Below are 88,317 nucleotides of genomic sequence, written 5' to 3'. Positions count from 1 at the left end.
GCACTGTGATGCAGCCAGAATCACTTCAGACACTTTCGCACGAATGGTGTAGTCCTGATAGGCAGGCAGAGCCACCGCAGCCAGGATACCGATAATCGCCACGACGATCATCAATTCGATCAGGGTAAAACCCCGTTGGATGGAACGCTTCATAAAAACTCCTTGGTTAAAAAAACTAGCTCAGGTAAAAAGCAGTTTTTGTGCCACGTCAAAAGGGCGTCTTTTCCGTGATTTTTCGAGCTCAAAAAGCCGAGAGCTTACTTTTTTGACTACCCTCTGTGAATTTCACGACACTTTTGTCATTTGAGGCGGATGAACCGGACCCTCTTGAGCGTCCGAATGCCGCTACTGACTGTGCCGGGAATACGCCACACTATGCATGCCTGCATTGCTGAATCAGATCACATCAGTTCATGCAAACCAGTACAACCCTTGTAGCCGGTCTTGCTTGCGCTTGTCACGGCTGATCGTCGATGCAGGGGGTCAATTTATCGTCCTTCCCATGGCGCACCATCCATTGAAGTTTTCAGAAATCAACTGTCGGACTCCATCGGACAACTTTTGCCCAAATAAAAGCGGCGCGTCAAAGACGCGCCGCTTGTTAACCCATGAATTGCTGCGTTACGCAGCAATCAGGTTTTAGCCCCGGCAAGAACCTGGGAGGTATTTCGTAGGCATTGCGGTACCCGTCGATCCGGGGCCACACACCCACTTGAAGATGGTTGCGCCAACATCGGTGCTCGTCAACGTAGCGGTGGAATCCTTGAACGGAACCAGTTGAACTGTTTTATTAGCAGCGTCCTTCAGGTCAGGCGCATTGGTCGCATCCATCGTGAGAACAGTGATTTTACCGACAGCATCCGTTACGATGGACCAGACATATTTCGAAGGCGCGCTTGCAGCCGTACCGGCGCCGCTGGCGTTCTTTTCACAGCCCCAGTTATTGGCGATCGGCAGAACCGTACTGGCAGCAGATTGAACAGTTTCCGTGATGCTGGTACGGCACTGTGATGCAGCCAGAATCACTTCAGACACTTTCGCACGAATGGTGTAGTCCTGATAGGCAGGCAGAGCCACCGCAGCCAGGATACCGATAATCGCCACGACGATCATCAATTCGATCAGGGTAAAACCCCGTTGGATGGAACGCTTCATAAAAAACTCCTTGGTTAAAAACCGGCTGTAGTAATTTAAACAGTTATGGCAGTTTGATGCCAATTTAGATAGTTACAGCAATTTTTGAACCATATTAAAGAGTTTTCTTTTTTATGATTTTGAAGCTACAAAAAACCGAAAAATTACTTTTTTGACGTATGTCTTTAAATTTCACGACATTTCTGTCATTTGATGCAGACGGATCGGACCATCTTTAAATCTGTCATGCCCATGAGTACCTTTTCCATGCCGTCCATCTTGAGAGTCCGCATGCCGCTATTGACGGCGCTTGAAAACAGCTCCGCGACGCGGGCCCGCTCCTGGATCAATTTTTTGGCAGCATCATCGGCAATCATCAGTTCATGCAGGCCAATACGACCCTTGTAGCCGGTCTTGTTGCACTTGTCGCAGCCGACCGCACGATACAAGGTCAATTTATCGTCCTTCCCATAGCGCGCCATCCAGTCTTCATAGAGTTTTTGTGACTCGCCACCAGGATCGGCTTTCCAGGCTTCGGTATGGCGCAGCTCTTCAGCGTATTCCTTGATGAAATCTTTGACTTCCTGAGCACTGGGCTGATAAGCCTCTTTGCAGTCGCAGAGTTTTTTGGCCAGACGCTGAGCCAGGATACCCAACAATGCGTCCGCAAAATTAAAGGGGTCCATGCCCATGTCCAGCAGGCGGGTGATGGACTCGGGGGCCGAATTGGTGTGCAGCGTCGAGAAAACCATGTGCCCTGTCAATGAAGCCTCCACGCCCATCGCCACGGTTTCTTTGTCGCGGGACTCACCGACCATGATGATGTCCGGATCGGCTCGCAGGAAAGCACGCATGACCAGTGCGAAGTCAATGCCCGCCTTCCGGTTAATTTGCACCTGACGCAAACCCTTCTGGGTAATTTCCACGGGGTCTTCAGCGGTCCAAATTTTGGTGTCCGGGGTGTTGAGAAACTTAAGGATGGAATGCAGCGTCGTGGTCTTGCCGGAGCCTGTGGGGCCACATACATAAAAAAGACCATACGGCTTGGAGATCGTTTTTTCCAGTCGCTCCTTGTTGTGCGCCGTCAATCCGAGTTTTTCAAGCGGGATCGGCTCACCTGCGGCAAGAATCCGCATGACCACGTCTTCCACGCCACCGGCGGAGGGGATCGTGGCTACACGCAATTCGATGTCGAGTGGGCCGTATTTTTTGAACTTGATCTTCCCGTCTTGCGGTTTACGTTTTTCAGAGATATCCAGGTCGCACATGATCTTGAGCCGCGTGACCATGGCTTGGCGAAACTGTGCCGGCACTTCAATATAGGGCTGCAAGGTGCCGTCAATGCGAAACCGGATACCGGTTTTGGCTTTCCCGGGCATGGGCTCGATGTGAATGTCCGAAACCTTCTGGTTGTAGGCGTCAATGATGACCTTGTTGACAAACTTGACCAGCTCGTTGTCCGCTGCGGCAGACTCCAGCGAAGAGTCGTCATTTGACTCACTCTCCAGTGGTGAGTCCATGTCTGCAAGCAATTGGTCGATGGTGCTACTGTCTGCAGCCACGCCAAAGAGCTGCCCCAGGGTTTCTTCAAATTCGGTCTGGGTTGTAACGCGGTAAGAAAATTTGGAGACGCGGGGAAACACCTGTGGAACCACGCGTGCCCCTCGCACAGCCTCCGGATCCACACACATGATCACGAGGCCTTCGGTAGTTTCCTCCAGCGGAATCCAGCCTTGCTGTTCAATAAAGTCCCGTTTTAACGCACCATGCAACATCTCCGAGCGAATCCGTCCAGCATTGAATGCTTCGTAGGCCACACCGAAAAACTTGGCAAGCGAAGCACCAATCTGAGTGGGCCGGATGTGGAAGTTGGCCATGAGCATATGCTCGACGGACTGACCTTCTTCCCGGGCCTGGCGGATGCATTGCTGTAATTCTTCTTGGGACAGCACACCTTCCGTCACCAAGCCGTCGTACTTGGTAGCTTTGCGCCTTTGGCTGTCGCCCGCTTTTTGCATTCGCTGGCGTATGGCAATGCCCAAAGTCTTGCACAGCTGCAGCGCACCGTCTTCCTCAAGCTTCCCAAAAGGCTGATCGCTCCGGTTGTTGATAACCTGCAGCACGCCGTACAACGTCTCTCCGTCCATGACGGGAGCCACCAGCATCTGCTTGGTTCTGTACCCGGATCGCTTGTCAACTTCCTGGAGAAAGCTCAACGCAGGATGAATTTTCTTCAGCGCCTCCTCATCGTAGACGTCCGCAATATTCACCATCTGGCGAGCCATGGCAACGTAGCCCGCAATGCTCTGCGCGCTGACCGGGAGCTTCAGGTCGCGGCTGGTATTGAGCCCCGTTTTGACCTTGGAAACAATGGAACTGCGGTCTTCGTTGACTGCATAAAGTGTTAACCGGTCCGCATTAAAAAGCTTGCAGATGTCCTGGCTGGCTTCGAGCATGATCTGCTCGACATTTTCCGTTTCGTGAATCCGGTTGGTAACCAGCTGAAGCTGCCGGAAATACAGGGCTTCAAAAGTAACGCCCCGCTCCTGGGGAGGCAACATCTGCGAGTCAAAAAACTCGTCCTCGGGGTCACGTTGCAATACGGCGCTCATAGCTCAAACTCCTGGCCTGCCCTCAACCACCGGATGTCGTGCGATACATTCGGGCCAAACGGGCGGGTTTGGTCAAAACGCTGTATCTCGGCCATGATCAGGTCGGTCTCGGCCGGTTTGGTATGGGTAATGTAGATGGGATAACTGTTTCCTCGCTCGATGCAATCGAGTTCATTGGCAAGCGCATGAGGAGAAAGATGAAGGCTCCGCTTGGCAAGGTCGCGCTCGCGATTGCTAAATGCCGTTTCGATGACCAGCATGGCAACCCTTATCTGATTAATTCGGGCCCACAGAGCCGGATTCTGTTCCGTGTCGCCCGTGAACACCCAATACCCCTTGCCCGTGGCCACCGCGTAGCCTGCAGCCGGGACGGTATGCACGGCAGGTAGAACCTCTATTTGCTTACCAGCCAATAACAAGGTTTGTCCGATTTCCAGAGGGTGAAAACTGACAAACGGGGCCTCGGGGCTGGGAATGCGGGAAAAGTCGGGCCAAATGGTGTTGTTGAAAATATGCGCCTTCAGTGCGTCAATCGTGCCCTGCAGCGCATGAATCTGGATAGGTGTTGTTCGCCGGGCGGCAATGGCGTCCACCATCAACGGTAACGCGGCCACGTGATCGAGGTGCGAATGCGTCAGCAGAACATGGTCAACACCAGCCATCTCATCCAGCGTGAGATCTCCCACTCCCGTACCGGCATCAACCAACAAGTCATGGTCAAGCAAAAAAGACGTGGTCCGGCAGTCTTTGGCAATGGCTCCCGAGCAGCCGAGTACACGTACTTTCATGAGATTTTCCGGTTGGCCTTGACTTGGAGGGTTGTGCTATTTGGTTTCAAAATTGGTTGCGCCATCCCATTCCGGATCAAAAGGCAACAGCCTCATAGAGGCTACACGCTCCGCATAMAGCCGGTAAAGGAACTTTTTGCCATTTATCCGATGTAAATTGAGCAATTGCACATCGCATTGATCCCAATCCTGCGCGCGGTAAGCTTTTAACGCCATTCCCCAGGTTTTCAGCTCAGCCGCAATGTCCTTGTCGATCTGGTCTCCCGGCACCAACGGCCAAAAAATGGAAACCGCCTGATCTTTGCCTTTCACGCGAACCTTGTCGAGTTCCTGCCATGCAAAATCATTCGCCTGCTTTCGGGTTGACTCGCTGACCACGATATCCACCCCGTAGGTTTTTGACAGCCCCTCCAGACGCGAACCCAGATTCACGGAATCGCCAATCACGGTGTAACTGCGGCGGATATCCGAACCCATATCACCCACACACATCGTGCCCGTATTGACACCGATACCTATGCCAATCTCGGGTAAACCCTTGATCTTGTGTTCCTCGTTGATCTTCTTGACTGCATTCGACATCTCGAGTGCCGTTTTTACTGCAAGACCAGCATGATCAGGCGTGTCGACAGGGGCACCCCAAAAAGCCATCACGCAGTCACCCATGTATTTGTCAATGGTGCCTCGATTGCTGCGAATCAGGTCTGTCAGCCGGCTGAAAACACTGTTTAGCAAAGCCTGTAGTTGGGTAGGCTCCATCGACTCCGACATTTTGGTGAACCCGCGCATGTCGCAAAACATGACCGTCAGCTCCTTGGTCGTTGCCTTCATGCTGTAGCTGTCGGGATCTTTCACCATCTCGTCAACCAGTTCGGGGGGTACATAGGTGCCGAACAGATGGGCCAACTCCCGCTTGGATCGGCTTTCCACGAAATATCCATAACTCATATTCAACGCAAATGCGGTCAAAGCCATAACCAGCGCACTGGCCAACGGCAGCACAAGACCGTAACCAGAGTAAAGCCAGAAATTCAAGCCGGCTATGGCGGCAATCACCGCCAGGCTGACCAGCACCGCACGGGAAGCTGAAAGCAGGGGCAGTGCAAAAGCCAGCGTCAGCCCCGAAAAAAGCAGGATGACCACCTCGAATCCGATGGCGTAGTCGGGCTTGACGAATACCTTCCCGTCAAGAAAACCAGAGATGACATTGGCGTGCGTTTCCACCCCCGGATAGGTTTCCCCCACCGGAGTCACTCTCAAATCGAGCAGGCCGGGCGCGGTGGTGCCGACCAGGATGATCTTATCCTTGAGCGTGCCAGGCGCAAGGCGTTTGGCCAGGACATCCGCCGCGGAGATATACCGAAACGAGCCGCCGTTCGCACCACCATTACCCCTGAAGGGCACCAAAGTGGCTACGCGATCATCGACCGGAATCGCCAGGGTTTTGTTGCCTTGCTTGAGCAGAATGCTTTCCAGCCCTTGATAGTTCCGGGTCAGGAATTTTTCCTGCGGAAAACCAGGCTCGACCTTGGGCAAACCCGCAAGCATGCGAAACATGGCGAGCGCCAATGACTCGTAGTACTGCCCCTTGAACTCCGCCAGCAAGGGAATAGAGCGCACCACACCATCGCCCTCGGTAATGGAGTTGAAGAAACCTCCCAAAGGGGCAGCTTTGGCCAACAACTCAATGTTGGCCCCGTATCCATTCCAGCTGGTGAATTTGATAGGACGGCCACCAAGCGCATCGCTGCCCATAACTGGCGGCGGCAAAACTCCATTGACCCGGCCATCTCTGTCGCTGGTGAAGTAATAGCCCATCACGACGGGGCGTTTTTCGATCGCTTTCGCGAAAACCGCGTCGTAATCCAGGCTGGTCTGCAGCTGGCTGAGTTTTTCCGAGAAACCCGGTTGATCTTTCAGCTCCGCCTGTGCAAGCTGCTTGAGCCGCTTTAGACCCGAGCTTTCGTCGGCTTCGGCAAATACGACGTCAAACCCCAGCAGTGCCGTTTTTTGACGATCCTGCAGCTCTTCGACCAGCTCCGCCAACCTGTTACGGCCCCAAGGCCATCGCCCCACCTCCGCAAGGCTCTTCTCATCGATGTCAACGATAACAATGCGTTCGTCCAGCGTATGCGGCATGGTCGCGCGCAGGCGTGCATCGTAGATGATGTCGTCCAACCTCTGCAGAACACCAATGCGAGCGACCCCGCTGGCATGCATCAATGCAAATACCAGCGGAATCAACGTGACGGCGATACGAGGCCAGTGCCGGAAGAGGAGTCTCATGCGACCTCGTTTGAAGGGTGCTTGCGGTCCGCTTGGCGCGAGACCTCTTAACACCAATGTCAGTGTTGGACGAACTGCATTTGCGTTCCGGCCAGCTCAAGCATGTCCCCATTTTTCAGGACAACCGGCTCCGCACCGATGGGGGCTCCGTTAAGCGTCGGCTTGCCAGTGCCCTCGACATGGGCAACGACAAAACCCTGAGGCCTCTTGGTAATGGCGGCAACTGCGACCCCGGGCTTTCCGATGGTTGTGACTACCTTCACCAATGCCACTTCACGACCAGCCGCAGCGCCCGACATCACTTTGATAGCCGCCGTGAGGCCCGTACCGGCTTCCGTCGATGCCACTGGCGAACCTGTCGGCGCCGGGGGCACAAGACCGGCAGAGCCGGCTTTTATAATCATGGTCTTCTCAAAGCCTGCGGGTGCAGCTTCGTTGACGTACTTGATTTTGTACTTGCCAATTTCAACGGTATCGCTGTTCTGCAGCAGCAGCTTTTTAACGGCCTTCCCGTTGACATAGGTGCCATTGGTGCTGTTGAGATCCTCTAGATAGACCTCGTTGCCGGTCATTTGCAAAACGGCATGCTCCCCACTGACAGCTAGGTTGTCGATGACGATGTCGTTGTAGGGCCTGCGCCCCAAAGAAGTCCGGTCTTTCGTCAACTGGACTTCCTTGATCACAACGCCGTCAATAGAGACGATCATTTTCGGCATGGCCGACTCCTGTCTGTTTGTAATATTTCAGTCATCGCTATTTTCCCAGCATTCTGGACAAAAGGCCGCGCTTGGTCGAGTCTTCTTTCGCGTATGCCAACAGTACGGAAATATTATCGCGTCCACCAGCCTCATTCGCCGCAACAATCAGCTGTTTCGCTTTTTGCTCCAAGGTCCCTGCGCCTGTAAGGATAGCCGCAATGCCCGGATCCGCAACCATGTCCGAGAGCCCATCCGAACACATCAGATAAAGGTCCCCCGCGTCCACACGATGCTCATTGACCTCAACCAGCACCGTGTCTTCGACGCCCAAGGCGCGTGTGACCAAGTTCTTGTTCAGGGAAGTCAGCGCCTGCTCGGGAGTTATCAGCCCAGCGTCAATCTGTTCTTGCAACAGCGAGTGGTCTTTGGTGATTTGCTGCAGCTCCTGGCCGCGCAGGCGATAGCAACGGGAATCACCAATATGACCCAGCATCAGTCGCCCGTCCTGGAACACCCCTACCACCAGCGTGGTGCCCATACCCGCGTACTGGGGGTTGGAGTTCGCTGCGTTGAAGATCGAATGATTGGCATTTTCCACGCAGATTTCTAAAGCCCGGCGCACTTCCTTGGCATTGGCATGCCTGCCCGCCTGGGAAAGCCAACGGCCCATTTCCGACTTGATGAAAGCGGCAGCCATGCCGCTTGCAATTTCGCCTGCGTTATAGCCACCCATTCCGTCCGCCAGGATGCAAAGCCGCGTCGCAGCATCAAAAGCAACTGCATCCTCATTGTTGTCCCTCGTCAACCCCGGGTCGGTATGTGTACAAATCTCGTAGTTCATCTTGTTCGTGTGATCACTGGGTGTCGGTATCGGCAGCAGGTGCTTTGGAAACCACGGTTTTCTCAAACGTCTGCGTGCCGTCGACATTCACGGCCTGGGTCGCATCATAGGTCTTCGGGCCGGCAGCTGGTACAGCCGCTGATTGCACGACTGTGGCGTCAAATTGGGCTGCTGGCGCACCCTGTTGAGGCGCAAACGATGGGGCCGGTGCAGTACCTTCCATTGCGGCAATGACAGCGCGCAGATCTGTCGCCAATCGATCACCATCCTGATACCGCAACTCCGGCTTCTTGGCCAGAGACAGCGCAACAATCTCGGCCAGCCGCGCCGGCAGCTCTTTACGGATGATACGGATATCGGGGGCTTCTTCGTTCGCGATCTTGTACATCAGTTCGGCCATGGAATCGCCACGGAATGGCAACACTCCAGCCAGCATCTGAAACAGCATGACACCCAGCGAGTACAAGTCCGAGCGCCCGTCGACTTTTTTACCGGCAATCTGCTCCGGCGACATGAAGCTGGGCGTCCCCAGTACAAGGCCGGTCTTTGTTTTGCTTGAATCCGTAATGCGGGCGATGCCGAAGTCGGTCACCTTCACCGTATCGCTTTCGATTTCATACATGATGTTGGCCGGCTTGATGTCCCGGTGCACCACATTCTGCTTGTGCGCGTAAGCCAGGGCTTCAGCCACCCGTGCCACGATGGACAGGACCTTCGGGACCGGCAACAAATGACCGTCCTTGGTGACATCTGCCAGGTCCTTGCCCTTCAGAAACTCCATGGCAATGAATGCCAGGTCGTGTTCTTCACCTGCATCAAAAATCGTGACGATGTTCTGGTGCTGCAGCCGACCAGCGGTCTCGGCTTCCCTGAAGAAGCGCTCCCGCGCATCGTCAAGCTCCTCGCCCTCGAACTCCTGGCTCAAGGCCATGGTCTTGATGGCGACGACACGGCCAATCTTTGGGTCCTTGCCGAGGTACACCACGCCCATGGCGCCCTTGCCCAATTCCTTTTCAACTTGATAGCGACCCAACATGGGCTTTTCAACACCCCCACCGTCAAGGAGCATGGTCCCGCCCGGGTGCGCGCCGCCACCGCCCAAAATGACGGTTTCCGACAGGTTTTTGGCCCGATTGAGCTTGGACTGCAGGTCTTTGTGGTTCTTGTTGTAGGTGGCCATGTACTCGTACACGGCCTGAGCTTTGTTGAACTGGCGCTTGCGCTCGAAATCCAGCGCCAGGTTGTTCATGTTGTCCATCAGCGCATCGGTGAAAGGTACGCGGCGAAAACGATCAAACGCCATATCGAGCTGGCCTTGGCCTTGCAGCGCCAGACCCATCATGCGATTGGTCTCGGCCGATTCCTCGTCGGACTTGAGCTTGCCAGCCTCGGTCATGAGGAAGCGCTTGGTCGTCAACGCCAGGTGGCCGATCACCAGCAGGGCTGCGGGAAAGACAAACTTGAGCCAGGTCGCGGCCGCCGACAGCAAGCCGAACTCAACCACCAGCAACACCACGAATAACAGCAGTGTGATGATCGCGGCCTTGCCAGCCGACAGCCGTGGCAGGCCGGCAACCAGATAAGCCACAACCACCAGCAGCACACCCAGAGTGACCCAGACACCCCAACCAGGCTGCACGATGAAATGCTCACTCAGGATACTGGAGGTAATGTGCGCGATGGTTTCTGCTGGCGAAAGCCCCGGACCCGCCGGCGTCGGGAATTGGGTGCCTACCCCCGCCGCAGTGGCGCCAATGATCACGATCTTGTCGGCATACTTGGTAGCCGGAATCTTGCCGGAAATCACGTCATAGAATGAATCAACGGCAAAAGCTGGCCGACCGTCCTTGCCCTTGTAAAACTGTGGAAGCATCAAGGCTGATTCGTCGGTTTTGACCATCAGCTTGCCGATCTGCACAGACTCACCCACATTGAGTTTGATGTCGGCAGGCCCCAGGTTCAGGCTCCTGGCCGCGGCGAGCAGGCTCATGGAAGGCACGGCTTTCCCGTAATAATTGATAAGCAACGGTTCTTGCCGCACGGCACCATCCACGTCGGGCAGCTGGTTGAGGTGAGCAATACCCGCCGCCGCTGCACCTATCAACTCAATCGGTTGTTGACCGCGGATGGCCGGAAGGGAAAACCCGTTAAGCTCGTCTACAGCACTCTTCAGTGCGTAAGCCGGGAGCGGATTGTCCGGACGCCCTTGCGGCACTCCCAGCGAAAAAACCGAAGGTACCAAAACATTGCCGGCCTTGGTCATGCTGGCCGCGAGCTTGGCGTCAGTGTCCAGGGCTATTTCAGCCTCAGCGATGACTTTGCCCAATTGTTCAGGCAGACCACCGCTTGGAGCGGCCGCTGGATCGGATACTGGACCAAGAGCCTCCTTGATTTTGCGGATGAACACCAAGCCTCTATCGGTTTGCGGTTCAAAAAAGAAGGCTGTATGCGCAATGGTTTTGGCCTTGGCGGCCGAAAGCTGGTCAATCAGCTGCGCATGCACGTCGCGCGGCCAAGGCCAACGACCTATGTTGGCGATACTCTGGTCGTCGATCGCAATGATGGCTATGCGGTCTGAGGGCTGCCGCGAAGTGCTGGTGCTGGCATAGTCATAGTAACGGCGCTCAAGTGTGCCGAAAAAATCAGTCAGGCCATGCAAAAAAAGGACGGCCAGCACCACCAGAACGCCCACAAACCAGTCGGCCCGCCAGAACTGACTCAATTTCCTAGATGTTTTGGCCACTTCCCGTCCCTTGTCCTGATTCGCTATGCATAGCCCCAGCCATTTTTGTAATTGCTTTGTACTATCGGTCCCCCGGCAACAAATTTCGTGCGCCGGGTACCACCCGCCGACTGTTTCGGCAGGTTACAAGTCTCCTGACAATGGACATTAACAGACGGGGTGCGGCTGGACAAGCGACTTCTGCACCGCAAGCGTGCCGACTGTTGCAAATAAGTGGTTTTCTGGTATGCGCGGTGCGCATCCGGTCCGCAGCAGGTGGCGAACGCTAAGAAACGACCCTAACCGCCAAAGGGGGCTGCGGCGGCTGGGCCGTACGCCAGTTCAGGCTGAAGGCGCCTTTGTCTGCTGCCGTTTGGTCAGGTAGGTGCCCAGAGCCACCACAAGCACGGCACCCACAATCCCACCGGCAGTCACCGTATGGTCGCTAACGGCACCAAAATAGCTCACTACCGCAGGATCCGTCAGCAGCATCTCACCCGCCAGAAAGCCCAAAAGAGCTGCGCCGATGGTAATGATGATGGGGAAGCGCTCCATCACCTTTGTCAACAAGGTGGCGCCGAAAATAATCAGCGGGATGCTCACCAGAAGACCCAGTACCAGCAACGGGAGGTTGCCCTTGGCGGCTGCTGCGACTGCCAGAACGTTGTCCAGGCTCATCACCAGATCGGCAATCAGGATGGTGCGGATGGCTGCAGCCATGCCATTGATCTCGTGTCCCTCGCCGTCTTCATCTTCTTCGCCCTTGAGCAGGTCCACGCCAATGTAGACCAGCAGAACCGCACCTATCATCTTCAGGTACGGCAAGCTCAACAGCTGAATGGCCACGATGGTCAGCACGATACGCATCACGATCGCGGCGGCGCTGCCCCAGAAGATCGCCTTGCCGCGCTGCTCGGGTTTGAGTGTGCGCGCAGCCATGGCAATTACCACGGCGTTATCGCCAGACAGCACGATGTTGGCAAGAAGGATGGAGCCGAAAGCACTCCAGAAGAGGGGGGACGCGAGGTCCAGTCCGAAAAACATGGCAGCTCCTGTTATGAATTAAAAAAGCGCCGGGAAGCGCTTTTTTGTTTTGGAGAGTCTAAGCCGCAATAGGCCAATCCCGATTGGTATTACTGCTTACCTGCTTGACCGCGGTCAAGTTTTTAAATCACTTTTTCGTTGGTGGCTTACAGCAGCGCCTTGAGCAATTTGGCCATTTCCGACGGGTTGCGCGTCACGGTGAAGCCGCAAGCCTCCATGATGGCCAGCTTGGCATCCGCCGTGTCGGCGCCACCGGAGATCAGCGCACCCGCGTGACCCATACGCTTGCCGGCAGGGGCAGTCACACCAGCAATGAAGCCAACGATCGGTTTTTTCATATTGGCCTTGCACCACTGGGCGGCTTCGGCTTCATCGGGACCGCCGATTTCGCCGATCATGATGACGGCGTCAGTGTCCGGATCGTCATTGAAGGCTTTCATCACGTCAATGTGCTTGAGGCCATTGATCGGGTCGCCGCCGATACCGACTGCACTCGATTGGCCCAGGCCGATTTCGGTCAATTGCGCCACAGCTTCATAGGTCAGCGTGCCGGAGCGGCTGACTACGCCGATACGGCCCTTGCGGTGGATATGGCCGGGCATGATGCCGATCTTGATTTCTTCAGGTGTGATCAGGCCGGGGCAATTGGGGCCCAGCAGCAGGGTTTTCTTGCCGCCGGCAGCTTCCTTGGCTTTCATGCGGTTGCGCACTTCCAGCATGTCCTTGACCGGAATGCCTTCGGTGATGCAGATCGCCAAGTCCAGGTTGGCTTCAACAGCTTCCCAGATGGCGGCGGCAGCGCCCGCAGGGGGCACATAGATGACCGACACGGTTGCGCCGGTCGCCTTGGCGGCTTCGGTCACGTTGGCAAAAATCGGGATGCCTTCGAAGTCTTCGCCGGCTTTCTTGGGATTCACACCGGCCACAAAAGCTTCTTTGCCGTTCGCGTAGTCGCGGCACATGCGGGTGTGGAATTGACCGGTTTTGCCGGTGATGCCCTGGGTGATGACTTTGGTGTTTTTGTTGATGTAGATGGACATGTTCTTGGCTCCGGGCTTATTTGACAGCGGCGACGATTTTGGTCGCGGCTTCGGCCATGGTGTCTGCGGCGATGATGGGAAGGCCAGAATCGGCCAGCATCTTCTTGCCCAGGTCTTCGTTGGTGCCCTTCATGCGCACGACCAGTGGAACCGAAAGGTTCACGGCCTTGCAGGCGGTGATCACGCCGTCGGCGATGGTGTCGCACTTCATGATGCCGCCGAAGATGTTGACGAGGATGCCTTTGACATCAGGGTTCTTCAGCATGATCTTGAAGGCTTCGGTGACTTTTTCAGCCGTTGCGCCGCCGCCCACGTCCAGGAAGTTGGCCGGCTCACCACCGAACAGCTTGATGGTGTCCATGGTCGCCATGGCCAGGCCTGCGCCGTTGACCAGGCAGCCGATGTTGCCGTCCAGGCTGATGTAAGCCAGGTCGAACTTGCTGGCTTCGACTTCGGCCGGGTCTTCTTCGTCCAGATCGCGATAGGCCACGATTTCGGGGTGGCGGAACAGCGCGTTGGCATCGAAGTTGAACTTCGCGTCCAGGGCCATGACTTCACCCTTGCCGTTGCGGTTCAGGGGGTTGATTTCAACCAGCGACGCATCGGTGTCCATGTAGCACTTGTAGAGCTTTTGCAGGATATCGACGGTTTGCGCCACAGAGTCGGCAGGCATGCCGATGCCGGCGGCGACTTCCCTCGCCTGGGCGTCCGTCATACCGACCAGCGGATCGACAAACACCTTGATGATTTTTTCAGGGTTGGAGTGAGCCACCTCTTCGATGTCCATGCCGCCTTCGCTGGAGGCGATGAAGGCCACCTTTTGCGACTCACGGTCGGTCACGGCCGAAACGTAGTATTCCTTCTGGATGTCGGCGCCGTCTTCAATATAGAGGCGGCGGACTTTCTGGCCTTCTGGGCCGGTCTGGTGCGTTTTCAGCTGCATGCCGAGGATTTCGCCGGCAATGCGCTTGACGTCGTCGATGGTTTTGGCAACCTTCACGCCGCCGCCCTTGCCGCGGCCGCCCGCGTGGATCTGGGCCTTGACCACCCACACCGGGCCGCCTAGCTTCTGGGCGGCTTCCACCGCTTCCTGCACCGTGAAGGCCGGGATGCCGCGCGGCACTGGCACACCAAAATTGCGCAAGATTTCCTTGCCCTGGTACTCGTGAATTTTCATGAAAGACCTTCAGAATTCAGTAAAAGAGGGGGGTGCAACAGGGATTTGGGCAGAGGAATGGGGTGTCGGAAACAGGCCACACCGGCCCAAAAAACCACGTCGGCGGTCACTGCAGGCAGCAACGCAGAACTGTATCATGGTGCGACGCACAACTCTTGTGCCCGCCTTACACCCCGAAATGGGCCGAAATTGACCTCTGGGGCGGCCAGCCGCCCATTTTGTTTTGTACCTGGAAGTTCATGCCTAAAGTATTTATTGACGGCGAAGCCGGCACCACGGGCCTGCAAATCCGCGAGCGGCTGCAAGCCATGCCGCAGATCGAACTCGTCAGCATCGCGCCCGAGCTGCGCAAGGACGCGGCCGCCAAGCGCGCCCTGATGGCGCAGGTGGATATGGTGATCCTGTGCCTGCACGACGACGCGGCACGCGAGTCGGTTGCCATGATTGACAGCTTGACCGGCAAAAAGCCCAAAATCATTGACGCATCCACGGCTCACCGCACCGTGTCCGGCTGGGTTTACGGCTTTCCCGAACTGACCCAGACCCAGCGCACCGCCGTGGCCGCTGCCGACCGCGTGGGCAACCCCGGCTGCTACGCCACCGGTGCGATCGCGCTGATCCGCCCGCTGGTGGATGCTGGCGTAGTGCCTGCCGACTTCCCGCTGAGCCTTCCCGCCGTGAGTGGTTACTCCGGCGGCGGCCGGCAGATGATTGAAGACTACGAAGCCGGCACCGCTCCCCTGTTTGAACTTTACGGCCTGGGCCTGAAACACAAGCACCTGCCCGAAATCATGAAATACACAGGGCTCACACGCCGGCCGGTGTTCATTCCGTCGGTAGGCAACTTCAAGCAGGGCATGCTGGTGCAATTGCCGCTGCACCTTGACTTGCTGCCCGGCAAACCAACCGGGGCGCAGTTGCAGGACATACTGGCCAGACACTATGCCGGCAGCGAATGGGTCACCGCCGAAGCTGCGCCCGAGTCGGGAAAGCTGGATGCGCTGGCGCTCAACAACACCAACAAGATGGAGTTGCGCGTGTTTGCCAATGAAGAGTACCGCCATGCGGTGCTGGTAGCGCGGCTGGACAACCTGGGCAAGGGCGCATCCGGCGCTGCAGTACAAAACCTCAAGTTGATGCTGAAGCTGTAGGCGCCGCGCCAAGCCCGGCAACCGAGGGCCTCGGGCAGAGCTCAGGACAACGGTAGCGCGCGCGGCAATTCCCGGCCAACCTGGTTGACCACGTCCTGCCAGCTGCGATTCTCGCCTTGGCGAAAAAGCCGCGCACTGGGGTACCAGGGAGAGTCCTCCCTGTCGAGCAGCCAACGCCAGTCCGGACGAAAGGGCAGCATGACCCACAACGGCTTGCCCAGGGCTCCTACCAGATGGGCGACGCTGGTATCAATGCTGATCACCATATCAACGCAATCGGCGAGAGCCAGGGTATCGGCAAAGGTCCGCAATTCCTGCCCGGCGTGGAAGATACCCGATGCCTCCAGCGCGGCCAGATCCGGCTCGTTCACATCCTTCTGCAGGCTGATGAACTGATAGCCGGGTGGCATCGCTTCATGCAGCATGGCCATCGACATCGAGCGGTTCAGCGCAGTCTTGAGTGCCACATTGCCGGACCAGACCAAACCTACGCGCGGGCCGTCACGCGCGGGCAATCTGGCCTCCCACGCCTGCTTGAGAACCGGGTCGCTTCGCAAATAGGGCGCACCGGGAACATTGGTGACGCGCGTGCCAAAGGCCAGTGGCAGACTGAACATCGGGCATTGAAAGTCGAAAGATGCCGCAATATCTCTGCCGTCCCTGCTTTCCACCAGAGTACAGCCACTCTTCCAATCCGCACAAAGGGGCCGCAATGGCGCTGGCAGATGCAGGAAAATCCGTGCACCCATGGCCAGAATCACCGGGATATAGCGCAGCAGCTGGATAGAGTCGCCCAAGCCCTGTTCCGCATACAGAAAGATGGTCTTTCCCTTCAGGGGCTCCCCTGACCACATCGGCTGGGACAACACGGGCTTGAGCGTGCGCGGCCCCAGCGCATGGGCATACCAGCGCCACTCATACTCCTTCCACCCCTCTTCCCATTGGCCGAGCAGCAGTTGTGCAAATGCCTTGTTCCAGTGCAGGTTGGCATGCCGGGCATCCACAGCCAGCCCGATTTCGCAAATGGCCACCACTTCATCGCATTGCCTCAAGCTCAGCAGGGTGCAACCCAGGTTATAGAGAACATCAGGGTTCTTTGGCTGGAGGTGTTGCGCGCGACGGTGAAAATCCATCGCCTGCTCGAACCGCCTGAGCCGGTCGCAGGCCGCGCCAGCGTTGGACAGGGCATCCACATTTCCAGGCTGGAGGGCAATGATCTTTTCATAAATCTCCAGGGCTTCCTCATGCCGGATCATTGCTGCCAGGACCGCGGCTTTTCCACTCAGGGCAGGCACGTCGTCCGGATCTGCTGCCAAGGATCTGTCGATGATGGTCAAGGCCTCTTCGTGGCGCTCCAGGCCGTTCAGTGCGCAAGCTTTCTCCATGGGGAAAACCGGATGGGCCGCAGCAACGGATTGCTGGTCAGCAAAATCAATGGCCTCCTGCCAGCGCTCATGCGCAAGCAAAAGGCTGATGCGACGATAGCCCGCGTCGGTAAAACCCGGGTTGATGCGTAGCGCCTGGGCATACGCATCCAGTGCCGGCACCGGCTGGCCCAGGTCCTCGAAGGCGCGGCCCAGCTCGAACCAGGCGAAATCAAAGTCCGGCTTGAGCGCCAGCGCCGCCCTGAAGCTGTGGATGCCCTCCTCCGTCAAGTGCAACTGCATCTGCACCTGGCCCAGCAGAAAATGCGCATCAAGCAGTGTTGCGTCCAGTCGGATCGCATGGTGAAAACTATCAACAGCTTCCCGCAACTGGCCCAGTTCCATCAGGCCATAACCCAGGTTGACATGGGCCAAGCCATCGTTCGGTGTCATGGCAACCACCCGGCGATAGCAGTCGGTGGCCTCGGAAATCCTGCCTTGTGCCAACAATTCGTTGCCACGTGAGCGCAATGACTGGGCATCTTCGTCCGGGACAATCGGTCCGGCAGATACAGCGCTTTTATTGCGTGCCAGAAGGGTGCGGATACTCTGGAAAATGGCTGACTCCTGAAAGCTTTTCACATTCCCAGGCCAGACTTTGGGAGGAAGGGCCACTGCAGCCTGGATCTCAAGCTCCTTCGTTATCAGGATTTTTGAGCACCCACGATGCAACCTCCAGTGTAAAACCTCTTCCCGCCAGAAATCGGATTTGCCGGGCATGTTCTGCGGGGTTGGCCGGGGCTGTGCCAAACTTTCGCTGCCAGATGTCTCGCGCCCGTTCGCGCTCGGTGGCCTTAAGCTGCCCAACCGCTTCCCGTATGGCCGTCACGTCCAGTCCTTTGGCCTGCAGCTCCTGCTGGATACGCGAGGCGCCCAGCTTGCGGGAACGCCGGTTGATGACCGAATCGATGACACGCTCTTCGCTGATGAAATCCTTGAGCTCAAGGTCGTCGAGCACCGCCTTCAGCTGGCCCGGCGTTTCTTCATGCGGAGCCAGCTTGCGTTCAAGTTCGGCGCGTGAATGTTCGCGCGCGGCCAGGTAACGCAATGCACGGCCCTTGAGGGAAAGGCCAAAACCCGCGCGGCGGGCGGGTTTGGCGGGGGAGCTGTCTGCCGGGTTTTCCATGTCAAGGGACCCAGCCAGATTGAAATGCAAGCGCTACTCTTTTGATAGCTGCTTGCGCCCATTCTGATTGGTCTGTCGCCTTATTTGGCATTCAAAAGACAGGCTCAGGCGGCTACTTTGGCGGGTTTTTCGGCTTTCTCGGCCTTGGGCGCCTTTTCAGCCGGTGCTGGCTCGGTGCCGGCCGCGGCTTGCACCAGCGGAATACCCAGCGATTCGCGCACCTTGTTTTCGATCTCGATGGCGAGTTCGGGGTTTTCTTTCAGGAACTCACGCGAGTTGTCGCGCCCCTGGCCGATTTTTTCGCCGTTGAAGGCGTACCACGCACCGGCTTTTTCAACGATGTGGCCGGCGACGCCCAGATCCAGCACCTCGCCCAGGCGGCTGATGCCCTCGCCGTAGAGGATGTCGAACTCTGCCGTCTTGAACGGCGAGGCCACCTTGTTCTTGACCACCTTGACCCGGGTTTCGTTGCCGATCACCTCTTCGCCCTTCTTGATGGAGCCGATGCGGCGGATGTCCAGGCGCACCGAGGCGTAGAACTTCAGTGCATTGCCACCGGTGGTGGTTTCGGGCGAGCCGAACATCACGCCGATCTTCATGCGGATCTGGTTGATGAAGATGACCATGCAATTGGCCTTCTTGATGGTGGCGGTGAGCTTGCGCAGCGCCTGGCTCATCAGGCGGGCCTGCAGGCCGGGCAGCGAGTCGCCCATTTCGCCTTCAAGCTCGGCCTTGGGCGTGAGTGCCGCCACCGAGTCCACCACGATCAAATCGACCGCGCCGGAGCGGGTCAGCGAATCAACGATTTCAAGCGCCTGCTCGCCGGTGTCGGGCTGGCTGATCAGGAGGTCTTGCAGGTTCACGCCCAGCTTTTGCGCGTACTGGATGTCCAGCGCGTGCTCGGCATCCACAAAGGCGCAGGTGCCGCCCAGTTTTTGCATTTCGGCGATGACCTGCAGGGTCAGCGTGGTTTTGCCCGACGATTCAGGGCCGTAGATTTCAACCACACGGCCGCGCGGCAGGCCGCCGACGCCCAAGGCGATGTCCAGGCCCAGGGAGCCGGTGGAAACGACCTGGATGTCCTCGATCACCTCGCCGTCGCCCAGCTTCATGATGGTGCCTTTGCCGAACTGCTTTTCGATCTGGGCCAGCGCGGCCTGCAGGGCCTTGGCCTTCTCGGTGTTCAGGGCGGCGCTTTGCACAGGGTTTTGAGCGGGGTTCAGTTTGCTGGTCAGTTCCATGAAAAACTCCTTGAAAATCAATGATGTAAAACTTTTTGCTCTAATTTCCAGCCTCTGCTTTTAATCACAGCGCTGGATGCATGATCAGTACTTTATGGGCGTCATCGAAATAAGTAAACCCTATTTTTAGTCAGTTTGCCTGATCAATTGAGATACCATGATTTCATGCCCGAAGCAGTCAATCCACCTCACATTTCCAGCCCCTTTGGCGCCACCGAAGCCGGCTGGCGGCAGACCCACCTGGGCCGGCTGATGGGCCACGCGCTGCGCCGCTTTGACGAGCGCGTGCTGTCACTGATGGCCAGCAGCATTGAGGTACCGCTGGCGCTGTCCAACCTCGCGGCGCGCGACCAGGTCGGCGCTGCGCATATCCACATCACACGCCACCTGGCCGTGGGCGGCTCGCGCCTGACGGACCTCGCGCAAAGCGCCGGCATGAGCAAGCAGGCCATGGGCGACCTCGTCGACCAATGCGAAGCCTGGGGTTTGGTGACGCGCCAGCCCGACCCGCACGACAAACGCGCCCGCCAGGTGCTGTTCACCGAATCGGGCCTGCTCTGGCTGGAAGCCTTTCACAGAGCGGTTCGGCAAGCCGAGGATGAGTTTCGCCAGGCTGTGGGGCATGATGTAGCCACAGTGGTGGCGCTGGGACTGGAAGCATATGCAGGCTGAATGTGGCACCCACGGTCGCTCACCGCGCGTAACTCCCTGCACCTGGGACAGACGCAAGCGCCTAAAATTCAGGCAAACACACTAACTTGCGGCGCAGCAGGCGCTGCCGCCCCACCCGGAGACAACCATGCGTATCCTGATTGCCGAAGATGACCAGGTCCTGGCCGACGGCCTGCTGCGCACTTTGCGTGCCTCCGGTGCGGCAGCCGACCACGTGGCCAGCGGCACCGAAGCCGACGCCGCGCTGCTCACCAACACCGAATTCGATCTGCTGATCCTGGATCTGGGCTTGCCGCGCATGCACGGGCTGGAAGTGCTCAAGCGACTGCGCGCCCGCGGCTCGGCCATGCCGGTGCTGATCCTGACCGCCGCCGACAGCGTGGAAGAACGCGTCAAGGGCCTGGACTACGGCGCCGACGACTACATGGCCAAACCGTTTTCGCTGCAGGAGCTGGAAGCCCGCGTGCGTGCGCTGATCCGCCGAGGCATGGGCGGCGCCAGCAGCACCATCAAGCACGGCCCGCTGGTGTACGACCAGGCCGGACGCGTGGCCACCATTGATGGCCAGATGCTGGAGCTGTCGGCGCGCGAACTCGGCTTGCTCGAAGTGCTGCTGCAACGCGCCGGCCGCCTCGTCAGCAAGGACCAGCTGGTGGAACGCCTCTGCGAATGGGGCGAAGAGGTCAGCAACAACGCGATCGAGGTGTACATCCACCGGCTGCGCAAGAAGATTGAAAAAGGCCCGGTGCGGATTGCAACAGTTCGAGGCCTGGGTTACTGCCTCGAAAAAATACCAGGTTGAACAATGCCCCCACGGTCGCTCACTCCGTGTAGCTTCCTGCCCCCCGAGGGGGCCGCCCGCCTGCGGCCTGGCAAAGCCAGTTCCGCGGCTCATGCTGGCTTGAAGATAACGCCACCGCGCTCTAGGCTGTGGCATTAAGGCTCTTCCAGCGTGAGCGCCGAAGCCTTTTCGGCGAAATCCTCGACTGGATGCTCACGCCACTGTTGTTGCTCTGGCCGATCAGCCTGGCGCTGACCTGGCTGGTGGCGCAGAACATTGCCGGCAAGCCGTTTGACCGTGCGCTTGAATACAACGTGCAGGCACTGGCCAAGCTGGTGGCGGTCAAAAACAACCAGGTCCAGTTCAACCTGACGGCGCCTGCGCGCGAGATCCTGCGTGCCGATGACACCGACCTGGTCTATTACCAGGTCGTGGGCACGCAAGGCGAACTGCTCAGCGGCGAGCACGACCTGCCCCTGCCGCCCGATGAAGACAAGCCTACCAACGGCGAGGTGCGGCTGCGCGAAGACCTGATCCAGGGCGAAGATGTCCGCGTGGCCTATACCTGGCTCAAGGTCGAGGTCAAAGCCCCGGCGCCGACAGGCAAGGCGGCTGCACCGCGCAGCGACAAGGGCGCTGGCGCACCCGAAGCCGTGTCCGCCCAGATGGTGCTGGTGCAAGTGGCCGAGACACTGGAAAAGCGCAAGACCCTGGCCACTGAAATCGTCAAGGGCACCATGGTGCCGCAGTTCGTAACGCTACCGCTGGCCGTACTGCTGGTGTGGCTGGCACTGGTGCGCGGCATCAAGCCGCTGGCCCAGCTTGAAAAGCGCATCCGCGCACGCAAGTCCGACGACATGAGCCCGCTCGATGAAACCGCGGTGCCGGAAGAGGTAGCACCGCTGGTGTCCTCCATCAACGATTTGCTGAGCCGGCTCAAGGTGTCGCTGACCACGCAGAAACGCTTTCTCGCCGATGCCGCGCATCAGTTGAAGACACCGCTGGCGGGCCTGCGCATGCAGGCCGACCTGGCGCAGCGCGAAACCGATGCCGATGAACTCAAAAAATCGCTCAAGCACATCGGCCGTGCCAGCATACGCGCCACCCACACCGTCAACCAGCTGCTGGCGCTGGCGCGCGCCGAGACCACGGGCCGCAGCCTCGCCAAGCTGCACATCGACCTGGTGCATATCGTGTCGGAAGTGATGGCCGACTCGGTGCCTCGCGCCCTTGAAAAACAGATCGACCTCGGCTACGACGGGCCCGCCGCCGGCGAGCAGGCGACTCAGCTGGAAGGCAACCCGACCCTGCTCAAGGAGCTGGTGCGCAACCTGCTGGACAACGCCATCAACTACACGCCCGAAAAAGGACAGGTCACGCTGCGGCTCATGACCGACCGCTTCAGCGGCGTGCTGGTGCTGCTGGTAGAAGACTCCGGGCCGGGCATCCTTGAGTCCGAGCGCGAGCTGGTGTTCCAGCCGTTCTACCGCACGCTGGGCACCAACGTCGACGGCTCCGGCCTGGGCCTGGCTATCGTCCTGGAAATCGCCAAGCAACACGGCGCCACCATCACGATTGAAGATGCGGCCCTGCCGGGCCACCCGCAAACGCCGGGCACGCGCGTCACCGTGCGTTTTGTCGGCATGGATTTACCTGACGGCCAGTAGCGGCCGCACCTGCATCCACGCCCTTTGGGTCCGGAAATTTTTAAGAAAACGCCTGAAGGCCATACAGTACTTGCGCGAGCAGCTCCTGAAATGATAGCGAATCAGGATTTGGCAAGCGGCCACTTATCGTAAAGCTTCACGCCGATGCGCTCGCCCCACAGCTCGATTTGCGCGGGCGTTCCGGCATGCGGCTGATTGGCGCTGCCGCCGCGCACATAACCCAGGGCCACGCAGGCGCCGGCCAGCGGGCTCCAGCCGACCGATGAGATTTCGCCCACCGTTTGCCCGCCCATCACAATCGCTTCCCCGCCCCAGGCAAAGGCGTCCGGCGTGTCAAACACCAGCGTGACCAGCTTTTTGCGCAGGGCCAGTCCCTGTGAATTGAGCAACGCGGCCTTGCCGATGAAGTCAGCGGGCTTGTCGAGCCTCACACTGAAGGCCAGCCCGGCCTCCCACGGCGTTTCGTCCGGGCCAAGCTCTGCGCCCCAGGCGCGCCGGCCCTGTTCGATGCGAAGCGCATCCAGCGCGTAGTAGCCCGCATCGCGAATGCCCAGTGCCTTACCGGCCTCCATCAGTGCCAGGTACACATGGCGCGCCATTTCGATCGGCGTGTAGAGCTCAAAGCCCGGCCCGCCCACATAACTCATGCGGGCGGCGCGCACGCGGGCAAAGCCGACATCGATGTCCTTCGTCCATGAGAACTTCAGCGCCTCGGGCGACAGGTCGTCCGGGCTAACGAGCGCCAGCAGCTCACGCGCCTTCGGCCCCATCACCGACAGCACCGAGTACATCGCAGACACATCGGTGAGCACCGCATGCTCCGCCTCGCCGATATGCCGAGCGATCCAGTCGAAGTCCCTTACCGTTTGCGCGGAGCCGGTGATGATGAGGAATTGGTTCGCGGCTTGCCTCATCACGGTCAAGTCACTTTCAAAACCGCCGCGCTCATTGAGCATGGCGGTGTAGACCATCTTGCCGACATGCACGCCCATCTCGTTGGCGCACAGGCGCTGCAACACGGCCAGTGCATCGCGGCCCTGCAACAGGTATTTGGAGAACGAGGTCTGGTCGTAAAGGGCAACGGTTTCGCGCGTGGCCTTTTGCTCTTCAATCATCCAGGGTAGCCAGACCGGTTTATCGAGGGAGTATTCCGGGCGCGCCTGCCCCTCCGGCCTGAAATAGCTTGCACGCTCCCAGCCATTCTTGCTGCCGAACTCCGCGCCTCTGGCGGCCAGGATGTCGTACAGCGGTGAGGTACGCAACGGCCGCGCCGTTTCCAGTTCCTGCCTCGGCCAGCGCATCGCATAGTGCAGGCCCAGTGTCTCACCGGTGCGCTCGGCCAGGGCCCTGCGGTTGCCGGTGAAGCTGCCGAAACGGCGTATGTCCACGTCCCACAAATCGGTGCTGGGCTCGCCACCCACAATCCATTCGGCCATGAGCCGGCCCGCGCCGCCGCTGTTGGCAATGCCGGCGGAGTTGAAACCCGCGCAGACAAAGTAGTTGCGCAGTTCAGGCGCCTCACCCAGGATGAAGTTGCCGTCGGGCGTAAAACTCTCCGGCCCGTTGAGCAGCATCTTGATTTCGGCCGTCTCCAGGCACGGCGTGCGGTGCAGCGCGGCGGTCATCAGCGGTTCGAACTGGTCCCAGTCTTCGTCCAGCAATTCGAACTGGAAGGTAGCCGGAATCGGGTCCATCTTCCAGGGTTTGGCCTGGGGTTCAAAGCCGCCCATCACCAGGCCGCCGACTTCTTCCTTGTAGTAGATGTAGCCGTCCGGGTCGCGCATGACCGGCAGCATGGGGTGCACACCCGGAATCTTGCCGGTGACGATGTAGAAATGCTCGGCCGAATACAGCGGCACATTCACGCCCGCGAGCTTGCCGAACTGCCGCGCCCATTGGCCGGCGCAATTGACGACGACTTCGCAGCGCACGTCACCCTGCGCGGTCTTCACGCCCACAGCCCTGCCGTTTTCAATGATGACACCGGTCACCTCGATGCCTTCAACCATCTTCACGCCGCGGTTGCGCGCGCCCTTGGCCAGCGACATGCAAAGGTCCGCCGGATTGGCCTTGCCGTCGCCCGGCAGCCAGATCGCGCCCTGCAGGTCGTCGGTGCGCATGATGGGATATTTGTCGCCGGCTTCCTGCGGCGAGATCTCATGGCATTCCACGCCAAAGCTGTTGGCCATGGCGACCTGCTTTTTGAGCACCTTCATGCGCTCCGGCGTGCGCGCCACGTTGACGCTGCCGCATTGTTTCCACCCGGTGGCCAGGCCCGTTTCAGCCTCAAGCGAGGCATACAACTCGATGCCGTACTTGCTCATCTGCGTCATGTTGCGGTTGGGCCGCATCTGGCCGACCAGGCCGGCCGCATGCCAGGTGGTTCCGCTGGTGAGCTTGCCCTGCTCGAGCAGCAGTACGTCTGTCTTGCCCATTTTGGCCAGGTGATAGGCCACGGAGCACCCGGCGATGCCGCCACCCACAATGACGATCTGCGCTTGAGTCGGGATATTCATGCGTGCAGTCCTCTACGGTATGAAATCAGCGGCTGCCGCGGAACCGGCTTTGCCGGGCCGCAGGCCGCGCCCCCTTGAGGGGGAGGCGCCGAAGGCGCTTCGGGGGGGAACTCATATCTAGGCCAACCGTATCGCCATCACGCCGCCCACAATCGCGCAGGTGCCCACAAAACGGCGCACGGTAAATGTTTCTTTCAACATCCAGGTGCCCAGCAAAACGGCGAACAGCACCGAGGTTTCGCGCAGCGCCGCCACCGTAGCCACCGGCGCGCGTGTCATGGCCCACAGCGCGATTCCGTAGGAGCCCAGCGACGCCAGCGCGCCGCCGGTAGCCACAGGCCAGCGATGGCGGGCGTAGTCGGCCATGGCACGCCCGCGCCGCGCCATCATCAAGAGGCCGAAGGGCCAGCCGTCGAGCAGGAACAGCGTGGCGACGTATTGCAGGGCATTGCCGGAGGCGCGAACGCCCAGTCCATCCACCACCGTATATATGGCAATGATGAGCGCGTTGGCCAGCGCAAAGCCAACCGCCTTGGGGGCATGCAGGGCATGGCGGCTCAAGCCCAGCACCAGCACGCCGCCGGAGATGCCCAGGATGCCGGCCCACGCCAGCGGGCTCAAAGTTTCGCCCAACGTGAAGGTTGCCGACAGCGCCACCAGCAGCGGCGCCACACCGCGCATCAGTGGATAGGTCAACCCCAGGTCGCCGTGCTTGTAGGCCTGTGTGGTCGCGATGAAATAGCCGATGTGGATCAGCACCGAAGCGCCGATAAACGGCCAGGCCTCGATACGCGGCAGGCCCACCACCAGCACCAGCGGCAACGCCAGCACAGAGCCGATCAGGTGAATGACCGCCATGTCCAGCGCCTTGTCGGCACTGGACTTCACCAGGGCATTCCAGCCTGCGTGCAGCAGCGCGCCAAACAGCACAGCGCCCAGCACCGGCCACGTCAGTGCCAGAATTTCAGGCGGCAAGCGAGGGCTCTGCGGCGGGAAGGGTGCAGCGCCTGGCCCGTGCCAGGTAGTGCGCCAGTGGCGGCGTGGCCTTGTGCGCATCTTTCGCAAGATCGTCCCAGAGGCGCAGCTTCACCGCATCCCCGGCACCGGGCTGCGCGATGAAGCGCGCCGCTTCTTCAGCGGAAAAAATGCCGCCTTGCAACTGCAAGCTGCGTTTGGAATCCGCTGAAAGGCTGGAATGGTAACCACGCCGCGCCGCGCACAGATAGCGCTTGGCGTCCACATGCAGCTTGATGGCGTCCAACACCTCGTCGGGGAAAAGACCCCGCAAAAAAGGCAGTGCTCGGTACTGATGCACATCATCCACACCACGCAGCGACGGTGTTTCGCCCAGGTCGTGCAGAAGATGCCCAAGGTCATGCAACAGCGCCGCGGTCACCAGGGCATCGCTCGCGCCTTCGGCTTCGCCGAGTGCCGCAGTCTGCAGCGCGTGCTGCAGCTGCGTTACGGGCTCGCCGCTGTATTGTTCGCCGCCGCGCTCTTTGAAAAGGTGTTCGATGTCGTCAAAGTTCAGCACGTGAATTCCTAGAAAAGTGAACTCGAAAAGAAGAACGCTTTCGCCAGTGGCCGCCGCGGAACCGGCTTTGCCGGGCCGCTGGTGGCCGCCCCTGGGGCTGAGAGCCGCGGCTCCAAGCCTGCCTTCGCAGGCTTGGACGGCCTCGAAGAGCTTCGGCCTCTGGCCGTTGCACGGGGCGCCGAAGGCGCTTCGGGGAGAACTTTAGCCATTCCAGGGGAGCGAATAAGTTTTCAGGTTGGTAAAGCTTTTAATCGCTTCCTGCACACCCTCTTTATAGCCCAGGCCCGAATCCTTGATACCACCGAAAGGCGTGAGCTCCAGGCGATAGCCCGGCACCTCCCGCACATTGACGGTACCGACATGCAGCTCGCTGACAAACCGGTTGATATAGTCCAGGCGGTTGGTGCAGACGGCGCTTGAAAGGCCGTAGGCCGTGCCGTTCGAAATCTGGATAGCTTCGTCGATGTTTTTGAAACGTATGACCGGAGAGACGGGCCCGAAGGTTTCCTCGCGCGCCACCGTCATCTGCGGTAACACATGGTCCAGCAGCGTAGGCGAATAAAGCGCGCCGCGCCTATGGTTGCCCGCCAGCAATTTCGCGCCCTGCGCCACCGCCTCATTCACACGCGACTCAAACAGCATGGCTGCCGGCTCATCAATCACCGTGCCCATGTCATTGGCCTTGTCGGCCGGGTCGCCGTATTTCCAGGCCAGGGTCTTGGCCAGCACCTGCTCCACAAATTCGCCCGCCACCGCCTCATGCACCATGAGCCGCTTGATGGCCGTGCAACGCTGGCCCGAATTCTTATAGGAACCCTGCACGGCCAGCGTGGAGGCCTCGTTGAGATCGGCATCCTCCATCACGATGATGGGGTCGTTGCCGCCCAGCTCCAGCACCACGCGCCGGTAGCCGGCCTTGCCGGCAATGTACTTTCCGATGGCCACGCCACCCGTAAATGTCACCAGGTCCACCAATGGGTTGGTGATCAATTCGTCCGCAATCTCGCGCGGGTCGCCCGTTATCACGCTGAGCATTTCGGGCGGCAAACCCGCCTCATAAAGGATGTCGGCGAACAGGAGGGCAGAGAAAGGCACTTTCTCGGACGGCTTGAGCACCATGCGGTTATTGGTTGCAATGCTGGGCACCACCTTGTGCGCCACCTGGTTCATCGGGTGGTTGAAAGGCGTGATGGCGGTGATCACGCCCAGGAGCGGGGAGCGGTGCGTGTAGACGCGACGCTTCTTGCCGTGCGGCGTGAGGTCGCAGCTGAAGATCTGGCCGTCGTCCTTGAGCACTTCGGTTGCGCCGAAGAGCAGCACGTCACTGACACGGCCTGCTTCGTAGATGGAATCCTTCAGGCACAGCCCTGCCTCCGCCGTGATGAGATTCGCGACCTCCATCAACCGCGACTGGACGATGGCCGCCGCGCGGTTGAGGATGGCTGCGCGTTCATAACGGCTCAGCTGGGGCTTGCAGGCGTGCGCCTTGGCGAAAGTCTCACGGACTTCCTCAAGCGTAGCCTTGGGCACGCTGCCCAGCAGCTTCGCCGTGTACGGATCGAACACCTCGATCGCGCGGTCACCGGTCCGGCCGGCACCAACCTTGCGGCCGGCCAGTCGCATGGCGTTGAGCTGGTGGTCGCGGATGTACTGGTCAATCACTCTGCGGCTTTCAGGACAGGTTATGTGCGGACATGTTTCTGGCGTTTGTTGCCGGATATCTATTGGGCGTAATTGAGCGCCAGGTCGAAGGCATCGAAGTTACGAAAACGCCGGTTACGGTTCAGGCCCGGCAAGTCCCGGTTCACGATCAGCGGGACACGCTGCTCGCTCATGCCGCCGTGCGAGCGCAGCGGAACTTCGAGCGCAGAGAGATCGTGGCGCGAGGCTGAGGTGCCGATCACGGTGAAGCGTTCAGACACCGCCACAATGTCGCCGATCCTGTCGGCAGGGAGTTCAAAGCGCTCGGCGGCCTGCTCACGTGAAAGCACCAGCTCCATGCCCTTGAGCGCCGCCAGCCGTTTGCGGGCGGCCTCGATGTTCGTGCCCTCGGGCAGGTAGATCGTGGCGAAGGATCCCAGCGCGCCGTGATGCACCACATAGGGGTCGGTGATCGGAAGAATCACACGCGCAACGCCCGCGCCCAGCCAGCTGTCAAACCAGTCCTGCAGGTAGATCACGTCGGGCGTGCCGTCCATGGCGACCTTGGCGTTCATGCCATGGTCGGCCGTGAGCACGATCACGCAGCCCAGATCGTCGAGCTGCTGCATATAGCCGTCCATCATGCGGTAGAAGGAATTGGCGCCGTCGGTGCCGGGCGCGTGCTTGTGCTGCACGTAGTCGGTGGTCGACAAGTACATCACATCGGGTTTGTATTTCTGCATGATCTTCACGCCGGCCGCAAACACGAACTCCGACAAGTCTGCGCTGTAGACACTGGGTAGCGGCTGACCCACCAGGCCCAGCACATCTTCAATGCCGTTTTCTTCCAGCGTGACCTGGTCGGCCTTCTCGGACGAAAAGCAGATTCCTCTCATCTTGTGGCCCAGCAACTTGCGCAACTTGTCTTTGGCTGTGACCACCGCCAGGGACTTGCCCGCGTCCGCAAGGGCCGCCAGCAGGGTGGGCGCGCGCAGCCACTTGGGGTCATTCATCATGACCTCGGTGTCGGTGGCGGTATCGAACAGGTAGTTGCCGCAGATGCCGTGCACGCTGGGCGGTGCGCCCGTCACGATGGACAGGTTGTTGGGGTTGGTAAAGCTGGGCACCACGCAATCACCCGTCAGGCCAGAACCCAGCGCCAGGGTGCGCTTGAGCCACGGCATGTGGCCGGCGGCCACGGCTTGCGCCAGGTAATCGGGCTCGCAGCCGTCAACGCACACCACCACGACGGGCTGGGTCGGCAGCCTGTATGCCCGGCCATTGACTTTCACTTCGGTCTTTTTATCAGCGACTGCCACGTTGGAGCCTTCCCTTGTCCATGTTTTTCTCTGGGCCTTTTGCGATGTCGTCATCGACCAGGTGCGACGCCCTGGCCTGTGCCGCACGGGCAGCCGGGCTGGCCTGCAGGCGCGCCTGACGCCGCAGGTCGTTTTCAATCGTGCGTTCCTTGCTTTCGATCACGTGGTCGTACATGGCCCGGCCTGCGACGTCCGCGTCACCGGAGGCGATGGCCTTGACGATCTGCCTGTGCTCATTGGCCGAAATCGGCATGAGCCAGCCGTCGGCCAGGTTCAGACGCCGGAACAGCGACAGCTCCTTGATGAGCTTGCGATAGATGGCCGTGAGCTTGCTGTTGCCTGCCATTTCCACCAGCCGGTCGTGGAATTTCAGGTTAAGCAGGTGGTAGTTGTAGGCGTCTTCTGCCTTGACGGCCTTTTCCATCGAGTCGACGAGGCCCCGGATTTCCTTGAGTTGGGCCGGCGTGATGTTCCTGGCGAGCTGGCGGCCGACGAGTTCGTCCATCGCGGCGCGCAGGTCGAAAATCTCGACGGCTTCCTCGATGGGAATGTCACGCACGAAGACGCCGCGATTTTTTTCGTTGCGCACCAGGCCAGCTTCCTCCAGCATTCGGAAGGCTTCACGCACCGGCCCACGGGAGACGCCCATTTTTTCGGCCAGCGCCGCTTCAATGAGCTTGCTGCCCGGTTCGTATTCGCCAACAAGAATGGCGCGCTCGATTTCCTGCTGCACCACCGTGGTGAGGGAACTGGTCTGCAACAGCGCGATAGTGGGATGGAACACGGCATTCATGCCCTGCATTGAAGCACAAAACACAGGATTGTCAACAATCTGCAAAAAACAATTGACAAGATAAAAGGGGCAGCGTTAAATAAATATTGAGCTGGGTTGATATGACCTGAACACAGGTTGGTCATCGCAGTGTCACTGCCCCGACACGAACAGGTCACAACATTGCAGGTTTTTCACAAAGGACTTTTTATGCAGCTGGCTACCCATCTCAAATCCCTGCCAAAGGCGATCGCTCTTATCGGCTTTTTTGGCCTGCTCACCGCCTCCACCGGCGCATTCGCCCAGAAGACCCAGTTGCTGGTCTACACCGCGCTGGAAACAGACCAGATCAAGGCCTATCAAGAGGGCTTCAACAAGGTCTACCCCGATATCGAAATCAAGTGGGTCCGCGACTCGACCGGTGTGATCACCGCCAAGCTGCTCGCCGAAAAATCCAATCCCCAGGCCGACACCATCATGGGTGTGGCTGCCTCCAGCCTGGCCCTGCTCGACAAGCAGGGCATGCTCGAACCCTACGCGCCGATCAACCTTGACGGCATCATGAGCCAGTACCGTGACAAGAAGAAAGTTCCCGCCTGGTTCGGCATGGACGTGTGGGGTGCCACCGTGTGCTTCAACACCGTCGAAGCCAAGAAGAAAAACATCCCTACACCCGAGACCTGGCAGGACCTGACCAAACCTATCTACAAGGGTCAGATCGTCATGCCCAACCCCGCCTCCAGCGGCACCGGCTACTTCGACGTGACCGCCTGGCTCACGCTCTTTGGCGACAAGGACGGCAAGGGCGGCGGCTGGAAGTACATGGACGCGCTGCACGAAAACATCGCGCAGTACACCCATTCGGGTTCCAAGCCCTGCAACATGGCCGCCTCCGGAGAATTTCTGGCGGGCATTTCGTTTGAATACCGCGGCAACACCAACAAGGCCAAGGGTGCACCGATCGATCTGGTGTTCCCCAAGGAGGGGCTGGGCTGGGACCTGGAAGCCTTTGCCATTCACAAAGGCACCAAGAAACTGGACGCCGCCAAGAAACTGGCTGACTGGGCTTCGAGCAAGGACGCCATGATGCTGTACGGCAAGAACTTCGCGATCACCGCGCAGCCCGGACTGGCGCCGCCGCTGGCCAATGTGCCAAAAGACTATGAGGCCCGCCTCGTCAAGATGGATTTCAGCTGGGCAGCAGACAACCGCGAGCGCATTTTGAATGAGTGGACGAAGCGCTATAACTCCAAAACAGAGAAGAAGTAGCCCCCTGTCGGCGGCCTTTGGCCGCCGTCTCCCCCTCAGGGGGACGGCCGCTGTGGCCCGGCGGAGCCGGTTCCACGCCGCCGCTTGCCCTTTGCGCTGGCGCGACCGTTCAGGTAATACACGTATGACCCACGAATGAACAACGACACCTTTCTGAACCTGCGCCATATCCGCAAGGAATTCGGCGCCTTCACCGCGCTGCAAGACATCAACCTGGACATCCGCAAGGGCGAGTTCGTTTGCTTTCTGGGGCCTTCGGGTTGCGGCAAGACGACGTTGTTGCGCATCATTGCCGGGCTGGAAGTGCAGACCTCGGGTGAAGTGCATCAGGGCGGGCGCGACATCTCGCGGCTGCCGCCGGCGCTGCGCGACTACGGCATCGTTTTCCAGAGTTATGCGCTGTTTCCCAACCTCAGTGTGGCCGACAACGTGGCGTATGGGCTGGTCAACCGCAAGACACCCAAGGCTGAAGCGGCCCAACGCGTGAGCGAGCTGGTCAAGCTGGTGGGCCTGCCGGGCAGCGAGGCGAAATATCCCAGCCAGCTCTCGGGCGGTCAGCAGCAGCGCATTGCGCTGGCACGCGCGCTGGCCACCTCGCCAGGCTTGCTGCTGCTGGACGAACCCCTGTCGGCGCTCGATGCGCTGGAGCGCGTGCGCCTGCGCCAGGAAATCCGCGCGTTGCAGCAAAAACTGGGCGTGACCACCATCATGGTGACGCACGACCAGGAAGAAGCTTTAAGCGTCGCCGACCGCATTGTGGTGATGAACCACGGCCTGATCGAACAGGTGGGAACACCGATGGAAATTTACCGCGAGCCGGCTTCGCCGTTCGTGGCGGATTTTGTCGGCAAGGTCAATGTCATGCCAGCGAATGTCAGCGGCAGCCAGATGAGGTTCGGCACCATGTGCCTGCCTTGCGACGGAGCCGACCGCGAGGTCAAGGTTTACCTGCGCCCTGAAGATGTGCTGGCCCGGCCCATTGCAGCGGATGACGCCCATGTGTTCGACGCCACCATCGAAAAAATCGAATTCCTCGGCTCCTTCTGCCACGTTCACGTGGCCTCTCCTGCACTGGGCACCCACAAGCTCACGGTTTACCTCTCGCTCAATTTCCTGTCGGAGCAATCCTTGCAGGTCGGCTCGACCCTCCCCCTCAAATTGCTGCCAGAGCGCATCAAGGTGTTCTGATGCCCGTCTATACACCTCCTGCTTTGCCCCTGGTGCGGCAGCGTGTGCACTGGATTGACCACCTGGCCTATGCTGCCCTTGCGCTGGCAGCTATTATTTTGATAGCGTTTCTGGCAGCCCCGTTGCTGGCCATCCTGCAGCAGGCCGTGCAGGACAAGGCCGGGGATTTCATCTGGCTTGACAATTTCATCGAGTACGCCAAAACGCCGGCACTGCTCGAAAGCCTGTGGAACAGCCTCTGGATTTCAGGCGCCGTCACCCTGATTGCGGTACCCCTGGCGTTTGGTTTTGCCTATGCGCTGACCCGTTCGTGCATGCAATACAAGGCGCTGTTTCGCGGCATCACGCTGGTTCCCCTGCTGGCCCCCTCCCTCCTGTCGGCCATTTCGCTGATTTACTGGTTTGGCAACCAGGGGGTGCTCAAAGGCTGGATGCAGGGTATCGGCATCGACCAGATTTATGGTGCGCCCGGCATTGTGGTGGCCGAATGTTTTGCGGTGTTTCCGCATGCGCTGATGATTCTGGTCACCGCGCTCAGCCTGTCCGACGCTCGGCTGTACGAGGCGGCTAATGCCATGGGCACCAGCGCCAGGCGCAAGTTCTTCACCATCACGCTGCCCGGTGCCAAGTACGGCCTTATTTCCGCGGCGCTCGTCACCTTCACGCTGGTCATGACGGACTTCGGCATTCCCAAGGTGATAGGCGGCAACTTCAATGTGCTGGCCACCGACGTCTTCAAGCTGGTGATCGGCCAGCAGGATTTCGCCAAGGGCGCAGTGGTCGCTATCTTGCTGCTGGCGCCCGCCGTCCTGACATTCGCGGTAGACAGCTACGTCAGCAAGCGCCAGACCGCGATGCTGACGGCGCGTGCCGTGCCCTACCGGCCCACGCCTTCGCGCGGCTACGACCGGGTCATGACGCTGTATTGCTGCGCCATCGCCTTCCTGGTGCTGGCCATGCTGGGCATGGCGGTGTTCGCATCCTTCGCCAGCTTCTGGCCCTACAACCTCACGCCCAGCCTGCGCCACTACACCATGGGCCTGATCGACGCGGAAGTCGGCGTCGGTTTTCTCAACAGCCTGAAGATGGCGGCGGGCACGGCCTTCTTCGGCACCGCTCTGGTGTTTTGCAGCGCCTACCTGCTCGAAAAAACCAAAGGCATGGACGGCCTGCGCGGCTTTGTGCGCATGCTGGCCATGTTGCCCATGGCCGTGCCCGGCCTGGTGCTGGGACTGGGCTACATCTTCTTTTTCAATGCGCCCGGCAATCCGCTGAACGGCCTGTACCACACGCTGACCCTGCTTACGCTGTGCACCATCGTGCACTTCTACACCACCGGCCACCTGACGGCCGTAACCGCACTCAAGAGCCTTGATGGCGAATTTGAAGCCGTGAGCGCCTCGCTCAAGGTACCCTTCTTCAAGACCTTCTGGCGCGTCACCCTGCCCATCTGCACGCCGGCGCTGGTCGACATCGCGCGCTACTTCTTCATCAACGCCATGACCACCATCTCTGCCGTGGTGTTTCTCTATTCGCCCGAAACCAAAGTTGCGTCGATCGCCATCCTGAACCTGGATGAAGCCGGCGAAATGGGCGCCGCCGCAGCCATGGCCGTCCTGATCGGTATGGCATCAACGATTGCAACCCTGCTTTTCATGGCGCTGGCCTGGTGGGTAAACCGCCGTACGCAGGCATGGCGAACCAGCTCGCGCTAGGAGCTTCATGACAGCCCAGCGCAACATCCGCATGCTCACACGTTACAACGCGTGGGCCAACGACCGCCTGTTCGGCGCATTAAAGCAACTTCCTGCAGCTGAACTCCTGGCACCGCGCGCGACAGGCTTTGGCAACATGCTTCGTACGCTGAACCACGCCTATGTGGTGGATCTCATCTGGCAGGCGCACCTGCAGGGGCGGCCGCATGGCTTCAGCTCCCGCAACACAGAGGCTACTCCCACACTGGAAGCGCTGTGGGCAGCTCAGGGGCAAATCGACACCTGGTACATCGAATACGCGGACACCCTGAGCGTCGAGGCACTCGACGAAATCGTGCATTTCACGTTCATCGATGGCGACGCGAGTGCCATGACACGGGGAGACATGCTGCTGCATGTCGTCAACCACAAAACCTACCACCGGGGCTACGTGGCCGACATGATTTACCAGGTTCCGGCGCGCCCCCCAGGCATGGATTTGCCCATATTCCTGCAGGGATACCCGGCCCGACTGAATTGAATCGCCCGCAACGAAGACCACAGGCATAACAAATGGACAGAGACAAAATCCTCCTCACCCCCGGGCCGCTGACCACCACCCTGCGCACCAAGCTCGCGATGCTGAAAGACTGGGGCTCCTGGGACAGCGATTTCAACGCCGTCACGGCGAGTGTGCGCAAAAGCCTGCTGGCCGTCATCCACGGGCAGGATTCGCATGTCGTCGTTCCGCTTCAGGGAAGCGGTACTTTCAGCGTGGAAGCGGCAGTGGCCACCGTGGTGCCGCGGGACGGTCACGTGCTGGTGATGGACAACGGCGCCTACTGCAAACGCGCGGCAAGGCTCACCACGCTGATGGGACGGCGCTGCACCATCATGCCCTTCGACGAAGCGGCACAGGTCTCTCCCGCCGCACTGGACGCCATGCTGGAAGCCGACACCAGCATCACCCACGTCATGCTGATCCACTGCGAGACAGGCGCGGGCGTGCTCAACCCGCTGAAGGAAGTGGCCGACGTCTGCAAAACCCATGGCAAGGGCCTGTTGGTGGACGCCATGAGCTCCTTCGCCGCGATAGAAATCGATGCGCGCAAGGTGCATTTCGACGCACTGGTGGCGGCCAGCGGAAAATGCCTTGAAGGTGTGCCCGGCATGGGTTTTGTCTTCATCCGCAAGGCCGTACTGGACGGCTGTGCCGGTCGCAGCCAGTCGCTGGCCATGGACCTGCACGACCAGTACGCCTACATGGAAAAAACCACGCAGTGGCGCTTCACGCCGCCCACCCATGTGGTGGTGGCGCTGGCCGAGGCGATTGCGCAATTCGAGGAAGAAGGCGGCCAGCCCGCGCGCCTGGCGCGCTACGAAAGCAACTACCGCACGCTGATTGCGGGCATGGCGAAACTCGGTTTCAAGCCCTTCCTGGACCCGGCCATCCAGGCACCCATCATCGTGACCTTCCACGCGCCAGCCGACACCCGCTACGAGTTCAAGAAGTTCTATGCCGCTGCACGAGATCGCGGTTTTGTCCTATATCCCGGCAAGCTCACGCAGGTGGAAACTTTCCGGGTGGGCTGCATCGGTGCGATCGGCCCGAATGAGATCGAACAGGCCGTGCTGGCTGTGGCGGGCGCCTTGCAGGACATGGGCATCACATCCGCCGCACCGGCAACCCACGCGCACGGAGCGTAGGCCCTGAGAACGTCTCTTTACAAGCATGAGCCGTGGAACCGGCTTTGCCGGGCCACAGGCGGGCGGCCCCCTCGGGGGGCAGGGAGCTACACGAAGTGAGCGACCGTGGGGGCCTAGTGACTTCGGCGAAACGCCTCAGAAGGAAGTTCGCCAAACATTTGCTGGTAGTCGTGCGCGAAATGACCAAAATGCCAAAACCCCAGGTGCGTTGCAGCCGCCGTCACGGACGTAGCGGTCTTCAATGCCTGCCTGGCCGCGTTCAAGCGCACGGCGCGCAGATAAGCCAATGGGCTGATGCCCAGCGCTGTCTGGAAGCCGTTTTGCAAGGTCCGCCGGCTCACGCCGAGCTGCTCGCACAGCGCCAGCACCGTGGGCGGCTGATCGAGCTGCGCGTGCACCAGTTCGCGGGCACGTCGCGTCAGCGTCCAATGCCCATGAGTGCCGACAGCGTCCGCGCTACCCGCGGGCGCAAGAACGCGGCCGAGCTGCTCCACCACGCTGTCGAGCATCGCAGCCTGCACGGCGGGCGACTGCAGCAGCGCAGGGGCCGCCTCCACCGTATCCAGCACACCGGTGAGGCACTGCCTGAGCCCCGCCTGCGCCGCGCCATCCAGCCGGCGCAACCCTGCCTGCGCACCGAGCCGGGCCTGCAGCGCCGGGTCATGCTCGCCGCAGCGGCGCCAGGCCGCTTCGTCAAGCTCCAGCCCCAGCATCACATGACGCCGGGAAGAGCGGAACTCAAAACCCGACGCCCCCGAAAACACATGCAATGCACCTGCGTCGCTGGGCGCGCCGCAAAAAACGCTGGGGCCTTCGACCTGGAGCGGCAGCCCCAAGGCCAGGGCACCATCGCGTATCCGTCCGGTCTGGTACACCGACTCCCGCAGGCTTTCCACAAAGAGGCGAAGGCCCGCGAATTCCAGCTGGCGCACCTCGCCGCCAAAGGCGCCGCGAGACAGCTGGAGGTAGCTCTGGTTCCAGCCCGTAAGTGCCGCCGCCTGCTCGTCTGCGTCGGCGAACGACGCGCGGGACAGCAGGGCTGGCTGGAGAGTGTCAGGCGTGTGGACCATGGCCGCATTCTTGCAGGATTCGTGCCGTGTGCAAGCAACGCTTTGAAACACTTCGACTTACTCGCCATCTCCTTAAGCTCAATCTCGCTGCGTTACTTGCCGAAATGGGATTTCAGCGCACCTACGCTCGCCCTACGATGCAAGACAGCCCCACCGGGCCCTCAACCTTGCAACCTATAGGGAGCCACCATGTCAGAACGTTCCAGCGTGCAATACGCGAAAGTCGACGGCAGCTATTTTGAAAAGAGGGGGCTGCGCCGCTATGCCGGCGTCTGGTCGCTCTGGGCACTCGGCGTTGGCGCCGTGATCTCCGGCCACTTCGCCGGCTGGAACCTGGGTCTGGCCAACGGCTGGGGCAGCATGTTGCTGGCCACCATCATCATCTCCGTGATGTATCTTGGCCTGACCTTTTCGCTGGCCGAGATGTCACCCGCATTGCCCCACACTGGTGGCGCGTACTCTTTTGCACGCACCGCCATGGGGCCCTGGGGCGGCTTCCTGACGGGGCTGGCCGAAAACGTGGAATACGTGCTGACGCCGGCCGTCATCGTGTTCTTCATCGGCAGTTACATGGGCAGCATTTTCGGCACACCACCGGCCTGGCAGCCTTTGTGGTGGATAGGTTTTTACATCGTCTTCATCGGGCTGAACATCATCGGCGTCGAGCTGTCGTTCAAGATCACACTGGCCGTCACGCTGCTGGCGCTTGCCTGCCTGGTGGCGTTCTGGATCAGCGCCTTTCCCAAGATCGACTTCGCACGCTGGGCCATGAATGTCGGCGCCGGCGGCGCCGTGCTGCCCGAGGGCCGCGGCCCCTTCCTGCCGCTGGGCTTCGCCGGCGTGCTGGCGTCGCTGCCATTTGCGGTGTGGCTGTTCCTGGCAATCGAGCAGCTACCGCTGGCGGCTGAAGAGTCGGTGGACCCGCGCCGTGACATGCCACGCGGCATCATTGCCGGCATCTTCACGCTCATCCTCTCGGCCTTCATGATCCTCTGGCTCAACCCCTCGGTCGCAGGCATAGGCTCGCACGCGCTGAGCACCTCGGGTGAGCCGCTGCTCGACGGCTTCAAGGCAATTTACGGCAACGGCATCGCCAAGATACTGGCGCTGGTGGCCGTGCTGGGCCTGGTGGCGAGTTTTCACACCATCATCTTTGCCAAGGGCCGGCAGATCTATTCGCTAAGCCGCGCCGGGTACTTTCCTTCGGCACTGTCCGTCACGCACGGCAGCCGCAAGACTCCGCACATCGCCATGATCGTCGGCTCGGTGGTGGCGCTGGTGGTCATGTTTGTGCTGTGGTTTTCGCTGGGCGTTGACAAAGGCTCGGCCGTCATCGGCGGCACCTTGCTCAACATGGCGGTGTTCGGCGCCATGTTCTCCTATGTGATGCAGGCGCTGTCGTTCATTCGGCTGCGCAGCAAGCTGCCGAATATGGAGCGCCCCTACCGCAGCCCGCTGGGCGTTGCGGGTGCGGTGCTGACTTTGGTCATCGCGCTGGTCACGATTTACTTCCAGCTCAGCGACCCGATCTACCGCGTGGGCGTGCTGTGGGTGGCGCTGTGGTTTGCCATCGGCATCAGCTACTTCGCAGTAATGGGCCGGCACCGGCTCATCCTCTCGCCGGAAGAAGAATTTGCGATTGGCCTGGCCGAAAAAGGCCGGGCAAGCGCCCACCCCTAAAACCACAAGGTGCCCACGACCATGCCCAAAAAAGCCACCAAATCCTCCGCACCCCATCCAGCCCTGGAGATGCTGCGCAAGTCGGGCGCCAACAAGATGAAGGTTGCCGTCAGCGACATCGACGGCGTGCTGCGCGGCAAGTACCTGCACAAAGACAAATTCTTCGGTGCGGCCGAACCCTACCCCGCCGGGGGCTTTGGGTTTTGCGACGTGGTGCTGGGCTGGGACATGATGGACAACTGCTACGACAATACCTCGGTGACAGGGTGGCAGCACGGCTTTCCGGATGCGCTGGCACGGCTGGACCTGGCCACCACACGCCATGTTCCCTGGGACAACAACGTGCCCTTTGTGCTGGGTGAATTCGTGAATGCCGACGGCACGCCACACGCCGTCTGCCCACGCCAGACGCTCAAGCGCGTGCTCAAGCGCGCCGAAAAAATGGGCTTCATGCCCATGACGGGCATGGAGTTCGAATGGTTCAACTTCCTGGAAACGCCGCACAGCTGGGCCGCGAAAAACGGCGTGGGGGCCGAAAAACTCACGCCCGGCATGTTCGGCTATTCGCTGCTGCGCATGAACGAGAACCAGGATTTCTTCAACGCCATCATGGACGAGATGCTGGCCTTCGGCATCCCGATCGAAGGCCTGCACACCGAAACCGGGCCGGGCGTGTATGAAGTAGCCATTGGCTTCAGCGAGGCACTGGAGCAGGCCGACCGCGCCATCCTGTTCAAGACCGGCGCCAAAGAGATCGGCTCGCGTTTTGGCATCATGCCCAGCTTCATGGCCAAGCCCCACCAGCAGCTGCCGGGCTGCAGCGGCCACATCCACCAGAGTTTGTCGGACGGCAAGACCAATCTGTTCTTCGACGCAAAGCACCCGCGCAAGATGAGCAAGCTGTTCGAGAGCTACGTCGCCGGCCAGGTCGCCTGCATGATGGAGTTCGGCCCCATGATCTGGCCCACCATCAACAGCTACAAGCGCCTGGTCGACGGCTTCTGGGCGCCTGTGAAGCCGACCTGGGGCATGGACAACCGCACTGCAAGTTTCCGCGTGATCGCGGGCAGCGCCAAAGCCACCCGGCTGGAAACCCGTTGCCCTGGCGCCGACGTGAACCCTTACCTGGCGATGGCTGCCGTCATCGCTGCGGGACTGGACGGCGTCGAAAAAGGCCTCAAGCTGGGCGCGCCGATCACCGGCACCAACCAGGGAGCCGAACACATTGCCCGCGCACCGCGCACCCTGATCGAAACCACACGTATTTTCCAGAAATCGGACATCGCGCGCGACTGGCTGGGCGATACTTTCGTGGATCACTTCGCGGCAACGCGCGAGTGGGAATGGCGCCAATGGCTGGACGCCGTCACCGACTGGGAAATGAAACGCTATTTTGAAATCATCTGACCTCCTGATCCGCAGGCTGACCGTGCCCGACGCCGCCGCTTACCGCGAATTCCGCCTGCGCGGCCTGCGCGAGCACGCGGACGCGTTCACCTCCAGCTTTGAGGAAGAAAACCTGCGCGTGCTGGCCGACACCGAAAAGCGCCTTTCACCCGCCGGCGACACCGTCATGTGGGCCGCCTTTTTGGACGGCGCGATGGCCGGCGTGGCAGGGCTGAACCGGGAGACGCGGCTGAAGAACCGTCACAAGGCCACGCTGGTTGCGATGTACGTCGCGCCCGAATACCAGGGGCATGGCATAGGCCGGGCGCTGGTCGGCAAGGTGCTGGAGGAGGCACGCGCCGGCGGCGTGGAGCTCGTGGTGCTGACGGTCACCGCCGGCAACCGCGAGGCGACGGCACTCTACGAGAAATGCGGGTTTAAATCCTTCGGCATAGAGCCCGACGCGATTCGGGTCAACAATGTCTCTTACGGCAAACAACACATGTACTTCCAGGTCGCACCACTATGAGCATCACCGGTTTTTCCTTCCCCACCACCATCAAGTTCGGCGCAGGCGCGCGCAAGCTCGTCGCCGACACCCTGAAAGAAGCGGGCTGTAAACGCCCGCTCATCGTGACCGACAAAGCGCTGGGCGCCTTGCCCGTTCTGGCCGAATTCAGGACCCACATGGCCGGCCTGGACGTGGCGGTGTTCTCGGGCGTGTTTGGCAACCCGACCTGCAGCCAGGTCATGGACGGTGCCGCAGCCTACAAGGCGCACAAGGCCGACTGCGTGATTGGATTTGGCGGCGGCGCAGCACTTGACGTCGCCAAGGTGGTCGGTATCGCCGCCACCCATGAAGGCGACATCCTTGAATATGTCTGGGACCATCCGCAGGTACGGCCCATCGTCAATGAGTTGCCTTACTTCGTGGCCCTGCCCACCACCTCGGGCACCGGCTCCGAAGTCGGCCGTTCCAGTGTGGTCAGCGAAAACGACACGCACCTGAAGCGCGTGGTGTTCAGCCCAAAAATTCTGGCGAAAGTGGTGTTTGCCGATCCCGAACTCACGTTGGGCCTGCCGCCCGCCGTCACGGCCGCCACCGGCATGGACGCCCTCACCCATAACATCGAAAGTTACCTCTCGCCGGCCTATCACCCGCTGTGCGACGGCATTGCACTCGAAGGCACGCGCATCGCGGCGCATGCGCTGCTCAAGGCCGTGAAGGAACCTTCCAACCTGCAGGCTCGCAGCGACATGATGATGGCCTCCATGATGGGCGCCATCGCCTTCCAGAAAGACCTGGGCGCCGTGCATTCATGTGCCCACGCGCTGGGCGCTGTCTGCGACTTGCACCACGGCCTGGCCAATGCGCTGATGATCGACACGGTGCTGGCATGGAACTACGAATCGGCGCCCGCCAAATTTGACGAGCTGGCCCACGTATGTGGCGTGGCCGGCGGTGGCAAAGCTTTTGTAGCCTGGCTCAAGCAGCTCAAGGAGAGCGTCGGCATCACCGGCCCGCTGTCGGCCCACGGTGTCAAGCGTGAACACCTGCCGCGCCTGGTCGAGATCGCCACCGCCGACATCTGCCACCAGACGAATCCACGGCCCTGCAAGGCTGAGGACTTCCAGCGATTGTTCGAGGCCGCCTTATGAATGTGGCCCCCACGCTTTTCACTGCGTCTTCGACTTCGTGTAATGCGCGAGGCCTTGCAGGCCGCGGCTCGCGGGACGCTTCGCCTCTGTCGCCCGTCCAAGCCTGCGCAGGCAGGCTCGGAGCCGCGGACTCCAGCCCCTCGGGGGCCGCTGCGCCTGCGGCCCGGCAAAGCCGGTTCCGCGGCCCCGGCTTGGGCAGAACAGAACGATCACTTTTGAGAAGGGTACTCGCATGATCGCCGCTAGTCGTCTCAAGATTGGGTTGTCAGCGTGTTTCTCGCATGCCGACCCAACCCGCTCTTTCTTCACCGGCAAGACGCTGCAGTATGTCGAACAGTCGATTGCCCACTGGGTGATGTCTTCCGGCGCCATGGTCGTCATGGTGCCTTGCCCGACGGGCAGCACGCAGCGCGGCGACGTGACCTATGAACATTACGCGCAGTGGCTGGACGGCCTGGTGCTGCACGGCGGCGCCGATGTCTGGCCGGGCAGTTACGGCGAGGAGCCGCTGGAAGAAAAATGGTCGGGCGACCGTGTGCGTGACGAATACGACAAGGCACTGGTAGCCGCGTTTGAAAGAGCCGGCAAACCGGTGTTTGGCGTTTGCCGCGGCCTGCAATTGCTTAATGTTGCATTCGGCGGCACGCTCTACCAGGACATCAATACGCAGGTGCCTGACTCCTTCGTTCACCGCGACGCCGTCACTTACGACCAGAACTTTCACAGCGTGAACATCGTGCAGGGCTCCAGGCTTTCCGCCATGTACCCCGGCGTGGAGCGCGTGCGCGTCAACAGCATCCACCACCAGGGCATCAAGGACTTGTCGCCCGAGTTTGAAGCCGAGGCTTTCAGCGTGGACGACGGCATCGTGGAGGCGATACGCCGCAAAGACAAAACCAAGAGCTACATCGCCGCCACCCAGTGGCATCCCGAATTCCATAAACCCGGCTCCGACACGATTGACGACGCCGCCGTACTCGATGATTTCCTCACCGCCGTAGCGACGGCCAAAAGCAAAGCCAATAAACATGACCAAACTCGCCATTCATAACCCCGCCACAGGTGAGATGATCACCGAACTGCCTGCGGACGACGCGGCTTCCGTTGCTGCCAAGGCAAAGCAGGCGCGCACCGCGCAGGCTACGTGGGCCACCGTGCCTGTGGCCGAGCGCAAGGCCTGCATCACGCGCTTTCGTGCCGGCATCGTTGCAGAGCTCGACACCCTGGCGGCCGTCATGACGCGAGAAACCGGCAAGCCGATCAAGATGTCACGCAATGAACTCAACGGCCTGCTTGGCCGTATTGATTTTTTCCTGGCAGAGCTTGATGCCTCCACGGCCACGCAGACCGTGTTTTCCGATGGCGGCATGACCGAGCAGATCGAGCACACACCGCTGGGCGTGGTCGCCAATATTTCGGCCTGGAACTACCCCTGGTTTGTCGGCGGCAATGTGTTCATTCCCGCGCTCCTGACAGGCAATGCCGTGCTTTACAAGCCTTCCGAATATGCGGCCATGACGGGCCAGGCCATCGCGCGCCTGCTGCATGCGGCCGGTGTTCCGCAAGACGTGTTTGTGCTGCTGATCGGTGGCGGCGCAGTCGGTGCGGCGTTGATGGAGCAGCCGGTGGACGGCCTCTTTTTCACCGGCTCCTACGCCACCGGTGCAAAGATCGCAAAAGCCATCGGCCCGCGCATGGTCAAGCTGCAGCTGGAGCTGGGCGGCAAGGACCCTACTTACGTGACCGAAGACGCCAACGTGAAGAACGCCGCCGAATCACTGGCCGATGGCGCGATGTACAACACCGGCCAGAGCTGCTGCTCGGTTGAGCGCATCTACGTGCATGAAAAAATTTACGACGCGTTCGTTACCGCCTTTGTGGACACCGTGAAGACTTTCAAGACCGGCGACCCGATGAGCGAAGACACCTACATCGGCGCCATCACCCGCGCGCCGCAGCTGGAGGTTCTGGATGCCCAGGTCGCCGATGCCAAAGCCAAAGGGGCGACCCTGCTGGCAGGTGGCAAGCGCGGCGCTGGACCTGGCACCTGGTATGAACCCACGGTGTTCAGCAACGTCAACCACAGCATGGAGCTGATGCGCGAGGAAAGCTTTGGGCCGGTTATCGGCATCCAGAAGGTATCGGGCGACGCAGAGGCCGTCAAACTCATGAACGACACACGCTACGGCCTGACCGCCGGCGTCTTCACGCCCGACGAAAAGCGCGCCAGGACGCTGCTGTCCCAGGTCAACGCCGGCAGTGTTTACTGGAACTGCTGCGACCGCGTCAGCCCGCGCCTCCCCTGGAGCGGCTACGGTGATTCCGGTGTCGGCCTGACCTTGTCCACCTACGGCATCCAGACATTCACCCGGCCAAAGGCTTGGCATCTCCGTCAATCCTGAGCATGAAGCTCACCCTCTTCGACCTGGACCACACCGTGCTCAACGGTGACAGCGATGTGCTGTGGTGCGATTTCCTGATCGAGAAGGGTTACCTGGGCAGGACGGAATTCACCGCACGCAACGCCGACATGGCAGCGCGCTACAAGGCGGGCACCGTGGGCCTGAAGGAGTTTGCCGATTTTTATGTGGGCACCCTGGCAGGTCGCACCGCCCAGGAGTGGGAGCCCATGCGGCAGGAGTTTTTGGCCAAATGGGTCGTGCCGCGCATCACGCCAGCCGCGATCGCGCTGGTCGACAAGCACCTGGAAGCCGGCGACCTGGTGGTCATGACGACGGCCACCAACCGCTTCATCACCGAGCTCACGGCCATCTACTTCGACATCGAGCACCTGATTGCCACCGAGCCCGAGATGCAGGGCAGCCGTTTCACCGGCAGCACCACCGGCGTGCTGAACATGCGCGAAGGCAAGGTCGAGCGCCTGCATGCCTGGCTCACCGCACGCGGCCTGCGCTTCAAGGATTGCAAAACCACCGCCTACAGCGATTCCATCAACGACCTGCCGCTGCTGGAAGCCGTGAAACACCCGGTGACTGTGAATGCCGATGCGACGCTGGCAGCGATTGGGACTGAGCGCGGCTGGCCCGCGCTGCAGTTGCACTGAGCAACCCGACCTGCGCAGCTGAAACAGCCCCGGAGAGGGCTGCATCCGCCTCATTTGAGTATAAAAATGGCCTGCAAGGCAATCAGGACGAGCGCTGGCAGCTATTAAAACAATAGCGGTTACGCCCGCACCTGCCTGCTTATTCCGCGCTCAGGTGCTTGCCGACAATCCCGGCCAGCTCAAACATCGTCACCTGCGGCTTGCCGAACACGGGCAGCAGCTTCGCGTCGGCGTTGATGGCGCGCTTGTTGGCCGCGTCCTGCAGGCCTTCGGCCTTGATGTAGTCCCAGAGCTTTTTGATGACCTGGGTGCGTGCCACCGGTTCGGCGCCAATCACCGCAGCCAGTGCGTCGCTGGGCTTGAGGCCTGCACCCGGCTTGGCGACGCGGGGCGTCTTGGGCTTGGCGGTTTTGGCGGCGGGCGTTTTCTTGGCGGCGACTTTTTTGGCCGCCGGTGCTTTTGCCGTTTTCGCGGCGACGGTTTTTCCGAAAGGCGTCTTCACCGTCCCGGTCTTGGCGGCCGCCGGTTTGCGCGGCGGAAACTTGGACGGGGCAAACTCGAAGTTCACCTTGTCGGCCTCCTTGTCCCAGGCCAGCATGGCCTTGAAGGGGCGGCGCGTGCGCATCGAAACGAACTTGTCGAGCAGATCGGTCTTGCCGGTTTCCAGCAGCTTGTGCATCTGCTCGCGCTCAATCGGCTGCTGCAGGATCACCTGGCCGGTCTTGAAGGTGCAGCTGGGCGTGGGCTGGGCCAGCGTGGGCACCGACTTTTCGCAAACGTAGTTTTTACCGAGTTCGAACACCCGCGCGGCGCAGCGCGGGCAGGGGCCCAGCGACTGCTGGTCGCCAAAGTCGACGATCTCGCCGGTCTCGGCATTCTTGTCGTCGCCGAAATCAAACTCCAGCTTGTAGTTCTTGGTTTCCTCGTCGAACTTGATCACCATCTCGGCGGTGAAAGGCCATCCGGCCTTGGAACGGAAGCCGTCCAGCGGGCCGATCTTCTTGTCGCGCAGGAACTGTTCAACCTCTGCCACTTCAAAGGTGCGGCCCGCCGGCGTTTTGCCGAAGCTGAAACCACAGCCGTCGTCGCCGTTCTTGCCGGTGCAGGTGTAGCGCCGGTAGTTTTCCTTCATGACACCGCCGCAGTTGGGGCAGGGCGCCGAGAGCGTGGCGTAGTCGCCGGGAATCGTGTCCTTGTCGTAGCCCTTGGCCTTGGCCACCATGCGCTCGGTCATGGTGGCGATCTCGGCCATGAAGGTTTCGCGGCTCAACTTGCCGTGCTCCATCTGCGCCAGCTTGAACTCCCACTCGCCGGTGAGCTCGGCCTTTGAAAGCTCCTGCACGTCCAGTCCGCGCAGCAGCGTCATGAGCTGGAAGGCCTTGGCCGTGGGGATCAGCTCGCGGCCTTCGCGCAGCATGTATTTTTCGGCAATCAGCCCTTCAATCGTGGCGGCGCGCGTCGCCGGCGTGCCCAGGCCTTTTTCCTGCATGGCTTCGCGCAACTCGTCGTCGTCAATCGTCTTGCCGGCGCCTTCCATCGCGCCCAGCAGGGTGGCTTCTGAATAGCGGGCGGGCGGGCGGGTCTTCAGGCCCTTGGCTTCGACCACTTCGGCGCGCACCATTTCACCCGGCTTGACCGGCACCAGGCTCTGGCCCTTGTCGCCGTCCTTGGCGTCGGCCACTTCATCGGCGGCTTCCTTGCCGTAAATCGCCAGCCAGCCCGGCTTGACCAGTACCTTGCCCTCGGTCTTGAAGCTGTGGCCGACCGACTGGGAAATACGCGTGGTGACCAGGTATTCGGCGCTCGGGAAAAACACCGCCATGAAGCGGCGCACCACCAGGTCATACAGCTTTTGCTCGGCTTCGCTCAGGCCACTGGGCGCCTGCAGTGTTGGGATAATGGCGAAGTGGTCGCTCACCTTGGCATTGTCGAAAATGCGCTTGCTGGGCTTGATGTAATTGCCCTTGATGGCCGTGGCCGCATGCGGCGCCAAGTGCTTCATGCCGCTGCTTTCCAGCATTTCAAAGGTCTTTTTGACCACCGGCAAATAGTCTTCCGGCAGCGCGCGCGAGTCGGTACGCGGATAGGTCAGGGCCTTGTGGCGTTCATAAAGGCTTTGCGCAATCGACAGCGTCGTCTTGGCTGAAAAGCCGAACTTGCCGTTGGCCTCGCGCTGCAAGGAGGTCAAATCAAACAGCAGGCCGGCGGCCTGCGTGGTGGGCTTGCTTTCTTCCGTCACCGTGGCGGACTTGCCGCGCACGGCTTCTGCAATCGCCATGGCTTCGCGCTCGGACCAGACCCGGTCAGCTTTCAGTTCGGCGTCGGGCTCCGTGTTGTCGGCATTGGCCGCGGCTTTTTTCCACTTCGGGTCAAACCACTTGGCGGGGTATTCGCCGGCCTCGGCCAGAAAAGTCGCGTGGATTTCCCAGTAGTCGCGGCTCACGAACTTGCGGATTTTTTCCTCGCGCTCCACCACCACCGACAGCGTCGGCGTCTGCACGCGGCCCACGGTGGTCAAAAAGAAACCTCCGTCACGCGAGTTGAAGGCCGTCATGGCGCGCGTGCCGTTGATGCCGACCATCCAGTCGGCTTCCGAACGTGAGCGCGCCGCATCGGCCAGGCCCTGCATCTGCTTTTCAGTGCGCAGGCTCTCAAAGCCGTCGCGGATGGCTGCCGGTGTCATGGACTGCAGCCACAGCCGCTTCACCGGGTGCTTGCTGTTGGCGTATTGCTGGATCAGCCGGAAGATCAGCTCGCCTTCGCGGCCCGCGTCACAGGCATTGACGAGGGCGTTCACATCCTTGCGTTTGGTCAGCTTGACGATCGCGTTGAGCCGCGTCTTCGTCTTGTCCATGGGCTTGAGGTCAAAGTAGGGCGGAATGACGGGCAGGTTGGCAAAGCTCCACTTGCCGCGCTTGACGTCAAACTCTTCCGGCGCCTGGATCTCGACCAGGTGGCCCACGGCCGAGGTGACCAGCCACTCGTCGCTTTCAAAGTACTCGTCGTGCTTTTCGAACTTGCCGGCCGTAGGCGTGATCGCCCGCACAATGTCTTGTGCGACCGAGGGTTTTTCTGCAATCACCAGAGTTTTCATAAGTACTTCTTCAAACCTTCTACATCTTCGGGGAACATTTCCCCGCTTTCGGCAAATACGACTTTGCCTTCACGTCCGTTCGCCGCCACCTTGAGCACCACCACCACGGGCAGGCCCACCGGCTTGGGCAGGAATTTGGCAACCTCGGGGGTCAGCATCCCGGCGGGAAAGCTGTAGCCCTTGGTCTTCATATAGGCAGCTGCGGCCACCGGCTGCTTGTCAATCGACAGGGCCAGCACCTCCAGCCCGCTGGCCTTCTGGGCCCGCCACAAAGCTTCTATATGGGGCGACTGCACCGCACAAAAAGGGCACCAGCTGGCCCACCAGTACACCACAAGCGTCTTTCCACCCACCTCGGCAGGCTTCCAGGCGCTGCCGTCCAGCAGCGTGACGGCCGGCAAAGGCAGGGTGCTGCCGGCCTTCGGCAAGGGGCTTTCCCCGCCTTTGGCCCACGCCGGCAGGCCCAGCCCCGCCGCGGTCGGCAAGGCAAGGGCCGCGGCGGTCTGCATCAGGTTTCTGCGGTTGAACACGGGGACTCCTTGGGCGCATCACTACAATAGCGGCTCTCGCGCATGTACGCGCGCGGGTGCGCACGCATGCGCACGCACGCGCACATGCATGAATTAACCATACCAAAAAAATACGTCGTGTCAAAAACCCAGGCTTCCGCGGTCCCCGCATCTCCTTCCAAACCCGCGGCTCCGGCTGCCGACGGACGCCGCATCCAGACGCGGCGTTCCGGCGTCCACGGCAAGGGTGTGTTCGCCGTGCAGGACCTGGCCGAAGGTGAAACGCTGATCGAATACGTCGGCGAAATCATCAACTGGAAAGAGGCGCTGCGCCGTCACCCGCACGACCCGAAGGACCCCAACCACACGTTCTACTTCCACATCGACGAAGAGCATGTGATCGACGCCAAGCACGGCGGCAATTCCTCACGCTGGATCAACCACAGCTGCAAGCCCAACTGCGAAGCCGACGAAGAAGGCGGCCGCGTCTTCATCAAGGCGCTGCGCAACATCAAGGCCGGCGAAGAGCTGTTCTATGACTACGGCCTGATCATCGACGCGCCTTACACCAAGAAGCTGCTGGCCGAATACCCCTGCTGGTGCGGCGCCAAAAACTGCCGAGGCACCCTGCTGGCGCCCAAGGACGACGAAGGCAAGAAAAAGAACAAGAACAAGGACAAAAAGAAGTCCGACAAAAAAGCCGACAAAAAGGCTGAAGCCAAGGCTGACAAAAAGGCAGCCGATAAAAAGGCCGGCAAGAAACCCAAAAAGAAAAAGAAGGACTGAGCAGGCGCTCAACCCGCTTCACAGGCCATGCCGCCGGCGCAATCGGCTGCAACCTTCTCATGAGCACTCCCCTTACATCCCCCATCCGCTGGCCCGCCGAAGCTCTCTGGGAGGCCCTGGCGCCGTCCTTGCCGGGGTTCACGGTGGAAGTCCTGCCCGAGATTGATTCGAGCAACACCGAGCTGATGCGGCGTTTTCGCGGCAGCCCCTCCGGTAACGGCGGCAGCCCCGGCATCGCCCCCCGGCCCGAGCCCCTGCTGCTGGTGGCCGAACAGCAAACCGCCGGGCGCGGCCGGCTGGGCCGCCAGTGGCAAAGCCGCCGCGGCGACAGCCTCACGTTTTCGCTGGGCCTGCCGCTTGCGCCCGTCGACTGGTCCGGCCTCTCCCTGGTGGCCGGCATCAGCGTGGCCGAAAGTCTCGAGCCGCTCGCCGGCAGCGCCTCCGGCCAAGCCGCCAAACCCCGCATCGGCCTGAAATGGCCCAACGACCTCTGGCTGTCCACCCCCGAAGGCGACCGCAAGCTGGCCGGCATCCTGGTGGAAACCGCCAGCTGGGAAGGCATCCGTTACGTGGTGGTCGGCATCGGCATCAACATCCGCGCGGTGGAAGTCCCCGTTGCGGCTAACGCACCCGCCATGCCCGGCATTCCGCCGGGCGGCTTGCAGACGCTGCTGCCGGCGCTGGACGCACCCGCCACCTTGCTGCGCATCGTGCCGCCGCTGGTGCAGGCGATGCAGGCATTTGAGCGCTTTGGCTTTGCGCCTTTCCAGGCGCGTTTTGCGGCACGCGACGTTCTGGCAGGCCGGGCCGTGCAGCTGTCCGACGGCCAGAACGGCCTGGAAGGCACAGCCCACGGCGTGGGCGAAAACGGCGCGCTGCTGGTGCATACTGCGGCTGGCATGAAACAAATCACCAGCTCCGAAGTCAGCGTACGGCCTGTGGCGGCGCAACCTCCCAAGGATGCGCGCCCATGCTGAGGCTGCTGGTGCTGGCGCTGGTCCTGGCCAACGCAGGCTACTTCGCCTGGACGCAAGGCCTGCTGGCCGACTACGGTTTTGCGCCCGTCGTGCAGGCCGAACCCCAGCGCCTGGCGCAGCAGATCCGGCCCAAGGCGATGCGCCTTTTGAGCGCCACCGATGCCGGCCAGCTGGAAAGCACCAGCACCACCGCTGCAGCGCCGCCGCCCGCCCCTGAATGCCTGCAAGCCGGCCTTTTCACCCCCGAGCAGACCATCGCCCTGCGCTTCGGACTGGAGGCCGGCCTGCCCATCGGCAGCTGGTCACTCGAGAACAGCTCGGAGCCGGGCCGCTGGATCGTCTACATGGGCAAATACACCAACGAGGACGCGCTGGCCAAAAAGCGCAGCGAGCTGCGCGGCATGGGCGTGTCGTTTGAGCCCTTGCTCAACTCCTCGCTGGGACCAGGCCTCTCGCTGGGCCACTTCAGCTCCCAGGCCGATGCCGAGCGTGAACTGGCCAAGGTCGCCACGCGCGGCGTACGCACCGCCAAGGTGGTGCAGGAGCAGCCTGAAATACGCGGCCAGCTGCTCAGACTCCCGGCCGTCGATGCGCCGCTCATGGCCAAACTGGAGTTGCTCAAGCCGCAGTTGGCGGGCAAGCCCTTACGGGCTTGCTAGATAAGACCCCCACGGTCGCTCACTTCGTGTAGCTCCCGAGGCCTTACAGGCCGCGGCTCGCGAGACGCTTCGCCTCTGTCGCCCGTCCAAGCCTGCGCAGGCAGGCTTGGAGCCGCGGGCTCCAGCCCCTCGGGGGCCGCCCGCCTGCGGCCCGGCAAAGCCGGTTCCGCGGCTCATGCTGGCTTAAGAGCTCGCCGCGGTTACACGCTTCATATCCGATCATCCCGAGCCTGTCGAAGGTTCCGTATCCGGTGCGCACCCAGTTGCTATTGATTTAGGAGCTGCTTGCGCCCGTCCCGCTTGGCTCTCGGCACTATTTTCTTGAGAAATACCTGAGCCGCCACACCCAAGCCAGCAGGGGCCGCGGAACCGGCTTTGCCGGGCCGCAGGCGCCGCCCCCTTGAGGGGGGAACAGGCTACACGCAGTGAGCCTGGACGGGGGTGGGCTTATTCAGACGGCTTTCCAGTGCCGCAGCGGCACACAGGTCTGCAGGCGCGTCACGGCCTGGTCCATCAGCGCGGGGTGCAGTTCGTGGCCCAGCCTGGCGGCCACGTCCAGGGTGGCGTCGGCGCCCAGTTCCATCAGGTGGTCGAAGTCGCCACGCGTGCGTGCCAGCGGCACCACATCGTCGTTTTGCCCGTGCAGCAGGTGCAGGGTGGTCAGCGCGGGTGCTTTCGCCGGCCAGATCTGGTAGCCGCCGCCGAAGGCCAGCAGGCGGCCGGCCAGGCCGTCGTGCGCATCGCTCAGCGCTAGCGCCAGGCTCGCACCGGCGCCAAAGCCGGCCAGCGCGGTGTCCGATTGCAGGATCTCAAAGCGCTGTTGCTGCGCACGCACAAAAGCCGCCAGAACCTCCACGCGCGCGGCCAGCGCAGCGGCGTCGTCCTTGCCGGCGGCGGTAGCGCCCGCCGCATCGGCATGCGGGCCCGAAAGGCCTTCCGGAATCAGCACGGCCGCCTCGGGAAACGCGCCGCCCAGCAGGTTGCCCAGCTCCAGCATGTCGGCGGCCGTGCCGCCCGCGTCGTGCAGCAGCACAAACAGCTGCCGCGGTACAGCGGTGGCCGGAAGCAGTTCAATGGTTTCGGTGTCGATGGGGTTCATGGCAGGGCGTCGTGATAAAAAACAGGCAAAAGCAGGCGGGAAGGCGGGAAGGCGGGGGGGAAAACGCATCTGGGGCCTCCCCGGCAGCTTTCAACATCAGCCGTCCTGCCCCGCGACAACAGCCTCCCGTTCCGGCCGTCCGGACAATTTTGGCCCGGGTCGGCGAGAATCAGCGTTTTTCACGCACCAGAGATCTGGAAAAACACCATGAAAATCGGAAAAAACACCGCCGTTACCCTTAGCTACAAGGTGGCAGACGCCCAGGGCAAGCTGGTCGAGCAAAGCAGCGCCCCCATGGTTTACCTGCACGGCGGCTACGGCAACACCCTGCCCAAGATCGAAGAAGCGCTGGACGGCCAGGAAAAGGGCTTCCAGACCGTGCTGGCGCTGGAGCCGGCGGACGCCTTCGGCCTGCGCGACGAAAGCCTGGTGCGCACCATCCCCCGCACGCAGTTTCCGCCCGGGGTCAAGGTGGGCGGCCAGCTCGAAGGCCGGGGCGACGACGGCCGCGAGCATGTCTTCAACGTCACCAAGATCAAGGGCGACACCGTCCTGCTGGACGGCAACCACCCGCTGGCCGGCAAGGCCCTGCGTTTCACCCTGAAAGTGACCGACGTGCGCGCCGCTTCGGAGGAAGAAATTGCCCACCGCCATGTGCACGGCGAGCACGGCCACCACCATTAATCTGCGCAACGTGACCGTTCGGCGATTAAGCCGTTAGCGTTACGTACCGTTACCGCTCTGGGGGGCCCGCTGAACTACAGTGGGATTGAGCCTACATCCCCCGGTGATGCACGACCACAGCCCCGGCGCAGGATGATCGCTAACTTCATGGATTAACTTCAGAGGTACCCATGGTCATCAACGCGTTTCTTGTCGAAGACAAGCCGGACATACGCAAAACACTGGTTGAGGCCATGGAAGAAATCGCACCCCTGCGTTTCGTCGGCCACGCCGATTCCGAGTCCAGCGCCCGCCAGTGGCTGGGTTCCCACCACGATGACTGGGACCTTGCAATCGTCGACCTCTTTCTCGCCGAAGGCTCCGGCTTTGGCGTGCTGAAAGACTGCCAGCACCGCAGCTCCCGCCAGAAGGTCGTGGTGCTGACCAGCCACAACCAGGAAAACATCCTGCACTACTGCCGCGAGCTCGGCGCCGACGAGGTGTTCAACAAGTCGGAAGACGTGGAAAAGCTGGTGCTCTATTGCCAGGCCCATGCAGCCAGCCTGGGCGGCACGGCCCCGCTGCTGCCCCAGTAATCCCCACGTTCAAGCGGCAGGCGTTCTGCTCAGGCGCCCGCTAAAACAAGCCCACACACAAAAGCGAAAAGCGGCGCCATGCCGCGACTCTCGCTGCCGGCAAGCCCTGATGTGAACGCCTTCATGCGGTGCTTATAAGCGGCCGCCTGGGCACGCGGCATCGCCGCGCCCGCACTCCACGCCGGCTTCCGCGCCAAAACCAGAAAAGTGCTGCCTACCGCGGCTCCGTTTGATCTGGATCAACAGCGCCCAGGGACCGATGGCTAACCATAGGTGTATCTCGAATGCATCTTATGAAGACCATTCGCGATTCCTTTGAAAGAGTCCCCATGACACACACCGCTTCCCACACCAGGGTCGATCTCCGCGAGCTCGCGCCCAGCGAGCGCCATCCGCTGGTCTTCTCGACATTCGGCCAACTCGGCACCGGCCAGGCCATGGAGTTGATCAACGACCACAACCCGAAGCCCCTGCATGCCCGGTTCATGATGGACCTGCCCGGCAGATTCTCCTGGAACTACCTGGAGCAAGGGCCCGACACCTGGCGCGTTGCCATCACCCGGCTTGCACCTGCACAGGGCGGCCGGCAGTGCTGCGGCGCCTGTGGCGGCGGCTGATTTCCATTCATGACTTCCCAAGGAAACCCGATGAAAAACAACAACATGCTGTGGCGCTGGCTCGGCTTCGTATTCGTCCTGTCCTTCGGGGCGCTCGGCTACCTCGGCTGGCAGATTTACCTGACCGCACCACCCATTCCCACAGCTGTCGTCAGCACCACAGGCGACGTGCTTTTCACGGGCGAGCAGGTGCAAAGAGGGCAGCGCGCCTGGCTGGCCAGCGGCGGCCAGCAGCAAGGCAGTGTCTGGGGCCACGGCGCTTATGTGGCGCCGGATTGGTCTGCCGACTGGCTGCATCGGGAAGCGCTGGCCCTGCAGGCCCTGCGCACGCAGGAACTCCGCAAGGCGCCCGCCGCGCTCACGGCCTCAGACCGCGGCGCAATCGCAGCGGCGCTCAAGGAAGAAATGCGCCGCAACACCTACGACGCGGCCAGCGGCGCCGTCACCGTCACACCCGCGCGGGCGCAAGCCATCCGCGAGGTGGCGCGCCACTACGAAGGCCTGTTCGGCCACGACGCCAGCCTGGATGCCTTGCGCGAGCAATACGCCATGAGCGAAGGCGCGCTGCCCGACGCGGCCGACCGCCAGGCGCTCGCGGCATTCTTCTTCTGGACGTCCTGGGCCGCCGTCACCGACCGCCCGGGAGAAGAAAACCTTTCGTACACCAGCAACTGGCCGCATGAACCGCTGGTGGGCAACACCATGACCAACTCGGCCGCCATCTGGTCGATGGTCAGCATCGTCCTGCTGCTGGCCTGCATCGCCGCCATGCTGTGGCTGCACGGAAGCCAGCGGCACGGGCCCGAAGCGCAGCCACCCAAGGCCGACCCTTTGCTGGGCGCCGTTGCCACACCTTCGATGAAGGCCACGCGCAAGTACTTCTTTGCCGTGATCGGCCTGATGCTGCTGCAGATCGGCATGGGCGTGGTCACCGCGCATTACGCGGTTGAAGGGTCGTCCTTCTTCGGTCTGCCGCTTGCGCAGGTGCTGCCCTATGTGGTCAGCCGCACGGTGCACACGCAGGTGGGCATCTTCTGGATCGCCACCGCCTGGCTGGCCACGGGCCTTTACATCGCGCCGCTGCTGTCGGGCCGCGAGCCCAAACTGCAAAAGCTCGGTGTCGACGTGCTGTTCTGGGCGTTGATCGCCATCGTGGTCGGCTCTACCGCCACCGGCTGGCTGGGCACGCTGCAGCATCGCGGCGTCGACTTCAGCTTCTGGATCGGCAACCAGGGCCTGGAGTTCACCAGCATGGGCCGTGTCTGGCAGCTGCTGCTGTTCGTGGGCCTGCTGTTCTGGGTGTTCCTGCTGGGCCGCGCGCTGTGGCCGGCGCTGGTCAAACCTTCGGAAACGCGCGGCATGATCGCCATGGTGTTCCTGTCGGCCATGTGCATAGGCGGCTTCTATGCCTCGTCACTCACCTGGGGCCAGCACACCCACTATTCGATGATCGAGTACTGGCGCTGGTGGTTGGTCCACCTGTGGGTGGAAGGCTTCTTTGAAGTGTTCGCCACCGCCGTCGTCGCGCTGATCTTCACCAAGCTGGGCCTGGTGCGCGCGGAAAGCGCCAACCGCGCCATCATCGCCGAGACCATCATCTTCCTGTTCGGCGGCATCCTGGGCACCTTGCACCACCTGTATTTCACCGGCACGCCGATCTCGGTCATCGCCGTCGGCGCGGTGTTCTCCGCGCTCGAAGTGGTGCCGCTGACCCTGATCGGCCTGGAAGCCCTGCAGACTTACCGGCGCTCCAGGGCCATGCCATGGCTCGCCACCTACCAATGGCCCGTGATGTGTTTTGTGGCCGTCGGTTTCTGGAACACCGTGGGCGCCGGCCTGCTGGGCTTTGCCATCAATCCGCCGGCTTCGCTGTACTACGTGCAGGGGCTGAACATGACGGCGGCCCACGGCCATGCCGCGCTGTTCGGTGTCTACGGCATGCTGGGCATCGGCCTCATGCTGTTTTGCCTGCGCGGCCTGTATGCGCGCCACCTGCATGCCGACAACCTGCTCAAGCCCGCCTTCTGGAGCCTGAACATCGGCCTGGCGATGATGGTCTTCCTGTCGCTGCTGCCTGCCGGCATCTACCAGGCCTGGGCCAGCGTCACCAAGGGCCTGTGGTACGCCCGCTCGCCCGAGATCATCCACTCGGGCGTGATGGAAACCCTGGTCTGGATGCGCGTACCCGGCGACATCCTGTTCGCCATCGGTGCGTGCTTCCTGGCCTGGTATGCCGCGCGCCTGCTGCGCCGCCCGGCCGTACAGCCGGCCGGCATGACCGCGGCGCCCGCAACGGCGGGGCCCTGACCCGGCAAGCCACCATGAAACTCACGGCTTTCACCGACTACAGCCTGCGTGTGTTGATCTACCTGGCGGCGCAGCCAGAGCGGCGCGCCACCATCGCCGGGATTGCAAACGCGTTTGACGTGTCCGAACACCACCTGACCAAGGTTGTGCACTTCCTCGGCAAGAACGGCTGGCTGGCCAACGTGCGCGGCAAGGGCGGCGGGCTGGCACTGGCGAAATCGCCGGAGCTGATCGTTGTGGGCGAGGTAGTGCGCGCAACCGAAGGAACGGACGTGCCCGCCGAATGCTTTGAAGCGGCGGGCGGCCATTGCGCCATCACCCGCATCTGCCGCCTGCGCGGCGTGCTTGGCGAGGCGGTCGACGCGTTTTACGGCGTGCTCGATCGCTACACGCTGGCAGACCTCGTTCGCAACCGTCAGTCGCTCGCCAGCTTCTTCACCAGCCAGACGGCATCGGCTTCGCCAGCCGGGCGCGCCTCATGAGCGCAGTCCCTGTTGTCGCGAAGCGCGTCAGCAACAGCGCGCCGCCCACCACGCTACCCACGGATATTCCCGCATGACACAGCCCATCCAGTTTAAAAACCCACCCAAAAGCGCTCCTGTTCCATCGGCGCAAACGCAAGGCATCGCGCTCTGGCAAACCGGCTTTCGGCCTTTCTACCTGCTGGCAAGCGTGTTCGCCGCGCTGTCGATTGGCCTGTGGGCGCTGCAGTTCGCCGGCTGGCTGGGCCAGCCCTACCTGCAGGGGCCGATGTGGCATGCGCACGAAATGCTGTTCGGCTTCACGCTGGCCGTGGTGGTGGGCTTCCTGTTCACGGCCGGGCGCAACTGGTCCAACCGCCCCACGCCCACCGGCCTGCCCCTGGCCGCGCTGGCGGCGCTCTGGGTTGCCGGGCGGGTGCTTGTGCTCACGCCCTTCGGATGGGCTGCGGCGGCGGTCAACGTCGCGTTTCCGCTGGTCGCGGCCGTCGCGCTGGCAATTCCCTTCATCGCCGCGCGCAATCGCCGCAACTACTTTTTCATCGGCTTGCTGCTGCTGATGGCGGTGGCCGTGCTGGCGGTGCACCTTGCACAGCTCGGGCTCATGCAGCTGCCCGGCTGGGTCGGCATTCAGGCCGCGCTTGACGTCATGCTCTTCATCATGGCTGTGATGGGTGGCCGCGTGATCCCCATGTTCACCAACAACGGTGTGCCGGGCGCCAACGCCACCCGCCGTCCCTGGCTCGAGAAAGCAGCGCTGGGCTCGGTGCTGGCGCTGCTGCTGGCCGATGCGCTGCTGCTGCAGGGCGCGCAGCTGGCGGCACTGGCCGGTGTTTGCGCGGCCGCACACCTTGCGCGCTGGGTACTGTGGCAACCGTGGAAGACCACGCACACACCGCTGGTCTGGGTGCTGCATGCCGCTTACTTCTGGATTCCGGTGCACCTGGCGCTGCGTGTCCTGGCTGCGGCCAGTTGGGTCACACCTTCGGCGGCAACCCACGCGTTGACGGTGGGCGCCATCGGCGGGCTCATCATCGGCATGATGACGCGCACCGCGCTCGGCCATACCGGCCGGCCGCTCCAGGCGGGCCGCACCGAAGTCACCTGCTATGTGCTTGTCCTCGCTTCAGCGCTGGTGCGCGTGTTCGTGCCGATCATCGCGCCGGCCGAGACGCTGCACGCCGTGCTGGTTTCGGCCGCACTGTGGTCCGCCGGCTTCGCGCTGTATGCCGTGAGCTACTGGCCGGCCCTGACGCGTGCGCGTGCGGACGGGCATCCCGGCTAGGTGACTGGCCGGGTCAGCCCGCCCCGCCACACCAAAGCTGAAAAACAAACACCCATAAAAAAGCGGCGCTAATGCGCCGCTGTTCATGCTGCCCGGCAAGCCGGGCATGCTGGCTCAAAAGCCTCAGAAGCGGTTGTTGCCCTTGGTCACGTCCTTGACGACTTCCTTGGCATCACCATAATTTTTCTGCACAGAGCCTTCCACCTGTTTGACCAAGCCCTTGGCTTGCTGGTCCTTGCTTCCCACGAGCTTGCCGGCAGCTTCCTGTGCCTTGCCAACTGCGTCTTTGGCTGCGCCTTTGACTTGATCCTTGTTCATGATGACTCCTGATGAATTCGACGGGAAGGTCCAGGAAACCCTGGCGAGACCCTTGCGAGGCCATCGCGAGGGGTATCCCGGGCCAACGTTCGTCGTGTCACGTCAGCCAGTTACCAAGATACCGGGCTGCCGGGAACGCAGCGTAGGCCAAGCACCCAAACGCATGTCGGCGCCTGTTTGCCTGTACGCCTTCATCACTCAATCAGCCACCGTCACCACATTGCCGGAGAACATGATCCGGTCCGGCGCGTCCGCCTGCAGCTTGATGGGCGGCACATTGGCGGGCGTGATCGGGTTGGGCGTGGTGCCGTTCAGGCCGCGCGGCATGGTGCGCACTACCTGGCTGCCCGGCAGCGGTGCGCCGGTTTTGAGGTGGGCATACATCATGTCCATGGCCTGGATGAAATAGCGGTGCAGCGGCACCAGCCGCTGGCCGTAACCCGGGAACCCCAGGAAGGCATCAAAGTGCTGGGCGTTGGTGACTTCGATGTACGAGAGCTTGCTGCGCGAACCCTCCACCATCTTGTTCAGGCCAAAGTAGGGGCGCGAGGTAAACGCCACCGGCACCAGCGTGTCAGAGCGGCCATGCACGATCAGCGCAGGCTTGCCCTGCAGGTTGGCCGTGCGCAGCACTTGCTGGATGCCCTCGCGCACGCGCAGTGCGTCGGGGGTGTTTCCCGTGGCCAGGTTGCGCAGGCACAGGGCACCGGCGCTGTTGTAGTCCTGCACGTTGCCGGCAGAGATGGAAGCCGCGTCCAGCATCGGGCCACCCAGGCTGGCGTTGTTGACGATGTTCACGCCCACCGTGGGCGGTATGCCATTGCCGGTGCCGAATGACGTGGCCAGCGGGCCCGCCGGTGCAGGCACCGGCAGGTTGGGTGTGGGCGAAGCGGCAGGGGCCGTGGCGGCAAAGCTGTAGCCGCAGAGGTTGTCCTGCACGCCTGCACGCCCGTAGGCATTGGCATACGTCAGAGCCACCGGCAGGGTGGCAAACGAATAGTGCGACGCCTGCAGGTCGTTGCCCTCGGGCTGCCAGCCTGCCTGCACCAGCGTGGCCATGGCGCTGCCCGCCTGCTCGGCGGTGGTGTTGCCGGCGACCATGCCGTTGGCCTTGAGCGCACTGCAGCGGCTCGCGGCGATGACCGGGTTGATGGTGTTGAAGACGTTGGTGCCTGGCGAAGCCAGCGCAGCACAAGGCTGCAGCAGGTTGGCCAGCGTGGTGTAGTCATACAGCGGCTTGCCGGTGCCGGCCAGCGTGCTGCTGCCGCGCCGCACGCTCAGCCGCGCATCGGGCACCAGCTGCACCTGCGGCTCGCCCACGGCCACGCCGCTGATGAGTCCCTGCGTGTCCTGCTCGGCCGCGGCAAGTGCCGCACCGGCGCCGTTGGACACGCTGGACGCGATCACGATGGTGTTCGACGGGTTCAGCGTCTTCAGGCGGCCGCCGCCGTTCGGCGAAGGCTTGCCATAGCGCTCGTTCAATACGAAGTAGGCAAACTCCACCGCCTGCAGCGTGTAGCGGCCCCAGTCTTTTTCAGAGTTCTGCTGCGAATGCGCATGCTTGACGGCAAAGCGGTTGGGCGTGGCCGCGTTGAAGGCTGTGCGTTCAGCCTGCGTCAGGTTGGCGGTGAAGTTGGAGGCCATGCCGGCCGCCACTGCATCGGCGCGCAGGCCGTTTTGCAGGTGCACCGTGTTGTTCTGCAAGTCGTGCATGCCGCTACCGGTGCCCTTGTCGGTATAGGCCACGGCGCAGCCGTTTTTCAGGCCCCATTCACCCGACGACCCAATGGCGCCGTAGATACCACGCGAACCGCTCGAGGTGCCGGTGACGATGCATGGGCTTGCCGGGTTGAAGCTGGCCGGCACCTGCACCATCATCGTGACGTTCTGCCGGCCGCTGCCGTCGTCTGAATAGGCGATGTATTCCGTGCCGGCGATCTTGCCTTCACTGGCCGTGATGTTGCCCTTGGCATCCACATTGGGGCCGTACAGCGTGCCGTAGCCGCCGCCGGGGGAAATGTCGAGGATGGCGCGGTAGTTGTTGTAAATCGCAATGCGGCGCAGTTCGGCCGCGCTCGGGTTCAGGGGGTCGACGGGCAGCGGCGCCGGTGCGGCCAGGCCGCTCTTGCCCAGGCCGGCAGTCAGCAAGTCGTCGTTGCCGCCGTCATACACGCCGGTGGTGATGCCGCCCAGCCAGACCGGTTTGATATTGGGCTGCACGCCCACACCGCTTGCGCAGCCGCCCAGTGCGGCCATTGCCGCCAGGGCCATGGTTGTTTTGATCAGGGTGAATTTCATGTCGTCCTCCTCGGGTTATTCGTACAACATCATCAGCGCAATGCCGTCTGTATGGGCGTTTTGGATTGTCGGATTTGTAAGGTTTTTCTTGTAAGGGTTTTGCCTCAACCTCGCGTTGGCCCCGGACCGCCTCAAAGGCCTGGTCGCCCCCGCTGCCACAGCGGATAGACGCAGCGAAAAGCGTGCGGCCAAAAAAAAGCGGCGCCATGCGCCGCGATTCAGCCACAAGCCATACCGGTTGCAGCATTGGGATTCAACGTGTGCTTCAGCCCTTGGGAATCACCAGCTTCTGGCCGACGTGAATCAGGTTCGGGTTGGGCAGGTTGTTGCGCGACTCAATTTCGCCAAAGCGCATGTTGCTTCCCAACGTGGCGGCGGCGATTTTCGAGAGTGTGTCGCCCGCTTTCACCACATAGACCGTTTCGGTCTTGTCGGCGTTCTTGACCTTGGCCAGATTGGTGCTCGTGAAGTATTTCTTCACCAGTTCGCCGTACTCGGGCAGCACTTTGGCCTTGCGAATGGCGATGTTGATGTTTTCAAGCAGCTGGCTGTCTGCCTTGCGCACACCTATCTTGTACTTGATGTTGGAACCCGGGAGCTTGGACACCGCGAACTGCAGGTCTGTCCCGCGGATTTCGGCCACTCCGAAGGGGTAGTCGTAAATCACCGCATCTACCCGGCCCTTTTTGATGAAGTTGTTGATCCAGTTGCGCTCGCCATTGACAGATTCGTCGCTCAGCTCGATCAGACGCGCCTTCGGGAACTGGCGCGACACATACGCCTTGACGTCCGGGTCACCCTTGAGGATGCCGACGGTCAGGCCGTTGAGGTCTTCAACGCTTCGGATAGAGGACACCTTCGGTGTAATGAGGGCGTAGCCGAAGTCCTCGACATACGGAATGGAATACACCACGCCCGGCAGGTCTTCGTCGGTAAAGGTGAGGCCGTCGATGGCAATGTCCACCGTTGAATTGCCCCGGTTGTCGTTCTTGAGCAGCGCAGCCGGCACATCGGGGTAGGTGTCCACGATATGGTCGGTGTCGATGTTGATTTGCCCGCCCTTGGGCGTGAACTCGCTTTGGGCGAAAAGCACCTTCAGGAATTCGTAGTTAAACCCCTGCGGCTTGCCGTTTTCAACGTAATAAAAGGGCTTGGCCGGCGACTGCACGCTGACGCGCACAGTGCCCTTGTCCACGATGCTCTGGAAGGTTGCCCCGCCGCCCGCGGCCGGAGCGACAGCCGCCGCCTTGGGCGCGGGCGCGTCGGCGGGCGGGGCCGGATTGGCCCCTGCGCCGGGGTTGCCGCTCATGCTGGCAGGAGCGCGCGAATCGAGGTACTTCATGCCGCCATACACGGCGCCGCCGACGACGGCAACAATCAGGATCAATCGGGGAATAGGTTTGAGGGCCATGGCTTTAGTCCGCTTTGCGTTTTCTGGTTTCGGAAGTCTTGTTGAAGCTTATTTTTTGTCTGCTGCGTTTTTCTGGAACCAGTCCACCCCGTCGGCGCGCGCTTCCACGGGTACGCCCTGCGGGCTGCTGACGATGTTCACCGGCAGGCCGGGCGACGGGTTGTTCTCGATCAGGAGGCGCTTGGAATCGCCCAGCACCAGCGACTCGGCATTCTTTTCCCACTCGGCCAGCATCTGCATCGCATCGCCTTCGTACACACCATTTTGCAGGTCGACGGAGCGCATGAAACTATCGGACATGCGGGCGAAATCCTCGATCTCGCCGATCTTCATCGCATAGTCGGCCGCCAGGTATTCGTTGGCCATGTCGAACATGGCGCGTGTGTCGGGGTCGCCGTTGATGATGGCTTGCGCAGACTTGATGGCCGAATGGGCGTTGTCCATCATTTCCTTCTTGCGCTCCTTGACCTTGATCTCGCTTTGCATGTCCTTGATGAGGAAGTTCGACACCTCCTGGTACTTGGCGAGCACGCGGTACAGCAGTTCCAGTTTGGCCAGCAGGTCCTGGTAGGTCAGGTTGGCGTCGTTCATGCGGCCCACTTCACGCGAAGCCAGCGCCGCGTCCATCGTCTTGTTCTGCTTTTTCGCCTCGCTCATCAGCCGCAGGGATCCGTCGCGCGACTTGTTGTTGTTGGCGATCTCTTCCTTGCACTGGCGAATCATCCCGGAAAGCTTGGCGATGCGGGTGTTCATGTTGGCGAGCTTGTCCTGCAGCTCTTCCACATAATTTTTCATGATGCCGATGGGATCGATCTCCACGAACACTTGCGTGATCTTGCGCATCAGGCTCATGTACATGTACTTGCCGAGGCGCCAGAAACGCTTGTCGGTAATGATGAAGCCGAGCACCACCACCACAACGCCCAGCAATGCGGCATAGATGGTGTTTTGCAGCAGCGTGATGATGTAGGGCAGAGCCTTGTAAAGCAGGAAACCGGCGCCGGCGATCAGGCTGACGCCAACGATCTGGCCGGTCACGCCTTCCGGGCGCTCCCAGAACGATTTGGGTTTGAAATTCTGTGGAATGAGGTTCACAGTTCTGTCCTTTGATTCTGCGTATACGGATCGGGAATGTTCAGCGCTTCAGGCGCCGAGGTAGCGCACGACTTTTGCCCTGGCTTCCACCAGCTGGGCCTTGACCACGGCCAGCGCGCTTTCAAACCGGATGTTGACTTCAACGATCTCCGCGCGCTTGGCCGCGATTTCTCTTTCGAACCCGGCGATTTTTTTGTGGGCGGTCTCCACTTCCTGCTGGATCTGCCCCAGCCTTTCCTGCAGGCGTGCGCGCTCTTCGTCCACCTTGGCGACCGAAGCACGCAGGGAATCTATCTCCCGGATTCGTGCATTGATCTGCAGGTCCTGCTGGTTTTTCGCCTGGCCATGAAAGCGCTGGGACTCCGCTTCAAGCGCGGGAAGATGCTGCATGTCGATGGACTGGACGATCTGGTCCACCGTCCGCGTCTTGCCCACAATACCGAATGCGGCCTTGTAGCGCGACGCCTCGTCAGGAATGAAAGCCTCCAGCGGCGTGACGGCCTCTACCAGCGCCGTATAGGCCGTGGTTTTTTCCATCACGACTTCCATCATGCGGTCCACCATCGGGTTTTTGGCTTTGGCAGCCGCCACATTGGCAGCGGCCGATGGCAAGGGAGCTGGCGCCGTGATGGCCGATTTGTCCGCAGAGGCAGGCGCGCCGGGCGTGGGTTCAGGCTCAAACAAGACGTCCCGGAGTTTTCCAAAAAAGCCGGATCCGCCCTCGGGTGGCGTGGTGTTGTCTGTCATGGTTCCCTCACTCCTCGGTAACAATTTTTTCGGCTCACTTGCGGCTGTTTTCCAGGCGCAGGCGCATCTCGCGGCCATATAGTCGTTGATGACTATATAGCAGCACCTGGTTTCTTCCCCAAAAACCAAGGGTACGAGCCCCTTTCAGCCGGACACAATGTCTGATTTCCCAGACACCCTGCCCACCTTCCCTGCTTTACTTTTTACTTACTTCGCGTCGCTGTACACCGTAGCGCGCGACACGCCCATGTGCGCGGCGGCTATCTCGGCGCCGCGGCGAATCTCCAGGTAGCCCGCTTTCTTGAGGTCTTGCACCAGCTGCTTGCGGTCTGCGGGCTTGAGCGAGCGTGAGGTCGTGGCGCGGGCCGCGGCAAATTCGTCAATGCACTGTTGTATGCGGTCGGCATTGGCGGCGTCCAGCGTTTCGGTGACGGCGCTGCTTTCAATCGCGGTGAACTGCGACATCGCCGCCTGGAAGCCGTTGAACAGCGTCAGGTCCACGTTCAGGCAGATCGCCGCCACGTATTCGCCTTCTTCATTGCGAATGCCCACCGACGTGCTCTTGACCTTGCGGCCGTCGGCAAACTGGTTGGCGTAGTTGGCAATCACCGCGGGGTAGTCCGGGTCCTGGATGCGCGCCAGGCCCAGCTCGGTGGCGGGCTGGCCCAGGCGGCGGCCGCTCAGGTTGTTTTCAATCGCCAGGATCGCGTTCTTCGGGTGCGTCAGGTCATGCACCACCACTTCGCAAAACGGCGCAAACGTTTTGCCAAGGCCTTCGGCAATGTTTTTCAGCTCGGCGAGCAAATGTTTGTTGCTGGTCTTTTTCATGGTGCGCGGCCTCCGGCGAGTCAGGCGATTCAAATTTCAGACAAATTGTCCAGGCGGCCATCGTATCGCACCACGCGGCATTTGTTGAACAAAAGGCCGGCGCCCGTGCGCGGCAACCGGACACCACGCGCAAGCAAATTCCTACACAGAGCCTGCCCGGCCTCCTGCAACGCATGGCCGCTACAGCAGCGAAAGTACAACGCTATCTGCCGCGGCTTGCTGGCTTGCTGGCTTGCTAATTCCTATCTTCGCGGCGTCTGTTCCTCATACCCAATCAACCAATCAACAACCACCCCTTCAAAGGAGGCCCTCATGTTGAACCGATTGCACCAATCCAGATTCAAACTCAGCAGCGTGGCACTGGCCGCCGTGGCCGCCTCTGCCCTGGCACTGGCTGCCCTGCCCGCCACAGCCCAGACCAGCACCACCGCAGGCACGTCAACAGCGGCCGACGCCGGCAAGCTGGCCCGCGCCGACAAGGGCATGCTGGACGACCTGGCCCAGGCCAACATCGCCGAGATCGAAAGCGGCAAGATGGCGCTGGAAAAATCGCAGAACGCCGAGATCAAAAAGTTTGCGCAGCAAATGATTGAAGACCACAACAGCGCGCTGGCCGAAGTGCAGGCACTGGCCCGCGCCAAAGGCGCGACCGTGCCCGACGGCCCCGGCGTGATGGCCAAAACCAAAGCCACCGCACTCAAGGCCCTGTCAGGCAACCTGTTTGACACGGAATACGCCAAACGTTCTGGCGTGGGCGACCACGAAGCCACCATCAAGCTGCTGACCAAGATCCAGAAGGACGCCAAAGACGCCGACCTGAAGGCGCTGGCCGGCAAGATGCTGCCCAAGGTGGAAGCCCACCTGGAAATGGCCAAGGCCGTAGTACCGACCAAGTAAGCCGCCAAGTAAGCCAGTCATCGCGGGCTCTTGCCCGCGCCCTGGGTTTCCCCATTTTTTTAGGAAGACGCTATGTCAATTATCTGGACCATCATCATCGGCTTCATCATCGGCTTTGTCGCCAAGTTCCTGATGCCCGGCCGCGACCCTGGCGGCTTCATCATCACCGTGCTCATCGGTATTGCGGGCTCTTTCCTTGCCACCTACCTGGGCGCCGCCATGGGCTGGTACCAGCAAGGCGAAACGGCCGGCTTCATCGCCGCCGTGCTTGGCTCCATCGTGCTGCTGCTGGGCTACCGCCTGATTGCCAAGCGCTGAGCAGGCCGTAAAAACGCCAGCCAGACGCCCCGGTGCATTCACGTGCACCGGGGCGTTGTGCTGTGCGGCTCACGCGGGGGTGCTTTGCGAAAAAAGTTTTAAACCTGACCGCAGCGCCGCCTTTGCCGTCTTTTTGCAGGCCCGTTGCGCCTGCTGTTGGCTTGTGAAATTTTCTCTCTTGAAATTTTTTTGGCGATTCCTACATCCTCTTCCCGGGCGCCGGGAACCGCTTTTTGGGGATTTTCCGGCGCACTGATGTTCAACCCGTATGGAGGTTTTCGCCATGTACCGATCGTTATTTCCGCGCGACATGCTCGCCGAACTCGATCGCCTGCAGCGCGACATGCAGCAGGCCTTCGATCTGTCTCCCAGCATTCGCGGCTTTGGCCGCAGCAGCTACCCCGCCCTGAACATTGGCGGCACACCGCAAACCATAGAGGTGTATGCCTTTGCCCCGGGCATTGACCCGAAGTCGCTCGACGTCAGCCTGGAGCGTGGCCTGCTCACCATTGCCGGCGAGCGCAAAACCGGGCTGCCCGAAGCGGGCGCGCAATCGACGCTGCACATCAATGAGCGCTTTGCCGGCAGCTTCCGCCGCGTGCTCACGCTGCCCGACGACGCCGACCCCGAGGCCGTGAACGCCAGCTTCAAGGACGGTCTGGTGCATATCACCATCCAGCGGCGCGCATCGGCCCAGCCGCGCCGCATCACCATCCAGTGAAAGGAGGCAAATCATGAACTACGCAAACACCCAACAAACCGGCGGCAACAGCGGCGCCGCACGGAACAACGGCAATGGAAGCACCTCCGGCCGCAGCATGCAAACCAGCCAGACGGGCGAAGTGGCGCAGAAAGACACATCGCGCTACGCCAATGGCGCACTGACGCCACCTGTCGATGTGATTGAAGACAGCACCGGCATCACCCTGTATGCCGACCTGCCCGGCGTGCCGCGCGACAAGCTGCACCTGCAGGTAGAGGCCGACACGCTGACGATTGACGCCGAGTCGGCCCTGTCTGCGCCCGAAGGTTTGCAGTCAACCCACACCGAAGTGGGGCTGGGCCGCTTTCACCGCGTGTTCACGCTCAGCAAGGAGCTCGACACCGAAAAAGTCAGCGCCGAGCTGGCTAACGGCGTGCTGAAGCTGCGCATACCCAAAGCGCAGCACGCACAGCCCCGGCGCATCGAAATCAAGGCAGCCTGATCGCGCCCCGCACGGCCGGGCCGGCCTGCTTACTTGGCCGGCACCGGCGTGCGCTGGGCCGGGTCGTAGAAGAACGTTTCTTCGGCAATGCGCTCGCCTTCCCAGCGCTGGTAAGCCAGCTCTTCCATGCGCATGGCGCTGCCGTCAGCCCACACAAAATTGAACACCCAGCGGATGACCACCTTGTCACCGCTGATGAACACCGGCCGCACGCAGGTCGAGGTGATCGACTTCACCCGCGCCATCACTTTCGCTTCACCCTCCACCAGCTTGTCGCGCCCGCGGCGCGGCGGCTGCTGGTTCTCTTGCATCGTCGCATCAGGCGTGTAGAACCCTTCAATTGCTTCGGTGTGCGCGTTCTGTTCAACGCGGGCAACAAAGCGCTCAACGGTTTCGGGCGTGGGCATGCGGCGATTTCCTTTGCTTGTCTGTTTGGTTGACGGCTGTTGATGCGCGTTGGTCTCATGGCCGCTTCATCGCAGTCACAGTTCAACGGCAAAGCGCAAGTGTTGCATGCCGCGCCATTTGCTGCAGACAGCAACGGCCATCCTGACCACGGGCCAGGATCATTCAAGTTTCAAAGGAAGAAAAAGAAACCCCAGCGCTAGCCTGGGCGCTTGCCAACTTCAACCAGCGGGTCCGCATGCCGATGCACCAGCTTCCAGGCATCACCTTCGCGCCTGAACACTTCCGTCACCCGCAGCTTGTTCGCCACGGGCTCAGGCTCGCCCTTCATGCGGGCCTGCGCTTTTTGAATACCCGTCCAGAAGGCAACGGTATCGCCCGCCGCCATGTCAAGAATCTCCAGCTGGGTCGTGCTGCCCGCCTCAAACCGGCCGGCATCCTGCTGGTAGCGCGACCACACTTCCTGCGTGCCCCGCACCACCCCGCCGCCCGGGCTCATAAAAGTGGCCGGCGATTCTTGCGCCACAACACGCCCCAGCGGCGCCGCGTCACCACTGACATACGCGGCTGCGACGTGCTGCCGGTCTTTCATCAAGGTTTTGAAGTCTTGCTGTTGTTTGCTCATCTTGTCTCTCCTTAAAAGATCAACGTAAGCCTGGCTTGTGGGCTACGGCGTAGGACAAGGGAGGAGGGGGAAAGCAGAGAAGTCTCACTACGCGGCATTTTGGTGAATATTCACATACGAAATTCGTACGTTCTAGCGACTTGACCGCAGAAGCACCCTAGCTGCGATGCGACTTCGGGTCCATGATGATCGTCACAAATTGTTAATGGTTCGGTGACTACTGAATGGCGACTCTTATCCCCTCAATCGGCACTTGCGTTTCCCGCATGACCAGCGGCGAAAGGCGGCTGGCCGAACGACTGGAACAAAAGCTGGATGACGACTACCTGCTTTGGTACGACGTGCCAGTTGGGCCCAAATATTCCCACCCTGACTTCGTAGTGATGCATCCCCGGCGCGGGCTGCTGGTGCTGGAGATCAAGGACTGGCGGCTCGGCACCATCCAGCGGGCCGACAAGACAACCTGGGAGATTATTCCGGAAGGCATTCCTAAAAGTGTGCCCAATCCCCTTGAGCAAGCGCGGCAATACGTCCACCAAGTCGTCGATGCCTTGCAGCGCGACAAACAACTGATCGAGCCCGACGGAAAGTATCAGGGCAAGCTGGCCTTTCCATGGAGCTACGGCGTGGTGTTCAGCAACATCACGCGCAAGCAGTTTGAAACCGCAGAGCTCCACCACGCGATTGAGCCGCACCGTGTGATCTGCCAGGACGAAATGCTGGAGTCATTGAGCGCGGAAGACTTCCAGAGCCGCCTGTGGGACATGTTCCCGCACATGATGCGCGGTGTCATGTCGCTACCTCAGTTAGACCGCGTGCGCTGGATCATGTTTCCTGAAGTGCGCGTTCAAACGAGCGGCGACCTGTTCGATGACAGCGATGAACGCGCCGAGATGCCCAGCATCATGCGTGTGATGGACATCCAGCAGGAGCAGTTGGCCCGCAGCCTGGGCGACGGCCACCGCGTGATTCACGGCGTGGCCGGCTCAGGCAAAACCATGATCTTGGGCTACCGTGCCGAGTACCTGGCGCAGGCCAGCACCGCCAGCAGCAAACCCATCCTCATCTTGTGTTTTAACGAGCCACTGGGCGTGAAGCTGCACAGCGTGATGGACGCCAAAGGCTTGGGCGGCAAGGTGCATGTGCGGCACTTCCACAAGTGGTGCCGCGACCAGTTAGTGGCTTTTGGGCAAACCCTGCCGGGGCAGACGAGCAGCCAGCAGTTTGTAGAAGAGCTGGTGCAGCGCGTCATTGCATCCGTAGAGCGCAAACATATCCCCAGCGGACAGTACCAGGCCGTGTTGATTGACGAAGGCCACGACTTTGCGCCTGAATGGCTCAAGCTCGTCGCACAGATGGTGGACCCGACTACCAACAGCCTGCTACTGCTCTATGACAGTGCACAAAGCATTTATGAACGCAGTCGCAGCAAACAGTTCAGCTTCAAAAGCGTGGGAGTGCAAGCACAGGGTCGCACAACCATCCTGAAAATCAACTATCGCAACACCAAGCAGATACTGCAGGCCGCCAACCTGATTGCGGCGGACCTGCTAACAGAAGAAGACAAGGACGACGACGGAATTCCTCTACTTAAGCCGATCAGCTGCGGGCGCGAAGGACAAGCGCCAATCATCATCAAACTGCCCAGCCTGCGAGAAGAAGCATTCGCCATTGCAGACCTGTTAAGTAACGCCCATAAGGAGGGCCACGCGTGGGGCGAAATGGCCATTCTGTGCGCGGACTGGCACACCATGGATATTTGCGCCGAAGCGCTGCAGCAGCGCAAGCTGCCTTTCAATGTGCGCAAACGTTCAGGCGACTACAACCCGGGCGCCAACGCTATTCAGATCATGACCATGAAGGTCAGCAAAGGCTTGGAGTTTCCTGTGGTTGCGCTACCCGGCGTGGGGTACATGCCTAGCCCGGGCGAAGATGAAGAAGAAGCTGCGCGAGTTTTTTATGTCGCAGCTACCCGAGCGAGCCAGCGACTAGTAATTACGACAAGTGGTGCAGCTGGGTTTGGGCAAAGATTACTGTAAGTGATGGCATTAGAAATCACGCTCTAGCTCTTCCAGCGCTGCAGCCATCGGGTCTGAAACGTTATTAACTGCTAGGCAGCAGGTACAAAAGGGAAATAGAAAAATGGCACGCCATACAAAGCAATCAATAGAGAGCACTCTGTTATCGGGACATCCCATTTCATGGAAAGAGCCAAGTGGAAGCTCGTCTAAATTGGCCTTAGACACACCGGCAAAAAGGCGTCTGTTCCAGTATCTCTGGAAAACTCCATTTTTAGAGCCCAAAGGGCTCTCACAAGATTTCATAAAAGGCCTATGGGACACATACAGCGGCACTTCCGATCCCGCAGATCAACTACTTGACCAGAAGGCACACTCTATTTGCCTCACATCATCTTGGCGCCTTCAGCGTATAGAAACTGAAAATTTTGGCGGCCTAAATGTGTATGGCGGAACCCTGTTTAGCTACGAATTTGATACCGAGAGTTTGCTAATTGAGGGGCCGAATGGAAGCGGCAAGTCTTCCCTTATTGGAGCGCTTGCTTGGGCCTTCACAGGTAAACGATTACGAGATCATTCTGATGATCGTGCTGATCGAAATGAGCCCGTTTTGGATCAAACGGACAAAATAATAGGTAACTGGCCACCAGTCACTTGCTATCCGCCAAGCAGAGCCGATATCGCGATAGTTCCCATGACGCGAGTTAAGGTCTATTTGAAAAACCCTGATGGCGAAGAGGCGTCTATCGAAAGAAAACTGGTGAGCGGAGAGCTGCAAGAAATCAGAAGTCCAAATTTAGTAATTCCGGACGTTTTTATCGAGACGGGCGTAATGATGCCGCTCAGGCTTTCCCAAATCAACATCAAGGACGGAGGCGGTCAGCTCACAGACGCCGTAAAAAAACTTACCGGGCTTGACGAAGTCTCCGCGCTTGGCTTGCTTTGCGGGGAACTGACTCATGGCGCAAGAGAATACCTTCGCTACTCAAAAAATCAAGGCATTGAGGAACAGCAAGGAAAATTTCAGACAGCTTCCGCTGAGGCTAAACGGCTATTAGCGACAGTCAATATCAATCTGCCTCCATATGCTGCAGCAGACACTCTCGAAGAATCTGGGCCAGTAGCGACACTGGAAAAATCTGTGATGACTAAGGCCACAGATTTAACCACTGCGTTAGCAGAGGACCTCTTATTGAGCCTAGATCTGGCCGCACCCAAGATACAAAGAGATCTACAAAATGCACTTCTAAAAGCGAAAGAACTATCGTCAGATGGTTTGAAGAATTCTCAAACTTGGAATGCAATTCAAGCCATTTCAAAGCACGTTGGACTTGACGATATTCACAACCTTCGCAAGGCCATTGAGAATGCCAATGAGGGTTTACTAAAAGCCCAAGCATTGAATGAAGCTTTGCAACGTGATAATAAATATCAACTGAAAGCCGTTGGCGCAGCGTGGCATGAGAAGCACCATCAAGGCGCCGTAGAGACTTGTCCTCTATGCGATCTACCCTTAACCGACCGACGTCCTCTTGCCGAAGAATTAGAGCAATTGAGAAATGCGGGTGACGCCGCGCAGAGAACGCTAAGTGACAACATCAACGCGCTAAATGCCGCGCTTCTGGCTTCAATTCCCAAACCGATACTGGAAAGAAACACGTTTTTATCAGGGCTTAGGCCAAGACTTGCGATTCTCACGGAACTTAAAGAAAAACTAGTCAACGCTCCCGCACCAGTCACTTATTTAACAAAATATATTGACTTAGCCGAGCAAGCAATAAGCTCGGCACCAACCGAAGATATTGAATGCAAGACTGTGTCATCTACCTCATCGCATACCGAGATTGACATATTGCAACGCTCGTTGGCGTTGGCAGAAAATGGGATAACCGTCATTCAATGGTTAACTACATGCGGGGCTAGCTGGCAGTCGTGGTGGGTTAAACACTGTGGGTCAGACTTAGAAGATCTTCCTTCAGCGAATCCCACAAATGCAAGTTCGGCGCACGATACAGAACTGAAAACAGAAACTTTTACCGCCCACATCTCCCGGTTGGAGTTGGCGATCCAGTCAGCCGAACCATACAGATTGGCCGCGGACCAGCTTCGCATACTTATTAAGTCAGGGCGGGAAATTGTTCGAATTCAGACCGAACAAGATCGGCGAGCTCTCGTTTCGGACGCACTTGTTCCGCTGAAATTGCTGACGGCTCTCGCAGAATCAACAGCCAGACAGGCCATCAATGAACTCTCGGGTCGAATACAGAACTTGCTCAAAGAATTCCATTTAACCGAAAAGCTTCATTTCCATAGCACCTCCTTGCCGAAAAAAGGAGGCGTGGTAGTCAGGGCAGGCTTTACTGATGAAATTAGGATCGACGCGGCCCTGATTGCGAACACATCTTGGTTTCGATCAACACTGTGGGCATTCGTATTTGCACTTCGGGAGGAGGCCGTAGAACAGAACAAGGGCGACCCCTTTCCTGTTCTGATCTTTGATGATCCGCAGTCGACCTTTGACAACGAACACAGACTTCGTTGGGCTCAGTATGTCGCAACCTTACAGGCACGGACTTCCAAAATTCAGGTAGTTCTTGCAACCCACGATCCCTCATTTATTGGAACAGCGACAGCAGCACAGATAAAGGGAAGAAATGCTCTCATCGCAGCCGCGACTACCGCGCTAGGTCATGTTGCAATATTTGAAGGTGGCGCTTTAGAGCGAGCATGGACTACGGCGGATACAAGTAAGACCCCGAAAGATTGCCAAACCTATCTTTCAGACGTAAGGGTCTACCTGGAGGGCATGCTAAAAATAATGCTCCAAGCAGAAGATCCGTCAGTTGGCACGCAAGTAGTGGGAGAAATGAGGGAGACGATCAGTCAATTGCATAACAGGCGCATTTCCCCCTGGAATCGTCCGAGCTTTCTCAACTTGGCAAACGCCTTAAAGAAGCAACCTGAAACCAAATTTTTTGAAGGCGCGCACCATACAACAGGACAAATTTATGGCCTTGCCGAAGCGACGGACTTACATAAACATTGGCATAAGACGCTCGGACCGCTACTGACGCGTTGTTTTTTGCAGATTCGAGAGCACCAAATTCGTCATGGAGGCGCGAGCAGGCTACAGCTGAGTTCTGCCACGGTTGACCTTCCTGAGGGTTACCAATCTGAGCTGCGTTCCCACCATCTTCAAATCTTGGGACGAGCATCTGCTTTGAGCGACGGGCGTGTATCCGACGGGGCCGTTACTTATGCCGAGGTTGATCCTTCTGGAATCTCGCCTCACACTCTTGGAAAACATCTTGCCTACAGGCTGTCAGCGCAAACCCTTGAACCAGTTGCAACCCAAGGAGATTTATTGCTGGTGAAGGAATTGGGCACGCCGGAACCCAAATCTCTGGTTATAGCTATTGCAGAAGATCGCATCCTTGCGAGACGCTTTGACCTTTCGGATACCGATGGTGATGTTGCGGTACTTACGGCACAAGCGATGGATCCATTACGAATAGCTGCACCGGTAGTGGCGCACGTGGGCTCTTTGAAGCTATACAAAATCATCGGCGTGCTTTTTGATGAGTATCAACCCAGGCCAGTTGGCCATGCCGACGAGATTATTAGTTGCGAAAGTGAGGCCGCGATATCGGCGCTTTTACCCGCCGCGATCGGGCTAGTTGAGGTAGTTGGCCACAGCGCTCAGCCACTTGCGCTGAACGGCCAGTTTTTGGTATTACTGCCACCCGTTTCTTCCATTGCGGAACTCACTCGTCTAGACGGTAAACCTGTTATAGCCATGGACTCAGATGGCGCACAGTTTTTTAAGCGGCTGAGACTCATGTCTCCAACTATGGTGATATTGGAAAGCCTCGATGCGGGTGGACTCTATCCTCCTCATGTTTTGGCAATTTCTGACGGTCACGCAGCTTTATCACTCAAGAAGGTTTGGCCCGTTTGCGGGGTAATCTTCGAAACGAGTTAATTTTTCATAGTGGCACTACAAAACGCACCGAGGGAACAGAATCTCGCGCGCGCGGCAGCTACCAATCCCAAGTTGCACAAAGTAGTGCTGACGGCCTTAGTGGAATAGGGCCATTCTGTCGGGGCATGAGATAGGCCAAGCTCAACAACGCGAATTACTAGCAATATGCCAAATGGTAGATTCGGCAGAAGCCCAGCCCCGGGCCGAATAAAAACAAACCCATGAACAATAAAACCAAGATCGCCCTCGCCGCAGCCGGAGGAACCCTGTTACTGGTAGTGGCCACCGCCATCGTCATTACCCTTGACTCTGACCGTAGCAAGAAAGACGCACCACCGCCTGCCGCCGCTCTGGCCGCAGCGCCACTCGACACCGGCAAAATCCTGACGGGCATGCAGGACCTGCTGGCCAGCTACCGAAAAATCATCGTGCTGTTTGCCGATGAGAAAAAGCTGGGGGTAGGCGAACGGGCTATGGCCAACCAGGTGGGGCAGGGGCTGTTTCATGACAACCGTGCGCGGGTGGCCGAGATTGAGGCTCAGTTGGCGGCGCTGGTGGCTTCTGGCAACCCGCAGCGCTTTGATGCGATTGCGGGAATCCTGGACTATGTGGAAAGCGACAAAGGCCTCTTTGACGCAGACCGGCTGGCTTTTCGGGAGCTGCTGCGCAGCCTGCAAGCCAGTGTGGCGGCTGATTCGTCACTGCCGGCCATCAAGCTGCACAAGCGCATTGGCGAAGACCTGGACGCACTGGTTGAGATTGAGCGCAACTACGAAAAAGAAATTCGCCTGATATTCGGCCGCTTTGAGCCGCGTGCGATTGAGCTGAAGCGTGAGCGCTGGGAAGACTACGTTGCCAGCCTGAAGAAGCGCTACACGCGTGAGCAGATCTTGAAAGACTTTGGCGTGGTGATGCCTTACGCACTGCCCAAGCCCACCACGCGCAAAAGCAAAGACGAGGAAGAGGGCGAGGTGTTTGGCTACAGCCTGCCGCCCAAGACCATCGTGCTGACGTTTGACGACGGCCCGCACGGCGTTTACACCAATGAGATTGCGGCCATCTTGAAGCAATACAGCGTGCCGGGCATCTTCTTTCAGGTGGGCAGCAACCTGGGCACGGTGGCCGCCGACGGCAAAACCAAACTGGGGCCGCGCGCAGACATCAGCCGCAAGCTGCTGGAAGCCGGCCACACGCTGGCCAACCACAGCATGACGCATGCACAGCTTTCCAGGCTCAATGGCGCGGGCCTCAAATCAGAAATGCTGGGCACCGATGAATTGCTCAAAGCGGTGGATGCACGGCGCTCGCCGCTCTTTCGGTTTCCGTATGGCGCGCGCAATGACGAAGGGCTGGACGTGTTGTCGGCCGCGCACCTTCGCTCTGTCATGTGGAACATTGATTCGCTGGACTGGGCTGACCCGGTGCCCAGCTCGATTGTGGAACGCGTGTTGAAGTCTGTTGAAAAAGAAGGCCGCGGCATTGTGCTGTTTCATGACATTCATGAACGCACGGTGAAGGCGTTGCCGGCCATTCTGGAGCGCCTGGTGGCCGACGGCTACCAGTTTGCCAGCTGGGACGGCAGCGGCTTTACGGTGGCCAAGGGCGCTGGCGTGGCGCCCGCCCCGCAGGCGGCCAACCCGGGCTACAGCGACTCGTGGGCCATTGTGATTGGCATTGACGACTACGCCAGCTGGCCCAAGCTGCAGTACGCGGTGCGCGACGCACGTGCCATCCGCGAAACGTTGATTCAGCGCTTTGGCTTTGCCGCCGACCACGTGATCTCTTTGGAAAACCGCGAGGCCACGCGCACCGGCATATTGGCCGCCTTTCACGACAAGCTGGCACACAGCGGCATGAAAAAGAACGACCGGTTGTTTGTGTTCTTTGCCGGGCACGGCGCAACACGGCAGCTGACCTCAGGGCGCGATTTGGGCTACATCATTCCGGCAGATTCAGACCCGAACAAGATCGCGACTGACGCGGTGCCGATGACGGAGCTGCAGAACATTGCCGAAAGCCTGACGGCCAAGCATGTGCTGTTTGTGATGGACGCCTGCTACAGCGGGCTGGGCCTGACGCGCGGCGCGGGCTCTGGCAACTTTTTGCGTGACAACGCCAAGCGCCTGGGCCGGCAGATGCTGACGGCCGGCGGCGCCGACCAGCTGGTGGCCGACGGCGGGCCGAACGGGCATTCGGTGTTTACCTGGACACTGCTGCAGGCCATGGGCGGCAAGGCCGACCTGAACGGCGACGGCCTGATCACGGCCACCGAACTGGCCGCGTATGTGGCGCCGGCCGTGGCGTCGGTGTCGCGGCAGACGCCGGCCTTTGGCAGCCTGCCGGGCTCGGAAGGCGGCGACTTTGTGTTTGCGCTGCCGGCAGAGGCCGAGTTTTTAAGCGCGCAGACAAGCCAGCTGTCTGGCGATGCGATTGCGCTGAACAGCAAGCTGGACGCCACACGCCCGCCTGCTGCGGCGCCGACTGCCGGCAGCGATGCGCCGGTGACGGCACCGCCCACGGCAACCGTGGTGGTGAAAGACCTGCAGGGCGGTGAACAAAAAATCACCACGCCGCTGGCGGTGCCCAGCTCTGCACGGCAACTGGCCCAGCGCGCCAATGACCGCGGCCTGCAGCTCTATAAAGAAAAGCTGTACGCCGAGGCCGAGGCCCAGTTCACCGAGGCACTGAAGCTGCGCCCCGACTTTGCACTGGCCGCCAACAACCTCGGCTTTGTTTATTTCAAGCAGGACAAGTTCAAGGAAGCGGCGCGCTGGTTTGAGAACACCGTGAAGATGGACCCATCACGTGCGATTGCCTACCTGAACCTCGGCGACGCCCACGCGCGGGCGGGCGATGGCGAGAAGGCGAAGAAGGCTTTTCGCAACTACCTGGAGCTGGCACCGAACGGGCCGGGCGCAACCCATGCGAAACAGGAGCTTGAGAAGGCCTGATGCTGCTGAAGCAGGCTGGAGTTGAAGTGGCCTGGGGCGATTTGGCGATACTCTGCCTATGACTTCCACTTCCCCAGCCGCTCACGCAGTTTCCCGGCTGCGCACCGCGCGGCTGGCGCGCGCCTCCAAACCCTTCCTCGCCCGCGGCGGCCCGCGCAATGTGCGCTGCGCCGGTTGCCGCCTGATGCCCAGCCACTGCATGTGCGCCCTGCGCCCCAGCGTGTCCACGCGCGCGGGTGTGTGCCTGGTCATGGCCGACATCGAGGCGCTGAAACCCAGCAACACGGGCTGGCTGATTGCCGACGTGGTGGCGGACACGTTTGCGTTTGAGTGGGCGCGCACCGAGGTAGACCCCGCACTGCTGGCCCTGCTGGCGGATCCGCAGTGGCAGCCCTACCTGGTGTTTCCGGGCGAGTTTGTGGCGGCTGAGCGGGTGGTGGCGGATGTGTTGCCTGCCGACTCAGCAGATAGCCAGAATGCCAAACGCCCGCTGTTTGTGCTGCTGGACGCGACCTGGCCCGAAGCACGCAAGATGTTTCGCAAGAGCCCCTACCTCAATCATTTGCCGGTGCTGAGTTTGCAGAGCGAACAGCTCTCTCGCTACAAGCTGCGGCGTTCGCAGCGCGACACGCACTTTTGCACGTCTGAAGTGGCCGCCCTGTGCCTGGAACTGGCCGGTGAAACGCATGCGGCGCAAACGCTGGAGGCCTACCTGGATGTGTTTACCAACCGCTATTTAAAAGCCAAGCAGCAGCAGCCGCTGGATCTGGAAGATGCGGCGCATGCGCAATTGCGCAGGCTAGCTCACCCCTGTTGAGGCTCACTGCGTGTAGCCTCCTCTCCCCTTGCAGGGGACGGGCGCCTTGCGGCCGGCGAAGCCGGACCGCGGCCCCTGCTGGTGAAGCCACGCCACGCAGTTATAGTCCCACCCCATGGATAGACCCCCTTACCTGCGCAAACGGCCTTCCCCGTCGGACGAGAGCGAAGGCCTTCTTTGGCGGCTGGTGGCTGCGCTGGTGGCGATTCCGATTTTTGAGATCTCGCTTTACCTGGGCCTGTACCTGATTCTTTCGCCGCGCAGCCTGAGCTACCTTTTCATGGCCATCCCCTTGTGGATGCATGGCGTGTACGCCGGCACGGCCGCGCTGGTGGGTTTGCTGTTTGGCTTCAAGGGCATCACCTGGCTGCTGGGCCACCTCTTCATGACGCACCATGAAAACGAACGCAACCGGCTGGTGACGGCGCTGCTGTGGGGCGGGCTGGCGGGGCTGGCGTTTGTGGCTTCGCGCTTTGTGCCCTAGTGCGCGCGCTGACATCTGCTTGCATTGAGCCCGGCGCCGCGATGCAGCCGCTGTAATACATTCACTGCCTTCATCACCCTTTCACCATCACCTGGATACCCATGCGCCCCAGCTCCCTGCCTCTTTTTGGCACCGCACTTGCCACCTTCGCCCTCACCTTGCTGCCGCCGGCCAGCGCGCTGGCCGTTACCCCGGCTGAACAGCCGTATGTCGGTGGCTACACCCAGGGCTCGGTCGATTCGCGTGCGCAGCTGATGCTGCTGGACGACAACACATTTTGTTTTAGTTTCATGGGCGGCTCGCTCGACATGCTGGCGGGCGGGCGCTGGAAGGCCGAAGGCAATGGTGTGCGTCTGCAGGAAGTGCGACAGAACGGCTCCGTCTTCCCCGTCTTTGGCAGGGCGGTGCTGCCTGAGAAAGGGCCCGTGGAGTTTGACTTTCACGGCCATTCGCTCTCTCGCGCGGTGTCGGCCGCGTTTGCCACGGGCGCCGACGAGACCTTGCCCACCAGCCTGCGCCGGCTCTTCAAGGACGGCCACAACGGCTGGTCTTCCAGCTACAAGCTGCCGCCCATGCCGGCGGCACAGTCGCGCTACTTTTATATCGCCGACGCGGAAGTGGACGCCAACGGCCAGCCCAGGCAGCTGCGCGTGGTGCAGTACCGGCGTGGCGATGCGAACACGCTGCGCGTGGGCTACAACCCGGCGTTTGGCAACCCGCCGCTGAACCAGCTTGCCACGCTGAAGGATGGTGAGGTGCTGCATGTAGACGGCAGCCGCTTTGGCCCGCGCAAGGAGCTGCCGGAAAAAGCACTGGAAAGAATACGCTCGGCCTGCATACGGCCAGCGCTGGCGGAGCCCAAACGCCCCAGCGAAGACGAAGCCGCAGAGATAGCGGCCGGACGCGCGACGTCCGTGAAACAGCCACCGCTGGTGCCTGTGAAAACCTTCTATCTGCCGCTGACGGCCCTGCAGGGCGCGGCGTATTTTTCTGAAGACAAGTAGGCTGGATGTGTCGCTGCGGCGGGCGCAATTTGCTACCAAATTAATAGCTGTTCGCGCAGACTCCTATTGGGCTACAGGCACTTTTTATGCCTGAAGAAGCCCAACAGGGCTGCCTCCTTCGCCCCGGGGCCACTGCCGCGCACCGCAGCGCTGTTATTGATACCGGCGCAGCCAGGGCACCCGCTGTAATACATTCATTGGCTTCAACCCCCACCGGACTCACTGCCCATGCGCTCCATCTCCCAGCCTCTTGGCACCACGCTTGCCGCCATCGCCCTCACCTTGCTGCCGATGGCCGGCGCGCAGGCGCTGACTGCGGCTGAAAAGCCTTATGTGGGCGGCTACACGCAGGGCTCGGTCGATTCGCGTGCGCAGCTGATGCTGCTGGACGACAACACTTTTTGCTTTACCTTCATGGGCGGCTCGCTCGACATGCTGGCCGGCGGGCGCTGGAAGGCCGAAGGCAACGGTGTGCGCCTGCAGGAAGTGCGGCAAAACGGCGCGATCTTCCCCGCCTTTGGCAAGCAGGTGCCTGAGCAGAAGGAGACTGTGGCGTTTGACTTTCACGGCTATTCGCTTTCGAACGCAACGTCTGCCGTGTTTGCCACTTCCGGCAACGACGCGCTGCCCACCACGCTGCGCCCGCTGTTCAAGTCAGACCAGAACAACTGGTCTGACAGCTACAAGCTGCCGCCCCTGCCGGCGGCACAGGTGCGCTACTTTTATATAGGCGACGTGGAGGTGGACGCCAACCGCCAGCCCAAACGGCTGCGCGTGGTGCAGTACCGGCGCGGCGATGCGAACACGCTGGCGGTGGGCTACGACCAGTCGTTTGGCAACCCGCCGCTGAACCTGTCTGCCACGCTGAAAGGCAGCGTGCTGCATGTAGACGGCAGCCGCTTTGGCAAACGCGACGAGCTGCCGGGCGAGATCCTCGAAGGCATACGCGCTGCCTGCATACGGCCGGCGCTGGTGCCGGGCGCCAAACGCCCGGCGGAAGAGGGCAGCGAAGAAGAAGCCCAGGACAAAGCCGCCGCAGCCTTGGGTAAGGTGGTGGTGCGCAATGCGCCGCTGGTGCCGGTGAAAACTTTCTACCTGCCGCTGACGGCACTGCAGGGCGCGCCGTACTTTCCCGGCACGGAGAAGTAACTCAAAGCGGGCCACGGCTGGTTACCGTGGGCGGCCGCGATTTGCTCCTGAATTAATAGCTGCTCACGCACAGCCTTATTGGGCTGCAGCCACTTAAAATTGCGATTGCGCATTGAGGTTGGCGGACCCGCAGCCCGCGCACCACCTTTCCCGGCATCACCTCCTCATCGCTTGCGCCCGCGCAACGCGCCGGGCTTGCCAGTCCATGCGCCCAAAAAAAACATCGAAAAAAGCGGCAGCGCGGCCGTGGCGGAAGGGTCGCGCTTGAGCGGGTGCGGGTTTGTTTCGGCGCGGGCTGCGGGCTTGGCGGCCGGGGAAGGTGCGGCGTAAGGGCGGGCTTGGCGTTTTGTCATCCTGATGGGTCCGGTTTCAAAAAAGGGAAAGCAAAAGCGCTAATGGTGGGCGCTGGCTGTCGCCGGGATGTCGCGATGCGTGCTTCCACACGGCATCCGGCCGCGACATCTCCGCGACAGGGGGGCGGCACAGTGCGTCCAGCCTGGCGATCCGCCGGCGGCCTTTTTTCCAAAAACCGTCCAAGAGGAAATCTCCCTATGAAGCGCAAATCTGTTGTTGTTCCCGCCGGTGTGGTGTTGCTGTCGGCGCTCACGGGCGTTACGGGCATTACGGGCGCCTATGCGCAGCCGAAGCCCGAGCGCGGGGCTTCACCCTGGGGCCTGGGTGTGGGCGTGGCGGCCCGAACCGACATTTACGCGGGCGAAAGCACGAAGCTGCGCGCAGTGCCGCTGATCAGCTACCAGGGCGAGAAGTTCTTCTGGCGCGGCATCAGCGGGGGTTACCACTTGCTCAGCCGCGACGGTTTCACATTTGATGCCACCCTGGGTGCCCGGCTGGGCGGCATCAAGAAAGATGATTTCGGCGTAGCCGAGCTTGCGGCCCGGGGCATCAACCGCAACCTGCTGGAAGACCGCGACGGCGGCCTGGACCTGGGGATTGCCGGGTCCTTCAAGGGCCAGATGGGCGTGGTGGAGCTGGCGCTGAAGGCCGATGTGTCGGGCGCGAGCAAGGGTTACGAGGCCTCGGCCAAATACGGCTACCCGCTGCAGTGGGGATCGACCACGATCACGCCCAACATCGCGGTCAGCCATTACTCGGCCAAGCTGGCCAACTACTACTACGGAACACTGGACACGGAAGTCGCCCGCGGTGTGGTGAACTACAAGCCGGGCAGCGCGGTGATTCCGCGTGTCGGTATTGAGGTGATGCGGCCCTTTGCCGACAAGTGGATTCTGGCGGGCGGCCTGTCTTACAGCGCGCTGCCAAACAAGATCCGCAACAGCCCCTTGGTGGACAGGGACGCTAATGGAGTAACTTCTGTTTTTGTCGGGGTTTCGAGGAAATTCTGACACCCGCCGCGCCACCACGCGAAAGAACCGAGATGGACATGATTGAAGGCCCCTTGAGCATCCTGATCGTCGAGGACAACGCGCCCATGGCGGCGAATATCTACGACTACCTGGAAGCCTGCGGCCACAAGCCCGACGCCGCGCCCGATGGCAAATCGGGGCTGGGCATGGTGCAGGCGAATCACTACGACGCGATCGTGCTGGACTGGATGATGCCGCGCATGGACGGCCTGACGATGCTCACGCAGCTTCGGGGCGAACTCAAGTCCAGGACGCCGGTGATCATGCTGACGGCCAAAGACCAGCTGGACAACAAGCTGCAGGGCTTTGAGGCCGGGGCCGACGACTACCTCGTCAAACCCATCGCGCTGCCGGAACTGGAAATGCGGCTGCGGGTGCTGGTGACTCGCAGCCAAGCGGCGCAGGCCCCGGGGCAGGTGCTGGAAGTCGGCGACCTGCGCTTCAACCTGCAGTCGCTGGTCGTGACCCGGGGGGACCGCGAGCTGTCGCTGTCGCCGATCAAGCGGCAGATACTGGAGGTCTTGATGCGACGCTCGCCGCACGTCGTGAGCCGCGAACACCTGGAGTCGCAGATCTGGGGCGAGCGCACACTGGACAAGGACATCCTGAGGTCGCACATGCACCTGCTGCGCAAAGAGGTCGATGGCGAGGGCGCCCCGAAAATCCTGCACACCGTGCTCGGGCAGGGCTACAGCTTGCGGGTGCAAGATGGCGAATAAACCGCGCATGTTCGACCTGCATTGGCGCATCAGCGCCCTGTTCGTCGCTTTCGGGGTGTTGCTGGCCCTGGGTGTCATTGTCTCGGTCGGCTTCGGCCAGGTGATGATCACGCACCCGGTGTGGGAGCAGATACTGCGCTCGACCACCCAGCATTACATTGCCGGCAGCACGGGCAAGCAGCCCGTGCCTTTGCCGACACAGGGCGCCTACAAGGGATGGCACCTCAAGAGCGGCACGGCCTTGCCCGCCGACATGCCGCCCTACCTGGCCACGCTGCCCGCCGGGTTCTACAGCGAACAGGATCTGGACCGGTTTGACGAGCACGACTACGCGGCCCTGGTCACGCCGGTCGCGGACGGCCGCGTGGTCACCGTCATTGACATGACCGACATCGAGCAGCTGCAGAACAAGGTGGGCATCGGGGGCTTGATCTTTGTGCTGGTCAACCTGGCGCTGGTGGGCGCCACGCTGCTGTGGCTTCACGGCAGCCTGCGCAAGCCGGCCAGGGCCCTGGCGCAGCACATGGAAGCGCTGGACCCGGAACAGCCGTCGCAGCGGCTGTCGGTCGATTACCCGCAGGCGGAGCTGCACGACATCGCGGTACAGGTCAACCGCCACCTTGAAAGGGTGGAGCGCTTCATCGAGCGGGAACGCAGCCTGCTGGACCAGGCCAGCCATGAATTCCGCACCCCGGTCGCCGTGATCAGCGGCGCGGTGGACGTGCTGGCCAAACAGGCGCTGCCCACGCAGGCCAAAGGCCCGCTGGACCGGATTCGCGGCACAGTCGACAACCTGACCGAAACCATGGGCGCCCTGCTTTACCTGTCGCGCGAGCCGGATGGCAACGCGAGGGTGGAGACCACCCGGGTCGACCTGATTTTGCAGGAGCTGATGCAGGACCATGAGCACCTGCTGGCCTTCAAGCCCGCGCGCTATGTGCTGGTGGAGTGCGTCAGCCTTTCCGTCGATGCGCCGGAAGCGATGGTCAGGATCGTCATTGCCAACCTCCTGAGGAATGCGGCCGAGAACACGCAGAAGGGGGACGTCACGGTCAGCCTCACGCCGCAAATGCTGCGGGTGAGCGACTCCGGCGAAGGCTTCGACGCGGTGGAGGCCGCGCGCAGCTACAGCGCGGCCTTGCAGACGTCGATGAAGCCCGGCGGCGGCCGGGGGCTGGGGCTGTTTTTGACGAAGCGGATCTGCGAGCGCTTCAAATGGTCGCTGGCCATTTCGTCGGCGGTGAGCAAAGGTTCGGTGGTGGATATCCGCTTCTAGTTTCCAGCTTCTGGTTTCAGGCATTCACCGTGCCCGGAAAAGACGCGGGGTAACGCAGGGCGGCAGCAACGCCGGGCGGGCAGGACGGCCGCATGTTGCTACCAAATTAATAGCTGCTTGCGCACATTCTTATTGGGTTGCAGCCACTTTTTATGCCTGGAAATGCCTTGAAAAGACCTCAATCAGACCCTGCGACCTTTATCCACCCGGAAAATCAAACCGCGGCGCGGTGCTGCTGAGCACCGCGGTGACGGGCGCGGCCGGCCAGGCGGCGGCCAGCTCGGTGGCAAGTGTGCTGATGAGGCGGCGCACGTCATCTGCCGCCGCGGCGTGCAGGGCCTCGGCCACGATGAGCACGCTGTGCGTGGCGGCGCTGACCGCCGAGAGGCCGCTTTGCCGGTGGGTCCAGCGGCGCGCATGCGCTGCGGGGGGCTGTGCTGCGTCGGCAAAGATGACTTCGTGGGGTTCGGGGTGTTCTGTTTCGCCGCTGAAGGCCTGGTAGCTTTCAACGCCGGTGGCGTAGCGCACCTCCAGCTGCTGCGCCACCCGGGCCACGTCAAACACGGCGACGGGAATGGCGAACGCAATCGACACGGCGTTGCACAGGTCGACCAACGGGTGCAGCTGCGGCAGCGAACCTTCCTTGCGAAAGCGGCGCAGCAGTGATTCAGACGCGCAGCGGTACTGCGTGGGCTTGTGGCCCATTTTGGAAAAAGTGCGGCGCCAGGCCTGCACTTCGGGCAGCTCGCCTTCAGCACAGCCGGCAAGGCGGCCGGCAGCAATGGCGTTGAAACGGGCGACCTGAGCGGAGACGTCTGCATCGGCGGTGATGCCGCTGGCGGCCAGCACACCGGGCACCAGCTCGGGGTAGTCGGCCCAGATAGCCGGGGAATGGCGGAAGAACATGCGCGGCTGCCTTTTTTAAAAAGTGAAACAGCGGCCAGCATGCCGCCGCGCACACCAGCCGTCTTGAACGTTATTGCAGCGAGCTTTTGGCCATGGCCTGCTGCCAGGCGCCGGGCGTGAAGCCGAACTGGCGGGCGAACAGCCGCGTCATATGGCTCTGGTCGGCAAAGCCGCAGGCCGCAGCTGCCTGCGCCAGCCCGGCGCCGCTGCGGATGAGGCCGCGCGCTCGCTCGGCACGCTGCTGCAGCAACCAGGCGTGGGGCGTGAGGCCGAAGGCCCTTTCAAAACGGCGCAGCAGCTGAAACTTGCTGAGGCCGGCCGTGCGCGCCAGCTCCGTCAATGTGGGCGGGGCGAGCAGATCAGCAGCCAGGTGGTCGCGGGCGCGGTGCAGCTCAGGCGAAGAAGGTGAGGTGGACGATGAGACTTGCGATCGCGTGACAGGTGAAACGGCATGACGGTGCAGCAGCAAGGCACAGGCGCGGACCAGCGCCTCTTCACACGCGAGGGGATCTGCACCGCGGCGCCCCGCACCGGCGTCCCACTGCTGCAGGTGGCCGAGCAGGTGTTGCAATGCTGTACGCAGGCGCACGTCCTGCGCGACGGGGCGCGTGAGTTCGATGTCGGTGGCCCGCGAGGTGTCTTCCGCATCAGCCACAAGGGACGCGATGACCGCAGGCTCAAAGTACAGCATGCGCCAGCGCCGCGAAGGGCCACCCAACGGCCGACCGTCATGCACTTCACCGGGGTTGCACATGATGACGTCACCTGCATAAGCATCAACCGGGCCGCGGCCACTGGCCGAGCTTTGCGCGCCCTGCTCCATCAGCCCTACGCCATAGACGGAGTGCCAGTGGCGGCCGAAGTGGCGCGCGCTTTCCATCTGCGTGGCGTAGATGCCTGCCCACGGCGAGCCGAAGACACGGCCCTGGTGGGCGGATGATGCGGATGCGGATGCGGATGCGGATGCGGATGCGGATGCGGATGCGGAGGGCATGGGCGTCATGATGCCTCGGGAATGCGCGGCGCGCCAGCCCTAGTGGCGCCCTCTCAAGACGGCGCCCTGGCGTCAGGGCTCCGCGGCTTTTAAAGCGGTGGTATTCAGATGGCAGGCCGATATTTGCGACGGCGCGACCTCAATCAGGGCCGGCCGGACTTCCCGGCAAATGGGCATGACATGCGGGCACCGGGGGTGAAACGCGCAGCCACTGGGCACGTTCATCGGGCTCGGCATCTCGCCCGCAATCGGCCTGTACGTCAGCGGTTTCGCGTCCATGCGCGGCGCGTCGGCAATGAGCGCCTTTGTGTAGGGGTGGTTGGGTTGGCTGAAGAGTGTTTCCGTTTTGGCCAGCTCCACGATGCGGCCAAGGTACATGATCGCCACCCGGTCGGCCAGATATTCCACTACCGCCAGGTTGTGGCTGATGAACAGGTAGGCAAGGTTCTGCTCTCGCCTCAGCTTCTGGAAAAGATTGAGAACCTGCGCCTGGATGGACACGTCAAGCGCCGAAACGGCCTCATCGCAGACAACCAGCGACGGCTTCAGGGCCAGCGCCCTTGCGATCGCAATTCGCTGCCGCTGCCCACCCGAGAACTGGTGCGGATAGCGTTCGCCGTAACTGGCGTCAAGACCCACCTGTTCCAGGAGACCCCGCACGAAGGGGGCTTTGTCTTTGGCAGAAATCAACCCGTGATAGATGGCCGCCTCGCTGAGCAGCTGATCAACACGCAGCCGCGGATTGAGCGAGCCATAGGGGTTTTGAAAGACCATCTGGACGTTTCGATGAACATCCGAAAGATAGGGCTTGCCCGGCACCTGATGAACCACAACGTCGCCGCTGGACGGTTCCAGAATGCCCGCCACAATCCGCCCGAAGGTTGATTTTCCGCAGCCCGACTCACCCACCAGGCCGACCACCTCTCCCGCCTCGATCTGCAGGCTGACGTCACTCACCGCGGACACCTGTTTGGGCGTCTTGCGAGCCAGCTTCAATTTGTGCGCCAGTTGCCCGCTCCAGGTTTGCGCGGCGCCAAACCGTTTCGAGACATTGGCCGCTTCAAGTATCGTGGTCATGAGTTGTGGGTGGTATAGGGATGAAAGCAAAGAAACTCCCGGTCATCTGTCCGGGTCAGGCCGGGCATCTTTGTGCACGCTTGCGTTGCCCGGCTGCAGCGGGGTGCGAACGCGCAACCGGACGGCAGATTGAGCAAGGGCGGCGTACTTCCGGGAATGGGCTTGAGCAGGGAGCCGCGATCCTGTGACTTGGGCAATGAGTCGATCAAACCGCGTGTGTAAGGATGTCTCGGCGACCTGATCACGTCTGCGACCGCGCCTTTCTCAACAATGCGGCCGGCATACATCACACACACGTAGTCGGCGAGGTCTTTCACCACACTCAGGTCGTGCGTTATCCACACCAGTCCCGTTCCACGCTCTTTTGTCAGCTTGCGGATCTGGTAAAGAATCTGCGCCTGGATCGTGACGTCCAGGGCGGTCGTCGGCTCGTCGGCAATGATCACGGCCGGCTCGTTGACGATGGCGTTTGCGATGGCTATTCGCTGGCGCATGCCACCCGAGAGTTCATGCGGATAGGCGCGCATTCTCTCGGCTGGTGCCGGTATTCCCACCGCTGCCAATGCGGCGCATGCCCGTTCCGTGGCATCTGACCGGGATACTTTGGCGTGAATCCGGATGGTTTCCGTCAACTGGTCTCCCACCCGAATGACAGGGTTGAGCGACATCATGGGATCCTGGAAAACCATCGCCATCTCTTTACCCCGAATCCTGTTCCATTCGCGGGCGGAGACAGAGCGCAGGTTATTTCCCCGAAGGAGAATTTCACCGGCAACGATTCGGCCTGGCGGGTCCACCAGGTTCATCAGGGACATGGCCGTCACGGACTTTCCCGATCCCGACTCGCCCACCAGGGCAACGATTTGCCCTTGCCCGACCGAGAAGGAAACGTCGTTCACCGCCCTGGCGACGCCGGCCTTGGTCTCGAAATGGGTGGTGAGCCCATTGACCTTTAACGCACTTGTGCTCATACCTGATCCAGCTTGGGATTGAAAACAACACGCAGACGATCACCGATCAGGTTGATCGACCCCACCAGGAGCACCAATGCCAACCCCGGATAGACCGAGATCCAGTATTTGTTCGTGAGCATGTACTCGAATCCATTGGCAATCAGCAACCCCAGCGAAGGTTCTGTCTGGGGGAGCCCTATGCCCAGGAAGCTCATCGTTGCCTCCAGGCTGATGGCGTGCGCCGTCTGCAGGGTGCCGGTGACGATCAGCGTTCCCATGCAGTTCGGCAGCACATGCCTGAACATGATCCGCCTGGGGGGCAAGCCTTGCCCCATCGCTGCCTCCACATACTCTTTTTGTTGCTCCACCAGCGCGGCCCCGCGCACGTTGCGGGCGTAGTACGCCCATTGAACAATGATCAGGGCCAGCAGGGTCTTGTCTACGCCCTGGCCCAGCGATGCCAAAAGTACCAGCGCGATCA

Annotated in this window: 77 protein-coding genes (1 of these 77 only partly in view); 39 read left to right on the top strand and 38 right to left on the bottom strand. The window is 60.9% G+C overall.

Features of this window, described 5'->3' with window-relative positions; genetic code table 11:
• From AC1D13_RS14700 to sucC, 11 genes are all read right to left on the bottom strand, one after another.
• The coding region (locus AC1D13_RS14700) for a pilin (protein WP_477689794.1) at positions 1–153 on the bottom strand (153 nt) is incomplete at its 3' end.
• 486 nt (positions 154–639) lie between these two features.
• A complete protein-coding gene (locus AC1D13_RS14695) occupies positions 640–1,155 on the bottom strand; it encodes a pilin (protein WP_457282448.1) in 516 nt (171 codons plus the stop codon).
• A 185-nt stretch (positions 1,156–1,340) separates the two neighbouring features.
• Complete coding sequence (locus AC1D13_RS14690) at positions 1,341–3,746, bottom strand: GspE/PulE family protein (protein ID WP_477689791.1); 2,406 nt, start codon at positions 3,744–3,746, stop codon at positions 1,341–1,343.
• Entirely contained in the window at positions 3,743–4,534 is a 792-nt protein-coding gene (locus tag AC1D13_RS14685; protein ID WP_457282076.1) for a 3',5'-cyclic-nucleotide phosphodiesterase, read from the bottom strand. The genes AC1D13_RS14690 and AC1D13_RS14685 overlap by 4 nt, the downstream gene beginning before the upstream one ends.
• Positions 4,535–4,570: 36 nt before the next feature.
• On the bottom strand, positions 4,571–6,820 hold the full coding sequence (locus AC1D13_RS14680) for a CHASE2 domain-containing protein (protein ID WP_457282075.1): 2,250 nt from the start codon (positions 6,818–6,820) through the stop codon (positions 4,571–4,573).
• A 59-nt stretch (positions 6,821–6,879) separates the two neighbouring features.
• Positions 6,880–7,536 (bottom strand): FHA domain-containing protein, encoded by a 657-nt coding sequence (locus tag AC1D13_RS14675; protein WP_457282074.1) that lies wholly within the window; start codon positions 7,534–7,536, stop codon positions 6,880–6,882.
• Positions 7,537–7,573: 37 nt separating this feature from the next.
• Positions 7,574–8,359 carry a Stp1/IreP family PP2C-type Ser/Thr phosphatase gene (locus AC1D13_RS14670; protein WP_457282073.1) on the bottom strand — a complete coding sequence of 262 codons (786 nt, stop codon included), beginning with the start codon at positions 8,357–8,359 and terminating at the stop codon, positions 7,574–7,576.
• Between the two features lie 13 nt (positions 8,360–8,372).
• Positions 8,373–11,102 (bottom strand): CHASE2 domain-containing serine/threonine-protein kinase, encoded by a 2,730-nt coding sequence (locus AC1D13_RS14665; RefSeq protein ID WP_457282072.1) that lies wholly within the window; start codon positions 11,100–11,102, stop codon positions 8,373–8,375.
• A 321-nt stretch (positions 11,103–11,423) separates the two neighbouring features.
• Entirely contained in the window at positions 11,424–12,125 is a 702-nt protein-coding gene (locus AC1D13_RS14660) for a TerC family protein (protein WP_457282071.1), read from the bottom strand.
• 146 nt (positions 12,126–12,271) lie between these two features.
• On the bottom strand, positions 12,272–13,165 hold the full coding sequence (gene sucD, locus AC1D13_RS14655) for a succinate--CoA ligase subunit alpha (RefSeq protein WP_457282070.1): 894 nt from the start codon (positions 13,163–13,165) through the stop codon (positions 12,272–12,274).
• A 16-nt stretch (positions 13,166–13,181) separates the two neighbouring features.
• A complete protein-coding gene (gene sucC / locus AC1D13_RS14650; protein WP_457282069.1) occupies positions 13,182–14,342 on the bottom strand; it encodes an ADP-forming succinate--CoA ligase subunit beta in 1,161 nt (386 codons plus the stop codon).
• A 239-nt stretch (positions 14,343–14,581) separates the two neighbouring features.
• Between sucC and argC the strand changes: the two genes are divergently transcribed.
• Positions 14,582–15,493, top strand: a complete 912-nt coding sequence (gene argC / locus AC1D13_RS14645; protein ID WP_457282068.1) for an N-acetyl-gamma-glutamyl-phosphate reductase — start codon at positions 14,582–14,584, stop codon at positions 15,491–15,493.
• 41 nt (positions 15,494–15,534) lie between these two features.
• Here the strand turns inward: argC and AC1D13_RS14640 are convergent, their stop codons facing one another.
• From AC1D13_RS14640 to recA, 3 genes are all read right to left on the bottom strand, one after another.
• On the bottom strand, positions 15,535–17,637 hold the full coding sequence (locus AC1D13_RS14640) for a tetratricopeptide repeat protein (protein WP_477667726.1): 2,103 nt from the start codon (positions 17,635–17,637) through the stop codon (positions 15,535–15,537).
• Positions 17,546–18,043: a recombination regulator RecX gene (gene recX, locus AC1D13_RS14635; protein ID WP_477667725.1), complete on the bottom strand. Its 498-nt coding sequence runs from the start codon at positions 18,041–18,043 to the stop codon at positions 17,546–17,548. Before recX ends, AC1D13_RS14640 begins: the two co-directional genes overlap by 92 nt.
• Before the next feature lie 104 nt (positions 18,044–18,147).
• Positions 18,148–19,284, bottom strand: a complete 1,137-nt coding sequence (gene recA, locus AC1D13_RS14630; protein WP_457282065.1) for a recombinase RecA — start codon at positions 19,282–19,284, stop codon at positions 18,148–18,150.
• A gap of 165 nt (positions 19,285–19,449) precedes the next feature.
• On the opposite strand from recA, the gene AC1D13_RS14625 reads away from it, so the two are divergent.
• From AC1D13_RS14625 to AC1D13_RS14615, 3 genes are all read left to right on the top strand, one after another.
• On the top strand, positions 19,450–19,956 hold the full coding sequence (locus AC1D13_RS14625; RefSeq protein ID WP_457282064.1) for a MarR family winged helix-turn-helix transcriptional regulator: 507 nt from the start codon (positions 19,450–19,452) through the stop codon (positions 19,954–19,956).
• 127 nt (positions 19,957–20,083) lie between these two features.
• On the top strand, positions 20,084–20,758 hold the full coding sequence (locus tag AC1D13_RS14620) for a response regulator (RefSeq protein WP_007870259.1): 675 nt from the start codon (positions 20,084–20,086) through the stop codon (positions 20,756–20,758).
• A 188-nt stretch (positions 20,759–20,946) separates the two neighbouring features.
• Positions 20,947–22,404 (top strand): sensor histidine kinase, encoded by a 1,458-nt coding sequence (locus AC1D13_RS14615; protein ID WP_457282063.1) that lies wholly within the window; start codon positions 20,947–20,949, stop codon positions 22,402–22,404.
• A 101-nt stretch (positions 22,405–22,505) separates the two neighbouring features.
• Here the strand turns inward: AC1D13_RS14615 and AC1D13_RS14610 are convergent, their stop codons facing one another.
• The 6 genes from AC1D13_RS14610 to AC1D13_RS14585 all read right to left on the bottom strand — a co-directional run bounded on the left by AC1D13_RS14610 (position 22,506) and on the right by AC1D13_RS14585 (position 30,207).
• Positions 22,506–24,920, bottom strand: a complete 2,415-nt coding sequence (locus AC1D13_RS14610; RefSeq protein WP_477689790.1) for a GcvT family protein — start codon at positions 24,918–24,920, stop codon at positions 22,506–22,508.
• Positions 24,921–25,037: 117 nt separating this feature from the next.
• Positions 25,038–25,895 (bottom strand): EamA family transporter, encoded by an 858-nt coding sequence (locus tag AC1D13_RS14605; protein WP_477665449.1) that lies wholly within the window; start codon positions 25,893–25,895, stop codon positions 25,038–25,040.
• Entirely contained in the window at positions 25,885–26,454 is a 570-nt protein-coding gene (locus AC1D13_RS14600; RefSeq protein ID WP_457282060.1) for a phosphonate degradation HD-domain oxygenase, read from the bottom strand. The genes AC1D13_RS14605 and AC1D13_RS14600 overlap by 11 nt, the downstream gene beginning before the upstream one ends.
• Before the next feature lie 201 nt (positions 26,455–26,655).
• Positions 26,656–28,077 carry a phosphonoacetaldehyde dehydrogenase gene (gene phnY / locus AC1D13_RS14595; protein WP_457282092.1) on the bottom strand — a complete coding sequence of 474 codons (1,422 nt, stop codon included), beginning with the start codon at positions 28,075–28,077 and terminating at the stop codon, positions 26,656–26,658.
• A 98-nt stretch (positions 28,078–28,175) separates the two neighbouring features.
• Complete coding sequence (gene phnA, locus AC1D13_RS14590) at positions 28,176–29,414, bottom strand: phosphonoacetate hydrolase (protein ID WP_477667723.1); 1,239 nt, start codon at positions 29,412–29,414, stop codon at positions 28,176–28,178.
• On the bottom strand, positions 29,401–30,207 hold the full coding sequence (locus AC1D13_RS14585) for a phosphonate utilization associated transcriptional regulator (protein WP_457282058.1): 807 nt from the start codon (positions 30,205–30,207) through the stop codon (positions 29,401–29,403). Before AC1D13_RS14585 ends, phnA begins: the two co-directional genes overlap by 14 nt.
• A 189-nt stretch (positions 30,208–30,396) precedes the next feature.
• Between AC1D13_RS14585 and AC1D13_RS14580 the strand changes: the two genes are divergently transcribed.
• The 5 genes from AC1D13_RS14580 to AC1D13_RS14560 all read left to right on the top strand — a co-directional run bounded on the left by AC1D13_RS14580 (position 30,397) and on the right by AC1D13_RS14560 (position 36,044).
• Entirely contained in the window at positions 30,397–31,455 is a 1,059-nt protein-coding gene (locus AC1D13_RS14580) for a putative 2-aminoethylphosphonate ABC transporter substrate-binding protein (RefSeq protein ID WP_457282057.1), read from the top strand.
• A 135-nt stretch (positions 31,456–31,590) separates the two neighbouring features.
• Entirely contained in the window at positions 31,591–32,643 is a 1,053-nt protein-coding gene (locus AC1D13_RS14575) for a putative 2-aminoethylphosphonate ABC transporter ATP-binding protein (protein ID WP_457282056.1), read from the top strand.
• Positions 32,643–34,358 carry a putative 2-aminoethylphosphonate ABC transporter permease subunit gene (locus AC1D13_RS14570; RefSeq protein ID WP_457282055.1) on the top strand — a complete coding sequence of 572 codons (1,716 nt, stop codon included), beginning with the start codon at positions 32,643–32,645 and terminating at the stop codon, positions 34,356–34,358. Before AC1D13_RS14575 ends, AC1D13_RS14570 begins: the two co-directional genes overlap by 1 nt.
• Before the next feature lie 7 nt (positions 34,359–34,365).
• Complete coding sequence (locus AC1D13_RS14565) at positions 34,366–34,878, top strand: DinB family protein (RefSeq protein ID WP_457282054.1); 513 nt, start codon at positions 34,366–34,368, stop codon at positions 34,876–34,878.
• Between the two features lie 32 nt (positions 34,879–34,910).
• Complete coding sequence (locus tag AC1D13_RS14560; protein ID WP_457282053.1) at positions 34,911–36,044, top strand: 2-aminoethylphosphonate--pyruvate transaminase; 1,134 nt, start codon at positions 34,911–34,913, stop codon at positions 36,042–36,044.
• 113 nt (positions 36,045–36,157) lie between these two features.
• Here the strand turns inward: AC1D13_RS14560 and AC1D13_RS14555 are convergent, their stop codons facing one another.
• A complete protein-coding gene (locus AC1D13_RS14555; protein WP_477667718.1) occupies positions 36,158–37,114 on the bottom strand; it encodes a helix-turn-helix domain-containing protein in 957 nt (318 codons plus the stop codon).
• 189 nt (positions 37,115–37,303) lie between these two features.
• On the opposite strand from AC1D13_RS14555, the gene AC1D13_RS14550 reads away from it, so the two are divergent.
• From AC1D13_RS14550 to AC1D13_RS14520, 7 genes are all read left to right on the top strand, one after another.
• Positions 37,304–38,794 carry an amino acid permease gene (locus tag AC1D13_RS14550; protein WP_457282051.1) on the top strand — a complete coding sequence of 497 codons (1,491 nt, stop codon included), beginning with the start codon at positions 37,304–37,306 and terminating at the stop codon, positions 38,792–38,794.
• Positions 38,795–38,815: 21 nt separating this feature from the next.
• Positions 38,816–40,201 carry a glutamine synthetase family protein gene (locus AC1D13_RS14545; RefSeq protein ID WP_477670574.1) on the top strand — a complete coding sequence of 462 codons (1,386 nt, stop codon included), beginning with the start codon at positions 38,816–38,818 and terminating at the stop codon, positions 40,199–40,201.
• Positions 40,188–40,709, top strand: coding sequence for an N-acetyltransferase family protein (locus AC1D13_RS14540; RefSeq protein ID WP_477689789.1), 522 nt, complete (start codon positions 40,188–40,190; stop codon positions 40,707–40,709). Before AC1D13_RS14545 ends, AC1D13_RS14540 begins: the two co-directional genes overlap by 14 nt.
• On the top strand, positions 40,706–41,839 hold the full coding sequence (locus AC1D13_RS14535; RefSeq protein WP_477689788.1) for an iron-containing alcohol dehydrogenase: 1,134 nt from the start codon (positions 40,706–40,708) through the stop codon (positions 41,837–41,839). Before AC1D13_RS14540 ends, AC1D13_RS14535 begins: the two co-directional genes overlap by 4 nt.
• A gap of 232 nt (positions 41,840–42,071) precedes the next feature.
• A complete protein-coding gene (locus tag AC1D13_RS14530) occupies positions 42,072–42,890 on the top strand; it encodes a gamma-glutamyl-gamma-aminobutyrate hydrolase family protein (RefSeq protein ID WP_457282047.1) in 819 nt (272 codons plus the stop codon).
• Positions 42,868–44,241, top strand: a complete 1,374-nt coding sequence (locus AC1D13_RS14525) for an aldehyde dehydrogenase family protein (protein ID WP_477667714.1) — start codon at positions 42,868–42,870, stop codon at positions 44,239–44,241. Before AC1D13_RS14530 ends, AC1D13_RS14525 begins: the two co-directional genes overlap by 23 nt.
• Positions 44,242–44,243: 2 nt before the next feature.
• Entirely contained in the window at positions 44,244–44,903 is a 660-nt protein-coding gene (locus AC1D13_RS14520; RefSeq protein ID WP_457282045.1) for an HAD family hydrolase, read from the top strand.
• A gap of 139 nt (positions 44,904–45,042) precedes the next feature.
• Here the strand turns inward: AC1D13_RS14520 and AC1D13_RS14515 are convergent, their stop codons facing one another.
• Both AC1D13_RS14515 and AC1D13_RS14510 read right to left on the bottom strand, forming a co-directional pair.
• Positions 45,043–47,997, bottom strand: coding sequence for a DNA topoisomerase III (locus AC1D13_RS14515; protein ID WP_477689787.1), 2,955 nt, complete (start codon positions 47,995–47,997; stop codon positions 45,043–45,045).
• Complete coding sequence (locus tag AC1D13_RS14510) at positions 47,994–48,527, bottom strand: TlpA family protein disulfide reductase (protein ID WP_477689786.1); 534 nt, start codon at positions 48,525–48,527, stop codon at positions 47,994–47,996. The genes AC1D13_RS14515 and AC1D13_RS14510 overlap by 4 nt, the downstream gene beginning before the upstream one ends.
• An 84-nt stretch (positions 48,528–48,611) precedes the next feature.
• On the opposite strand from AC1D13_RS14510, the gene AC1D13_RS14505 reads away from it, so the two are divergent.
• Genes AC1D13_RS14505 through AC1D13_RS14495 form a run of 3 tightly spaced genes read left to right on the top strand, consistent with a single transcriptional unit; the run spans position 48,612 to position 50,928 of the window.
• On the top strand, positions 48,612–49,292 hold the full coding sequence (locus tag AC1D13_RS14505) for an SET domain-containing protein (RefSeq protein ID WP_477689785.1): 681 nt from the start codon (positions 48,612–48,614) through the stop codon (positions 49,290–49,292).
• A gap of 59 nt (positions 49,293–49,351) precedes the next feature.
• Positions 49,352–50,269 carry a biotin--[acetyl-CoA-carboxylase] ligase gene (locus tag AC1D13_RS14500; RefSeq protein ID WP_457282041.1) on the top strand — a complete coding sequence of 306 codons (918 nt, stop codon included), beginning with the start codon at positions 49,352–49,354 and terminating at the stop codon, positions 50,267–50,269.
• Positions 50,263–50,928 carry an SPOR domain-containing protein gene (locus tag AC1D13_RS14495; protein WP_477689784.1) on the top strand — a complete coding sequence of 222 codons (666 nt, stop codon included), beginning with the start codon at positions 50,263–50,265 and terminating at the stop codon, positions 50,926–50,928. Before AC1D13_RS14500 ends, AC1D13_RS14495 begins: the two co-directional genes overlap by 7 nt.
• A 451-nt stretch (positions 50,929–51,379) precedes the next feature.
• Here the strand turns inward: AC1D13_RS14495 and ypfH are convergent, their stop codons facing one another.
• The gene (gene ypfH / locus AC1D13_RS14490) at positions 51,380–52,027 is read right to left on the bottom strand and encodes an esterase (RefSeq protein ID WP_457282039.1); all 648 of its coding nucleotides are present in this window, start codon (positions 52,025–52,027) and stop codon (positions 51,380–51,382) included.
• 207 nt (positions 52,028–52,234) lie between these two features.
• Between ypfH and AC1D13_RS14485 the strand changes: the two genes are divergently transcribed.
• The 6 genes from AC1D13_RS14485 to AC1D13_RS14460 all read left to right on the top strand — a co-directional run bounded on the left by AC1D13_RS14485 (position 52,235) and on the right by AC1D13_RS14460 (position 57,974).
• A complete protein-coding gene (locus tag AC1D13_RS14485; RefSeq protein WP_457282038.1) occupies positions 52,235–52,711 on the top strand; it encodes an FKBP-type peptidyl-prolyl cis-trans isomerase in 477 nt (158 codons plus the stop codon).
• A gap of 170 nt (positions 52,712–52,881) precedes the next feature.
• Entirely contained in the window at positions 52,882–53,286 is a 405-nt protein-coding gene (locus tag AC1D13_RS14480) for a response regulator (protein WP_477667711.1), read from the top strand.
• Between the two features lie 329 nt (positions 53,287–53,615).
• The gene (locus AC1D13_RS14475; protein ID WP_477689783.1) at positions 53,616–53,903 is read left to right on the top strand and encodes a DUF2249 domain-containing protein; all 288 of its coding nucleotides are present in this window, start codon (positions 53,616–53,618) and stop codon (positions 53,901–53,903) included.
• A 30-nt stretch (positions 53,904–53,933) separates the two neighbouring features.
• Positions 53,934–56,210, top strand: coding sequence for a nitric-oxide reductase large subunit (locus AC1D13_RS14470; protein ID WP_477667709.1), 2,277 nt, complete (start codon positions 53,934–53,936; stop codon positions 56,208–56,210).
• Positions 56,211–56,224: 14 nt separating this feature from the next.
• Entirely contained in the window at positions 56,225–56,692 is a 468-nt protein-coding gene (locus AC1D13_RS14465; RefSeq protein ID WP_457282034.1) for an RrF2 family transcriptional regulator, read from the top strand.
• Positions 56,693–56,765: 73 nt separating this feature from the next.
• Positions 56,766–57,974, top strand: a complete 1,209-nt coding sequence (locus AC1D13_RS14460; RefSeq protein ID WP_477667708.1) for an NnrS family protein — start codon at positions 56,766–56,768, stop codon at positions 57,972–57,974.
• A gap of 123 nt (positions 57,975–58,097) precedes the next feature.
• On the opposite strand, the gene AC1D13_RS14455 is transcribed toward AC1D13_RS14460, so the two are convergent.
• The 6 genes from AC1D13_RS14455 to AC1D13_RS14430 form a co-directional block, all read right to left on the bottom strand.
• On the bottom strand, positions 58,098–58,292 hold the full coding sequence (locus AC1D13_RS14455; protein WP_457282032.1) for a CsbD family protein: 195 nt from the start codon (positions 58,290–58,292) through the stop codon (positions 58,098–58,100).
• Positions 58,293–58,490: 198 nt separating this feature from the next.
• The gene (locus AC1D13_RS14450) at positions 58,491–60,590 is read right to left on the bottom strand and encodes a D-(-)-3-hydroxybutyrate oligomer hydrolase (RefSeq protein ID WP_477667707.1); all 2,100 of its coding nucleotides are present in this window, start codon (positions 60,588–60,590) and stop codon (positions 58,491–58,493) included.
• A gap of 265 nt (positions 60,591–60,855) precedes the next feature.
• The gene (locus AC1D13_RS14445) at positions 60,856–62,001 is read right to left on the bottom strand and encodes a transporter substrate-binding and LysM peptidoglycan-binding domain-containing protein (protein WP_477689782.1); all 1,146 of its coding nucleotides are present in this window, start codon (positions 61,999–62,001) and stop codon (positions 60,856–60,858) included.
• Between the two features lie 48 nt (positions 62,002–62,049).
• The gene (locus AC1D13_RS14440; protein WP_457282029.1) at positions 62,050–63,096 is read right to left on the bottom strand and encodes a hypothetical protein; all 1,047 of its coding nucleotides are present in this window, start codon (positions 63,094–63,096) and stop codon (positions 62,050–62,052) included.
• A 48-nt stretch (positions 63,097–63,144) separates the two neighbouring features.
• On the bottom strand, positions 63,145–63,843 hold the full coding sequence (locus AC1D13_RS14435) for a zinc ribbon domain-containing protein (protein ID WP_477673381.1): 699 nt from the start codon (positions 63,841–63,843) through the stop codon (positions 63,145–63,147).
• Between the two features lie 207 nt (positions 63,844–64,050).
• The gene (locus AC1D13_RS14430) at positions 64,051–64,671 is read right to left on the bottom strand and encodes a helix-turn-helix transcriptional regulator (protein ID WP_477689781.1); all 621 of its coding nucleotides are present in this window, start codon (positions 64,669–64,671) and stop codon (positions 64,051–64,053) included.
• A gap of 312 nt (positions 64,672–64,983) precedes the next feature.
• Here AC1D13_RS14430 and AC1D13_RS14425 point away from each other — a divergent pair, with 312 nt between their 5' ends.
• From AC1D13_RS14425 to AC1D13_RS14410, 4 genes are all read left to right on the top strand, one after another.
• Positions 64,984–65,568, top strand: a complete 585-nt coding sequence (locus AC1D13_RS14425) for a DUF4142 domain-containing protein (protein WP_477689780.1) — start codon at positions 64,984–64,986, stop codon at positions 65,566–65,568.
• A gap of 72 nt (positions 65,569–65,640) precedes the next feature.
• Positions 65,641–65,886, top strand: a complete 246-nt coding sequence (locus tag AC1D13_RS14420; RefSeq protein ID WP_457282025.1) for a GlsB/YeaQ/YmgE family stress response membrane protein — start codon at positions 65,641–65,643, stop codon at positions 65,884–65,886.
• Positions 65,887–66,169: 283 nt separating this feature from the next.
• Positions 66,170–66,607: an Hsp20/alpha crystallin family protein gene (locus AC1D13_RS14415; protein WP_477689779.1), complete on the top strand. Its 438-nt coding sequence runs from the start codon at positions 66,170–66,172 to the stop codon at positions 66,605–66,607.
• A gap of 97 nt (positions 66,608–66,704) precedes the next feature.
• Positions 66,705–67,091, top strand: coding sequence for an Hsp20/alpha crystallin family protein (locus AC1D13_RS14410; protein WP_457282091.1), 387 nt, complete (start codon positions 66,705–66,707; stop codon positions 67,089–67,091).
• A gap of 29 nt (positions 67,092–67,120) precedes the next feature.
• Here the strand turns inward: AC1D13_RS14410 and AC1D13_RS14405 are convergent, their stop codons facing one another.
• Positions 67,121–67,498 (bottom strand): nuclear transport factor 2 family protein, encoded by a 378-nt coding sequence (locus AC1D13_RS14405; protein WP_477689778.1) that lies wholly within the window; start codon positions 67,496–67,498, stop codon positions 67,121–67,123.
• A 197-nt stretch (positions 67,499–67,695) separates the two neighbouring features.
• Positions 67,696–68,121, bottom strand: coding sequence for a YybH family protein (locus AC1D13_RS14400; RefSeq protein ID WP_477689777.1), 426 nt, complete (start codon positions 68,119–68,121; stop codon positions 67,696–67,698).
• A gap of 224 nt (positions 68,122–68,345) precedes the next feature.
• Here AC1D13_RS14400 and AC1D13_RS14395 point away from each other — a divergent pair, with 224 nt between their 5' ends.
• The 7 genes from AC1D13_RS14395 (at position 68,346) to AC1D13_RS14365 (ending at position 80,526) form a co-directional block, all read left to right on the top strand.
• Complete coding sequence (locus AC1D13_RS14395; protein ID WP_477689776.1) at positions 68,346–70,160, top strand: DEAD/DEAH box helicase; 1,815 nt, start codon at positions 68,346–68,348, stop codon at positions 70,158–70,160.
• A gap of 103 nt (positions 70,161–70,263) precedes the next feature.
• Entirely contained in the window at positions 70,264–74,121 is a 3,858-nt protein-coding gene (locus tag AC1D13_RS14390) for an AAA family ATPase (RefSeq protein ID WP_477689775.1), read from the top strand.
• Between the two features lie 221 nt (positions 74,122–74,342).
• Positions 74,343–77,072 carry a polysaccharide deacetylase family protein gene (locus AC1D13_RS14385; RefSeq protein WP_477689774.1) on the top strand — a complete coding sequence of 910 codons (2,730 nt, stop codon included), beginning with the start codon at positions 74,343–74,345 and terminating at the stop codon, positions 77,070–77,072.
• Positions 77,073–77,130: 58 nt separating this feature from the next.
• Positions 77,131–77,889: a tRNA-uridine aminocarboxypropyltransferase gene (locus AC1D13_RS14380; RefSeq protein WP_477689773.1), complete on the top strand. Its 759-nt coding sequence runs from the start codon at positions 77,131–77,133 to the stop codon at positions 77,887–77,889.
• A gap of 115 nt (positions 77,890–78,004) precedes the next feature.
• Positions 78,005–78,373 carry a hypothetical protein gene (locus AC1D13_RS14375; protein ID WP_477689772.1) on the top strand — a complete coding sequence of 123 codons (369 nt, stop codon included), beginning with the start codon at positions 78,005–78,007 and terminating at the stop codon, positions 78,371–78,373.
• 101 nt (positions 78,374–78,474) lie between these two features.
• Positions 78,475–79,377, top strand: coding sequence for a hypothetical protein (locus tag AC1D13_RS14370; protein WP_477689771.1), 903 nt, complete (start codon positions 78,475–78,477; stop codon positions 79,375–79,377).
• A gap of 228 nt (positions 79,378–79,605) precedes the next feature.
• On the top strand, positions 79,606–80,526 hold the full coding sequence (locus AC1D13_RS14365) for a hypothetical protein (RefSeq protein ID WP_477689770.1): 921 nt from the start codon (positions 79,606–79,608) through the stop codon (positions 80,524–80,526).
• Between the two features lie 164 nt (positions 80,527–80,690).
• Here the strand turns inward: AC1D13_RS14365 and AC1D13_RS14360 are convergent, their stop codons facing one another.
• Positions 80,691–80,879, bottom strand: a complete 189-nt coding sequence (locus AC1D13_RS14360) for a hypothetical protein (RefSeq protein ID WP_457282012.1) — start codon at positions 80,877–80,879, stop codon at positions 80,691–80,693.
• A gap of 198 nt (positions 80,880–81,077) precedes the next feature.
• Here AC1D13_RS14360 and AC1D13_RS14355 point away from each other — a divergent pair, with 198 nt between their 5' ends.
• Genes AC1D13_RS14355 through AC1D13_RS14345 form a run of 3 tightly spaced genes read left to right on the top strand, consistent with a single transcriptional unit; the run spans position 81,078 to position 83,906 of the window.
• Positions 81,078–81,890 carry a MipA/OmpV family protein gene (locus AC1D13_RS14355; protein WP_477689769.1) on the top strand — a complete coding sequence of 271 codons (813 nt, stop codon included), beginning with the start codon at positions 81,078–81,080 and terminating at the stop codon, positions 81,888–81,890.
• A 32-nt stretch (positions 81,891–81,922) separates the two neighbouring features.
• Positions 81,923–82,630 (top strand): response regulator transcription factor, encoded by a 708-nt coding sequence (locus AC1D13_RS14350; RefSeq protein ID WP_477689768.1) that lies wholly within the window; start codon positions 81,923–81,925, stop codon positions 82,628–82,630.
• Between the two features lie 7 nt (positions 82,631–82,637).
• On the top strand, positions 82,638–83,906 hold the full coding sequence (locus tag AC1D13_RS14345) for a sensor histidine kinase (protein ID WP_477689767.1): 1,269 nt from the start codon (positions 82,638–82,640) through the stop codon (positions 83,904–83,906).
• Positions 83,907–84,104: 198 nt separating this feature from the next.
• Here AC1D13_RS14345 and AC1D13_RS14340 read toward each other — a convergent pair whose 3' ends face one another.
• From AC1D13_RS14340 to AC1D13_RS14320, 5 genes are all read right to left on the bottom strand, one after another.
• Complete coding sequence (locus AC1D13_RS14340; protein WP_477689766.1) at positions 84,105–84,812, bottom strand: B3/B4 domain-containing protein; 708 nt, start codon at positions 84,810–84,812, stop codon at positions 84,105–84,107.
• A 70-nt stretch (positions 84,813–84,882) separates the two neighbouring features.
• Positions 84,883–85,806, bottom strand: coding sequence for an AraC family ligand binding domain-containing protein (locus AC1D13_RS14335; RefSeq protein ID WP_477689765.1), 924 nt, complete (start codon positions 85,804–85,806; stop codon positions 84,883–84,885).
• Between the two features lie 72 nt (positions 85,807–85,878).
• On the bottom strand, positions 85,879–86,883 hold the full coding sequence (locus tag AC1D13_RS14330; protein ID WP_477689764.1) for an ABC transporter ATP-binding protein: 1,005 nt from the start codon (positions 86,881–86,883) through the stop codon (positions 85,879–85,881).
• On the bottom strand, positions 86,880–87,854 hold the full coding sequence (locus AC1D13_RS14325; protein WP_477689763.1) for an ABC transporter ATP-binding protein: 975 nt from the start codon (positions 87,852–87,854) through the stop codon (positions 86,880–86,882). The genes AC1D13_RS14330 and AC1D13_RS14325 overlap by 4 nt, the downstream gene beginning before the upstream one ends.
• Positions 87,851–88,317, bottom strand: partial view of an ABC transporter permease gene (locus AC1D13_RS14320; RefSeq protein ID WP_477689762.1) — the final stretch only. Its footprint extends 475 nt past the window's final position; 467 of the gene's 942 nt are visible here — the last part of the coding sequence; the start codon falls outside the window, past its right edge — the gene reads right to left on this strand; the stop codon is at positions 87,851–87,853. The genes AC1D13_RS14325 and AC1D13_RS14320 overlap by 4 nt, the downstream gene beginning before the upstream one ends.

The sequence above is a fragment of the Polaromonas sp. P1_E12 genome (genome assembly GCF_056405975.1).
Note: the sequence above shows the minus strand (reverse complement) of the source record. Positions and strands in the feature narration are given on the sequence as shown.

Coding starts and splice junctions, on each gene's coding strand:
- AC1D13_RS14695 (WP_457282448.1), bottom strand. CDS start 1,155: ATGAAGCGTTCCATCCAACGGGGTTTTACCCTGATCGAATTGATGATC.
- AC1D13_RS14690 (WP_477689791.1), bottom strand. CDS start 3,746: ATGAGCGCCGTATTGCAACGTGACCCCGAGGACGAGTTTTTTGACTCG.
- AC1D13_RS14685 (WP_457282076.1), bottom strand. CDS start 4,534: ATGAAAGTACGTGTACTCGGCTGCTCGGGAGCCATTGCCAAAGACTGC.
- AC1D13_RS14675 (WP_457282074.1), bottom strand. CDS start 7,536: ATGCCGAAAATGATCGTCTCTATTGACGGCGTTGTGATCAAGGAAGTC.
- AC1D13_RS14670 (WP_457282073.1), bottom strand. CDS start 8,359: ATGAACTACGAGATTTGTACACATACCGACCCGGGGTTGACGAGGGAC.
- AC1D13_RS14660 (WP_457282071.1), bottom strand. CDS start 12,125: ATGTTTTTCGGACTGGACCTCGCGTCCCCCCTCTTCTGGAGTGCTTTC.
- sucD (WP_457282070.1), bottom strand. CDS start 13,165: ATGTCCATCTACATCAACAAAAACACCAAAGTCATCACCCAGGGCATC.
- sucC (WP_457282069.1), bottom strand. CDS start 14,342: ATGAAAATTCACGAGTACCAGGGCAAGGAAATCTTGCGCAATTTTGGT.
- argC (WP_457282068.1), top strand. CDS start 14,582: ATGCCTAAAGTATTTATTGACGGCGAAGCCGGCACCACGGGCCTGCAA.
- AC1D13_RS14640 (WP_477667726.1), bottom strand. CDS start 17,637: ATGCCCGGCAAATCCGATTTCTGGCGGGAAGAGGTTTTACACTGGAGG.
- recX (WP_477667725.1), bottom strand. CDS start 18,043: ATGGAAAACCCGGCAGACAGCTCCCCCGCCAAACCCGCCCGCCGCGCG.
- recA (WP_457282065.1), bottom strand. CDS start 19,284: ATGGAACTGACCAGCAAACTGAACCCCGCTCAAAACCCTGTGCAAAGC.
- AC1D13_RS14625 (WP_457282064.1), top strand. CDS start 19,450: ATGCCCGAAGCAGTCAATCCACCTCACATTTCCAGCCCCTTTGGCGCC.
- AC1D13_RS14620 (WP_007870259.1), top strand. CDS start 20,084: ATGCGTATCCTGATTGCCGAAGATGACCAGGTCCTGGCCGACGGCCTG.
- AC1D13_RS14615 (WP_457282063.1), top strand. CDS start 20,947: ATGCTCACGCCACTGTTGTTGCTCTGGCCGATCAGCCTGGCGCTGACC.
- AC1D13_RS14610 (WP_477689790.1), bottom strand. CDS start 24,920: ATGAATATCCCGACTCAAGCGCAGATCGTCATTGTGGGTGGCGGCATC.
- phnY (WP_457282092.1), bottom strand. CDS start 28,077: ATGCGACTGGCCGGCCGCAAGGTTGGTGCCGGCCGGACCGGTGACCGC.
- AC1D13_RS14585 (WP_457282058.1), bottom strand. CDS start 30,207: ATGAATGCCGTGTTCCATCCCACTATCGCGCTGTTGCAGACCAGTTCC.
- AC1D13_RS14580 (WP_457282057.1), top strand. CDS start 30,397: ATGCAGCTGGCTACCCATCTCAAATCCCTGCCAAAGGCGATCGCTCTT.
- AC1D13_RS14575 (WP_457282056.1), top strand. CDS start 31,591: ATGAACAACGACACCTTTCTGAACCTGCGCCATATCCGCAAGGAATTC.
- AC1D13_RS14570 (WP_457282055.1), top strand. CDS start 32,643: ATGCCCGTCTATACACCTCCTGCTTTGCCCCTGGTGCGGCAGCGTGTG.
- AC1D13_RS14565 (WP_457282054.1), top strand. CDS start 34,366: ATGACAGCCCAGCGCAACATCCGCATGCTCACACGTTACAACGCGTGG.
- AC1D13_RS14560 (WP_457282053.1), top strand. CDS start 34,911: ATGGACAGAGACAAAATCCTCCTCACCCCCGGGCCGCTGACCACCACC.
- AC1D13_RS14555 (WP_477667718.1), bottom strand. CDS start 37,114: ATGGTCCACACGCCTGACACTCTCCAGCCAGCCCTGCTGTCCCGCGCG.
- AC1D13_RS14550 (WP_457282051.1), top strand. CDS start 37,304: ATGTCAGAACGTTCCAGCGTGCAATACGCGAAAGTCGACGGCAGCTAT.
- AC1D13_RS14545 (WP_477670574.1), top strand. CDS start 38,816: ATGCCCAAAAAAGCCACCAAATCCTCCGCACCCCATCCAGCCCTGGAG.
- AC1D13_RS14535 (WP_477689788.1), top strand. CDS start 40,706: ATGAGCATCACCGGTTTTTCCTTCCCCACCACCATCAAGTTCGGCGCA.
- AC1D13_RS14530 (WP_457282047.1), top strand. CDS start 42,072: ATGATCGCCGCTAGTCGTCTCAAGATTGGGTTGTCAGCGTGTTTCTCG.
- AC1D13_RS14525 (WP_477667714.1), top strand. CDS start 42,868: ATGACCAAACTCGCCATTCATAACCCCGCCACAGGTGAGATGATCACC.
- AC1D13_RS14520 (WP_457282045.1), top strand. CDS start 44,244: ATGAAGCTCACCCTCTTCGACCTGGACCACACCGTGCTCAACGGTGAC.
- AC1D13_RS14515 (WP_477689787.1), bottom strand. CDS start 47,997: ATGAAAACTCTGGTGATTGCAGAAAAACCCTCGGTCGCACAAGACATT.
- AC1D13_RS14505 (WP_477689785.1), top strand. CDS start 48,612: ATGCATGAATTAACCATACCAAAAAAATACGTCGTGTCAAAAACCCAG.
- AC1D13_RS14500 (WP_457282041.1), top strand. CDS start 49,352: ATGAGCACTCCCCTTACATCCCCCATCCGCTGGCCCGCCGAAGCTCTC.
- AC1D13_RS14495 (WP_477689784.1), top strand. CDS start 50,263: ATGCTGAGGCTGCTGGTGCTGGCGCTGGTCCTGGCCAACGCAGGCTAC.
- ypfH (WP_457282039.1), bottom strand. CDS start 52,027: ATGAACCCCATCGACACCGAAACCATTGAACTGCTTCCGGCCACCGCT.
- AC1D13_RS14485 (WP_457282038.1), top strand. CDS start 52,235: ATGAAAATCGGAAAAAACACCGCCGTTACCCTTAGCTACAAGGTGGCA.
- AC1D13_RS14480 (WP_477667711.1), top strand. CDS start 52,882: ATGGTCATCAACGCGTTTCTTGTCGAAGACAAGCCGGACATACGCAAA.
- AC1D13_RS14475 (WP_477689783.1), top strand. CDS start 53,616: ATGACACACACCGCTTCCCACACCAGGGTCGATCTCCGCGAGCTCGCG.
- AC1D13_RS14470 (WP_477667709.1), top strand. CDS start 53,934: ATGAAAAACAACAACATGCTGTGGCGCTGGCTCGGCTTCGTATTCGTC.
- AC1D13_RS14465 (WP_457282034.1), top strand. CDS start 56,225: ATGAAACTCACGGCTTTCACCGACTACAGCCTGCGTGTGTTGATCTAC.
- AC1D13_RS14460 (WP_477667708.1), top strand. CDS start 56,766: ATGACACAGCCCATCCAGTTTAAAAACCCACCCAAAAGCGCTCCTGTT.
- AC1D13_RS14455 (WP_457282032.1), bottom strand. CDS start 58,292: ATGAACAAGGATCAAGTCAAAGGCGCAGCCAAAGACGCAGTTGGCAAG.
- AC1D13_RS14450 (WP_477667707.1), bottom strand. CDS start 60,590: ATGAAATTCACCCTGATCAAAACAACCATGGCCCTGGCGGCAATGGCC.
- AC1D13_RS14445 (WP_477689782.1), bottom strand. CDS start 62,001: ATGGCCCTCAAACCTATTCCCCGATTGATCCTGATTGTTGCCGTCGTC.
- AC1D13_RS14435 (WP_477673381.1), bottom strand. CDS start 63,843: ATGACAGACAACACCACGCCACCCGAGGGCGGATCCGGCTTTTTTGGA.
- AC1D13_RS14430 (WP_477689781.1), bottom strand. CDS start 64,671: ATGAAAAAGACCAGCAACAAACATTTGCTCGCCGAGCTGAAAAACATT.
- AC1D13_RS14425 (WP_477689780.1), top strand. CDS start 64,984: ATGTTGAACCGATTGCACCAATCCAGATTCAAACTCAGCAGCGTGGCA.
- AC1D13_RS14420 (WP_457282025.1), top strand. CDS start 65,641: ATGTCAATTATCTGGACCATCATCATCGGCTTCATCATCGGCTTTGTC.
- AC1D13_RS14415 (WP_477689779.1), top strand. CDS start 66,170: ATGTACCGATCGTTATTTCCGCGCGACATGCTCGCCGAACTCGATCGC.
- AC1D13_RS14410 (WP_457282091.1), top strand. CDS start 66,705: ATGCAAACCAGCCAGACGGGCGAAGTGGCGCAGAAAGACACATCGCGC.
- AC1D13_RS14405 (WP_477689778.1), bottom strand. CDS start 67,498: ATGCCCACGCCCGAAACCGTTGAGCGCTTTGTTGCCCGCGTTGAACAG.
- AC1D13_RS14400 (WP_477689777.1), bottom strand. CDS start 68,121: ATGAGCAAACAACAGCAAGACTTCAAAACCTTGATGAAAGACCGGCAG.
- AC1D13_RS14395 (WP_477689776.1), top strand. CDS start 68,346: ATGGCGACTCTTATCCCCTCAATCGGCACTTGCGTTTCCCGCATGACC.
- AC1D13_RS14390 (WP_477689775.1), top strand. CDS start 70,264: ATGGCACGCCATACAAAGCAATCAATAGAGAGCACTCTGTTATCGGGA.
- AC1D13_RS14385 (WP_477689774.1), top strand. CDS start 74,343: ATGAACAATAAAACCAAGATCGCCCTCGCCGCAGCCGGAGGAACCCTG.
- AC1D13_RS14380 (WP_477689773.1), top strand. CDS start 77,131: ATGACTTCCACTTCCCCAGCCGCTCACGCAGTTTCCCGGCTGCGCACC.
- AC1D13_RS14375 (WP_477689772.1), top strand. CDS start 78,005: ATGGATAGACCCCCTTACCTGCGCAAACGGCCTTCCCCGTCGGACGAG.
- AC1D13_RS14370 (WP_477689771.1), top strand. CDS start 78,475: ATGCGCCCCAGCTCCCTGCCTCTTTTTGGCACCGCACTTGCCACCTTC.
- AC1D13_RS14365 (WP_477689770.1), top strand. CDS start 79,606: ATGCGCTCCATCTCCCAGCCTCTTGGCACCACGCTTGCCGCCATCGCC.
- AC1D13_RS14360 (WP_457282012.1), bottom strand. CDS start 80,879: ATGACAAAACGCCAAGCCCGCCCTTACGCCGCACCTTCCCCGGCCGCC.
- AC1D13_RS14355 (WP_477689769.1), top strand. CDS start 81,078: ATGAAGCGCAAATCTGTTGTTGTTCCCGCCGGTGTGGTGTTGCTGTCG.
- AC1D13_RS14350 (WP_477689768.1), top strand. CDS start 81,923: ATGGACATGATTGAAGGCCCCTTGAGCATCCTGATCGTCGAGGACAAC.
- AC1D13_RS14345 (WP_477689767.1), top strand. CDS start 82,638: ATGTTCGACCTGCATTGGCGCATCAGCGCCCTGTTCGTCGCTTTCGGG.
- AC1D13_RS14340 (WP_477689766.1), bottom strand. CDS start 84,812: ATGTTCTTCCGCCATTCCCCGGCTATCTGGGCCGACTACCCCGAGCTG.
- AC1D13_RS14335 (WP_477689765.1), bottom strand. CDS start 85,806: ATGCCCTCCGCATCCGCATCCGCATCCGCATCCGCATCCGCATCCGCA.
- AC1D13_RS14330 (WP_477689764.1), bottom strand. CDS start 86,883: ATGACCACGATACTTGAAGCGGCCAATGTCTCGAAACGGTTTGGCGCC.
- AC1D13_RS14325 (WP_477689763.1), bottom strand. CDS start 87,854: ATGAGCACAAGTGCGTTAAAGGTCAATGGGCTCACCACCCATTTCGAG.